This is a genomic window from Gemmatimonadaceae bacterium (genome assembly GCA_036273715.1).
Classification (GTDB): domain Bacteria; phylum Gemmatimonadota; class Gemmatimonadetes; order Gemmatimonadales; family Gemmatimonadaceae; genus JADGGM01.
Genome location: DASUHB010000053.1, coordinates 1 through 85,586, shown reverse-complemented (window position 1 = coordinate 85,586; position 85,586 = coordinate 1). Strand labels below are relative to the sequence as shown.

Sequence of the window (85,586 nt, the reverse complement as noted above, 5' to 3'; positions counted from 1 at the left end):
AGACAAGCCGGCGCTCTCGGCATTCACTTGGAGGTCACCCATGGCAACACGAGTCGAAGCGCAGACGAGCATGAGCGTCTCCGACTATGATTACAGTAGCTTCTTTTATTCGTCGAGCGATGACCCGTTCGCGATACTGGAGCCATACAACGAGTGGTACACCCGCGCGGTGCAGCAGGGTTACTATCTGTTCGCACAGGCGATGTCAACGCCGCCGCAAGGTTGGGTGCACCTCACTGAAGGATTGCACCACCGGCACGTCAAGCTCCTGAATCTGTCGTCGTACAACTACCTCGGACTCTCGTATCGTCCCGAGGTGATCGCGGCTGCGAAAGCAGCACTCGATCAATATGGGTTGGGCGCCGCCGGATCGCCGATCTTGAGCGGCACGATGGATGTGCACGTGCAACTCGAGGAAGCCATCGCTCGCTTCAAACGCAAGGAAGCAGCAATGGTGTTCCCCACCGGATACAGCACCAATGTGGGCATGATCTCGGGTCTCATGCGACCCGGTGACTGGGTCATCGCCGACCAGAATGCCCACGCGAGCATCGTCGACGGCGCCATTCTGTCCAAGGCGAACGTCCAGTTCTTCCGCCACAACAGTCCGGCGCACCTCGAGAAAAGGCTGCGCTCGACCACGGGCAAAAAGCTCGTCGCGATCGAAGGCGTGTATTCGATGGACGGCGATGTGTGCCCGCTGCCAGAGCTCGTCGAAGTCGCAAAGAAGTACGGCGCGCGCATCATGCTCGACGAAGCGCACTCCGCGTTCCTCTACGGCGAAAACGGCCGCGGTGTGGCCGAAAAGTTCGGCCTCGAGGATGAAGTCGACATTCACATCGGCACGTTCTCGAAGGCACTCGGCGGACAGGGCGGATATGTCGCCGGTTCGAAAAATCTGTACAATTATCTCAAGGGCTTCGCGCGCTCGCGCGTGTTCTCGTGCGCGCTTTCGCCGGTGGTCACGGCCGGCGTCCTGCGCTCGCTCGAGATAGCGCAGGCAGAACCGGAGCTCCGCACGAAGTTGTGGCAGAACGTGCAGCACATCCGGAAAGCGCTCGAAGATGAGGGCGTGGATGTTGGCGATTCGACGTCGCAGATCATTCCGATCATGGTGCGTAACGATCGCCGCGTCTTCGAGCTGTGCCACCAGCTGTTCCGCGCCGGACTGTATCTGCAGCCGGTGATCTATCCTGCCGTCGCCAAGCATCGGTCGCGCTTCCGCGTGTCGATCTCGGCGTCGCACACCTTCGACCAACTCGACGAGGGCGTGTCCATCCTCGTCCGCGTCCTTCGTGAAGAGGGGATCCTCGTATGAGCAGCAGAAATGACGGGTTCGTTCAGTATTATTTCCGCGACGCGATCGGCGGCTTCTTCGAGTTTCCGACGGAGAATGCGCGCGCCATCCTGCCGCCGGATCTGCAGCCCATCGAGCCGCACCATGGCTCGAGCGTCCTGAGCGTGATGGCGTTCGACTTCCACCAGAGTCCGGTGGGCGAGTACGGCGAGCTGATTCTCTCGATTCTCGTGTCGCCGCGCATCGAGCAGGGACAGCCCTGGCCGCGCTCGGCGTTCTATCCGTTCCGGTTAGGCACGACGACGCGCGAATCCCGCGAGCACGCCATCGAGCGCTGGCACCTGCCGCACTACATGCAGGACATCTCGATCGCATGGGAACGGGGCGACGGCCACATCACGATTCATGCGACGGACCGCGGGCAGTCGATCGTCGACATGACGGTCACCGAGCACGAGTGGTCCAACGTCGAACATCGCTACCAGGCGTTCATGAACGACGACGAGGGCGCGTATTCGTCGACGATCGTGATGCAGGGACAGTTCAGCGAGAACGAGGAAGAGCGCGGCGGCATCCAGATCCACTCGCAGGCGATGACCGACCTTCTCGAGGACTGGGAAGTGGACGTGACGCCGTTCCGGGAGCTCTGGATGAAAAACGGCAAGCAGACCTTCCACCCGCTGCAACAGCTGGCCAGTTACGCGCGGCGATGACGGACGTTTGCGTCATCGTGAATCCCGCCTCGGGCAAGGGGCGGGGCGCGAAGGCGGCGGAGCGGGTTAGGCGGGCCTTCGCCGCCGTCGGAGTCACCGACATTCGAACCACGCAGGCGAAGGGCGACGAGAAGACCGTCGCCCTTCGCGCCATCCAGGACGGGGTGCGCACCATCGTGGCCGTGGGCGGCGACGGGACGTGGAGCAACGTGGCGAACGCCATCCTGGGCGCCGGCGCTTCCGTTAGGCTTGCGCTCGCCGCCGCCGGCACGGGCAACGACTTCGCGAAGACCATCGGCGCGCCGGCATCGGACTACCACGCGACCGCCCGGCTGGCCGTGGACGGCCCCGACGTGCCCGTCGACGTGGGCCGCATCGAGCACCGGTTCTTTCTCAACGTCGCCGGGTTCGGATTCGACATTGCCGTGCTCGAGCAGGTCGAAACCGTGAACTGGCTGAAGGGTGATGCGCTCTACCTCTACTGCGCGTTGCGCCAGTTGTTCGGCTACCGCGGCATCACGGTCGACGTCGCGCCGCGCGGACCCGAGCCGCACCTCATGCTGGTGATTGCCAACGGAAAGAACTTCGGCGGCGCGTTTCGGATCGCGCCGGGCGCGAGCGTCACCGACGGGCTGCTCGATGCCGTGGCGATCGGCGCGGCATCGCCCATGCGGCGCATCTCGCTGTTCGGCGCGGCGACGAAAGGGACCCACGTCGGGAAGCCGGAGGTGCGCACGACACAGGCATCGAGCTTCACGCTCACGTTCGGCGCGCCGCCGGCCTATGAGACCGACGGCGAGTACAACCGCGCGAGCTCGGCCACGCTCGAGGTGCGGTGCGTGCCGGGCGCGCTGCGTGTGGTGACGCCGGCGTTGACGTGAAAGCGATCACGTTCGCGGCGCCGATTCCGCGCTATCTCGCGACGCTGGCGGGCGGCCGGATATCCGACCGGTTCTATTTCGGCGCCCTGGCGTGCACCCGCTACGGCGACGTGGACGAGCCGGCCCTGCCCTCCGAGCGCTGGGTGCGCATCCGCACTCGGTTAGGCGGCATCTGCGGCAGCGACCTCAATGTCATCACGCTCCAGGCGAGCCCGTCCACGTCGCCGTTTTCGTCGTTCCCGTTCGTGATCGGCCACGAGAACGTCGGCGACGTGGTCGAAGTGGGACGCGCAGTGCGCCGGGTGCCGGTCGGCGCGCGCGTGACGGCGAATCCGCTGCTATGCTGCGAACCGCGCGAGCTCGCGCCCCCGTGCGAGGCGTGTGCGGCCGGCCATCATTCGCGGTGCGCCCATTTCACCGACGGCGCCATCGCGCCGGGCATGTTGTTAGGCACGACGCGCGGCCTGGGCGGAAGCTGGGGCGAGACGTTCGTGGCGCACGAGTCGCAGGTGGTGCCGGTGCCCGACGCCATGACCGACGCGGAGGCAGTGCTCGTGGAGCCGTTCGCGTGCTCGGTGCACGCGGTGCTCTCACACCGGCCCGCGGCGGGCGCGCGCGTCCTGGTGGTCGGCGGCGGGTCCATCGGATTGCTCACCGTGGCCGCGCTGCGCGCGCTCGCGCCGGAGGCGCCCGTCACGCTGCTCGCGCGGCACGAATTCCAGCGCGCCCGGGCCAGCCGGTTAGGCGTAGAGCGCTCCGTGGACGCACGCGGCAACTATCTCCCCGCGCTCGCCGAGGCGGCCGGGACGCGACTGCTCGAGCCGATCTTCGGCAAGCCCGTCGGCATCGGCGGCTTCGACCAGACGTTCGTGTGCGTCGGCGGCACCGCCGCCATGGACGACGCCATGCGCGTCACGCGCGCCGGCGGCACCATCGTGCTGTTAGGCAATTCGAGCACGATGAACGGCATCGACTGGACGCCGCTCTGGCTCAAGGAGCTCACGGTGTGCGGCAGCCTGTGCTACGGCGCGCACGGGCACGCGAGTCCGTCGCGCTCGGCGTTCGATGAAGCGGCGCAGCTGATCGCCTCCAAGCGCGCACCGATCGGCGACTTCGTGACCCACACCTTCCCGCTGTCGCAGTTTCGTCGCGCGTTCGACGCCGCGCGCAGCAAGGGCGCCGAGCACAGCATCAAAGTCGCGTTCAGCAGCGGGTCGCGCTGACGCGAGAAACGTTGCTGCGGAACCAACGCCCAGCGACGCCGATTCGTCGGCTATAGCGGAAGGTTGCGCCGCGTGCTGGCCGGCCCTAGCATTGTCGTGTCTCCCATCTCTGCCGGAGGCTTCATGTCGTTGTTCGCTCGTAGAGTTGGCCTGTTGGCCGTGCCCGCTCTGACCATGTCGCTCGTCGCCGGCGCGGCACACGCGCAGGACTCGACGAAGGCCATCAAAGTCGGCGACCAGGCACCGGACTTCACCGCCGTCGGCGCCACACGCTTCGGCGTCCTCAAGGATCCGATTAAGCTGTCCGATTTCCGCGGGCAAACCGTGGTGCTCGCCTTCTTCTTCAAGGCGCGGACAAAAGGCTGAACGATCCAAATGGAGGCGTACCGTGATCAGTACGCCAAGCTCTTCAACGGTGGAAAGAAAGTCGTGGTGCTGGCCATGAGCGTCGACCCGGATACCGCACTCGCATCCTGGGCGCGCGACGAGAGCTTCCCGGTCCTGTTCGCGAGCGACTCGGGCGGCGACGTGGGCAAGAAATACGGGATCTACAACGACAAGTACAAGCTCGACACGCGTGTCCTGTACGTGATCGACTCGACGGGCAAGGTGACGTATCGCGCCATGCCCTTCCAGGAGCTCGCGGCCAAAGCGTACACCGAGCTGGCAGATGCGGTCGCCAAGACCGACGGCGCGCAGAGCGCGGGATCAGGATCAGGCTCGCCATAACAGAAGATCCGGCTCGGTTCGTCGCAGCACGGACGAGGGCGAGGATGGGAGAGCATGATCTTCCGCCTCGCCCTCGTTGCCTTACGGACCCACCGGCCCCGGATGGCGCAGATGCTCGGGATGCGCGTAGACGTTGGCGGAGTGTCCCCGAAGCAGACCGACGAGCGTCATGTTCGCGGCGTCGGCCAGCCGAATCGCGAGTCCCGTTGGGCGCGACACCGCGGCGAGCAACGGCACACCCGCCACCGCGGCCTTCTGCACCAGCTCGTAGCTCGCGCGGCTCGTCATGATGAGAAAACCCGTGCTCGCATCCGTGTGTTCGCGCGCGAGCGCACCGATCACCTTGTCGAGCGCGTTGTGCCGCCCAACGTCCTCGCGCACCACGCGGATCGTGCCATCCACCGTGCACCATGCAGCAGCGTGCATGGCGCCGGTGGCTCGATTGTACTCCTGTCGCGCACCCAGATCGGCTTCGGCGCGCCACAGCGCCGATGCCTCCAGCGGCTCGCGCCAGATCACGGTGCGCGGCTCGCGCAACGCCTCGGCGATCGTTTCCACGCCGCACAGCCCGCATCCGGTGCGGCCCGCCAGTTGCCGCCCGCGCGTGCTCAGTCGCTCGCCGGCCTCGGCGGGCACGTCGATCTGCAGCTCCACGCCCTGGCCGTGCCGCGCCACCTCGATCCGCTGTATTTCGTTAGGCGAACGGACGATCTCTTCGGACAGGCTGAAGCCGACCGCGAAGTCCTCGAAGTCATCCGGCGTGGCCATCATCACGACGTGCGGCCGCTGGTTGTACACGAACGCCACCGGGACCTCTTCCGCGACCGGCGCGTCGCCTGACGAAACGACCGCGCCATCGAGTCGCTCGAAGGCGCGGTCCCGAACGGGCCGGCTGTAGCCGAGCCCGAAGAGCGGGTGGTCCGGCCTGAGGGCCGGAGGCGGCGGGTCGGTCACGGCACGCCGGACCCCCACGCGGCGGTCCGCCTAACCGTGTCCATCGCCCGCGCCATTCCCGGCGTCGCGTGGGCCGCCGTCGGCGCGCGGGGCCGATCCACCGCCCTGCCCGTTGCCGGCGCCGCCGGCGACGCCCATGGGACGCGGACCGCGGTTCTGCACGTAGCGCCACCCGAAGCGGCCCTTGATGCAGAGATTGCCGCGCGTGATGTCGTGGTCTAACGGAGACATGACCCGCACGATCTCGTTGTCCTGCACCCGCAAGTCGAGCGTGCAGCCGACGCCGCAATACGGGCAGATCGTGCTCACCTCCGTCTGCCTGGATTCATCCCAGGTGCCCGCTTCGCGGCGGTCGAATTCGCTCTTGAACATGAGCGCGCCGGTTGGGCACACGGCGATGCAGTTGCCGCAGTACACGCACGCCGACTTGGGCAGCTCGACGGCAAACTCGGTCGAGATGCGCGCGTCGAATCCTCGTCCGGCAACGGCGATCGCAAACGTGTTCTGGTAGTCCGTGCCACATGCTTCGACGCACTTGTAGCACAGGATACACTTGCCGTAGTCGCGCACGTAGAGATCGTTGTCGATCTTCACCGGCTGGCCCACCGTGGCCGCGTAGTCCGCGCTCGGCGGCTCGTGGTGGCCGGCGGGCATCGCATCGCGTTCCCCCGCGGGCTCGTCCGGCGCCGGCGGGCCGTACCGCTCCGGCTTGCAGTCGTACGACGCCAGCCACCCGTCCACGTTGGGCGCCGTCGACAGGTCGACCGATGACGCCAGAAACTCGAGGACCATTTTCCGGCTGTGCCGGACGCGCTCGGAGTTGGTCGACACCACCATGTCGGGCTCGACGGCGCGCGAGCACGCGGGCACGAGCACCCGCGAGTTCTGGACCTCGACGACGCACACGCGGCACGCGTTCACCGGGTGCAGCGTCTCGAGATAGCACAGCGTCGGAATCTCGGTGCCTAACGTCTTGCACGCGTCGAGAATGGTGGTTCCTTCCGGCACGCGCGCTTTCTGCCCATCGATGGTCAGCTCGACCGTTCGCTTGGGCCGGGTGATCTCCACGAAATGCGTCATGGCGCGTTCCGCCCGTCGAAAATGCCGCAGCGCTTGATCGCCGATTCCACCGCGCTGTACGCCGTCTGGCCCAGTCCGCAGATCGACGCGTCCTTCATGGCGACGCCGATCTCATCGAGCAGCGCGAGCTCGTCGGCGACGCTCCCCCGCGTTTTCTTCACCGCCAGCCGGTGCAGCGCCTCTTCCTGCCTAACGGTACCCACGCGGCACGGCACGCACTGCCCGCACGATTCGTCGCGGAAAAACGCGGCCACGCGTCGCAAGACGTCGCCCATGTCGGCGGTCTCGTCGAATACCATGACGACGCCGGAGCCCAGCGTCGCCTTTGCGGCGCGCGCGCCCTCGAACGTCAGCGCGATGTCCAGCTCATCCGGACGAATGAACAGGCCGGCCGCGCCGCCTAAAAGAATGCACTGTGCCGTGTGGCCGGCCGTCACGCCGCCCGCCAGGGTGAGCAGATCGCGAAGCGTGGCGCCGAACGTCACCTCGTACACGCCCGGAGCCGCCACCGACCCGCACACGCAGAACAACTTGGATCCCGTCGACTGCGCCGTCCCGATCGTCGCGAACGCGGGGCCGCCCTCGAGCATGATGAACGGCACGTTCGCGAGCGTTTCCACGTTGTTGATCACCGTCGGCTTGCCGAACAGTCCTGCCTGCACCGGGAACGGCGGCTTGTTCCGCGGCTCGCCGCGGAAGCCTTCGATGGAATTGAAGACCGCGGTTTCCTCGCCGCAGATGTACGCCCCGGCTCCCTTGCGCACTTCGATGTCGAAGCGGAACGGCTGGCCGAGGATGCCGTCGCCGAGGAGTCCGCGCGCGCGCGCTTCATCGATGGCGTGTTGCACGCGCTCGATGGCTAACGGATACTCGCCGCGAATGTAGAAAAAGCCCTGCTCGCATCCGGTGGCGTACGCCGCGATCGTCATCGCTTCGACGAGCGCGAACGGATCGCCTTCCATGAGCACGCGGTCCTTGAACGTGCCCGGCTCCGACTCGTCTGCGTTGCAGATGATGTAGTGCGGGCGCTCGGGCTGGCGCGCGACCGCATCCCACTTCCGGCCGGCCGGGAACGCGGCGCCGCCGCGGCCTAACAATTTGGAGTCGAGCACCTCGCGGATCACGCCTTCGCGGCCGAGCTCGAACGCGCGGCGCAGCGCCTGGTAGCCGCCCGAGGCGCGGTAGGCATCGAGCCGTTCTGGGTCGACGACGCCGATGCGTGCGAGCAGGCGGAGCCCGGCCTGGCCTCGCTGCGGGAGCGGGATGCGCGCGGCGTTCTCCGCGTTGTCCCGTCCCTCGAGCATTGCGAGCGCGCGGTCCACCGTGAGCCCTCCCACCAGCCGCTCGACGGGCGCTTCGCCCGCCACGGTGAGTAGCGCCGCCGGCGCCTCGTCGCACATGCCGAGGCACGGGCTCGGCAGCCAGACAGCATCTGTATCCGACAGGTCGACGTGGCCGTTGCCTAACGCGCGCGGATGCGGCGCGCCGTGCGTCGCCTCGAGTCTCTCCAGTACCGCTCGAGCGCCGCGCGTGCGGCAGCAGATGTCATCGCACACGTGGAGCACGCGCTTGGGCCGCGGCGTCGTGGCCAGCAGCGCATAGAACGTCGCCACGCCCCAGGCGTCGGCCGGGGGCACGTCGAGCCGCGCGCAGATGTAGTTGAACGCGCCTTCGCTGATCCAGCCGACGCGCGATTGCACGGCCTGCAGCGCGGGGAGCAGCTCGTTCCGGCGGGCGCGGGCCGAGTGACCGCCGAACGCCACGTGTGCATCGCGCTGCGCCACGCGCTCGCCGCCATCCCACCCGGACGCGGGCGGACCAAGTCGTGCATCGATCGCCTCGCGTTCCTCGTCGGTAGGTCCGACGTCGAGCAGTTTCAGGTCCATCAGTCGCCTAACACAGGATCTGAGTGGCGGCGGAGCGCGCGGGCCGGCGCCTCGTCCGGCGCGCGCACCGGCTCGACCCGCACGGCGCACGCCTTGAACTCGGCCGTCCCGGAACGCGGATCGGTCGCGTCGATCGTGAGCAGGTTGACGCGTACCTGGTCCTGGAAGTGGAATGTCATGAAGACGAGACCCGCCCGCAGCGACGTATCGATGTGTGCTGGCGCGACGATGCTGCCGCGGCGCGAAGTGATGCGCACCAGGTCCCCGTCGCCAATGTCCAGGCGTCGCGCATCCTCGGGAGCAATGTCCAGCGTTTCGCCGCGCCTGAGCGGTGACGTATATCCGGCCGTCTGCACGCCGGTGTTGTACGAATCGAGGCGGCGACCCGTCGTGAGCGTGAACGGGTATTCGTCGTCGGGCAGTTCGACGGGCGGCTCGTACTCGGTGAGCGAGAATGCGGCTTTGGGCAACCCGACCGGATCGGCCCACAACCGCGCGTGCAGGAATTGTGCGCCCGGATCCTGTTCGTTCGGACACGGCCACTGGATGCCGTCCAACTCTTCGAGCCGGCGGTACGTCATTCCGCCGAACATGTCCGGCGCCATTTCGCGCACTTCGTCCCACACCTGCTCTGCGTTAGGCGTGCCCCAGTCGTGGCCCAACCGGCGGGCGACCTGCGAGATGATCCACAGTTCGTCGCGCGCGTCGCCGGGCGGCTCCAGCGCCTTGCGCACCCGCTGCACGCGGCGCTCGCTGTTCGTCACCGTGCCCTCCGCCTCGCACCAGCTCGCGGTGGCCGGGAGCACCACGTCCGCCAGCTCGGCCGTCTTCGTGAGGAAGATGTCCTGCACCACGAGGTGATCGAGATCCCGCAGCAGTTGCTCGGCGTGGTGTTGATCGGCTTCCGATTGCGCCGGGTTCTCGCCGATACAGTACAGCGACGTCAGCTCGCCGCGATCCATCGCCTGCAGCATCTCGGTGACGGTCCAGCCGTAGTTAGGCTGCAAGGTCACGTTCCATGCGCGATCGAATCGCCCTCGGATCTCGTCGTCGAGCACGTCCTGGAATCCGACCAGCTTGTTCGGAATCGCGCCCATGTCGCCGCCGCCCTGCACGTTGTTCTGCCCGCGCAGCGGATTGAGCCCGGACCCATACCGTCCGACGTGACCCGTCACGAGCGCGAGATTGATCAACGCGAGCACGTTGTCCGTCGCGTTGTGGTGCTCGGTGATGCCCAAGGTCCAACAGATGATCGCGCGGTCCGCACGGGCATACGTGTGCGCCGCTTCCCGGATGACGTCCGCGGGAACGCCCGTGATTCGCTGCGCGACCTCGAGCGTGTACGGCTCGACGAGAGCACGATACGCCTCGAACCCCTCGGTCGAATGCTCGATGAACGCCGTGTTGGCGAGCCCGGCGTGGATGATTTCGCGCGCCATCGCGTTCGCCAACGCGATGTCTGCGCCGACGTTCAAGCCAAGCCACACGTCGGCCCACTGCGCCGACGAGGTGCGTCTCGGGTCGACGACATATAACCGCGTCCCGTGGTTGATGCCTTTCAGGACGTGATGAAAGAAAATCGGATGGTTTTCGCGGGCATTCGCTCCCCACAGGAAGATCACATCGGTTTCTTCGATCTCCCTGTACGAGCTGGTGCCCCCGCCCGCTCCAAAGATCGTCGCCAGACCGACGACGCTAGGAGCGTGTCAGGTCCGATTACAACTATCGACGTTGTGCGTGCCGAACGCGACCCGGGCCAGCTTCTGCGCCAAGTAGTTCATTTCGTTGGTCGACTTGGAGCAGCTGAAAATGCCCAGTGCGTTAGGCCCGTGCGCGGCGATGTTGCGGCGGAACCCCTGGGCCGCGCGGTCGAGCGCTTCGTCCCACGATGCGGGATGGAGCGACCCGTTGTCACGCACGAGCGGTTGGGTCAGCCGCGAATAGCCGAGCTCGGTACTGCCGTTGCCTCGCATAATCCCCCAACAGAATGAAGGGAAAGACAGGCGATTCTCCTATAACAAATGAATCGCACTGCGCAACTGAAGTTTCAAGGCGAAAACAGGGCTGGAATCTCCTCTCGCGCCCGTCCGGCGCCCCGGCCGCGACGCAATCCACATGGCCAATTCCTGGATGACCGAAACTCGGAGCCCAGCACGCGATGCTGCCGACCGCGATGGCACACTCGCGCGCCATGCGGCACCTGGCGATCATTCGGGTCGTGAAAACACCGATGGATCGGGTGCCGGCCGTGGACGTCCCGCGTGATGCGAAGAGCGCGCTCGCCGCCCTCTACTGGGCGGCGGTGCAGGCCGTCGCGCCCGGGAAGGCCCTGCGCGCGGCGCTCGAGCGGCTGCCGATCGAGGATCGCGGCCGGCGCGTGTGGGTCATCGCCATCGGGAAGGCGGCGCATCCCATGGCCGCGACGGCGCTGGCCGTGCTCGCCGAATGGAATCGCGCGCCGGCCGGCGGCATCATCGTCGCGCCTAACGACGAGCCGTCGCCGCATCCGGCCATCGAAGCGCGCGTCGGCGACCATCCCGTTCCCGGCGCGCGCTCGCTGGACGCCGCAGCTCGCATCGGCCTCGTGGCCGGTCGCGTGCGTGAGGGCGACGAGGTCTGGGTGCTCCTGTCCGGCGGCGCGACGAGTCTCGCGGCGGCGCCCGAGGGCAACATCAGACCCGATGAGTTGTTCCCGCTGTACGAGCGCTTGTTAGGCTCCGGCCTCGACATCGCGCAGATGAATCTCATTCGCAAGCGCTTCTCGCGATGGAGCGCGGGACGGTTGGCCTTGGCGCTCGCTCCGGCGCGCGTTCGCAATTACATCGTGTCCGACGTGATCGGCGACGACCTGGCCACGATCGGCTCGGGACCGTGCGTGCCCGATCCAAGCACCGCGGCGCAGGTCCATCAAATGCTCGATGCCGCCGGACTGTGGGACGATCTCCCGTTGTCCATGAAGCGACTCGTCGGAGGCGCCGAGCGTGATCCATCGTTGGAGACGCCGAAAGCCGGTGATGCAGCCTTTGCGCGCGTCGAACGGCGCATCATCGCCAGTAATCGCGTCGCACTGGACGCAATCGAGGCGCGGGCCCGCGCCTTCGGATACGAGCCGCGCGTGGTGGGCTCGGCGCTCGCCGGAGAAGCGGCCGTCGTTGGCCGCCGCGTCGTCGCGACGTTGGGAAGCCATTGCGGCGCCGACGGACCATCCCTGTCGAGACGATCGGGACGCACCTGTCTCATTTGGGGCGGAGAGACCACCGTCTCGCTCGGCGCGGAGCACGGACGGGGCGGACGGTGCCAGGAGCTCGCGTTGTCCGCGGCGCGCGAGCTGGCCGAGACCGCGGGTCTCTCCGAGGCGGCGTTCCTCGCTGCCGGAACCGATGGTCGAGACGGAGATACGGATGCCGCAGGCGCGATCGTGACGCGCGGGACGTGGCGCGCCATAGAGCGTGCAGGACGAGATCCTGCGCGGGATCTGGCGTCGCACAACTCGTATCCCGCACTCGATGCAGCGGGCGCCCTGTTCAAGACGGATCTGACGGGGACAAACGTGATGGACGTCGCGATTGCCGTTTGTGGCGCGCCGGCGGACGAACGCCGCACGCGATTGACGCCGGCAGTGGCGCTCGAGGCCATCGCCGGTACATTGCGCCGGCGCAAGCAGTAGCAGGGATTCTTACATTTCGCCCATGGGCAATCCGGTGTTCACAGTGGGGCTCGTGCAGCAAGCGGTGGCGCCGAGCGCTGCCGAAACTGTCGATGCAGCCGAGCGCGGAATTCGCGACGCCGCCGCGCGCGGCGCGCAAATCGTGTGTCTGCAGGAGCTGTTCAACGCACCTTACTTCTGCAAAGTGACGGACGCCGAGCGCTTCGATCTGGCCGAACCGATTCCCGGGCCGACGGTCGAGCGGATGCAGCACCTGGCGCGAGAGTTAGGCATCGTGATCGTCGTGCCGATCTTCGAAAAGCGCGGACCGGGACTCTATCACAACTCGGCGGCGGTCGTGGATGCCGACGGTACCCTCCTCGGCGTCTATCGGAAGATGCACATCCCGGACGATCCGCTCTACCATGAGAAGTACTATTTCACGCCGGGCGAAATGTATCAGCACGATGAAGCGCGTCCGCCGTCCGGATTCCGCGTTTTTCGGACGCGCTTCGCGACGATCGGTGTGCTGATCTGTTGGGATCAGTGGTATCCCGAGGCAGCGCGCATCACGAGTCTCATGGGCGCGCAGATCCTGCTCTATCCAACCGCGATCGGCTGGCATCCGAAGGAAAAAGCCGAGTGGGGCGAGGCGCAGGCGGACGCGTGGCGCACGGCGCAGCGGGCGCATGCGATTGCTAACGGAGTGTACGTCGCTGCCGTCAATCGCGTCGGGTTCGAAGCGGAACCTGCAACTGACGGTCTGGAATTCTTCGGGCACTCGTTCATCTGCGACCCATTCGGCCAGATGATCGCCGAAGCCTCGACCGATCCGGCCATCCTCGTCGCGGAGTGCGACCCGAAGCGCATCGAATACACGCGGCGCAACTGGCCGTTCCTGCGCGACCGCCGGATCGACGCGTACGGCGGAATCCTCGAGCGATACTTGGGTTAGGCAAAGTGAAACGATCGCTGCCTGCGTCGGGGCAACCCGGAAATGCTGCCTCGTGAGATGACTGCCGATTCGCCCTTTTCGCGACAGTCGACCGAGCGGTTCCCCGAGGATGAAGCCGGCGTCCCGCCGGGAGCCGTCCGCCGCCGCTTCCCCGCGGAATGGTCGCGGCACCGCGCGACGTGGATCGCGTGGCCACACCACGAGCCCGACTGGCCGGGGAAATTCGCCGCCATTCCATGGGTCTACGGTGAGATCGTGCGCGTGCTTCATACGCACGAAACCGTCGAACTACTGTGTTCGGACGATGACGTGCGCGAGAATGCAAGCCGCGTCCTCGAGGCGCACGCCATCGACCTGCGCCGTGTGCGCCTGCATATCGTGCCCACCGACCGCGTCTGGACGCGCGACTCCGGACCGACTGCGGTTAGGCACCATGACGGCGGCATCGCGTGGATCGGGTGGGCCTTCAATGCCTGGGCCAAGTACGACAATTTCGCGCGCGACGCCGGCGTCGCCGATCGCATCGCCCTCTTGAGCGGCCTGCCCATCGAGCACGCGGTCCGCGGTGACGACGGCGCACCGCTGGTTCTCGAAGGCGGGGGCATTGAAACGAACGGGAACGGCGTGCTGCTCGTCACCGAAGAGTGGCTGCTCTCGTCCGAGCAGATCCGGAACCCGGGCCTGGATCGCGCCGGCTACGAACGCGCGTTCGCCCGGTACCTCGGCATCGACCGCACGATCTGGTTAGGCCGCTCGTGTGTCGGCGACGATACCCACGGCCACATCGACGATGTCGCTCGCTTCGTCGACGAGCACACCGTGGCGCTCGCCTACGAGCCGGACCCCGAAGATGCCAACCACGAAGGTTCGGCCGACAACATGCGCCGCCTCGAGCTCGCCGCGCGCGACATGCCCGGCGGCTTACGCATCGTGAAACTTCCTTTCCCGCGTCCGGTGATGATGGACGGCGAGCGTCTGCCGGCGAGCTATGCCAACTTCTACATCGCCAACGACGTCGTCATGGTTCCGACGTTCAACGACCGCCGGGATCGCGAAGCGCTGGACACGCTCGCCGCGTTGTTCCCGTCGCGGGAGGTCATCGGCATTCACGCCGTCGATCTGGTGTGGGGATTGGGGACGCTCCACTGCCTCACGCAGCAGGAGCCGGCCGCCGGCCGCGGGATCAGTTAGGCGGAGCCGGCCGCGGCGCGCTCCAGCACCGCGACGACCGTGTCGTCGCTCACCTGCTCGAAATCCGCATACCACTCGCCCACGCCACGAAACTCGACCGGCGTGGCCACGCACACGACGGTGTATCCGTCGGCCGTGAGCGCGCGGCACCCATCTTCGGAGCAGACCGGCGCGGCGAACACCAGCGCGGCCGGATGCGCGCGCCGCACCGACGCCAGCGCAGCGCGAGCCGTCACGCCGGTCGCGAGGCCATCGTCGGCCAGCACCACCGCGCGCCCGGCCAGATCGGGCAGCGGTCGCTCGCCGCGAAAGCGGCGCATGCGCCGGTCGAGCTCCGCCCGCTCGAGCCGCGTGATCTTCTCGATGTACGCGTCGCTCACGCCCAACGCGGCCACGATCTCGCCATCCAGCACGCGCGTGCCGTCGGGCGCCACGGCGCCGATGCCCAGTTCCTCGTGCCCCGGCGCGCCCAGCTTGCGGGCGACGATCACATCCAGCGGCGCGCCTAACGCGCGCGCGACTTCCCGGCCGATGATCACGCCGCCGCGCGGAATCCCGAGCACGAGCGGCTGCTCCTGTCGCAGCGCCGGCATCCGCGCCAGCAGCGTCTCCGCCAACTGCCGCCCCGCGTCCGCGCGATCGGCGAACAACATCTCACGCTCCGCGCGCCGGCGGCGGCAGATGGCCCACGAACCAGTCGCGCGACAGACGTGCCACCTCTTCGAGCGCGCCCGCCTCCTCGAACAGGTGCGTGGCTCCGGGCACCGCGACGAGCTCCGCAATCGACCCCAGGATCTTGCACGCCTCTTCGTTGAGCGGAATGATCGGCACGTCGTCGCCGCCTACGATCAGCAGCGATGGCGCGCGCACGCTCTTGAGGCATTCGCGCGCCAGGTCGGGCCGGCCGCCGCGCGACACGAGGGCGAACACGTCGTGTAGTTCGGACGCGGCGCGCAGCGCCGCCGCCGCGCCCGTGCTCGCGCCGAAATATCCGAGTGCGAGCGACGACGATACAGGCCGCTCGCGCAGCCACGCCGACGCGCCTAACACGCGCGCGCCGAGCAGCTCGATGTCGAAGCGAAGCAATCCCGTGCGCGCATCCTCGCGCTGCTCGGCCGCCGTCAGCAAGTCCACCAGGAGGGTCGCGAGACCGGCGTCCTCCAGCACGTGCGCCACGAGCGCGTTGCGCGGGCTTGCGCGTCCGCTGCCGCTTCCGTGCGCAAACAGCACGACGCCGCGCGCCGAGACCGGGACGCTCAAGAGGCCGTCGAGTCGAGCATCGTCGACATCGACGACGACGTCGGTGCGCATGACCGCCGGGCGGTCCATTGCACAACTCCTGGTGCCGCTACAAGCGCACGAAGAAGCCTAGTCGATACGTGATGCGTGAGGCCGGCGGCACTTCCATGCGACGCACCTCGCCGTACAACGCCCAACGTTTCGTGAGGTCGTAGGACACGCCGAGAAAATACTCGCCGCCCAGCTTCACGCCCGTGTACTCATCATGTATCGGCTGCGACCGTGCAATGTCGGTGCCGAGGAAATGCAAGCCGAGGCCCGCGCCGACATAGGGTTCGAACCGCTTGACGTGCGCCACCGAATAGCGGGCCGCCACGCTCACGCTGAAGTCGTGAAACGAGCCGGGAATCGGGATGTCGCCGGGCTCGAACCGATGGACGTCCGCGTGCAGATAGTTGCCCTCGACCAGCAGGTGGAGCTTCGGCGTCTTCACCGAGCCCACATCCACGTCGCCGCCCAGCTCCCAGCCGTGGCGGGCGTGCTCGACCGTCGTGTAGCTCAGATACGAGCCGACGCGATCGAGGCCTAACTGAGCGACGCTGCTGTCGGCCTGCGCGTCCGCGCGCTGCGCCGCCATCAGCATGCACGCGGCCAGGCACGCCCACACTCGTGTCATGCGAGCCATTATCCGTTCGCTCCTCGCTAAGGTCGGCCGGTCATCGCTGGCGGAGCGCGATGAGGCCGCCCGCCGCCGCTGCGCCAAGGTAGACGCCGAGCAGGGCGAGCGCCACGCTCGCCGCGACGTAGGTGCCGGCGCGACCGAGCTCACCGTCGTTCAGCAGCGCCATCGTCTCGTAGGTGAACGTCGAGAACGTCGTGTAGCCCCCGCACAGACCCGTGGTGAGAAAGCCGCGCATCTCGGGTGAGATGGCCGACGTCGCCAAGGCCAGCCGCATCAGAAAGCCGAGGAGCAGCGAGCCGGTGATGTTGATGACGAGCGTTCCCACGGGGAATCCGGGGCCGAGCCGCTGCTGCATCGCAGCGCCCAGCAGCAGCCGCGCGACGCCGCCGATCGCGCTGCCTAACGCAACGGCGAGGATCATTGCCACGCCGGCACGCCCTCGATCGCGGTATCCGGCGACTCGAGCAGGAACGACAGGTCCGCGCCCGGCGGATAATCGACCGGTGCGCGCCCGCTCAAGAACACGCGCGCTCCGGCACCGCCCTCAGTCCGGCCGGTCAGCTCGACGACGCAGTCCGTGACGCGCAGCGCGCTGCCTTCGCGAAGCCCGACCACCGCCGTGCGCGGATGCAGCACCAGAAATTCGGCGATCCGCTCCGCGCGCGTCTCGCCTTGATGGCCCGGAGGATGAAAGTCCGTGTAGTGCGCGTTGATCTGGAACGGCACCAGGCCTAACGCGCCCAGGCCGGGCGGCTCGGCGATCGGCATGTCGTTGGTCGTCGAGATCGTCGGACACGCCACCACGGAGCCGGCGCTCCAGCCAATGTACGGCACACCCGCCTGCACGCGCTCGCGGATCGCAGGCAGCAGTCCCGATGACGCAAGCCGCCGGAGCAGCTGAAACGTGTTGCCGCCGCCGACGATGATCGCGCCCGCGCGACGCACCGCAGCCGCCGGATCGGGAACCTGGTGCACCGACTCCACCTCCACGCCGAACGGAACGAAGATCTCGTGCACGCGCTCGGCGTAGACATCGAGCGAGAATGACACCGCCGCGAACGGCACGAATACAGCGCGCGTCACTCCGGATAGCGCGTCCGCCAGCGCCGCCCGCGCGTACACCAGCACGCGGCCATCCGCGTCGCGCGAATTACTCAACAGCAACAGCCGGCGGGCGGCCGGCCGGCCGCGTAACTCGTTAGGCACCTGTCGCGTCCCGGGTGTCGTCCACCGTGCGCCAACTGCCCGTGATGTCGATCGGCCAGCTCGCCGGACGCTCCTCCTCCGGCAGGTGCGGCCGATACATGATCACCTTCGCGCGCTCGAGCGTGATCAGGCCGCCGCCGATCATGCCGTCCAGCTCCGGCAGCAGCCCCTGGATCGTGCTCTCTGTGTCCACCACCTCGATCACGATCGGCAGATCGAGCGACAGGACCTCGATCCGATCGCTGCGCACGCGCGAGCTGGCGCCGAATCCCATGATCGCGCGCAGTACCGTGGCGCCGGCACAATGCCGCCGCCGGAGCAGCTCGACGATCTCGCGATACAGCGGCTTCCCGTTGTGCTTGTCGCGCTCGCCGATGTGGATGCGCATGAGCACGCGCTCGCCCTTGAAGCCGTGCATCGTCGGCTCGTGCCGCTCTCCGCTGCCCGTGTCAGGCATTGTAGTGCTCCTCGTCCAGCCGCAGCTCGCCTTCGACGTCGTCGTAACTGAATAGCTCCGCGTACCGGCCCCAATCGATGACCGTCTCGAACTGACGCCGCGCCTCGGCCCGGGTGAACGACGTCTCCAGATCGGCCAGCACCTCTTCGGCCAGCAGCACGCGCGTGGGACTCGCCTCCAGCTTGTGCACGATCTCGCGCATGAGCGACAGGTGGTCCAGCACCGCGTGGCGGAACAACGTCTTCTGCGCGTCCAGCTCGAGCGGCGCAAACCGCTGGCCTAACGGGGTGAGATACACGCTCCGCTCCTGGATGTCGGCGAAGCCGAGCAAGTCGGTGGCTTCGGCGATGCGGATGAGCACCTCGCCGCGCATCTGGAGATCGCGCGCCAGATCGCTCAGCGTTCCCGAGTTGCCGATCCCGGACAGGTACTGTACGAAACCGGTCAGATCGTCGATGCTCACATCGGGCAGCGCCTGATACCGCCGCGCCCGCGCCGGCTCCGCCCTCCGCCGCTGACGCGTCGGCGCGCGCATGTACTGCTCCACCAGCTGCTCCGCATCCTCGTCCGGATTCGTGATCACCTGGTAGATCGCATCCACAAGACGCGTGCGCGCCGGACTCTTCTCGCGGCGCTCGGCCGGGCGGAGGCCCTTGAGCTCGACGCGCACGCGGCCCGGATTCGCGCCGAACACCAGAATGCGATCCGCCATCGACACCGCCTCGTCGATGTTGTGCGTCACCATCAACACGGATTTCGTCGGCATCGCGCTGTCGTTCCACAAATCGCGCAGCTCGCCGCGCAGCGTTTCCGCAGTGAGCACATCGAGCGCCGAGAACGGTTCGTCCATGAACAGGATTTCCGGCTGCACGACGAGCGCACGCGCGAACCCGACACGCTGCTTCATGCCACCCGACAGCTCCTTGGGAAACGCCTCCTCGAACCCGTCGAGGCCGATGAGGTCGATCGCGCGCAGCGTTCGGTCGCGGCGCTCGGTTTCGGGCACGTCGGTGGCCAGCAGACCGAGCTCCACGTTCTGAAACACGGTGAGCCACGGGAACAGCGCGAATTGCTGAAAGACGATGGCGACCTGCCGGTTAGGCCCGTGCAACGGCGCTCCGCGCGCGAGCACGCGGCCCTCCGACGGCTCCAGCAGCCCGGCGAGAATGCGCAGCAACGTCGACTTTCCCGAGCCGGACGGTCCGAGCAGCGCCACGAATTCGTTCTCGCGCAGCTCGAGGTCGATCCGCTCGAGCACCGGCGCCGTGTCGTCGCTGAAGAACTTGCGCACGCCTTCGGCTGCCAGGAGCACGGTGCCCGGCGGCTTGGCTGCAAGTGCGCGCGACGTGGTGGCCATCGGTGGTCCTCGTTAGGCGAATCAGCCGAGGCGGAAACGGGTCTCGGCATATCCATACAGTCGCCGCCACAGCAGCCGGTTGATCACGATCACGATCCCCGCCATCACCAGCGTGCCGGCCAGCAGTACCGGGAAATCGCCGCGCTCGGCCGCACCGGCGATGAGCGCGCCAAGTCCTGTCGTGCTCGTCGTGTGCCCCGCGAACGTGACGTACTCGGCCACGATGCTCGCGTTCCAGGCGCCTCCCGTGGCGGTGATCATGCCCGTCACGAGATACGGGAAGATGGCAGGAAGGATGAGCGTCTTCCAGCGCCGCCAACCGACCACGTGGTACATCGTCGCGGCTTCCTTGAGATCCGAGGGTATCGCCATCGCCCCCGCGATCACGTTGAACAGCACGTACCATTGTGTGCCAAGGAGCATCAGGGCCACGGCCGCCACGTTGAGCCCTCCGGGGACGGCGAGCAGCGCCAGCAAAAGCACCGGGAACACCGCCGTCGCTGGAATCGATGCTGTGATCTGCACGATCGGCTGCAGACGTCTCGCCCAACGCGGATTCGTCCCGATCGCGACGCCGGCAGGAATGGTCCACGCCGCGGCGAGCACGAGGGCGATCGTCGTCCGCGCGAGCGTGGCCCCCGCGCTCTCGCCCACCCGTCCCCAATCGCTTCGCGTTAGGCCGCTGAGCGCGTGTGCCGCCAGTCCCGCGCCCCACAGGACCGCGGCCGCGGCCAGCGCCAGCGCGACGATCCCGATGCCGCGCCGCTTGCGCCGCCGGCCGGGCGTCATCGTCTCCGGCGTGGTCTCGGGCGTGTCCCCGTTACGCGACGCGCTCAACGCGTGGTCGATGCGCCGAGCCGCGGGCCGCAGAACGCGCGACCGCAGCGCGTCGATCAGCCGTGATCCTCGCAGCGCATCCAGTACCCGAGACGTCGGTGCATCGCTCCCGGCGCTCTCGAACTTGAACCGGTCCGACCACGCCAGCAGCGGACGCCACAGAATCTGATCGAGCAGCACGATCACGATCACCAGCGTGAGCAACCCGAACACGAGCGCACGCGTATCGCCCGCGTCCGCTGCCGCCGCCAGGTACGAGCCGAGGCCGGAGAGGCGCAGACTTCCGTCGCCGACGGCGAACTGCTCGCTCGCCATGAGAAAAAACCAGCCCCCGGCCCAGCTCATCATGCTGTTGGCGATGAGCGAGATCACGCCGAACGGGACTTCGAGGCGCGTGAACTTGCGCCAGAATCCCAGCCGATAGATGCGCGCTGCCTCGGTGAGCTCGCTCGGAATCGTGATGAGCGACTGGTGAAAGCTGAAGGCGAGGTTCCAGGCCTGGCTCGTGAAAATGAGAATCACCGCCGCGAGCTCGAGTCCCAGCGTTCGTCCTGGGAAGAGCGCGACGAGCCCGAGCACCACGCCCGGCATGAACGACAGAATGGGTATGCTCTGCAGAATGTCGAGGAGCGGCAGCATCACGCGCTCGGCCGCCTTGCTCGACGCGGCAAAGCGCGCGTATGCGAGCGAGAACACGAGCGACACGATGTACGCCAGCACCATGCGCAGGGTGGAGAGCGCAGCGTAATACGGCAGCTTGGCCGGAGAGAGCGAGATGCGAAAGCCGGGCGACAACGGCGCGCGCCACTCGGCGGCCGCGCGGGTGACGCCGAACGTCACCGCCGCCACGGCGCACAGGAGGACGAACTCCACCCACCGCGGCGCCGGAGTCGTGACGACCGGCGCGGCGGGCGAGCGGCCCTCTGTAACGACGGGAGCGATCGGCTGCGCCATCCTGAGTCGAGGTTCGAGAGACGAGGAAGAAAAACGGCGCAGGCCAGAGACGGAAGTGTTCCCGCGCGAACGGTCGCGCAGGGCCCGACGTGTCACCGCATGGGACTACTTCCCTTCCAGCTCGTCCGCCAGCCGCGCCGACTCGTAGACGTTCCGCAGCGCCTCGATGATGGCGCGCGACGACACGCTCACCGAACGCGCGGCGTCGTCGGTGAAGATGAATCGGTTAGGCAGCGACTCGATGTTGCCGTCGAAGATCAGGCCGACGAGCTCGCCGTCGCGGTTCACCACCGGACTCCCCGAATTGCCGCCGATGATGTCGTTGGTCGACACGAAGTCGAGCGGCGTGCTCAGATCCATTTTCGCCCGCTGCTGCATCCAGCGGTCCGGCAGATGAAACGGCGGCTTGTCGTCGAACGCCGTTGCATGACCGAACATGCCGTAGAACGTGGTCTTGTACGGCGCGATGCTCCCGTTGTACGGATAACCTTTCACGACACCATCGGTGATGCGCAGCGTGAACGTCGCATCGGGCGGCAGCTTGGTGTTGTACACCGCGAACAGCGCCTGGCCGACACGATCGGCGTTGGCCGAGATGACGTCGTTGAGACGCGCTTCCGTCGCTTGAACCTGATCGACTAACGGAGCGATCTTGCGGGCCAGCACGATCATCGGATCGGTGGACGTGTCCACCGCTGCGTTGCCGCCGTCGAGCAGCGCCTGCCGCGCCGCCGGCGACGCCAGCTTGGTGCCCGACAACAGCGACGCCGCCACATCCTCCGGCGCGCGCAGCCCCAACACGATCGTCCGGTAGGGATCGTTAGGCGGGAGCGCCTGCTGCACCGACTTGAGAAACGAAACGAGTTGCATCCGCTCCGACGTCGAATCGACCGGCTGGTCGACGAGCACCGCCTGCCGGATCCGCGCCAGACCGTTGCCGCGGTATTGCGGCAGGCGCTTCGCGTCCGCCAGCGCGCTCTCCGCCGGTATGCGCACCAGAGCTCCGGCCCAGTTCAGCAGCTGCGAGCCGAATGGCGGGTTGAAGCTGAAGCTGTAGTAATTCGTCTGCGCGGCCATTGCCGTGAGCTGCCGCTCGGCGTTCGCCATCTCCGTCCAGGCGCTGCCGTACTTCGGGCGGAGCGCCGGATCTGCATCGACGCGCGCACGAAGATCCCGCTCGAACGCCGCCTTCCGCGCCATGATCGTCGAGTCGAGCAAGCCCGCGCGGTATCCGGTGACCGCCTTCTTCGAGTTCTCGATGTTGAAGATCAGGTTCTCGTACTTGCGCTGGTTCTCGGCGCTCTGTGCGCTCAACGTGCCGAGCATCGCGATGACGCGATCGTAGGCGGCGAGCGTGAACGGATACTGCACGTCGCGCAGGTACTGCATCTGCGCCAACGTCAGCAGCCGGCCCGTCGAGCCGGGATTGCCCGTCACGAAAACGAGGTCGCCCTCGCGCGCGCCGGACTTGCTCCATTTGAGATAATCCGTCACGACCATCGGCGAGTCGTTCTGGTAGACGCGCAGGAGCGCCATGTCGAGGTCGTAGCGAGGATACGTGAAGTTGTCCGGATCGCCGCCGAAAAACGCCGCCTCTTCTTCGGGCACCATCACGAGCCTGACATCGGTGTAGCGTTGATAGCGGTACAGCGAGTACATCCCGCCCTGATAAAGTGTCACGACCTCGCAGCGCAGATGCGTCGACGCCGCGCATTCGTCCTGCACTTGAGCGATTGCCGAGTCCCGCTGCTGCACCTGCGCGTCCGCGCTTTTCGCGGTCACGGCGCCGCGAATGCGCTTCGTCACATCCTCGATCGACCGCAGCTGGTCCACGTACAGCGTCGAGCACTTTCGTTCGTCCGCGATCGTCGCGGCCACGAAGCCGGTCGTGTTGTAGTTCGTGTCCGCCGGCGATGCCGAGGCGACGCACGCACGCGCACAATGGTGGTTGGTCAGAACCAACCCGCGCGCCGAAACGAACGAGGCCGAACATCCCGGCAGCCGCACCGACGCCAACCGCACGTGCGTTAGCCACGCCGAGTCCGGCGTGAATCCGTACGTCTGCTTCCAGTACTCGAGCGGCGGAGCATCGAACGTCCACATCGTGCCCGCCTCTTTCACGTACTTCGCCGGGCCGAGCGGAACCGGCAGCCGCGCCGGTTCCTTCGGTACGCGCAACGGCGGCTTGCGCGGCGTTACCTGCGAAAATGATGTCGACGGAAGCCCAACGGAAAGAACGGCGAGTGCCACAAAGGCGCGACGGAGCGGACAGAGCAGGCGATCGATAGTCACGTAAGCCTCGTCGAGTCGAAATGGGCCAAAGTCGTGCAAGCCAAATTTGATCGTCGAGCGACAGAGCGAAAGGCCTTTCTCGCGTGCCGGTGCATCGCGGCTCCGGCTTGGCATGGACCTCGCACTCCGATTGACCCACGCGCTGGTGCAGCTTACCATGCCTTCGCCGCGGTTGCTCGGACAGAACTGCATTCGTCTCTTCGAGCACACGCACGATCTCTTACACCTCCCATCGGTCGAGATGCCGCGTCGCCTACGCTTTCTTCGTGCTGTCGTCGCAATGGTCGCCGGTGCGCTGCTCGTGAGCGCCGCGACCGTCCAGGCGCAGGACGGGGTGCGAACGACGCCGCCCGTTGAAGAGACCCAATCCTTCAGCACGTTCCACTACTCGGCGCTCGGCGACTCGATCGTCGAGCTGGCGCGCGAACAGTTGGGCAAGCGATACGTCTTCGGCGGCGCGTCGCCTCGGCGCGGCTTCGACTGCAGCGGATTGGTCAAATACATCGCGAGCGTGCTTCACATCGACGTTCCGCGCACGGCTCGCATGCAGGCACACGCAGGCGCACACGTTGCCAAAGACACCGCGCAGCTGCTACCCGGCGACCTGCTGACGTTCGGACGCGGGTCGCGCATCTCGCACATCGGGATTTACGTGGGCAACGGACGTTTCATCCACGCGAGCACCAAGGCCGGCCGCGTGATCGAAACCTTGCTGCTTCGGCCGCCGGCGCGCGGCATCAAGCCATGGCAGGGTGTGCGTCGACTCGCGCTCGCCGACGCCGACTCGCTCACGGCGAGCGAGTTGCCGCTTCACTGACGCAGCTCAGGGCTGACGCACGCTCGCTTCGACGACCACGTGCGCGCCCGTCCTCGGAAAATCCAGTTTCGACAGCGAGTCGGCGAGCACCGCGGCGCGCGCTCGCGGGTCGGCGCGCACGAGTCCCGGAGCGCGTTGTCGCGTCGAGATGAATCGCACCGCGCTCACCGCCCCGCGACCGTCCATCGTTGCGCAGAGCACGGCGCCGCGATCGAGCGGACTCCGCAACGCGAACGGTCCGTACGTCACGAGATTGCCTAACGAATAGGCAATGAGGGCGCCGTGTCGCCACTCGAGCGCGCGCACCACGTGCGGTCCGTGCCCAACGACGAGGGTCGCTCCGGCATCCACCGCCGCGTGCGCGAACGCCACCGGGTTCCCGCGACGCTCGTCGAGGAACGTCTCCATCGTGTCTCGCGTCCGCTGGGCGCTCGCCCCTTCGGCGCCGACGTGCATCGTGACCACCAGGCGCGGATAGCGCGCGGCCGCGCGCGACACGTGTCGTCGCACCGCGCGCAGGTCGCGCACGTCGGGCTCGCCCGAACTCCCGAAACCAAGGAATGCTACGGTGTCACCCCGCGACGAGACGACCGGTGTCGCGAGAGTGTCCGCGCCCGTCACGTGAACGCCGGCGCGGTCGAGCGCTTCGAGCGTGCGCGCGAGCCCCGTCACTCCGGCGTCGCGCGAATGATTGTTGGCGACGTTGGCGACGACCTCCCCGCCGTCGCGCAAATGACGAAGAGCTGACGCGGCGGATGCAGGCATTCGGAGGGCGTAGCATCCCGAAGTCGAGCCGGCGCACTTCGTTCGCGCGCTCGTATCCGGATCGATCGCGCTGTCGCCGATGGCCCCTTCGAGGTTCACCATTACCATGTCGGCGCTGTCGAGCATGGGCAGCAGCGGCGCCAATAACTGCGACGGCGCGGGCAACGCCTCCGGCCGACGTCGCATCCATTTAGCGGCGCGATCCACCCACGTGGTGTCGAGATTGGTGCCGAGGGATACGTCGCCGCCCGTACACACACGCACCCCGGTCGTGTCGGCTCGCGATTCTCCAGAACGCGTCGCTTGCGAGAACACTGGAGCCGCCGGGGACGCGACAAAGACCACGGTCACAGCCAGCGAAAGGCGACCGCAGAGATGCGTCAGAACGACCGCTCGAATGCATGTCCGGAATTGGGACATGCATTCCCATTGGCGGGCACCCCGCCGCGAAAAGAATCTCGCGGCAGCTGGACAAACCATTGCCCTACAAGCGATTGTCCAATCTGTCACTCGGGCACGCTCCTTCCCGTAGGGGAGTGAGCGAGAAGCCGCACATCAGCGGCGCCTACGACCCATCTCAGTCATTGATCTGTGGACATTCCGCGCGAACCACCTAGCAAGAAGAAGCGCAACATTCTCATCGGCGCTGGCGTCCTTGCCGTCGTGATCATTACTGCAGCGCTCAGTCGCCTCAGTCCGGCCGCACCCCCCGTAGACCGGGCGACTCTGATGATCGACACGGTACGCCGCGGTGAGATGGTGCGCCAAGTTCGTGGACCCGGCACGTTGGTACCCGATCAGATCGTGTGGATCTCTGCTCTTACCGGAGGCCGCATCGATCAGATCTACGTGCGTCCGCCCGCCAAGGTCACGGCCAACACCCTGATCCTTACCATGTCCAATCCGGACGTGACGCTCGAGCAACTCAATGCCGACCAGCAGCTAAGCGCTGCCGAGGCCGCCATGGCCAGCCTCAAGACGACGCTGGAAACACAGCGTCTCAACGAAGAAGGCGTGGTGGCGAACGCGCGCAATCAATATCAAACCGACAAGCGCGCCGCCGAAGTGTCGGGTGCCTTGCTCGCCAAGGGCCTCATCTCCACGCAGGATGCCGCGAACGCCAAGGACAAAGCGGCCGCTTCGGAAACTGCCTACCAGGTGGAAACCCAACGGCTCGATGTGATGTCCAAGACAATCGATGACCAGTTGAAGCTGCAGCAGCAGCAGATCGACCGGCTCAAGGCGATTTCGGCATTCCAGAAAAAGCGAGTGGAATCGATGGAGGTTCGGGCGGGCTCTGATGGCGTGCTGCAGGACATGGATCTGCAACCGGGTCAGTGGCTGCAGCCGGGAACGCTGCTCGCGAAGGTTGCGCAGCCCGGCAAGCTCAAAGCCGAGCTTCGCATTCCGGAAAACCAGGCGGCCGACGTGCAGGACGGTCAGCCGTGCGCCGTCGACCTGCGAAACGGAATCGTTCAAGGACACGTAACGCGTATTGATCCTTCGGCGCAGTCCGGAACCGTTGGTGTAGACGTGGCGCTCGACGGGCCACTGCCGCCAGGTGCTCGTCCGGACCTGAGCGTCGACGGGACAATCGAAGTGGAGCGGCTCAAGAACGTGCTCTACGTCGGGCGGCCCGCTTACGGACAGCCGGAGAGCACGGTCGGTCTCTTCAAGTTGACGCCCGATGGCAAGGAAGCGACGCGCGTGAACGTGAAGTTGGGCCGGGCATCGGTTACGACCATCGAAGTGGTGCAAGGTCTCAATGTTGGCGACAAGGTGATCATCTCCGACATGTCGCAGTGGGATTCGCACGACCGCGTCAGTTTGCATTGATCGAGTACGACCAGTTTCAGCCGAGCACTCAGCGTACGCATCCAACCTCGACCCCGGCCTCCCCATGGACTCCGTCTCGCCAACTCCCGTTCCCGCCTCCTCCCCGGGTGGTTCCTACACATCAGCCACTGCGGATGGCAAGGCGCTGATCCGGCTCGACTCCATCGCCAAGATTTTCTACACGGAGGAGGTCGAGACGCACGCGTTGGCGAGCGTGCATCTCGAGGTGCCGGCAGGTGAGTATCTCGCCATCGCCGGGCCGTCGGGCTGCGGCAAGACGACGCTGCTGTCGATCCTCGGGCTGCTCGACACGCCGACGCAGGGTGAGTACCTGCTCGACGGGCAGCCGGTCGCGGGCCTAACGGCGAGCCAGCGCGCGCGCGTTCGGAACCGCCAGATCGGGTTCATCTTCCAAGCGTTCAACCTGATCGGCGACCTCACGGTCTACGAGAACGTGGAGCTGCCGCTCACGTATCGCGGCATGGATTCCACCGAGCGTCGCAAGCGCGTGCTCGAAGCGCTCGAGAAAGTGGGCATGTCCCACCGCGTGAAGCATTATCCCTCGCAGCTCTCCGGCGGTCAGCAGCAGCGCGTGGCAGTCGCGCGCGCCGTCGCCGGCGATCCGTTGATCCTCCTTGCCGACGAGCCCACGGGAAACCTGGACTCGACGAACGGCGAGGCGGTCATGGAGCTCCTGCGCGACCTGCACCGTCAGGGCGCGACGATCATCATGGTGACGCACGATCCGCGGTACGCGGCGCATGCCGACCGCTCGATCCATCTGTTCGACGGCCGTGTGGTGGAAGACGAGAAAGGCCCGAAGGAACAGGCGGACGAAGCGCAGCTGCGCGAAAGCGGATTCTGAGACAACGGAAAGCGGCGGCTCGCGCCGCCTGAGGGACGCGGGGGCGTCACCGCCCCCGGGAGAGACGGCCGCCTAACAACGGCCGGCGGGATGTCGGGAGCGGTCCGGGGATCGCGGCCCGACGGGGGAACCCGCACGCCTCCGCCCTCCGGTGGCCGTTAGGCCGCCGGCTTTCCTCAGGGGACCTGTCCCCGCTTCCCCCAGGCGGCGCGAGCCGCCGCTGCCCCGGAGCCGCCATGTCCGATCTCGTGTTCGCGCTTCGCTCCCTCCGCCGGACGCCGGGCTTCACCGCCGCCGCCATCCTCTGCCTGGCGTTAGGCATCGGCGCCACCAGCACCGTCTTCGGCATCGTCGACTCGCTGTTTTTTCGGCCGCCGGCCGGCGTCGGCGAACCCTCCGGCATCGTCCGGCCGTACATCGACGAGCGCGCCAAGTACACGATGCTCATCAACTCCCCGGCCGTCTCGTATCTCACCTATCAGGCATGGCGCGACGGCGCGAAATCGCTGTCCGGCGTCGCCGCGTTTTCCTCGTTAGGCCTGAGCGCCGGCCTCGGCAGCGCGGCGCGGCACGTGGACGGCTACCTCGTGTCCGGGAACTTCTTCTCGGTCCTCCGCGTCCAGCCTGCGCTCGGCCGCCTCTTCGCGGCCGAAGATGACGCCGGTCCCGGCAGCCCCCCGACCGCCGTCATCAGCCATGCGTACTGGCAGCGGGCGTACGGCGGCGATCCACAGGTGATCGGCAAACAGATCGTGCTCGACGGGCACCAGTACACGATCATCGGCGTCGCGCCCACCGACTTCCATGGCGTGGATGCCGACAACGCGGACGTATGGATCACGGTCTCGCACTCGTCGCTGGTCGGCTATCCGAGCATGTACCTGACGTCGAACAATGCGTTCTGGCTGTCGATCGTCGCGCGGCTCAAGCCAGGCGTGACCCGCGAAGCGGCCCGTTCGGAGATGGAATCGATCTACCGACACGCCGGCCTCTCCGGCGCCGGCAAGCAATCCGCGCCGTCGTATCTTCGCCTGACCCTCGGACCGATTCTCGCGGCCCGCGGCCCGAGCACCTCCGACAGCGCACGCATTGCGCGCTGGCTGGCGCTCGCGGCCGGGCTCGTGCTCGCCATCGCCTGCGCCAACACCGCGAACCTCCTCCTGGCCCGCGCTACCGTTAGGCGCAAGGAAATCGCGGTGCGGCTGTCCCTCGGCGCCACCGGCGCGCGCTTGACCCGCCAACTGCTCGTCGAGAGCATCGCCCTCGCCCTGTTAGGCGCAGGCGCCGGGCTGGTGCTCGCCTTCTGGGGCTCGGACCTCGTGCCCGCCGTCGGACTCCCACCGCTCAGCTTCTTCGCCCAGGGACGCGTGCTGGTGTTCACCTCCGCCGCGGCCATCGGCTGCGGCCTGGTGTTCGGCCTCGTGCCTGCGTGGGCGGCCACCCGCGCCGACGTGGCCGGCGCGCTCAAGGAAGGCGCGCGCGAAGGCATCGACCGGCGCTCCCGCCTCCGTACCAGCCTCATGATCGTGCAGATCGCGCTGGCCGTGGTCCTCCTCACCGGCGCCGGCATGTTCGTGCACAGCCTCCGAAACATCGAATCCGTCGACCTCGGCATGGACGCGCAGCATCTGCTCGCCGTGTCGGTCGACCTCTCCGTGGTCGGGTACAAGGACAGCGCCAGCGCGCGGTTCGATGAGCTCGCGCGCCAACGACTCGAGACGTTACCCGGCATCCGAAGCGCATCGATGACCACCACGGTGCCCGTGACCGGCGTGCTCATGGTCAATGATTTTCGGGTGCCTGATGCCGCCACACCGACGCATTCGATGTCCGACGCGACCGATCTCATGAATGCGATGACCGGACCCGACGCCGCCCTGAGTTGGAACGGAGGCCCGCACTACTTCGCGACGATCGGAACGCCGCTCATCGCCGGTCGCGATTTCACCGTCGCCGACATGGAGTCGAACGCCCACGTCGTGATCGTGAATCAGGCGTTCGCCAAGCGGATGTGGCCCGGCAAGACCGCGTTAGGCCACTGCGTCGACATGCAGGATGAGGCCGGCAAGTGGGTGTGCTACAGCGTCGTCGGCGTCGCCGCCAACGCCAAGTACTCCAGCATCGTCGAGACGCAGCGCCAGTCGTTCTGGACGCCCGTCACGGCGCGCAACGGATCGATGAACATTCTCGTCCGCACGACAGGCGATCCGGCGGCAGCCGTCACCAACGTGCGACGCGCACTGTCGGCGCTCGCGCCGGGCCTGCCGTACATCGAGGTCAAGTCGTTCACCGAGATCCAGCGCCCGCAGCTGCAACCCCGGCTCCTCGGCGCGTCCATGTTCAGCGTGTTCGGATTGCTCGCTCTCGTCCTTGCCGCGATCGGGCTCTACGGCCTCATGTCCTATCTGGTGGGCCAGCGCACGCGCGAGCTCGGCCTCCGCATGGCCCTGGGCGCCCAGCGGCGCAGCGTGCTCGCCATGGTGCTCCGCCGCGCACTCGTCCTCACGTTAGGCGGGCTCGCCATCGGGCTCGTCGGCGCGCTCGCGTCCGCCCGTCTCATCACGCATCTGCTCTATCAGGTGGGCGCCGCCGATCCATCCAGCATCGTGGCCGTCGTCCTCGTCCTCGTTGGCACGGCGATCGTTGCGGCCTGGCTCCCGGCGTATCGCGCCTCTCACGTCGACCCCATGGTGGCGTTGCGAGCCGAATGACAGGTTACCATTAAAGCATCACCTTTGCGGACTCTCGAGACCCCCATGGCCTCTCTCAAATCACTGTTCGGCGGCGCTCGACACGAAATCCCGGCTGCATCCGAGATGCAGCCGGACGCGCCCGCCGCGGATCTGATGCTCATCTCCACACGCAACATCGACAAGTCCTATCCCGTCGGGAACGGACAGGTGTTCGTGCTCAGGCGCGTGAGCATCGACGTCAAACCCGGCGAGTTCGTGTCCATCATGGGGCCGTCGGGCGCGGGCAAGTCCACGATCCTGAGCGTCGTCGGTATGCTCGACAGCGCGTGGACCGGCGAATTCTGGTTCTTGGGCCACCCGGTGCACACCTACACGATCAAGGAGCGCGTCGCGCTCAACAAGCAGTACATCGGCTTCGTGTTCCAACAGTACCACCTCATCGACGACCTCACCGTCGCCGAGAACCTCGACATTCCGTTGTCGTACCGGAACATCAAGAAGAGCGAGCGCGAAGCGATGGTCGCCGACACGCTCGACCGCTTCCAGATCGTCGGCAAGAAGGACTTGTATCCGCGCCAGCTCTCGGGCGGGCAACAGCAGCTCGTCGCCGTGGCGCGAGCCGTGATCGCGAGTCCTCGCCTTATTCTGGCGGACGAGCCCACCGGCAACCTGCACTCGAGCCAGGGCGCCGAGATCATGGAGCTGTTCACGCGGCTCAACCAACAGGGCACCACGATCATCCAGGTGACGCACTCGGAGACAAACGCGGCCTACGGCAACCGCATCATCAATCTCAAGGACGGCTGGATCGTTTGACCGCACGCCCTTGCGTTAGGCACCCGTGAGTTCACTCACCGCACCCGAGATTCCGCTCCGCATTCTCATCGCCGACGACCAGCCGGACGTGCTCGAGGCGTTGCGGCTGATGCTCAAGGGCGAGGGATTCCAAATCGAGACCGCGCGCTCGGTCGGCAGCGTCGCCGCGGCCGTCGAAGAACGCGATTTCGACGCCGTGATCATGGACCTCAATTACACCCGCGACACCACGTCGGGCCGCGAGGGCCTCGACCTCCTGCCGCGCCTCCGCGAGCTCGACCGCACGCTGCCCATCATCGTCATGACGGCCTGGGGCAGCGTCGACGGCGCCGTCGAGGCGATGCGCCAGGGCGCGTGGGACTACATCGAAAAACCGTGGGACAACGCGCGTCTCATGGCGACGCTGCGCTCGCAGCTCGAGTTAGGCAAAGCCATTCGCCGCACCATGCGCCTCGAGGGCGAGAACGCGCTGCTCCGCAAGGACGGCGTGCCCAACCTCATCGCGGCGTCGCCGCGCATGCGTCCGGTGCTGCAGCTCATGGAGCGCATCGGGCCGTCCGATGCCAACGTGCTCGTCACCGGCGAGCACGGCACCGGCAAAGAGATGGTCGCGCGGTGGCTGCACGCGGTGTCGCCGCGATCGGGACACACGTTCGTGGCCGTCAACATGGGCGGCCTGTCCGAGGGCGTGTTCGAGAGCGAGCTCTTCGGCCACGTGAAAGGCGCCTTCACCGACGCGAAAACCGACCGCGTGGGCCGCTTCGAGCTCGCCGATCGGGGCACGCTGTTTCTCGATGAGATCGCCAACATTTCGCTGGCCTTGCAGGCGAAGCTGCTCCGCGTGCTGCAAACCGGCGAGGTGGAGCGCGTCGGCTCGTCGCGCCCGCACGCCGTCAACGCGCGCATCGTGTCGGCGACCAACGTCGACCTCCACGCCGAAACCGGCGCCGGCCGCTTTCGCGAGGACTTGTTGTTCCGCCTGAACACGATCGAAATCCACCTGCCGCCGGTCCGCGAGCGGCGCGAGGACATCCCTGCCCTCGCCATCCACTTCCTCAAGCGACACGCCTCGCGCTATCAGAAAACGCTCGGCGGCTTCGACGCGGCGGCGATGCAGGCGCTGCTGGATCATTCGTGGCCCGGCAACATCCGCGAGCTCGACCATGCGATCGAGCGCGCCGTGCTCCTGGCCCAGGGTGACACCGTTCGCGCCGCCGACCTCGCGCTGCGTCCGGGCGCGCAGGGTGCGGCGTCGCGGTACGAGGAGTTGACGCTCGAGGAAGCGGAGCGCGTGCTCATCCAGAAGGCGCTCACCCGCTACGACGGAAACGTGAGCCAGGCGGCCAAAGCGCTGGGACTGAGCCGGAGCGCGCTCTATCGCCGGCTCTCAACGCATGGCCTCTGAGCGCCCGCCACACGCCACCAGCCTAACGACGCATTCGGGTCCGGCGCAGCCGTCGGCATTCGAGCGACGGATTCTCCTCCTTGCGCTGCTCGCCGGAACACCTGGCGGGGTCGTCGCCCTGGCGCTGCTCTGGACCGGCGACTACTCGGACCGGCTGCGCTGGACGCTCACCATCATCGTCGTCGGCGCCTGGCTCGGCGTAGCGCTCGCGCTGCGGGAGCGAGTGGTGCGTCCGTTGCAGACGATTTCAAACATGCTCGCCGCCTTGCGTGAGGGCGACTTCTCGATTCGCGCGCGCGGTGCGCGCGAGGACGACGCCCTTGGTCTCGCGCTTCTCGAGGTCAACACCCTCGGCGAGACGCTGCGCTCGCAGCGCCTCGGTGCACTCGAGGCGACGGCGCTCTTGCGCACGGTGATGGCGGAGATCGACGTCGCCATCTTCGCGTTCGACGAGCATCGCGCGCTGCGCCTGGTGAACGGCGGCGGTGTGCGCCTGCTCGACCAGCCGGCCGAGCGATTGCTGGGGCGCACGTCGGCTGCGTTAGGCCTGGCCGAATGCCTGCGCGGCGAGGCCGAGCGCACGGTGGACCTCGACTTCCCCGGCGGTCGCGGCAAGTGGCAGCTCCGGCGCGGCAGTTTTCGTCAGGACGGGCTTCCGCACCAGCTGGTCGTGCTGTCGGACCTGAGCCGCGCGCTGCGAGAAGAAGAGCGGCAAGCGTGGCAGCGCCTCATTCGCGTGCTGGGACACGAGATCAACAACTCGCTGGCGCCGATCAAGTCGATCGCCGCGAGTTTGCGCGACCTGTTGTCGCGCCCAACGCTGCCCGGCGACTGGCGCGACGATCTGGGCGACGGCCTGGCCGTGATCGCGGGCCGGAGCGAATCGCTCAGCCGGTTCATGGCCGCGTACGCCTTGCTCGCGCGACTGCCGAATCCGCAACCACGGCCGGTGGACGTGGAACAATGGGTGCGGCGCGTCGCGCATCTGGAGACGCGCCTCCACGTGCAGATCGCCACCGGTCCCCCGATCACGATTTCGGCCGACGGCGATCAGTTGGACCAGCTGCTCATCAATCTCGTGCGCAATGCGGCTGACGCATCGCTCGAGACGCACGGCGGGGTGACGGTCGGCTGGACGCGCAACGGCGCGACGCTGGAGGTCTGGGTGCGCGACGACGGGCTCGGCGTGTCGGACACGGCCAACCTGTTCGTGCCGTTTTTCACCACCAAGCCTAACGGATCGGGCATCGGGCTGGCGCTGAGCCGGCAGATCGCCGAAGCGCACGGCGGCGCGCTGACACTCGAGAACCGCCGCGACGCGCACGGATGCGAGGCGCGTCTCAGGCTTCCGTTGTGACCGCGACGGCTGCCGTGCTCCTCGACGCCGGGGCGCACCCGGTGATCGCGCATCGCGGCGCGTCGGCGTTCGCCCCCGAGAACACGTTGGTCGGGTTCGAGCGCGCGGCCGCGTTCGGCGCCGAAGCGCTCGAGCTCGACGTGCACGTCACCGCCGACGATCAGCCGGTCGTCATCCACGACCCGACGCTCGACCGAACCACCGACCGCCGCGGCGTGGTGAGACTGATGCCGTACGCGGCGTTTCGCGACGCCGATGCCGGCGCTCGGTTCACCACCGATCGCGGCGCGACGTTTCCGTTTCACGGACTCGGCGTGCGCGTGCCGCTCCTGGCCGAAGTGTTAGGCATGTTCGCGGAGACGCCGGTCATCGTCGAGATCAAGGCGGTCGCGGCAGCCCACGCGGTGAAGCGCGTGATCACCGAGTCGGGCGCGATATCCCGCTGCGTCGTGGCGTCGTTCGACGAGCGCGCGCTGGCGCCGTTCGATGCGCCGCCGTGGATTCGCAGCGCCTCGCGGGCCGAGACGCTGTCGCTCCTGAGTCGCGCCTTCGTGGGACGGGCCGCGCGTCCGTCACGGTATCGCGCGCTCACGATTCCGACGCGATTCAACGGCATCCCGATCCCAATGCGGATGCTGGCCGCGGCCGCGCGCCGCATCGGCTGTCCGACGCACGTGTGGGTGATCGACAATCCCGAGATTGCGACGTCGTTGTGGGAGCTGGGCGTGGCGGGGGTGATCACAAACCGGCCGGGCGCCATGCTCGCCGCCCGCGACGCGGGCGGCGCCGACTGACCCCCCGAGGCCTGACGAAAAAGGGCGACGGCTGTTGCCGTCGCCCTCTTCCGTCAGGCCCCGGGGTTACCGGTGGTGGTGTCCACCACCACCGCCGCCACCACCGTGCCAACCGCCGCCGCCGCCACCGCGAGGTGCCGACATCCGCGGCGCAGACATTCTCGGCGCAGACATCCGCGGCGCCGACATGCGGGGCGCCGATTCACGCGGCGCCGACATACGCGGCTCGGCCGCTCGTGGCGCTTCCATCCGCGGCATCGAGCGCGCACCCTCGAAGCGCGGCGACTGCATACGGGGCGCTTGCATCCGCGGCGGCTCCGCGCGTGGCGATTCCATCCGCGGCGCCGGAACGCGCTCCGCCGGCTCCACCCGCGTACCACGCTGGAAACCCGAACGCTCCGGCGTTGCTTCGAACGGACGGCCGCGCGGCGCGTTCACCCGCGTCGGAGGCTCAACGACCCGCCCGCGCGGCTGCGACGTACCATGGAACGGCTCCGCGACCCGGCCACGCGGCTGCGCGGTCCCACGGAACGGCTCCGTCGGGCGCATCGTCGGCTCGAACCGCGGCCGGCTCGGAATCGATCGCGAACCGGTGAAGGTCGGACGACGACCCGGCCCGAACACCGTCGGTCCGTCCATGCGCGTGCCGCCGTTAGGCATGCGCAGCGACGTCGGCACACGCCGGCCACCCACTCCATCCCCGGGACGCAAGGCGCCGCGGTTCAGCGCATGCACGCCGCCAAAGGACATGCCGGCGAAACGCGCGCCAGGCGACCGCGCGAAGCCGGTCGCGCCGAACCCTGTGCGCGGACGGTACTGAACGCCCACCACCGTCCTGCCGCCCGGGAAACCGCCCTTGAACCGGAACGGGGTGAACGGACGACCGAAACCGCCGCAATCGAAGCACGCGAAGAACGGACGGCTGAAGAACGGCCGCGGGAAGAACACCGAGCGCGGGAACGGCGTGAAGAACGGCCGGAAGAAGAACGGATCCCCGAAGCCGATCGTGATAAAGCCGCCGTAGAACGGCCCGTAGCCGTAGAAATACGGATCGTACCACGGATCATAGAACGGATCGTACCCATAATCCTGGTACATGTAGTAGTTAGGCCGCGCGTACGCCACGACCTGCTGTGTGCTGTACGACGCCAGGTCATAGTCGAAGTGCGCCGTCGCCATGCGGCCGACGAGGTTCGTTAGGCCCGTCTCCGGATCGGTGGCCATCGCGCTGTCGCCGATCACCGTGTAGTCCCAATGGCCGTCGCGCTGGAAGTCGTCGAACTGGAACGCCTGCGCCGACCACGCGGCGTAGACCATCCCGTTGCCCGAATCGTTCGACGACACGGTGAACGCGCTCCCGCCATCGCGGCCCACGATCTCGTAGCTCTTGCCGCCGTGCACCATGTCGTCGTCGGTCGGATCGATCGGGAACAGCACCTGAACCTGTCCGCTCGGCGAAACCTGGAAGACCACCAAGTAACCATCGTCGCGCACGTCGACTTGCACATGTGCCTGATCGCCTCGTTGGTACACGCTGCGATCGAGCGTCACGCGCACCGACGGAGTTGGGTCGGCAGCGTTGGCGCGGGCCGGCGCCGGAGGTCCGCCCGTCGCGGCGCCAGCAAGCATCAAAGGAACCAGTAAACCGGAGAGCATGTCCCCTCCCTAAACTCGAGTTCGCCGACCGGCCTTGGCCGACGGAACCACGGGCGCCCAAGACACCACGCCCCACCCTCACTATGGCGACTGTCGTGCCGCGACGCAAGTTGTTGCCGTGCAACGCGTTTTCAGCAGCCGCGACCACCTATTCGTCCGTCCAGCTGGACAGTGGCCGTGGTCGATTGGGGACACCGCTCCAGGCAGCCTCGGCCCGTCATTCTCAACACGTTGATCTGAATACGGTTCCGCAAGTTCCGCACTTCGCCGTTGAAACGCCTCTTGCGCGTGCTTCCCGGAAGCAGAATCATCACGCGTTCCCGCGGCAGTCCAGCCCGGCGCGCGCACCTCCTGCGCGATCATGCGCCGGATAGCCATCCCAGCACAGTCCGACGAGGGATACTCACATGGGCCTGAACGACAGGGCGAAAAAACTGATCACGCAGCCGAGGCAGGAATGGTCGGTGATCGACGCTGAACCAGCCACCGTGGGCGGGCTGTACACCGGATACGTCATTCCGCTGTCGCTCGCGCGTATCATCGCGTTTGTCATCGGCGCCGTACTCTTTGGCGGAAGCGTGGGCTTAATCGGCAGAGTGGGCTACCCGATAGGTTGGCTGATCCGCTTTGCGTGCGGGACCTTCATCACGGACCTGGTCGCCGTCTACGTGTTCGCGTTGATCATCGACGCCCTGGCGCCGACGTTCGGCGGCACGAAGGGCAGCATGCAGGCGCTGAAGGTCTCCGCGTATTCGCTCACCGCGGTCTGGGTGTTCGGAATTCTCGCGATCATACCGGTCATCGGCTGGATCGGCGCGCTGATCGGCTTGATCTATTCGATCTATCTGCTCTATCTCGGATTACCCATTCTGATGAAGGCGCCGGCCGACAAAGCAGCTGGATACACGGTCGTCGCGATCATCGCCGGCATCGTGGTGTTCCTGGTGATTGGCTGGGTGCTCGCGATGCTCGGTCTCGGCGGCATGGCAATGATGCGCTGACCCAGGCGCTCTGTTAGGCACGTGGGGCGGGGCGCGCACGCGCGCCCCGCCCCACCGTGCATCCGGCCGTCGATCAGAATCCGAATCGCAATCCGGCCGACAACGCCCAGTTCTGTGTCACCGGCGCGTCGATCGGCTCGCCCGAAATGTCCTGCAGATTGAACCGGCCAATGTAGTCCTTGGCCATGAACCGCACGCCGATCGAGCGCGCGATCCTCGCATCGATTCCTACACCCGCATTCCACGCAAAGTTGGTCGCGGTTGTCGACGGAACGCCGTCGCCGCCGTCGCCAAAATTGTAGTGCATGGCGCCGGCGCCGATCTGGAAAAACGGCTTCACGGATCCGCGGCCGAATGGACCGGTCGGCACGCTGAATTGCAAGCCGCCGTCGTACAGCCAGATGTTCGAATTGCCCTGCGCGCCGGTCGCGGCAAGCGGCACATCCACCTCGACGTTCGACTTCGCGTAGCCGAGGTTGCCGTAGAACGAGACGTACGGTGCGAGCTTGAGCGCGAGCTGTGCTCCCACCACCGCGGCGTCGTCGGTCGTCAACGACGAGCCCGTACGCCGGCTGAAGAAATCACCGAACGTCAGATAGCCGACGTACGGCGTGAACTGAACCACCTCATCAGACGATTCGTCGATCACACGCAGCCCACGCTGCGCGCTCAGCGGCACGGCGGCCGCGACGAGCGCGACGACTGCCGCGACAGCGCCGGTTCCTGTACGCATCGGGTTCCTCCGGTACGAGATGTCATGCGAGCACACCTCGCGCCGAAGGCACGCGTCATACCAGACTTTCGCGCGCTCGCGCTACCGCATTGATACAATGGCACTTGCGCGCGAAACGGCCAAACGCTTCGCGCGCGCTGCTGTCCACGCGTAGAGACGAAATTGTCCACTCACTGCGTCGAACGAGGCGGCACCACATTCCAATTGATGATGGCGTTCCAGACCATCGGAAATTCGTGATGGTTGAGATAGCGATGCAGCGGATCGAACGTGAACGCAACGACGTGTCCTTTGCGGACCGGCACGTCGAAGATCGCGCCTTGCCCGATGATCTCATCCTCCCCGCGCACCATGCCGGACACGACGTACGGCTCTTCCGATCCGTGCTTCTTCGATTTCGCCGTCGAGTCGCGCGGCGGCGCGGCCTTGTTGGGCTCGCCCATGATCGCGCCGGTATCCGCCGCTTCCGGCAGCTTGGTGCCGTACTGCAGAATCAGCATCGCGCTGTCGCGCGGCGGCACTTCGAACAGCGGCGCATTGCCGCGAAACACGGTGGTGGTGTCGGGGAACCCATAGAGGATCGGCGATGCGTGTCGCATGCGCACGCGCACGACGGATCCCGGATGGAACAACGTCCGCGTCGGATGCGGCGAGAGCTCGGCGGCGATGCCCGACTCCGCCGCGAGGCGCGTCGACGTCTCGAGCGTGATCAGCTCGCCGCCATCGTCGACGAACGCGCGCAGGGCCTCGAGGCCGGCAAAGCCGGGGCCGCCGGTGATGTCGGGGCTCGAGAACGGCGTGCCCAAGTTAGGCGTCGCGGACGTCTTCTCGAACGGCAGCGGTCCGACGTCGCGATCGACGCCGTTGATCATCCGGTCGAGCGACCCGTTCATGTTGGGCACCAGGATGACGTCGAACCGTTTGCGCAGCGCGCCGCGCCGCAGATCGTCCTTGTCGATCGACGTGTACGGGATGCCTAACTGATCGAACGTATAGCGCGACCAGCCGGCGTCCTGGGTATCGTACCACGAATGGTAGACGGCGATGCGGGGCAGGTCGACGGCGTGCCGTTGGACATCCGGCACACGGTCCGCGCTCACCAGCGGCAAGCCCCATCGGTCGGCGATCTCTTTCGCCGCGCCGGCCGGCGCGCGCTCGATGATCACCGATCCCGCCGGGAAGCTGTCCTGCCCAACGACGAACGCGTGCTCCGCCACCGCCGCGGTTGCCGCGCGGTCGCGTTCACGCAGGTGGAAGAGCGCCGGCAGCACTTCGCTCTGCGCACGGTAGGCGAGCAGGTAGACGGGGCCGGCGCCCCGCACCGCGCCGCGGTACGCCACCGTGTCCGCGAGGCGCTCGAGATCGGTCCAGTGAAACACCGACGTATCGTTCACCGCGTGCACCTGCACGCCGTAAAGCGCGCCTAACGTCCACGCGATGTCGTCGTAGGGCGGATACTGCGCCGTGCTCGGGTAGCTCTGCGTGCTGAGCAGGTTGACGGCGAGGTCGCGATACGGCTGGTCGAGCCTGATCACGAAGTCGCCCGCCGAATCGCCCGCGGTGCGTCGATCGATCTCGATGTGCTGGCGCTCGAGCTGGTTGATCAGGTAGGCGACGCGGCGCGGATCGCGCTGACGCGCGAACCCGGGAATCACGTACGCGTGCGGCGTCTCCGTGCGGCCGCGCGCGAGGCTGTTCACGCCCACCTGATAGAAGTCGTGCAACATCTTCGAGGCGTTGGTCGCTGCGTATGTGAGCGACGCGAGAACGCCGGTCTCCTGATAATTGACGTTGTCGCGCGAGCTCCAGTACACCTCCTTCGTCGGCGGCCACGACCGATACCACTCGCGCGACGTCACCGGTGCTCCGGCGTATCGCTCGCCCGACAGATCGCGCAGATACGTGTCGCCGCCCGCGTTGCCGAACGTCTCGAAGAACCGGCCGACCGCATTGTGATTGTTGGCGACCCACATGCCGTAGCCCGGCCACCATCCGTCGAAGAACGCCCACGTCCACACGCCCGGCAGCCCGGCCGCGCTCAACGTCGTGATGTCGTTGTTGGCGAGCACCTGCCACTGCCCGATGATGATCGGATCGTTGTTCACGTTGTAGGGCCCGGTGCCCGTCGACACGTACAGCAGCGGCACCGACTCGTGCAGGTCGTGCATGACTAACGGATGCCAATCGTAGTAGATGTCGAAGATCGCCTTCGTCAGCGCTTGCGAGATCTGCAGGCCGTCGCGGTTGTTGTCGTGCAGCACATAGCGGCCCCAGAACGGCGACGAACGCGGAAAGCCGTCGTCGAACTTCGGACGGCCCTTCGTATAGTGCAGGTACCAATCCACCTGCTTGTCGCGGCCATCCGGCTCGCTCACCGGATTGATGATCGTGATCACGCGGCTGCGAATCATGGCATCGGTCGAGTCATCGCCCACCGCCAACCGGTACGCGAGCTCCGTTAGCATTTCCGGCGAACCCATTTCCGGAGAATGCAGGCCGCCGTTCAGATAGTAGATGGGCTTTGCGTCGCCGATCACCGCCGCCGCGGAATCGGCGGGCAGCGTCCGCGGATCGGCCAGGCGCCGCATCAGCGCTTTATAGTGGTCGATCGAGTGCATGGTCTGCTCGTCCGCGATCACCACGAGAATGATCTGTCGCCCTTCTTCGGTGGTCGCGATGCTGTCGACGCGCACCCGGGGTGTCGCCCGCGCGAGCGCGCGGAAATACGCGTAGATGTCCTTCGTGTGGTGCATCACGCCGGGCGCTCCCGCGATGCTCCCGAAAAACTTGAGCGGACTCGGGACGCTCTCGCTCGCCGGCAGCGTGGCGACTGCCTGCGGCAGAAACCGCGGGTCGGTCGTCGCTTCGCGGACTAACCGGGCATAGCCCGTGTCCAACGCAACCCGGTGTCGAGTGGGCGCCGGCGCCTGCACCGAATGCGTCTGCTGAACAGGGGGCGCCGGCTGCTGGTACGCCGCAGGCTGTTGCAGCGCGACGGCGAGGAGGATCGAGAAGGGAAGCACGAGAGGTAGGTGGCTGGAGGTACGTTTTGGGTAGTTGTGAGTATCACCAAACACGCGCTCCATCAACCCCTTCCGGCGTTCCCCGGCCGTATCCGAATCGTCAATTGACGAGGGCCAATCGATCGGACACGAGAGGAGACGCAGGCCATGCGAGTATTTCTGACTGGAGCGGCCGGGCCGCTCGGACGCGCGCTCACCGAGGTGTTCCGCGAACGCGGCGATGCAGTGGTCGGACAGGTTCGCCGACGGAGCGGCATCGGAGTGTTACGAAAGTTGGGCGCCGAGCCGGTCATGAGCGATCTCATGCGCGCCCGGCTCCTCGCGGATGCGATGCAGGGCTGCGACCTGGTCGTCCACGTCGCGCAATTCTTCGACTTCTGGGCGCCGCAAGCCTCGACCTTTCACGCGGTGAACGTGTACGGAGCCGAGAACACGCTCGCTGCCGCGCTCGAAGCGCGCGTGCCGCGCGTCGTGTACGTGTCATCGTCGCTCACCATCGGTGAGCAACCCGGCTTCTGGGGTACCGAGCGCACCGTGCACCGCGGCTACACCCATACGGCATACGAGCGCTCCAAGCTCACCGCCGAACAAGCAGTGCTGCGCTACCGCGCCAAGGGTGTCGAAGTGATCGTCGTCAATCCGGGTCTCATCGTCGCCGCCGGCGATTCCGGATGGCTCGGCCGCATGGTCTACGATTTCGTCACCGGCAAGCGCCGCCGCACCGGCGACGCACCGATGGGATGGATCTGGGCGCGCGATGCGGCAACCGGAATCGCACTCGCCGCCGATAAAGGACACAGCGGATCGCGTTACATCTTGAACGCCGAGACGATGTCGACGCACGAATTCATGTCGCGCGTGGCGAAGGTGTCCGGCAAGTCGGCGCCCGGAGTCATGCCCAACTGGATCACCACGACGACGGCAACATTCTCGACCGCCGCCGCGTCGTTGTTCGGCGGACGTCCGCGCCTCTCACTCGACGAAGCACGATTCACCACGTCGGGATTTCGCGTCGACGGCTCGCATGCGTGTGCGGCACTCGGTCTGGAGTACACACCGATGTCCCGCTACCTGCCCAACATCATCAGCAGTTACCGCGCGAGCGCGAAGCTTCTCGCTGCGTAACTCGCCGCGTCCGATGCGCGCCGACAAACCGCGGTGCGCTCGGACGTCATCCCGCCGGGCATCGCTGCGCATCACCGCACGTCACTTGCGTCAACCTCACGACACCTCGTGCAACAGCGCGTTGCACGTCGCGACGCGCGCGCGCGACAACCTCGCGCGCGCTGTTACGCGCTCTTCCGTAAATCTTCCATGAATGAGCTCGCTCGAGTCGATCGCGAGCACATGGGTCAATTGCAATTCGTCGAGGCCGCAACGTGCAGCTCACACAATCGGAGAACCGACCGCTCTCGCTCGTGCCGCCGCCGTTGCCGGCGGTGCGCGCGCTGATTCTGGCCGGTCACGCCGACACCGCCGCACTCCTCGATGAATTCGTGCTGCGCTCGGGACTTGCTCCCGCCCACCCGCTCGACGACGAACCGGTCGACCAGGCTGTCGCGCGCACGCGTCCGCGCGTTGCGATCGTCGACTTCGATCACCCGTGCGCGATGTCGCAGCGATTGCCCGAATGGTTGGGCGCCGTCGGTGCGCGATTGTTGTTGTGCGCGGCGCTGCACCGCAACGCGGAAGCGCGCGATCGCGCGCTTCGCACGGGCTCGCTGTATTTTCCGCTGCCGATCACGTACCGCGATTTCGATCTCGTGCTCCGCACGGCGCTCCTGCTCTAACGGACGCTGGGCACGCGGTAAGGCAGGCTGAAACTCCGCACTGGACCGACCGTACGTCAGGGCGACTCGACCCATTGCCCTCCCATGCGACTTTTCGTTCTGAGCGCAGGTCGCCGCGCGGCGTGCGCGGCCGCGTTCGCACTCGCGTTCGTCACATGCGTGGCGCGCGGAACCGCGCAGACACCGACCTCCCCCGATACCTCGCACGCCGCAACCGACACCAGCCGTGACGGAGCGCTGCATCTCACCATTCATGACGTCGGACTCGCCATCGGCAACGCGCGCTACGTCGATGGCATCCGCCTCAACTTTCGCGATAGCGGCCACTACGTCGTTCACGGGTTGAACGCGACGATCTGGACGCCGTACCAGCACAGCGACGGGCTCGTCCAGGGGCTTGCGCTCGGCCTGCCGCTCGCCGGAGCGCGGCGCATCGACGGCGTTGGTCTCGGCATCGGACTTGGCGCCGACGACGATCTCTCCGGCGTTGCCGTCGGTCTGCTCGGCGCCGGAGCCGGCAAGTCGGTTCACGGGATCCTGGTCGGCGGACTCGGCGCCGGGTCCGGATCCGACGTGGAGGGTCTAGCCGCGGGCGGACTGGGTGTCGGCGCCGGCCAGGACGTGAAAGGCGTGATCATCGGTGGACTCGGAGTGGGCGCGGGGCACGATGTGACGGGCGTCAGCGTGGCCGGACTTGGCAGCGGCGCCGGGAATCGTGTGCGCGGGTTGAGCGTGGCCGGCCTCGGCGTCGGTGCGGGAGAAAGCCTGGACGGGATCAGCATCGCCGGCGTTGGCGTTGGCGCGGGGCAGAGCGTGCGCGGCTTGACGCTCGCCGGTGTCGGCGTCGGCGCCGGGGACAACATCGTGGGCATCACTTTCGCCGGCCTGGGCGTCGGGGCCGGCAATCGCGTCAAGGGTTTCACGGCGGCAGGAATCGCTGTCGGCGCCGGGGGGTCTATCGAGGGAATCACCCTGGCCGGTCTGGCCGTCGGCGCGCCCAAGGTGCACGGGTTCGTGGCCAGTCTCGTTGCGGGCGGCAACTACGTGAAAGGCGGGGTGATCGCTCCAGCGTGGATGCGAATTTCTCGCGAAGGATCGTTCACCGGGTTTTCACTGAGCGCGTTCAACCAGGTGAAGGGCACGCAGCACGGGCTCGCGCTCGGCATCTTCAATTTCGCGCGCGAGCTGCACGGCGTTCAAATCGGGCTGCTCAATTACGCCGGCAACAACTCCGGTCTCGCGAAGCTGCTGCCTCTCGTGAACGCGCATCACTGATCCGCCGTCGCGAAGGTTTCTTCGCGAACGTGGAGTGGTCTTGTTCGTCCATCGGATAACCCCATGGACCGAGAGGACCTCATGAGCACGAAGTGGAGACTGGCGATCGGAACGCTGGCAATGGCCGGCATCGCCTCGTTGTCATTCTACGCCGGCAATGTTTCGGCAGCCGAGCGTCATCCGGCAATCAATGCGGCGGTGGACGCCCTGGTGAAAGCGCGCTTCGACCTGCAGCACGCGGCGCACGACTTTGGCGGTCACCGTGTGAAAGCCCTCGAGGCGACCGACGCTGCGCTCCAGCAGCTCAAAATCTGCCTCAAGTACGACCGGTAGCATCGTCGCCCGATCGATCGAGGCCGGCGGCGCGACTCCGGCCCGCCGGCCCTCGGCATCGAGGCGCGTGGTTCTTCCTGCCTAACGCAGATCTTCGCCGCGCATGTCTCATCGCTGATCGCGCACACTGCGCGACAGTCAGCATTCCATTCGAGCGCCGTACGGAAGTTGTCATCGCCCGACAGTACGCGTCGCGCGCTCGCGGGCAGCGCCCCGGCGCGACATATTGGGGTGATGTTCTCCACGTGCATCTTCTGCCACGCGTCGCTGGGGACAAATCCGGTGATCGAGGCGTTCCCGGTGGGTCGACGGTTGGCGTTCGATCCCGCGCGGGGACGGCTCTGGGTGGTCTGCACGCACTGTGAGCGGTGGAATCTCTCGCCGCTCGACGAGCGATGGGAAGCCATCGACGATTGCGAGCGGAGATTCCGCGCCACGCGGCTTCGCATGTCGACGGACAACATCGGCCTGGCGCGCATCGCGGATGGCATGACGCTCGTGAGAATCGGACAGCCGCTTCGTCCGGAGCTTGCGGCGTGGCGCTACGGCGACCAGTTCGGGCGGCGTCGTCGATTTCGCGTGGCGCAAGCCGGCGTGGGCGTGACCGCTGTCGGAGCGACGCTCGCCGGCGGCGCGGCGGTTGGTGTGGGTGTCGGCGGTATCGCATTCGCGGTCACGCAGTGGGGACGCGCGCTGCTGTACGGATCGCCGTCGGCGATCGTGGCGCGCATTCCCATCGGTAACGGCATCGTGGCGCCGGTGCGGCGCGCGGATCTCGATCGGCTGGCGGTGCGCGGCGGGACGAATGCAACCGACTGGGCGCTGTGCGTCCGACATGCGGCGTCGCACAACAATACCCCGCCGGTCGAGCTGGAAGGTGAGGCTGCCCAACGCGCGGCGGCGATGCTCCTGCCGGTGGTCAACCGGTTCGGAGGATCGCGCGTCCAGATCGCGGAGGCCGTCCGGGTACTCGAGGAGGCCGTGACTCCGTTAGGAGTGTTCGCGCTCACCGTGCGGCAGCAGGACCACGCGCTGGTGCTTCCCTTGCCCGTCCCCGTGCGGCTGGCGCTCGAGATGGCGGCGCACGAAGAGCGCGAGCGGCGCGCGCTCGAGGGCGAGTTGGCCGAGCTCGAACGCGAATGGCGGGAAGCCGAGGAAATCGCGGAGATCGCGGATTCGTTGTTGCTGCCGACGCGCGTCGACGAGGTGCTCGGCGGCATGCGACATCGCGTCGAGCCGACCGGAACGTGACGTCGACCACCGCTCCCCGCATCGCCGGCGACCACCGCGAAGCGGTGCTCGCGACGTTCCTCGGCTGGACGCTCGACGCATTCGATTTCTTCCTCGTCGTATTCGCGCTCACGTCGATCGCCGGCGAATTCGGACGCACCGACAAGGCGCTCGCGCTGTCGCTCACGCTCACGTTGGCCTTCCGCCCCGTGGGCGCTTTCATTTTCGGGCTGATGGCGGATCGCTACGGCCGGCGCATTCCGCTGATGATCGATCTCGTGTTCTTCTCGGTGATCGAAGTGCTCACCGGGCTCGCGCCTAACTTCACGACGTTTCTCGTGCTGCGCGCGCTCTTCGGCATCGGGATGGGCGGCGAATGGGGCGTCGGCGCATCGCTGGCGATGGAGAAAGCGCCGACGCGCTTGCGCGGCGTGCTGTCCGGGTTGCTGCAGGAGGGTTACGCCGTGGGATATCTGCTCGCGGCGGTCTGCTTCTTTTTCGTCTTCCCGCGCTGGGGATGGCGTCCGATGTTCTTCATCGGCGGACTGCCTGCCCTGCTCGCGCTGTTCATTCGCGTGCGCGTCAAGGAATCCGAAGTGTGGCAGCGCACGCGCCACGAGAGCTGGTCGGGTCTTGGCCGCGCGATCGTCGGCAACTGGAAGTTGTTCGCGTACCTCGTCGTGCTCATGTCGATGATGAACTTCGTGTCGCACGGCACGCAGGACATGTATCCCACGTTCTTGCAGCGCGACTGGCACCTGTCGCCTCAAACGCGCGCGCTCATCACCGGGTTCTCGATGATCGGCGCCATTGCGGGCGGCCTCGCGTTCGGCATGTGGTCGGATCGCATCGGCCGGCGTCGTGCGATCGTGATCGCGCTCGTGCTGGCGGTCGTGTCGATACCGCTGTGGGCGTTCGCTCCGTCACTCGCCCTGTTGTGGGCAGGCGCGTTCGTGATGCAGTTCATGGTGCAGGGCGCATGGGGTGTGATTCCGGCGCACATCACCGAGTTGGCGCCCGATTCGGTTCGCGGATTCCTGCCCGGATTTGCGTATCAGTGCGGCGTGCTGGTGGCCAGCAGTGCCGCGTACATCGAAGCCGCGTTAGCAGCACACACCACCTATGCGCAGTCGATGGCGCTAACGGCGCTGCTCGTGTGCGTCCTCGGCGCGGTGGCGACGGCGGCGGGCCGCGAAAAGCGGGGCATCGAGTTCGGGATGAGTGAGCCGGACGACCGCCCCTCGCCTGTCGCGGAGTGCGGCGCGTCCGGCGCACCGTCGCTCAGTGGATGACGTCGCAGGCTTCGGTCGTCACCGCATGCCCGTATTCCAGCCTGTGAACGCCCACACGTCCGCCAATTGTGCGATCCGCTTGTCGGTGGGCATGTAGCCGTGACTCGTCTTCGTTTCGACACGGATGAGCACGGGCCGCGCGCACGACTGATCCGCCTGCATCGTGGCGATGAACTTGTACGAGTGGCTCGGCACCACGCGGTCGTCGTGGTCGGCCGTGGTGACGATCGTCGCCGGATAGCACGTGCCCTTCTTGAGATTCTGCACCGGCGAATACTTGATCAGATACTTGAACTGCGTCGAGTCATCCGATGAGCCGTATTCGGGCACCCAACCCACGCCGGCGCTGAACTTCTGATAGCGCAGCATGTCCATCACGCCAGCGCCCGGATACGCGGCGGCGAACAGGTCCGGGCGTTGGTCCAACACCGCGCCGACGAGCAGGCCGCCATTGGAGTAGCCGTGGATGGCGAGGTGCGCCGTGGACGTGTAGTGCTCGTGGATGAGATACTCGGCCGCCGCGATGAAGTCGTCGAATACGTTCTGCTTTTTGTCGAGCATGCCTGCGTGATGCCACGCCTCGCCGTATTCGCCGCCGCCGCGGAGGTTGGCTACTGCGTAGATGCCGCCGTGCTCCAACCACGCGGCCGTGGTCGGACTGAAGGATGGCGTGACGCTGATGTCGAATCCGCCGTACGCGTAGAGCACGGTGGGGTGCGAGCCATCGAGCTTGAGACCTTTTCGAGCGGTGATGAACATCGGCACGCGTGTGCCGTCCTTGGACCGATAGAACACCTGGCGCGTCTCGTATGCGCTCGCGTCGAACGCGACATGCGGCGCTTGAAAGGGCACGCTGCGTTTGGTCGCGAAGTCGTAGCGATAGACGGTCGCCGGGAAGAGAAACGACGAAAAACTGTAGAAGAGCTCGGGCGTATCCATGCGCCCCGACAGACCGCCGACGGTGCCGATGCCCGGCAGCGCAACGGCGCCCTGCTTGGAGCCGTCGGTGCCGTAGATCGCGAGCGTGCTCTTCACGTCCTCGAGGTATTGGGCCACGACGTGTCCGCCGGCCAGCGTTGCGCTCTCGAGGACGCTCTTCTGCTCGGGGACGACGGTGCGCCAGTGTGCGCGCGACGTATCCGGCAGCACCATGGCGATGACGCGGCGGTTGGGCGCCTGGTTGGTGGTCTGCACGAACACCGTGTCGCCGTCGTTGCCTAACGGGGCGTATTCGGCATCGCCCTGCGAGACGAGCGGCAGGAGCGGCGCCGACAGATCCGGATGCGCGCCATCCTTCAGGTCCATGTAGAAGACCTGGTTCTTCGTGTCCGTGCCGTGGACGAGCGTGATGAACGCGAAGCGTCCGTCTTCGGTGGTGGACGACATGATGTACCAATCGGGCAGGTCCGGCCGCGCGTAAATCAGCTTGTCCGTGCTGTCGGGTGTACCGAGCACGTGGTAGTACACTTTCTGGTTGACGGCGGCCGTGGACAGCGCCTGGCCGGCGGCGGGCGCCGGGAATCGAGAATAGAAGAAGCCGCGGTTGTCGGCGGTCCACGAGATGCCGGAGAACTTGACCCACCGCACGGTGTCCGGGGTGTCGCGCCCGTCGCGCAGGGAGCGCACGTGGAGCTCTTCGAAGTCCGAGCCGCCCTGCGACAGCCCGTACGCGAGATACTCTCCGTTAGGCGAGACCGACGAGCCGGCCAGCGCCGTCGACCCGTCGGGCGAGAGCGCGTTGGGGTCGAGGATCGCCCGCGGCGCGCTCCCCAGGCTGTCCTGCTCGTACAGCACGCTCTGGTTCTGGAGACCGGAGTTCTTGCCGTAGAACAGGCGGCCGGCCTGCCGGTACGGGACGCCGACCTTCTCGTAGTTCCAGAGCTCCGTTAGGCGCTTCTTGAACGCATCGCGCAGCGGCACCTTGTCCATGTACGCGGCCGTCACGGCGTTCTCGTCCTCCACCCAGCTGCGCACCTCGGGGCTGTTCTCGTCCTCCATCCACCGGTACGGCGCCGGCACCCGCGTGCCGAAATAGTCGTCGACCGTGCTGTCGCGATGCGCGGCGGGGTACTGCAGCCGCTCGTTGGACATCTGCGCGGCGGCAGGCACGGCGGCGCCGAAGACGGCGACCGCCAGGCCTAACGAAGTGGCGGAACGGGCAGCGCGGCGGGCGCGCAGGCGCGGGGCCGCAAACCGGTAGCGGGGCATCCAGACTCTCCGTAGAGTGACGGGGGCGCGCACACGCGCGCCGATCGACTCGGACGTCCGGAAAGTACGGGCGCGCCACACCCGGTGCAAACCGGCGGCCCGCGCGTGATGCTTCCTCGCCACTCGCCCCGCGGCGGCGCTCTCAACCGGACCGCTGCCGCGGCCGAGAGACCCGCTAGCGCGCGGTCTGCGGAGCCGGCGTTTCGGCGGGGAGCAGGCCCGCCGGCGCACGCGTCCCGTGGCCAACCAGCAACGCGTCGATCTGGCCGACGCTCACGGGGCGCGCGAACAGAAAGCCCTGCCCCATCTCGCAGCCGAGCTCGCGCAACCCATGCCACTGCTGCCGCAGCTCGATGCCCTCGGCGATCGTCTGCAGCTGCAGCGTGTCGCCTAACGCAATGATGGCGCGCACCAGCGCCGGCTCGACGCCGCTGGCGCCGATGTCGTCGATGAACGCCTTGTCGATCTTCAGGATGTCGATCGGGAACCGCTGCAGGTAGCCGAGGGACGAGTAGCCCGTGCCGAAATCATCGATCGCGAGACGCACCCCCACCGCCTTGAGCGCGCGCAACCGCTCGAGAATCGTCTCGTTCTGCTGCATGAGCACGCTCTCCGTGATCTCGAGCACCAAATTGCGCGGATCCAGCCCGCTGTCGGCCAGCGCCGCACGCACATCGGCCACCACCCCGTCGTACTGCAGCTGATAGCCGGACACGTTCACCGTGAGCGTGAGCGGCGGACCGCCCGTCCGCGTCGCCTGCCACACCTGCGCCTGACGGCAGGCCTCGCGCAGCACCCATCGGCCTAACTGAACGATGAGGCCCGTCTCTTCGGCCAACGGAATGAATTGCACCGGCGTCAGCATCCCGCGCTGCGGATGGTTCCACCGCACCAGCGCCTCGATCCCCTTCACCTCGCCCGTCTGCAACTGCACGATCGGCTGGTACAGCAGCACGAACTGATCGGCCGTGTCGAGCGCGTGCCGCAGCTCGGCCTCGAGATCCAGCCGTTCGAGCGCCTTGAGGTGCATCCCCGGCTCGAACCGCTCCCACCGCGCCTTGCCGCGGCTCTTCGCGACATACATCGCCATGTCGGCGTTCCGCAGCAGATCGGCCGCGCTGCCCTCGTCCTTGGCCGTCGCGATCCCGATGCTGGCGGTCATGAACACTTCCTTGCCTTCGATCAGGATCGGGTGACGGACGCTCGCCGCGATGCGGTCCGCCACTTCGGCCGCCGCCTGGTCGTCGGTCGCGTCCTCGATCAGCAGCGCGAACTCGTCTCCGCCTAACCGAGCCACCGTGTCCGACGTCCGCACGCAGGTCTGGAGCCGCGACGCGACCACGGCGAGCAACCGGTCGCCGGCCGCGTGGCCCAGGCTGTCGTTGATGGTCTTGAATCCATCGAGATCGACGAACAACACCGCGAGCATCTGATCGTGCCGCCGCACCAGCGACAGCGCATGGCTCACGCGATCCAGGAACAGCACGCGGTTGGCGAGACCGGTGAGCGGATCGTGGAAGGCTTGATGCGTGAGCTGCTTCTCCAGTGCTTTCCGCTCGCTGATATCACGCGTGTTGAGCACGATGCCGCCCACCGTGGGTTCGGACAACAGGTTGGTGCCCACGGTCTCGACGCTCAGCAACCGACCATCGCGATGCCGCACCTTCCATTCGGCCGGCTGCGTCACACCAGGATTCGCCGCCGCCGAAACGAGCAAACTGATCGCGTCGCGCGCGCTTTCGTGGTGCAGAAACTCGGTCATTTTGTGGCCGAGCAGATCCTCGGGAGCGTAGCCGAAGATCGTCGTCACCGCGGGGCTCACGAATCGGATCACACCGTCGACATCGACGATGGCGATGACGTCCGTCGAGTGCTGCACCAGCGCCCGGAACCGTGCTTCGTTCTCCCGTGCGGCGCGCTCGCTGACCAGCCGCGCGTTCTCGCCCACCGCGGCCAGTTGGCGCACGACGAGGAACGCCGTCGTGAGCATGGCGCCGATGGACAGAACGCTGAGCGGCGTCGGCCACGAGCGCACGGCCACGACCATGATGAGGCCGAAGAGGAACGCGCCCGCCACATACGGCAACGGGCTGAACGGTTGCACGTCAGGTAGCTTTTCTTCTGCCTGGGTCGCCGACGCCGGCCACGAGAAGCGGGACAGCGACCACATGAGCACGCAGTAGGAGCCGATGTAAACGACATCGGACGACGTGATACCGAACCAACCGACGTTGTTGAACTCGAGGTCGTTGGCCAGATCCGAGATCGCGTATGCGAAGATGCCGATGACGAACCAGGTCCGCGCGCCACCGCGGCTCTCGGCCGGCCGGCGCATGAGGAACGTGGTGAGGCCGGTGAACAGCAGAATGTCGCCTAACGGATAGGCGAGAGCGATCGCGCTTGCCAGCGCTCCGAGATGGTTGGCCTGCGTCGTCGGACGCAGAACGAAAAACCAGATTGCCGTGCCGCCGCCCAACAGCACGGCGGCCGCGTCCAGCAGGAACTTTCTATTTTCGTGTTCGCTCCGGCGGGTGAGCGGGAACGACAACAAACTGGTGAGAAGCAGCGGGTAGACGGGGAAATAAAAGACGTTGATCCAGCTCACACCTGGATCGCCGTCCATGATCATTCCGACGTAAAACGAGACGAGGTTGCCCGCCAGCACGAAGACAAACGCGATCGTGACGAGAAGCAGTGCGCGATGCGTGCGCGGATCGTGCGCATGGCGCTTGGCGGCGCGCCACGCGAGCAATGCGGTGCCGGCGTTGAGCGGGAGGAAGGCCAGCCGTGCGATGACGTGCGTGGTCAGGTCGTCCCGGGGTCCGGATGCGCGCCAAATGACATACAGCAGGCAATACGCAACGGCGAGTACGGGGAGGGCGGTCCCCCAGTCTTGCCACCACGCTGATGCCCGCCGTGCCGGCACACTCCCCGACGGACGGTGCGATTCCATGAGCAGAAGACGCGGGTCCGGACGACACGTTTCATGGCAGCGGCCCGCGCGCGATTTTTCACTCGGCCGGGATGCTTTGCGCCGGGCTCAGCCGGGACGTTCGCGGGCCGCCGGAGTGTCAAATAATCCGACGGGTCGAACGAGTGATCAGCCGGCGGCCGGAAGGGCCGGCTCGGCGGCCTCGTCGCGCCGGCGTTCGCGGGAAAGAGGGAAGACGAGCGTGAAGGTGGTTCCCGCACCGTACGTGCTGACCACTGACGCGCGGCCCCCTAACCGGTCGAGAAGTTTGCGCACGATGCTCAGCCCGAGGCCCGTGCCTCCCACCTCGCGAGTCATCGACTGGTCCACCTGGCGGAAGTCTTCCCAGATCATGTCCAGATCGGAGCCCTTGATCCCGATGCCGGTGTCGGTCACGTCGACGCGAAGGTCGTCGCCGTTCTCGATGCACACGGTGACGGTGATCCCGCCGCGAGGCGTGAACTTGATGGCGTTCGAGATGAGGTTCAGCAGGATCTGTTTGAACTTCTGGCGATCCGTCTCGATCTCGCGGCACTCTTCGGACACGCTCGACGTGAACGCAAGGCCGCGCTTCTGCAGCAGCGGTTCGACTTGCTGGTGGACTTCGGCGATGATGATGCGCGGGTCCACATGCTCGTAGGTGACCGGCATTTTGCCGGCCTCGATGCGGGCGAGGTCGAGCAGGTCGTTGATGAGTGTGAGGAGGTCTTGAGCGGCGGCGCGGATGCGGCGGAGGGCATCGCGCTGTCTGTCGTTGAGCGGTCCGTGGATCTGGTCGATGGTGAGCGACGCGTGGCCCATGATCGCGTTGATCGGCGTCCGAAGCTCGTGCGACATGCTGGCGAGGAAATCCGACTTGAGCTTGTTGGCCTTTTCGAGCTCTTGCGATTGCCATTTGAGCCGCTCGTTCTGCGCCTCGAGGTCTTTGGTGGCCGCGCGCACGCGGGCCTCGAGCTCGTCCGAAAACGCTTTGACTTCTCGATACAGGCGCTCGTTCTCCACTTGCTTCGTGAGATCGTGCAGCACGGACACGATAGCGACGGCTTCTCCGCGGTCGTTGCTGATCTTGCCGGACACGACTTCGACGGGGAGCAGCGTGCCGTCTTCGGGACGGACGAGGGTCATGCGTTCGTGCCGGTCGCGTTCGGGCGAGAGCGCGAATTCACCCACGAAGGCGGAGAACTTGGTGTCGTTGCCTAACGCGGCCTGCTTGACCCGATAATCGTACGTATCGGTCGTTCCGCCGACGTCGAACAACTGCTCGGCTTTCTCGTTCATGAGCAGGATCTTCGCGCGGTCGTCGGTGACGAGAATCGGGTCGGCGACGTTGGTGAGGATCAGGTTGAGCCGGTCCCGCTCCTTGGTGGCCTGCATCTCGGCCTGGCGTCCGCGCTTCACCTGGTGCTCGAGCTCGTCGGCGGCGCGGCGGAGATCGGTCACGTCGCGCAGCACGGAGAGCACGACGCCTTCGCTCTCGACCGAGGCGCCTAACGGATGGGACAGGAGCTCGAACAGGAGCTCGACGCCCTCGAGCGGATCGACCAGCGTGAGCTCGCGCGGCGCGGTGCGGAGGTCGCCCGTCATGAGGGCGCGCGCCAGGCCGGACGTGAACAGCAGGTTGTTCAACTCGAGCGCGCGGCGTCGGCCGGGCGAGTCCGACTCCCGGGTCGACAGCAAATGCTCGGCGCGCTCGTTCTGCACCAGGATGTTGTTGGCCGCGTCGGTGATGACCACGGGGTCGGGCAAGGCGTTGAGCATGAGCGTCAGCCGACTCGAGATCTGACGCAGATGATCGTTCTCGCGCCGAGCCGCGCCGATCGTCGCCAGGCGGCTCAAGACCGGGCCGCTCAGCGCGGCCAGCCGAACGAGTTGACCGACGGCCGCTTCCGGCAGGTTTGCCGCATCGAGGACCACGACACCGCCGGGCGATTGGCCGGCCCGCGTGGTGGCCGGGATGATTTCGGCGCCGCTCGAGCGGAGGAGCTCGGCGGTGTTGCGGGGCTGGAGCGGAATCGGTGCGCTGCGCACGTAGGTTTGCGGCAGCGGGAGCGCGATCCAGTCGGCGATCGGCAGGCGGGTGGTTGCGGCGTCGTCGCGGCGCGAGCGCGCGGGCCGCATGGCCACCGCGGCGGCGACCCAGGGGTGCGAGAGGTCGCCTAACGGAATGCTCGCCAGCTCATCGTTGGGCGAGGCACCGAGGAGGCTGGCGGCAGTGAGGGCTTCCGCGGCGGTGTCGATGACGAACAGAGCACCGCGTTGGCTTCCGGCCAGGCGTCCCAACTCCGTCAGCGCAAAGAGTGCAGCGGCGGGAAAGTCTGGCGCTTCTACCAGCGTCGGCAGATAGTCCGGCGGGTCCGTATAGGGACCCGCCGACGAGCCAGGCAGGATCATGTCCTTACACGACGCGGTCCGGCGCGTTCAGCTGTTCGAGGCGCAAGCGGAGCTCGTGGTTTTCGCGTTGGACGCGCTCGAGCTCGGTTTCGATCAGCGCCCCGGCCAGCTCGCGCGGGCGCGAGCCGGAGGCGGTGAGGCCCACCGCTTCCGAGTACTTGAGGTAGGTATCGATCGAGGCGACGACGACGCGCGCCTCGACGGTGACGAGGTCGATTCCGACGAGCGACACGCGGACCCAGGCGTCGATGACGATGCCTTTGTCGAGGACGCGGTCCAGCACGTCGATGAGGGAACTGCCGCCCGGCGAACGCTCGACAGCCATGGTTCGCTCACTCCGCAGATGAAGGTTCGGCGCCCGTGCGCGGCGGGTGCGGGTGACCGGACTGGGACGGGGCGACCAGCGCATCGAGTCGGCGCTCGATGCGCGCGAGCCGGCTCTCGACGGAGTCGCCGGCGGTCGCGAACGGCGACGCGACGACTCCCGTGAGGCGTGGATCGTACCGCCACCAGTTCAGTCCGATTTGCTCGGCCTTGTCGATCGAGCAGACGAGGAGGCGCACCTGGATGGTGAGCAGCTCGACGTTGGCGAGATTGATCTTGATGTCGCCGGCGATCACGAGACCCTTGTCGAGGACGCGGTCCAGCACCTCGACCAGGCCGTGACTCTTTGTCTGTGCAATGTGCTCGGGCACTCCGCTGTGCTCCAGTGTCGATTTCCGTTAGGCAGCGCCCGCAGCGCGCGCGGTGCGCGACCTCATCGCAGCCGGCCTAACGGTCCGAGGTCGATGTTCAGATCGTCGTCCGTCACGTGAAACGCAGCCTTGAGCTCGGCCATACGCTCGTTGAGACGCATGAGCGACAGGCCCAGGCGCTCGATCTGCTCCTCCGACAGCGAGCCGCCATCCATACGGCGTATAGCTTGGTGCTCCAACACATTCCGCAACAGTTCAACCACTGTCAAGACGAGCCGGGCCAATCCGGCCTCGACGTGCTCGGGATCCGCGTCGATGCGATCGGGAAGCGCTCGCGCCACCGCGCGGAGCTCCGCTTCGAATGCGTCGATGCTTCCCGCGCTGGCTTCGATACCGGGCGCCGGCACGTCGTCGCCGGCGTGTCCACTACTCACGGGAGGCCGCGCAAAAGGTATACGGCGCCCATGGTCCAGAAAGCATCACTTTCATCCGATGGTCCCGCTCGACCGCCGCACGGACGACGTCGCGATGACGAACCAGGAGCATGCGAGGCACCAGGTGCGCCGACTCCACCGACTGCGCGCCCGGTGCGACAGGAGCCCAACGGATTTCGCGAACGACGCCAGCGTCCCCGACTGCCCGCGCCAGCGCCGCCCGCAAGAATTCGGCCTGATCGGCCACGGACTGCCGAGCCTGCTGTCGCTCGCGAACCCAGTGCAGGTAGGCCCGTCCCGATTCGCGCGGCGCAGGTCCGGCGTCCGCGCGCTGGCTGCCGAAGAGGATGCGCACCGTCATCTCGACGCAGCCGGTCACGCGCGCCAGCGACTCGAGAAGCGAGTCGCGCCGTTGGGCGAGGAGATCCGCCGCGGCGGCGTCGGTGGCGAGCACCTGGCCGAAGCGCGCGGGGACGGGCGTGGCGCGCGACATCGCGTCGCGCACGACGTTGTCGTGTGCCCGTGCGCGCGCGACGCTCGGCGCGACGATCATCTCGGGCGTGTCGCTGACCCACGCGGCCAGGCCCTTTGCGGAAAGCTCGCGGACGGGCGCGTCATCGACGCCGCGCCGGGATCCGTCGGGCGGGTCACAGCCCGCGGGGATGATGCAATACAGGTACGTGGGCATCGGGCGTCGCGCGCTCCTGCGCGGCCGCGTGATCGAGCTCGGACTGGATGGCGGTAATGTAGATGCCTAACCCGACGCGAATGAGGTCGATGTCGGCGACCGAGATGGTGATGTCGCCGCTGATCACGATGCCTTTGTCGAGCACGTGGTTCAACAGATCGCCCAACACGAGGCGGTCGTCGCCCGAGAGCTCGAGCGCGTCGTCGCTCACGCGTCGTCGCGCACGAAATGATAGGGCGGCCAGGGTCCGCTGAGCTCGACGCGAAAGCCGCGCGGCTCGAGGCGGGCCGCCAGGTCGTTGGCGCGGGCGCGAAACGCATCAGCGCGGTCGCGCCTTACGAGGAAGGAGGCGTCGAGCACGGCGACGCCCAACGGACGGGCGCCGGACGGCGCGGCCGGCAGGGCATCGCGCACGGCGCGTTCGCCGAGTGCGGCGAGCGCATCGAACGCCTCGCGGGCGGAGTCTCCGCTCACGCGTCGGAGCTCGGCGCCGCGCATCTCGTCGGCTTTCCGCTCGAGGAGGTAGCGTTGACCCGGCGCCGCGGCTTTGGCGCGGTGCTCGAGGTCGGCGATCGCCGGGCTCGTTTCCGCGAGCGCGGCGGCGGCGCGGTCGTCGAGACGGAACACGCGGACGGTCCATTCCTGACAGGGGGCGACGCGGTCGAGGAGCCCGCCTAACGATGCATCGCGCTCGCGCAGCATGGCGCGCAGCGAGTCCGGCGACGCGAACAGGGTGAACATCGGGAACGGCACGACGCCGCCGGCTTCGCTCGCCCAACTGAGGACGGCGTCGTGGGCCACGGCGCGCGGTCCCACCCAACCGACGTCGCCGGCGCGCGATTCGGCCACATCGGAGGTGTAGATCGCCGGGTCGACGCGCGACACGAGCGCGGCCACCTGGCGGCCGGGATTCTGCTCGAGCGCCACCACCGTGTCATCCAGGCCGCGGGGAGCGCGCGCGATCGGCGCGGCGGGGCGCACCACACCGTAGGCGTACAGGATCGACGCGGTCAGCGGTCGTCCTCGTCGCGCTGCACGCGCACCGGACCGCCGGCGATGCCCATACCGAACTGCTCGCGCCAGTAGCGGACGTCGCGCAGCTTCAACATGAGTTCCGCTTCGCGGACGAGGTACGCGGCCTCGTCGATATCCCCGCTCTCGAGGGCGAGCTGCAGCTCCATGAGCTCCTGTTTGATCGCCGTGTCGTCGGTGAGCTCCTCGCGCGCCGTGCGCTCCACCATCTCCAGCGACCACCGGATGCCGGCCACGGGTCCGGAGACGGGAAATGTCAGCAGCTTCGCGAGCAGCCCCATGCGTCCGTTAGTCCGCGCGCTCGAGCTTGAGCTTGATGTTGACGAAGTTGTACGGCGGCCACGGGCCGGTGTACTTGAACGTCAGCAGGCCTTCGTGGCGGTGGCTCAGCTCGCGCACCTTTTCGTCGAACAGTTCGCTCGCCGAGCGTTCCACGAGGAAGGCGGCGTTCATGATCATGCGATCGCCGATCGGTTTGCTGCTCCGGCTGGCGACGGCCACCGGGCGCAGCGACTCGTGCACGTCGACCACGAACGCGTTGCCGGCTTCCTCGAGCGCCGACTCGACGAGCCTGCCTAACTGAACACGGGCGAAATACGTGGAGCTCTGCGCATTGTTCTCGATTTCTTCTTTCAGGCGGCCGATCTCCTCGTTGGTCCGCTCGAGCGTCGCGACGACCTGTTCCCGGTCCCACAATACCTTGAGGCCGAATTCGATCTTGTCGCGCATCTTGTCCAGCACGTCGCTGAAGGCCTGGTACGTCGAGCGCAGCAGCTCCGTCACGTCGTCCTCGGAGCGGAACACGGTGCCGAACGACATCGGAATCACCGTGTGCTCGCGCATCACGGTTTCGTTGACGAACTCGTGGGCCAGCACGTTCTCGCGCGTCGGATCATAGATCACGATCGGCGTGTCGCTGACCACGGCGGCGAGATCTTTGTGGTGCACCGTGTACACACGCCTCCCTTCCCCGCCCATTCCAATTGCGCCGAACTCGCACGGCGCGTCGGTGCGCACGATGCAATAGACGTACTTGCCACCGTCCGGCGGGCCCGCTGTTGTACGCGGGGCGAGCGTCACCTCATCCATCGCCAGCTCCTGTCGCTGCGTCATCGCAACCTCCAGCCAACGGCCCGCACATGAGCCGCGAGCAACGTCCAAAGCGTGCGCAAGTTACCGCGCGGAGTCAAGATGAGCGGGTGCTCCGTGGCGGCCGTGCGCGCCGCAGGACATCTTCGCTGTCCCTGCTCACATGACATCGCTGCCGTGTCCGAACGTCCTTACCTCCTCGCCGAGTCCACCTGGACGACGGTGCGCGACACCGCCTACGAAGTCGCGGTGCTGCCGTGGGGCGCGACCGAAGCGCACAACCGGCACTTGCCGTATGCGACCGACGTGTTCGAGTCCGAGGCGGTGGCAAACGAGTCGGCGCGTCTGGCGTGGGAAGCCGGCGCGCGCGTGCTGGTGCTGCCGGCCATTCCATTTGGGGTGAACACAGGCCAGCTGGACGTCGCGTATTGCGTGAACATGAATCCCAGCACGCAGGCGCTGGTGCTGGGCGACGTGGCGAGAAGCATCGCGCCGCACGGCGTGCGAAAGCTCGTCGTGCTGAATGGCCATGGCGGCAACGATTTCCGGCAGATGATCCGGGAGTTGCAACCCGCGACGCCGTTATTCTTGTGCTCGCTCAACTGGTACGTGTGCGGCGATCCCAAGGCGCACTTTGAAGAGCCGGGCGATCACGCAGGCGAGCTCGAGACAAGCGTGATGATGGCGATCGCGCCCCACCTGGTGCGTCCGCTGGGCGAAGCCGGTCCGGGTACCGCCCGTCGCTTTCGGGTACGCGGGCTGCGCGAGGGGTGGGCATGGGCGCCGCGTCGTTGGACGGAAGTGACAGACGATACCGGCGTGGGGAACCCGGGCAAGGCGACGGCCGAGAAAGGCCGTGTGTATTTCGACGCCGTGTGCCGGGAGATCGCCGACTTTCTGGTCGAGTTGGCAGAGGCCGACCCCAAAGCCATGTACAAATGAGCCCGCTTGGATCGGCCCCTCGATGTCTGCAGGGCCGCCTTCCTACCTGACGACGATACCGTTCTCAGCGCGCCCGCAGCGCGTTAGGCATGCGCCGCCGGCGTGGCGAGCGGCGTCACGAGACCAGCATCCGGGCGACGTGCATCCAGGCGGACGTGGCGCCCAACAGCAGGCTCAGCGGCTGGACGAGGATGATCGTGAGGCCGCCCCACACAAGCGCCGGATGCAATCGGCGATGACTGAGCGCATCGACGATTGCACAGATGATAATGCACGCATCAATGCGGATGCCGGAGCCTGACGGCGCGCGGCCGCAATGGCGAAGAACCATCGGTCTCTCGCTCGCGCGTCGACGGCGCGGGGCGCGCTCGAATCAGCCGCCGCGGTCGGGGACGGTGCGATGCCACTCGCATCAGTCATGCTTTCCCCTCTACCGTTTTGGTTGAAACGCTGGATCGCCAGAGCGCCAGAGCCAAAACGCGAGGTCGTCGGCGAGCCACAACTCGCGTTGCCGCTGGGTTGCGTCGATGAAGCCGTGGCCCGCGTCGTAGTCGACTCGTAAGAGCACCGGCTTCCCGCTCGCGGTGGCGGCCTCGAGGCGCGCAGCGAACTTGGCCGGCATCCACGCGGGCACGCGAGGATCGTTGATGCCGGTCGTGATCAAGACGGCGGGGTACTTCACGCCATCCTTCACGTTGACGTAGGGACTCATCGCGTAGAGTGATCGAAAGCCGGCTTCAGTCTTGACGCTACCGAACTCGAGAATGTTGTGCGGGCCGATGGCGGTCGTCTCGAGGCGCAGCATGTCAGCGGCCGGAGACCTGGCAACGGCCGCCGCGAACAGATCAGGGCGTTCCTCGATTGCGCGCCCAGCCAGGATGCCGCCGGCACTTCCACCAACGACACTCAGATGCGAAGCGCTCGTGTATTGATGCGCGATCAAAAACTCGGCGCAGGCAATGAAGTCCTTCCAGCTGTTCGGTTTGGTCGCCTGAAATGCAGCCTGGTGCCACGCTTCCCCGTACTCACCGCCGCCGCGCACGTGGCAGGTGGCAGTGACGCCGTTGCGCTCGTACCAGGCGCGCATGCTTCGTGAGTACGGCGACGAGGCATCGACACCGTAGGCGCCGTAGCCAAGCATGGCGGTCGGGTGACTGCCGTCACGCTTCATGCCTTTCATGTGAATGATCGACAGCGGGACTTGGGTGCCGTCCCAACTTTTCACTTTCACTTCTTCGTCGACGAGATCGTCGGGGCGGTCGGCGGGTCCGGCTGGTTGCAAGTCGGTGTCGGTAACGGCACCCGTCTTCGCGTCCACGCCGAGGTACGCCGGCGGACGCACCGAGCTCGTTGCCGAGAGTACGGTGGCATCACTCTCCGCGTCCGTCGAAATGTCGGAGACGTTTGCAGCATACGGCAGGCGCAGGGACTCTGGACGTGCGCCGCGCTCCAAGCGCAGACGACGAACACTGTTGATGCCGGCGTCACTGACCCGCCAATAGATCGCGTCGCGGGCAGCGTACACCTCGGAGATCGGCAGCTCGCCCTCGGGCACCACGACTTCCGGCTTCGAGTCTCTTCTGGTCAGATCGACCTTCAGAATTCGGCCGCGTGGCGCGTCCTTGCGCGACAACCAGTACAACGTGTCCGCGGTCAACGCGATGCTCGCGACTTCCGCGGCGTCGCCGCCGATGTATTGATCATCATAGCTGGGGGCGATCGGACGCCACGCGGTGTGTCTGTCGCGCACCGAGTCCACGGGCGCCGCGTACACGCGCATGCGGCTATCGGTGCCAGCAAAGACGAACGCGATGGCGTACCGCGAGCGCGGCGCCGTCATGACGTCGGCGAATTCAGTCGGTGCGAGGGAGAACGCCTCATCGCTCACGCCACGGCCGACAATCGGCGGATCGTCGTCGAACGCGCGGCCGAGCACATGGAGGTAATCACGCGGGTTGTCGTTCTCCTGCGTCGAGGACATGTCCGCCGTCAACTTCTGCTGGCGCGAATAGAAGAACGAGCGGCCGTCGGCACGCCAGACGGGTTCGCCCTGGATGCGATCCCCTGTTTCCGGCAGGTCCCTACCTAACCGAACGTCGAGGATGTGCAGCGTCCGTTGTTCCGACCCGCCGGCGGCGATCCCATAGGCGACATAGCGGCCATCTGGCGAAGGCGCATAGCCATCGATGGTCAGATGAGCGTGCTGGTCGGCGCCGAGCGTCGCCGGATCGATGAGCAGGTGATCCTCGCCATGCACGCCATCGCGTACGTACAGCTTGGAAGACTGCGACCCGGCCGGCCTCCGCAGCGAGTAATAGCGACCCGCGACGATCTGTAGCTGGCTCACGTGGACCGGCTCCGACGCATCGAGTTCCGTTATACGCGCGAGCAGCGCCGGATAGCCGGGTAGCGCGTCCAAGGTTGCGCGGGTGTCGTCGGCCTGCGCCTTCATCCATTGCTGGACTTCGGGATCGTGCAGGTTCTCGAAGTAGCGGTAGTTGTCGACGACTTTGGTGCCGAAGTAGTCGACGGTGTCGGGGCGGATCGGTGCGTCAGGCGGCGCCGACTGCGCGTACGCAACCCGTGCCGCGAACATGGCAATGGCACACGCGGCCACGAGCGACACTTTCGAGCTCCCGTTAGCCATGGCTTCCTCCTAAATCAGGTCCGCGCATTTCCTGACGCGCGTCACGTTACCAGCCAGGTGGCGACGTAGGCCCAGGCGGCACTCGAGAGAAGGATCCAGGTGACTGGTCATCGTTCACTGCCTCTGTCATTTGCCTTCGAGCCGGCCGACGAACTGCGTGACCGCCGCGAAGTAATTCGTCGCATCGTCCCACATGTCGAAGTGCGCACCGTTAGGACAGATCGCGATGCTGACGTCCTGGTCCTTCGTCATCAGATCCATCATGCGTCGGTAGTCGTACGGCGGCATGTAGTCGTGGGTCGAACCGATGAAGAGCGTCGGTACGGTGAGCGCTGCCATTGCGCTCTCGTAGTTCGTCGAATTCATGTCTCGATTGAGCCACCGCATTGCCGCGCCAGCCGCGTGGTCCTTCGAGCGCCTGACGGGATCGGGCATGGTGTCGAGCCGGAGATAATGACGCCGGAGGTAGACCGGCATGACCCTGGTCATGACCGCTTCGAAAGCCTGGCCGCTGTTCTGCGGGTTCATCAAGCCGAACCGTATCGAGTCTGCGTACTGCCTAACGTCCGGCAGGGAATCGGCAATGTCGGCGATCAGGAGGTGCTGGTACTGCTGATGTCGCCCGAGTGCGAAAATGGACGCGTTAGACAGGGTCAGTCCCTTCAGGTGCTGCTGATACTTTGCCGCGTACGCGATCGCCAGCAGCGCGCCCCGCGAGTGACCGAGCAAGTAAAATTGCTCGAGCCCCAGGGCCTTACGGACTTACTTCCCTCCGTCGACGGGAATCATGCGCACGCCGGGTGCGTGCATCTTCGATTCGTACGCGCTGTCTCTGGCCTGCGCGCGCGCTGCATTTCCCGCGGCGGTGCCGGACATCGCGAACAGCCCAGCGACGGTGGCGAGTGTGCCGGTCATACGCACGGCTATGTCCTCACGATTGGATAGCTGCGCAAAGGCGAAACTCCATCGAGGTGCGACGGCGCCTGCACGTTCGCGCATGATTTTTCGCCTCTCGCGTTACTCAGGCGTTATTGCGCCGCTACGCCAACACCCCCGGCGTGACTCAGCACCGCGGCCGGCCGGTCGCCCCGCGAATTGTGCGAGTCGCGTTATACCCCTTGCTCACTTAGGTATCAGCCACCATCCTGTAACCCGGAAGATGGGACCTACGTAGTACGATCAACTGGGCATACCCGGGGGATACGAGCATGGCGGGAAGCGATCTCTACACGGGCACCTTGGATGTGCTGATCCTCAAGGCGCTCACGTGGGCACCGATGCACGGATACGGCGTGGGCAAGTGGATTCGCGACACGACGCGCGACGCGCTGCAGGTCCAGGAAGGGGCGCTATACCCAGCGCTCCACCGTCTCGAGCGAAAGGGACTGCTCGAGGAAGAGTGGGGCATTTCTGAAACGGGTCGCGAAGCCAAGTACTACAAGCTCACGGCCGCGGGTCGGAAGCATCTGCAAGCCGAGGTGATGCGTTGGACCCGGTACACTCTGGCGGTCTCGGCGGCGCTCAACGCGTCGCCGGCCTGAACGATCGGTGGACTTATGAAGCGCGCCTTTCACCTCTCCGCCGGCCGCCGCGGGATCACCCGCGACGTGGACCACGAGCTGGCGTTTCACATCGAGATGCGCACGCGCGAGCTGATCGCGTTGGGCAAGAGCCCGGCCGACGCGCGCCGCGAAGCGATCGCCGTGTTCGGCGACGTGTCGGCGGTGCGCGCCGATTGCCTCGCGGAACTGGGACACCGGACGCGCCAACGCGCGAGGACGGAATTCATGCACACGCTCTGGCAGGATATCCGCTTCACCGCGCGCACGCTGCGCCGCGCGCCCGCCTTCACCGTCGCGTCGCTGCTCACGCTTGCGTTAGGAATCGGCGCCACCACTGCGATCTTCAGCGTGATCGACGGCGTGCTGCTCCGGCCGCTGCCGTACGCGTACGGCGATCGCCTGGTGCACGTGTCGCAGCCGGCGAACGCCGGCGAGGTCCCGGACGTCGGCTTTTCGCCCATGGAAGTGGCCGACTACGAGTCACAGACGCGGAGCTTCGATGCCATGGCCGAGTATCACACCATGGCCTTCACGCTGCTGGGGCGCGATGAGCCGCGGCGCGTGCAGACGGGCGTGGTCTCCGCCGGCTTCTTCGACGTGTTGGGCGTCAAGGCGCTGCTCGGCCGCACCTTCCGGCCGGGCGAGGACCGGGCCGGCGCGGCGCCCGTCATCGTCCTCAGCTATGAATTCTGGCAGCACGCTCTCGGCGGCGATCCCACCATCGTCGGCCGGACGTTCACCATGAACGACCGCGTCCACACCGTGATCGGCGTGCTCCCGTTCCTGCCCCAGGATCCCGATCACAACGACATCTATATGCCGGTGTCGTCGTGCCCGTTCCGCGTGTCGCCGCACGTGCTCGAGTCGCGCACGGCGCGCATGGTCACCTTGTTAGGCCGGCTCAAACCCGGCGTCACCCTCGCGCGGGCGACGGCCGATGTGTCGGGCGTCGACGCCCGTCTGCACCAGGAATATCCGGACGCCTATCGCGCCAACGACCGGCTGGGCATCTCGGCCGCGATGTATCGCGATGAGATCACGCGCGGCGCGCGCCCGACGCTGCTCGTCCTGCTGGCGACGGCCGCGTTCGTGCTGCTCATTGCCTGCGCCAACGTCGCCAACCTGACGCTGGCCCGCGAGCTCCGGCGCGAGCGCGAAATGGCGCTGCGCGCCGTGCTCGGCGCGGGCCGCCGCCGGATCGCGCGGCAGCTCGTGACCGAGAGCACGATGCTGGCCGTCGCCGGGGGCGCGTTAGGCCTGGCCGTGGCGTACAGCTTGTTGGGCGTGCTCAAGTCGTTCACCGCGCTCTTCACGCCCCGGGCCGCCGAGATCGGCATGGACGGCCGTGTGCTGGCGTTCGCGTTCGCCGTGTCGGCGCTCACCGGCATCTGCCTCGGGCTCATCCCGGTGATGACGGCGCACCGCGATCTGGCGTCCGGCCTCAAGGAGGACGGCAACGGCTCGACGTTAGGCGGCGCGCGCATGCGCGTGCGCGGCGCGCTCATCTCCGCGCAGGTGTCGATCGCGTTCATGCTGCTCGTGGGCGCCGGCCTCATGCTGCGCAGTTTCGTTAATCTCGAGCGCGTGGATCCGGGATTCGATCCGGCGAACGTGCTCACGGCGCGCATCGATCTCGATTGGACGAAATACAAGACTGGTCCGCTCATCCGGAACTTCGAGGAAGCACTCCTCGAGCGGGTCGCCGCCCGGCCCGGCGTCACCGCTGCGGCGGTGGCGAACGCGTCGCCGATGAACGAAGGGCAGCCGAACAAGGCACCATTCCGCATCGACGGTCGCGCCCTCGGCGCCAGCCAGACCGCGCCGACGATGGACGTGCGCATCGGCTCGACCGACTATTTTCGCGTGCTCGGCATCGCGCTCGTGAGCGGCCGCACGTTCACGGCCATGGATCGCGACACCGCGAACGAGCCGGTGGTCATCAATCAGACTGCCGCGCGACGCTATTGGGGCGCCGCCAACCCGATCGGCGCGCGCCTGACGTTCGACGACGGCAAGCACTGGGTGACCGTCGTCGGCGTAGCGGGCGACGTGTCGCAATACGGGCCGGCACAACCCGAGATGCCGGCGCTGTACGCGCCGTTCAACCTCAGCACCACGAGCGACATGCGCGTGCTGGTCCGTACGCGCGGCGACCCATCACTCGTGTCGCGCGACCTGCACGCCATCGTCCACGACATGGATCCGGCGCAGCCCGTCACCGAGGTGCAGACGCTGGCAAAAATGCGCGGCGATGCAGTCGCCACGCCGCGCATCACGATGCTGCTCGTCGGCGCCTTCGCGTTGGTCGCGCTGATGATCACGGCGGCGGGGCTCGCGGGCGTCATCGCGTTCACGGTGAGCCGCCGCACGCGGGAGATCGGGATTCGCATCGCGTTAGGCGCGCAGCCGGGCGGCGTTCGGGGCATGGTGCTGGGACAGGGCCTGCGCCTGGTGGGCATCGGCCTCGTGATCGGCGCCGCCGCGGCGCTCGGGCTCACGCGGCTGCTGTCGCGCTTTCTGTTCGAGGTCAACGCGACGGACCCGATCACGTTCGTCGGTGTCGCTGCGCTGTTCTGCGGCATTGCCGCGATGGCCTGCCTGGCGCCGGCACGGCGCGCGACCCGTGTGGATCCGATGATCGCGTTGCGCGACACCTGACGCCTATGGACGGCGCGGCGGCCGTGGCGTAGCGTTGCGTCGCTGGTGTTCGGGCGTCGAAACCCAAACGTCAGGAGCGCGCCATGCAGATCACCGTCCACGACGACAACCGGCTGGTGCTGCACCAGGGACCCTGGGGCCTGAGGGCCATGGGCGCGCTGTTCGCTGCGTTAGGCTTCGGCATCCTCTGGTACATCACCCACGGCCACGTGCACGAACACAACGCGTGGGTCGCCGTGGTGGTGGGCGGATCGTTCGGGGCGGCGGGCCTCGCGATGGCTGTCCTCGCGGGCGATCTCCTCTGCACGTTCGACAAGCGCGCCCGCACCGTCACCATTCAGCACCGCCGCCTGGTGAACCCGGGCACCGATTCGTACGCCTGGTCCGACATCTCGGATGCCGCGCTCGAGAAGACGATGATGAGCAGCGGCCGCGGCAACCAGCGCACCCCGGTGTACCGCCCCGTCTTCATCATGAAGAGCGGATCGCGTGTGCCGTGGACGCCGGTGTCGACGGGCGATCTCAAGCGACAGGCCAACTGCATCGCAGCGGTGCGCGCGTTTACGGGTTGGCATTCGCTCCCCGACGCAGCCGGCGCCAGCGATGCCGCGGCGATTCAGCGGGCTGCGGCCGGCGCCCGCAACACGCGGCTGATCCTCTTCCCCTTCCTCGGCATTTTCATGGTGGTCGGCGCGGCGATGTACGTGTCGCAAGTCAAGCGCTATCTCACCTGGCAGCCGGTGCGCGCCCGCATCGTGACCACGAGCGTCGTGAGCTCGAGCGGGGACCATGGAACGGTGTATCGCCCGGTCGTGTCGTACGCCTACGCGTCGCGCGACGGCGTGATCATCGCGACCGGGGCCACGATCATCAATATGTCGAGCGACTACACATGGGCCGACGGCATCATGCACCGCTATCGGGTCGGCGACAGCGTGACGGCATACATCAACCCGACGCAGCCCAGCGAAGGGTATGTAGTACACGAGCTGTCCTCATTCCCGTTGATCTTCGTCGCGATCCCGTTGCTCATGGGCGTGCTCTTCGCGCACGCGCTCAAGAGCGGCCAGCAGGGCCTCACGCTCGTCGGCGCCGAGCACGTGCCGATTCTGGACGGCGACGGGATGGGGCCGACGACGCCGGCGCCGGGCCAGGCCATGGGGCTGGCGCCGAACTGAGTTAGGCCGCCGCCGGCATCCAGCGAGGCCGTCAGCGCCAAACGCCGGTGATGCCCGTCTTACCGCACGCGTTCGCGATACACGGCAGGCCGTAGATCTGTTCGATGGTCCGCAGCACGTCATCGTGGTCGATGTGCTGGTCATAGCGGCCGGGTTTGATCATCGGCCCGATGAGCAGCGTCGCGATGTGGTTCGTGCCGTCGGCGTCCGGCGCGGCCTCGTCCCACGTGATGATCAGCAGGCCGTCGTGCGCGGCATCCCACTTCATGATCGCCGGCAGGTTCTGCTTCATCCAGGTGTCGCCCACGGTCGTGCTGCAATCGTGCATGTCGTTGCACATGTTGGGAACCACGATGGCAAGCGACGCGGCCGACCACGGCAACGGCTGGCTCAGCGCCCCCGGCACGTTGGAGAAATCGGCCCACGGGTTGTGCTTGCGCCGGTACAACCCCTTGCTGCCCTCGCATCCGGTGAAGCCAGCGTTAGGCATCGACTCCGCGTAGCCGCGAAACGTAAAGTGCGCCGCGAGCAGCTGCGTCGCGATGTTGGGCGCGTGCGAGGAATCCGGACATTCGTCGCCGGTCACGCTCTGCACGCTGCCCGAAAACAGCTCGACGTAGTTCGGCTGGCTCGGATGCGCGGTCGCGTGGCTGTTCGTCATCACGGCCGCCTGCGGCACCAGCGCGGCATTGAGATAGGGCGCCTCCTTGGCGCCCACGATGGCCGTGTAGTCGCGATTCTCGAAGATCAGGAGCGTGACTGCCTTGGCGTGCGGCGCAAGGGCCTGGCCCCGGGCAGCGCCGGCCACGAGCGCGCAGAGCCCGGCCGCGCACGCCAGCACCGGAACGTTTCGGAAGGAAAGAATCGACTTCACGGTCGCATGCGTCCGTCTCGGGGGAAGAATGATCGGGATGCCGAAAAATTACGCCGCGGGGCCTGACTCGCGGAAGACGCGGCGCTCGCGGTGCGCGGCCTCGGCGCGCGCGCCGTGCATGCCGCGGTACAAGCGCTCCATGCTTCGTGCGAGCTTCGGTCCGTTGCAGGCATCGGAGTCTCGCACCTGCGCGCGCATGTTCCGCCGCAGTGCGGCCAGCCTCGTCGCGCCGTCGGGCGATGTCGCGAGACGGCTGGCGAGATCGACGTAGTCGTCCACGTCTCGGGCCACGAACTCGGACAGTCCCGCCGCGTGCAGGATCGACGCGCTCGTGCGCGATGCCCAACGGTCACCAAGGAAGGTGAGCACGGGCACGCCCTGCCAGATCGCCTCCATCGTCGTCGTGCCGCCGCTGTACGGAAAGGGATCGAGCGCGACATCGATCGCATCGTAGGTCCGCAGGAACTCCACGTGATCGGCGCGGCCGAGCAGCTGGAAGCGGCTGGGCGCCACGCCGCGCGCGGCGAGCTCGTCGTGCACGTAGCGCCTAACGCTCGCGGCGCCGAGCGCCGCGTTGCGGAGAAGGAGCCGGCTCGACGGCGCGCGGCCGAGGATGCGTCCCCAGGCGTCGAACACTTGCGGCGTCAGCTTGTATTGCGACGCGAGGCATCCAAACGTGATCTTGCCGGAGCCCGCGCACGGCGCGTCCACGACATCGGGCGCGTCGCCCGACGGCTCGAACGCCAGATACGTTCCATCCACGCGCACCACGCGCTCGCAGTAATGGCGCTCCTCGCCGGGGGCAATTACCGTGTCGTCGCCGACGATGTAGTCGAAGCACGGTATGCCGCTCGTCGCGTACATGTTGAACCACGACACGACCACGGGCGCCGGCCGCCACTGATAGAGCGGCAACCGCGCCGGTTTGCTGAACGCATTCAGGTCCACCAGCACATCGATGCCCAAGCGCTCGATCGCCGCGGCCGCCTCTTCGCTAGGCAGCCCGGCGATGGCGTGGACGCGATCCGCGGGGTGCGGCCGATAGCCGCCGCCGCCCGTCCATCCCGGGCTGTCGGCAAGGAGGTGCACCTCAACGACGTCCCGGTCATGATGGTTGAGCAGCGCCCATACGGGCTTCATCCAATTCGGCCGATGGAAAAACGACGACACGTACCCCACCCGCAGCCGGTCGCCGGGCGCGATGCGGCGGGGCGACGGCCCGGGTTGCATTGGCGGAAGGAACTCGCGCGCCCACCTCTGCCGGGCACCGAGCACCGCCGCGTGATCGGCGCTGCTGCCCGGGATCGCCACGGCGCACATGGCGCGAGGCAGCCCGGGCTGGGGACCGAGCGCGGCGCGCTCGAAGCATCCCACGGCATCATCGACGCGCCCGATCTCGAACAGCGCCCGGCCAAGATTGTGTTGGGCCTCGCACCAGTCGGGCGCGATGGCGAGCGCGCGCTCGAAACTGGCCGCAGCCGTCGCGTACTCGCCCCGATCGGTCTCGGCGCACCCGGTGACGTACCAGGCCCGCGCTCGCTGCACGGCGGACGCGGCCGGCTCAGCCACGCATCACTCGCCTAACGGAACGACCTGCCCGCCTTTCATCACGAACCGCACGTGGTGCAGCGCGTGGATGTCGTGCGTCGGATCACCCTCGACCGCCACGAGATCGGCCAGCAGCCCCGGGGCGATACTGCCGCGATCGGCCAGGTGAAACACGCGCGCGTCAAGCACAGTCGCCGACTGCAGCGCCTGCACCGGCGTCATCCCGTACTCCACCAGTAACTCGATCTCTCGCGCGTTGTCACCGTGCGGGTAGGCGCCAACATCGCTACCGTTGCAGATCATGACCCCGGCCTCCAACGCATCCTTGAACGTGCGGTGCTTGAGCGCGACGGCGGGCGGCATCGGATCGATGCCCTTGCGCCACCCGTTGCGAAGGAAACCGGCCTCGTTGCCGGACAGCGTGGGGCACAGCGGAATGCCTCGGTCCACCATCATCTTGAAAACTTCGGGAGTCACTGAATCGCCGTGCTCGATGGTCGTCACGCCGGCCAACACCGCGCGTCGCACCCCTTCGTTGCCCCGCGCATGCGCCGCCACGTATCGGCCCGAGCTGCGCGCCACCTCCACCGCGGTCTTGAGCTCCTCGATCGTAAACGTCGGCTCCGTCTCGCCGTTCGGACCCCACTCGTGGTCCGCATAGAGCTTGATCCAGTCCGCGCCGTGCTTGATCTGGTTACGAACCGCATGCGTGATCCCTTCGACCCCGTCGGCCTCCTCCGCCCCCTGCGGGACATCCCACCTCGGATCAAATCCACTCGGCCCGTATGATCCTGTTGCAACGATGGCGCGCGTGACGACCAGGAGACGCGGGCCAGGAATGATTCCCTTGTTGATCGCTTGCTCGAGACCCGCGTCCGCATAGCCGGCGCCCTCGGTCCCCAGATCACGCTCGGTGGTGAAGCCTGCCTGCAGCGTGCGGCGGGCCGCAACCGTCGCGCGGGCCACACGCAAGGCGAGCGGCTCTTTGAGCACCTGGTCCGACCACGACGTCTCCACGTATGGATGCAGGAAGAGATGCGAGTGACCCTCGATGAGTCCCGGCAGCAGCGTTGCGTTGGGCAGGTCGATCACGCGCGTGCCGGCCGGCACTTTGATGGAGGATCTGGGGCCAACGGAGGCAATGCGGTCTCCGCGGACCAGCACCGCCCAACCATCATGCGTCGTGCCGGCCGGCGCGTCGAATACCCGCGCCGGAACGAGCAGCTCCGCCGCCGTATCGTGCGCCGCCGCCGGCGCCTGGGCGGACAGGGTAACCGCCGCCAGGACCCACGCCCCCATTGCCCAACGCATGCTCGATCCCATGTCGATTCGCTCGCTCGTGTAAGGCGACCGGATCGGCTTGACACCGCACCCGGAAGGCGCCGAAGTTTATCATTCTACTTGTCCGGACATATGAGCGCGAGATGAGCGCGATGATCGAGATTCGGAACGTGTCGAAATCGTACGGCGACTTCCGGGTTCTCGACGGCTGCTCGGCGAGCATCGCCGCAGGCTCAGTGGTAGTGCTCTGCGGCCCATCGGGTTCCGGCAAGAGCACCCTCATCAGGTGCATCAACAGTCTTGAGACGATCGACGATGGCGACATCCTTGTCGACGGGAGCTCGATTCGGGCGCCCGGCGCCGATCTCTCCGCGCTGCGCGCCCGAATCGGCATGGTATTTCAGAGCTTCGAGTTGTTCCCCCACCGCACAGCACTCGATAACATCAACCTCGCCCAGATCTACGTGCGCAAACGCACGCCCGCTGCCGCGACCGAGCGATCCATGGCGCTCCTCGAGCGCGTCGGACTGGCGGACCACGCGCACAAGTTCCCGGCAGCCCTGTCCGGCGGCCAGCAACAGCGCGTGGCGATTGCGCGCGCGCTCGCCATGGACCCGGTCGCCATGTTGTTCGATGAACCGACGTCGGCGCTCGATCCCGAAATGATCTCCGAGGTGCTGGATGTGATGGGCAGTCTCGCCGAGCAGGGCATGACGATGATGATCGTGACCCATGAGATGGCGTTCGCGCGCCGCGTTGCCGACCGCGTGCTGTTCATGGACCGCGGCAGGATTCTGGAGGACCGCGACACGGCCTCCTTCTTCAACCAGCCGCACACCGACCGCGCCCGGGACTTTCTGTCCAAGATCTTGCAACACGACATGGTCGGCGCCTAACGTAGACGACGAACGATGACCACCCGTGCGCCCCAGGGACGCGCTGCCGCCGACGGCTCGGCCGACGCGCCCCGGTATCAACAGATCGCCGACGAGCTGATCGCCATGATCGGCGCCGGCGCATATCCGGTGGGCGGGTTGCTGCCCACCGAGATGGAGCTGTGTGCGCACTACGGCATCAGCCGCTCGACGGTGCGGGAGGCGCTGCGCAAGCTGCGCGACGCGGGGCTCATCTCGCGGCATCGCCGCACCGGCACCAAGGTGATCGCCCAGCTGCCGCCGGCCATCTACCGGCAGCCCACGAATTCGATCAGCGACCTGCTGCAGTACGCCGACGAAACGCGCATCCAGATTCTCTCCGAAAAGCGCGTGATCTGCGATGCCCAACTGGCCGGCGTGCTCGAGTGCCGCGAGGGACACGCCTGGCTGAGACTGAACAGCCTGCGCACGGTGCCTAACGATTCGCGTCCGATCTGCATGACGACGGCCTACGTCGATGCCGGCCTGCCCGACATCGACAAGCATCTCGAGACCGTCGCCGGCCCGATCTCCGCCATGTTGGAGCGGACGTACGGCATCCGGATCGCGCGCATCGAACAGAGCATCCAGGCGATCCGGCTGGGCAAGCGGCAGGCGAGTTTGCTCCGCGCCGATGCCGGAAGTCCAGCGCTGCGCGCCGTGCGGCGCTATTACCGCGAAAACGGCACGCTCATCGAGCTCTCCAGCGCCATTCACCCGGGCGACCGATTCACCTACGTGACGAGTCTGGTGCGCGAGTAGCCGCATCGATCTCCTTCACGACGCACGGGGCCGCCAAGGTCCCCTCGGCACACGTTCTGCGCTGCGTAACCGTGCCGAACCTATGTCGTGGAGAGGTAGTCGCGTCGCATGCGTATCGCATTGCTGTCCACGCCGTTCATAGCCGTACCACCCCCTCGTTATGGCGGCACCGAGCTCGTAGTAGCCGAATTGGCTGAAGGTCTTGCGGAGCGTGGTCATCAGGTCACGCTGTTCGCCACCGGCGATTCCAGCGTGTGCGTCGAGCGACGCGCGCTGTACCAGCACGCACAGTGGCCCCCGCAGGCACTGGCGGACATCAATCACGTCTCGTGGGCGCTGCACGAAGTCACCTCGCACGACTTCGATGTGGTGCATGCGAACTCGGCCAGCGCGCTCGCGTGCTGGCGCGCCACGCAGTCGCCGCCCCTCGTGTACACCCTGCATCATGTGCGCGAAGAGGAGCTCTCGAGCTTCTATCGCTTTTTCCCCGACGCCTGGTATGTCGCCATCTCGCACGACCAGGCGAGTCGCGAGATTCCGCTCCCGCACATCGAGGTGATTTACCACGGGCTCGACCCGAAGAAGTACGAATGGACGCCGTCGCCGAGCGACTACGTGTGCTTCGTGGGACGCTTTACTCAGGTGAAGGGGCCGCACGTCGCGATCGACGTCGCAGGAGCCGCCGGCGTGCCGGTCCGCGTCGCAGGCGAGGTCCATCCGCAGGACGCCGAGTTCGGGAGTCGTGAAATGTCGCACCGTCTCGCGGCCTCTCACGTGACAATGCTCGGCAGCATCGGGATTGACGAGAAGGTGCCGTTGCTCCGGGACGCCCGCGCGCTTCTGGCGCCGATCACGTGGAACGAGCCCTTCGGTTTGGCGTTGATCGAAGCCATGTTGAGCGGATGCCCGGTGATCGCGTATCCGCACGGCAGCGTGCCGGAGCTCGTCGAGGAGGGTGTGACGGGATTCGTGGTGCGAGATGCGACCGAAATGCGGGAGATCGTGCAGCGCGGGAGCATCCTCGACGAGTTCGATCGCGAGCGATGTCGAGCGCGAGCGATCGAACGCTTTGGACGCGACCGCATGGTGCGCGACTACGAGCGCCTGTACGCGCGCGCAGCCGCGAAGGGACGGTCGGGTGCTCGCATGAAGCGAGGAGCCCGCTCCAGCGCCACACGTCTCTTACCAAACCATCATGAAGGTTGAAAGAAAGACGGAGCCGGCACCGATCTCAATGCAGGACGCAGTAGGATATTCGTCCATCGATTGCCGGCACGGGACGACATTGCATGAAAGCATGGTGCTCAAGCACGAGCTGCTCTTTCTGCTGCTCGATGCACAGGGCAACGTCGACCCGCCGGGTCACTGCGGCCTCGGTCTCTTCCACCACGACACGCGCATGCTGAGCCACTACGTCTTGAACGTGGCCGGCGGCACGCCCATCCAACTGTCGGCGCAGGTGATTCGGACGTTCAGTGCGCAAATCGACCTGGCGATCGACGACAAGGTGTTTGGCGGCGACGCCTGGAACGTCGCCAATGCCGTGCACGTGCGGCGGCAGCTGCTGCTCGATGAGCAGCTGACGGAGCGCGTGACGTTCACGAATTTTCTCACGGCGCCCATCGAGTTCTGGGCCGCGTTGTCGGTGGCCAACGACTTCGCGGACATCTTCGAGGTGCGCGGCTGGAAGCGCAAAGAGCGCGGCACGTTTTACGAACCGGACGTCGACGAGCGATCGATCGCGTTTTCGTATCGCGGCCGCGACGGCCGTGTGATTCGCAGTGTGGTGTGCTTCGACGTCGAACCGGATGACATCGGGCCGGATGGCGCGCGGTGGCGGTTCCGGCTCGAGCCTAACCGGCCGCACCACCTGGAGTGGCACGTGATTCCGGACGCGTCGCCGCCCCGCGACGACGGCGACCATCATCGGCGGCGGAACGGCCATCGGAGCTTCCGGCATCGGCACGACGCGATCGAGCGGCAGTACGACGCGTGGCGCGACTCGTGTACGCGGTTCGTGAGCAACGTGCCGGATTTCAACACGGCGCTGGAACAGGCGACGATCGACCTGCGTGCGCTGTACACGCGCGTCGACGGCCAGGCCATCATCTCGGCCGGGATTCCGTGGTACTCGACGCCGTTCGGCCGGGACTCGATCATCACGTCGATGCAGACGTTAGGCATGAATCCGCGGATCGCGTGCGACACGCTGCGCTATCTGGCGCGGATGCAGGGCCAGCGCGAGAATCCGGAGACGGAAGAGCAGCCGGGGCGGATCATGCACGAGCTGCGGCGCGGGGAGCTGGCGCGCGCGGGCGAGATTCCGCACGTGCCGTACTACGGCACGGTGGACGCGACACCGCTGTGGCTCATGCTCCTGCACGAGACGTGGCGCTGGACCGGCGACGTCGCGCTGGTGCGCGAGCTGCTGCCGAACGCCGAGCGCGCGCTGGAGTGGATGGATCGCTACGGCGACATCGACGGCGACGGGTTCATCGAGTACGCCAAGACCTCGCCTAACGGGTTGGTGAATCAGGGGTGGAAGGACTCGTGGGACGGCGTTCCCTTCCCCGACGGCACGCTGCCCAACCCGCCGGTCGCGCTGGTCGAGGTGCAGGGCTACGCATGCGATGCCAAGCGCCGCATGGCGGCGTTGTACCACGCGCTCGGCGATCACGCGCGCGCGAAAACGCTGCGCGCCCAGGCGGCGCGGCTGCGGGAGCGGATCATCGAGGCATTCTGGCTCGAAGAGCTGGGCACGTTCGCGCTGGCGCTGGACGGCGACAAGCGTCCGCTGCCGACGGTGACGTCGAACGCCGGGCATCTGCTGTGGTGCCGCGTGCCCGACGCGTTGCGCGCCACCAAGACCGGCGAGCGGCTGCTCGCGCCCGACATGTTCTCCGGGTGGGGGCTCCGTACGCTGAGCGCCGAGCACCCGGTGTACAACCCGATGAGCTATCACGATGGATCGGTGTGGCCGCACGACAACGGCATCGTTGCGTTAGGCTTGTCGCTCACGGGGCAGAAGCCGGCGATGCTGCCGATCTTCAACGCGCTGTACGATGCCGCGCTCGGCGTCCGATACGAGCGCCTGCCCGAGTTGTACTGCGGCATGCCGCGCACGGAGGGCCGTCGTCCGGTGTTGTATCCGGTGAGCTGCTCGCCGCAAGCGTGGGCGTCGGGCGCGTTCTTCATGCTGCTGCAAGCGTCGACGGGGGTCCTGCCGGACGCGCCCGGGCACGAGCTGCACATTCGGGAGCCGCTGCTGCCGCCGTTTCTGCGCCGCCTCGTAATCGAGGGCATGCAGATCGGCGGATCGCGCGTGTCGCTGCAGTTCACGCGGCGGGGCAAGCGGACGCTGGCCAACCTGCTCGATGTCGAAGGCGACCCGTTGCGGGTCAGAATCGATTTGTTCTAACCGGGTGCTAGGAGGTTCGCTTGGAGACCGTGTGTTGGGGGATCCAGCACCGCCGCACTTCCCGGGGAAAAAACGAACGAACGACCGAAGATGGCTCGTGAGGCAGGTCGGAAAGGCAGAGTGCTACGCTCATGAAGACGCGGACACAACAGGACACAACGGACAAAGCACTGACAAAAAATCAAAGGGCTTGGTGTTGCTCGTGTCGTGTCCGTTGTGTCCTGCTGTGTCCGCGTCTTCATGAGCGTAGATGCAAGCCATGAGGGGAACGGCATTGCAGCGACTCGCTCAGGAGGGGAGAACGCTGGCAGTGTTATCCTAGATCGTGTGTTGGGGAATCCCGCACCACCGCCCCCGAGAAATCCGCCCAGCCGTCCGGGCCACTGCCGGGCTCGCTATACTATAGTAAGGAGCGCTGGTTAGCCGGCTCTGCGCGGCCTCAACTTCCCCTCGTTCCCCTTCCCTCTTCCCCCAGTCGCCTGCTCAGGCGACGCTTCCCTGACTCTTGACCCTGCCCTTTATGTCCATACATATTAGGGCGATATTTTGTCCGTACAAATAGCCTTACTCTGACCACGGAGCTTCGGGGATGCCACCGGCCTCGTTCGCGCGGCGCGCCACGCAGTTGTCGTCCGTCATGCCGACGTCCGCGCCGGCCGACGCGATCGCATTCGACTCCGGACACGCCTTCCCCGGTGTGCTGCCGGATCTCTCCAGCGAAGCCGGGGACGCCCTCTCGGAATACCGCGCTGAAACGCTGCAGTATGCGCCGCGACCCGGATTGCCGGAGCTGCGCGAGTGGATCGCAGATCACATGCGCGCCGACGGCGCTTCGCTGAACGCGTCGAACGTGCTGGTGACCAACGGCGCCAAGCACGCGCTCGAGCTGGTGTGTCGACTGACGATCGATGAGGGCGATGCCGTCGTCGTGACGCTGCCCACGTACTTCAGCGCAATCCCGATCATCCGCAGCTTCGGCGCGACGTTCGTCGAAGTGCCTCAAGATGCGAACGGCATGGACGTCGATGCGCTCGCAACCGTGCTCGATCGCGCGGCCGCGGCCGGGCGTGCGCCCAAGTTCATCTACAACGTGCCCGACTTTCACAACCCCACCGGGGTGACGATGCCGCTCGAACGGCGGCGCGCCCTGGTGGATCTGGCGCGCCGCTACGGCGTGCTGCTGGTCGAAGACAGCCCCTACCGGAAAGTGCGCTTCGAGGGAGACTCCGTGCCGTCGCTCAAGTCGCTGGATGCCGACGGCAGCGCGGTGATTCAGTTAGGCACGTTCTCCAAGCTGCTCGCGCCCGGGCTGCGCGTGGGGTGGGCCGCCGGCGCGTCCGATCTGTTGGCGCGCATGGCGCAGCTCAAGACCGACGCCGGCTCCTGCCCGCTTACGCAGCGCGTGATCCTCGAGTTCTGCCGCGCCGGCCGTCTGGACGCGCACACGACGCGCGTCCAGGAGACGTATCGGGCGCACCGCAACCGGATGGTGCGCGCGTTCGAGCGCGAGCTGCCCGAGGTCGCGTTCCAGGCGCCTAACGGCGGCTACTATCTGTGGCTCTCGCTGCCGGCCGGCGTGGACGGCGATGCGCTCGCGCGCCGTGCCGCCGACGCCGGCGTGATCGTGATCGCCGGCAGCAAATTCTTCGCCAACGGCGGCGGCGATCAACGCGGGCGATTCATCCGCGTGGCGTTCAGCCACGCCGGGCTCGACGAGATCGACGAGGGCGTACGCCGCCTGGCCTCGGCATACCATTCGTTAGGCACGGGCGCCGCCGCCGGCGCGGCCGCAAACTGAGGCGATGCGCGCTCCCCTTCGCATCCGCGACATCACCGCCGCGCCGGGAGAGAAAGCGCGCGGCTGGCTCGCCATCGGGGAGACGCCGGGCGGCCCCATCCAGTTGCCGCTCGTCCTCATCAACGGTCGCGAAGACGGTCCGGTACTCTGTTTCACCGCCGGCGTCCACGCGGCCGAGTACGCGCCGATCGATGCCGTGATGCGGCTGTTGCAGGGGATCCAACCCGACACGCTCCACGGCGCCGTGATCGGCGTGCCCGTGTCCAACATGCGCATGTTCGAGCATCGCACCGGCTTCGTCTCACCGCTCGACGGACTCAACCTGAACCGGATCGCTCCCGGCCGCCGCGACGGATCCATTTCCGAGATCCTCGCCGATGTGCTGCTGCGCGAGGTGATCGGCGCGGCCCAGTATCACATCGACTTCCATGCCGGGGACCTGGGCGAGATGCTGTTTCCGTTCGCCGGCTATGCGCTCACCGGTCGTCGTGATCTCGACGAAAAAGGCGAAGCCTTGGCGCGCGCCTTCACGCCTCGCTTAATTTCACTAGCCACGGACGGCGGCACGATTCCCCCGTTCGCGGGCTCGCTCAATCATTCGGCGTGCCGCAACGGCGTCGTCTCGATCCTCGCCGAGTGCGGTGGCAACGGCACGCTCGATGAGACGGATGTCCGCACCCACATGGAGGGTGCGGACAACGTGATGCGTCATCTCGGCATGTTGGACGGAGGGCGGCCGACGAATGGCCCGCGGATCGCAGCCCGCGACCGTGTGGTGGTGCGCGCGTCGAAGTCGGGGCTACTTCGGTTAGGCGTGCGCGTCGGCGACGACATCGCGGCAGGACAGGAGGTCGCGCAGATTTGCAACGTGTTCGGCGAAGTCGTGGAGCGCGTGCGCGCGCCGGGCGCCGGCCTGGCCGGTCTGGTGTGGGCACACAAAGTGGTGAACACCGGCGATCCGGTGGTGCGCTACTGGATCACCGAGCCGGCCTGACGCGCTGCCCCGCGATGGTCACGCGGACCAGCACCATTCACCGCGGCGGCGCGCCATGCTGAGAGCGAATTTTGCCGATGCACGCGGCCAACCCGTCCTCGCGGCGACGCCGGAGAGCGTGCGCGGGCTCGACGCAGCCATCGACGCCTACCTCGGCGCGCGAAGCGACGCGCGCGGGCGGCTCGATGCCGTGCTGGCCGATGACCCGTCTTGCGTGCTCGCGCATTGCATGGACGGCTATTTCAATCTTCTGTCGAGCAAGCGCGCGGGATTCGCGCTCGCCGCGACCGCGCTCGACAACGCCTGCCGGGCGGCCGGTCGCACGTCGGCGCTCGCGCCGCGCGAGCGGTCGCACGTGGCGGCTCTGGACGCCTGGTGCAACGGCGACCTCCGCGGCGCCGTGCACCACTGGGACGCAGCGTTGGACCACGCGCCTCTCGACATCATCGCTTTGCGCGTGTCGCAGTTCGTGCTGTCGTACCTGGGCGAGAGTGCGCGGATGCGGGTCACCATCGAGCGCGCGCTGCCGGCGTGGGGTCCGCAGATGCCGGGCTACGGCTATGTGTTAGGCTGCCACGCGTACGCGCTCGAGGAATCGGGCGACTACGCGCGCGCGGAATCCACCGGGCGTCGCGCCGTCGAAATCAACCCGAGCGACATCTGGGCGGCGCACGCCGTCGCCCACGTGGCCGAAATGCAGGGTCGGTTAGGCGATGGCCTCACGTGGATTCGCGACGTCGCGCCGCACTGGAGCCACTGCAACAACTTCACGCTGCACCTGCGCTGGCACGAGGCGCTCTACCATCTCGATCTCGACCGCCACGACAGGGTCCTCGACCTCTACGACGCCGAAATTCGCCGAGTGTCCACGGACGAGTATCTCGATGTGACGAATGCGGTGTCGCTGCTGTGGCGTCTCGAGCAGGCGGGGGTGGACGTCGGGTCGCGGTGGCGCGAGCTCGCCGACTGCGCCCGGGGTCATCAGCACGACCATGCACTCGTGTTCGTCGACCTGCACTATCTCATGGCGCTCGCGGCAGTGGGTGATACGCAGGGCGTGGGCGAGTTCATCGAGTCGTGCGAGCGGTTCGCGCGTCTTGGTGAACACACCGAAGCCACGGTAATGGCGGACGTCGGCTTGCCGCTTGCACGCGCGGTGGTGGCGCACCGTCGCGGCGACTACGGCGTCGTGGTCGATCTGCTCGCGCCGGTGCGCGATCGGATCAAGCGCATCGGCGGCAGCCATGCCCAACGGGATTTGTTCGAGCAGCTGCTGATCGATGCGGCGTGGCGGGCGCGCCGCCTCCCGGTGGCTGATGAGCTGCTCGCCGAGCGCACGACGAAGCGGCCGCGCAACATCTGGGGCTGGCGACTGTACGCGCAGGTGCTCGATGCGTTGGGCGCCTCGGGCGCGTCGGCCGCGGCACATCGTGCCGACGCGCTGCGTGCGAGCTGAGCGGACCACCGGCTATCGCGCACGATGACGTGCGCGCATGGCTCTTCCGCGGACGCGTCGCGTCCGTACCTTGAGGCATGACGACGCGTCAGTCGATCGACACGCTGCTCACGCATTCGGGCGGGGATCCATCGGAGCGGCACGGCGCGGTGAATCCGCCGGTGTATCGCGCTTCGACGATTCTCTTCCCTACCGTGGCGACGTACGAACGTTCGCGAAATCCGGCGACGCGCTTCGATGTCGTGCGTTATGGACAGCTCGGCACCCCGACGACATTCGCCCTCGAGGAGGCGATTGCTGCAGTCGAAGGCGGCTATCGCGCAATGCTTTTGCCATCGGGGTTGGCGGCGGTGACGACCGCTCTCGACGCGCTCACGCAGCACGGCGACCACGTGCTCATGGTGGACACGGCGTACGCATCGACGCGCAAGTTCTGCGATGCGACGCTGCCCAAGCGCGGCGTGCGGACCACGTACTATGATCCGTTGATCGGCGCGGACATTCGCACGTTGTTCGAGGCCGAGACGCGGGTGGTGTTCGTCGAATCGCCGGGATCGATGACGTTCGAGGTGCAGGACGTGCCCGCGATAGCGGCGGCGGCGCACGACGCCGGCATCGTCGTGGTGATGGACAACACGTGGGCCAGTCCGTACTTCTTCCCTGCGCTGGCGCGCGGCGTCGATGTGTCGATCCAGGCGGCCACCAAGTACATCGGCGGCCACAGCGATGTAATGCTCGGTACCATCACGACAACCGAGAAGTTGTACGAGCGCGTGCGATCGGCGGTGGCGGAGCTGGGCTATTGCGTGGGCGGCGACGACGCGTATCTCGCGCTGCGCGGGCTGCGCACGTTAGGCGTGCGGATGGACCGGCACTATCGGAACGCGCGGGCGGTGGCGGAGTGGCTGTGCACGCGGCCGGAGGTAGCGCGCGTGCATTACCCGGCGCTCGCGTCCGACCCGGGGCATGCGCTGTGGGCGCGCGACTTCACCGGCGCCAGCGGCCTGTTCGGCGTGTCGCTGGCGCCTGTGCCGAAGGCGGCGATGGAAGCGATGCTGGACGCGCTCGAGTTGTTCGGGAAGGGCGTGAGTTTCGGTGGATTCGAGAGTCTCGCGATCCCGATGCGTCCGGGACCGTATCGCACGGCGACACAGTGGCAATCGGCTGGAGGCGGGCCGTACATTCGGTTGCACATCGGGCTCGAGGATCCCACCGATCTCATTGCCGATCTCGAGCGCGGGTTCGAGCGGCTTCGGTCGGCGGCCGGAGCGTCGTGAGGCGCGCCGCTCGGTTAGGCATGTGGCGGCGGGCCGAGCGACTCGCGGCGGCGGTGGGCGTTGCCGCGGCGCTGGCGGCGTGTACAGAGAGCGCGCCCGGCGCATCGCCTAACGAGCCCGGCGGGGGCGGCGCTACGCCCACGCTCAGCGCCATCCGCGCGCGGGGCGCGGTGAAATGCGGCATCACCGAAGGCGCCGGCTTCGCCACCCCGGACGATGCCGGCCGCTGGCGCGGCTTCGACGTCGATTTCTGTCGGGCGTTAGGCGTGGCGCTGTTCGACGATCCGGACAAGGTGCAGTTCATTCCGTACACGCAGGAACAGCGCTTTTCGGGGCTGCAGTCGGGCGAGGTGGATGTGCTCGTGAACGGCACCACCATCACGAGCAGCCGCGCCTTACGACAACATTTTCACTTCGGGCCCATCTATTTCTACGATGGCCAGGGCTTTCTGGTCGCCAAGTCGTCCAAGGTGACCAAGGCGAGCATGCTCGACGGCGCCACCATCTGTGTGCAGCAGGGCACGACCACGGAGCTCAACCTCACCGACTTCGCTCGGCGCAACAAGATCACGTTTCATCCGGTGGTAATGGAAGATTTGCGCGCCGCGGTGGGCGCGCTTGCCGGCGGGCGGTGCGACGCCATCAGCCAGGACGGCGCCGGGCTCGCCACCACACGCACCATGTTGCAGCATCCGGCTGACTATGTGGTGCTGCCCGACCGGATCTCGAAGGAGCCCATCGCCGCCGTCATGCGCACCGGCGACGATGCGTGGTTGGAAATCGTGAACTGGGTGTTCCACGCGACGGTGCAGGCCGAGGAGTTCGGCATCGATCAGAAGAACGCGGCGCAATTTGCGCAGACCACGGATCCTTCCATCCGCCGCTTTCTGGGCTTGGAGCCGGGCGCAACCGATGGGCTGGGGCTCGATCCGCAGTGGACGCTGCACGTGATCGAGAAGGTCGGCAACTACAAGGACATCTTCGACCGCAACCTCGGACCCGCGACGCCGTTGGGCATCGATCGCGGGCTCAACAAGCTGTGGACGGACGGAGGGCTGCTCTACTCGCCGCCGTTCCGGTAATGCGGCCGGCCGCGGATCGCCGAGCCGCCATAGCCCAGGGGGCCGCCCTCGGCCTCACGGCGGTGGTCGTGTGGTGGCTGGCCCGCAACACCAGCGTTAGTCTCGCCCAACGTGGTCTAACGCTCGGCTTCGGGTTCCTCGGGCATCCCGCCAATTTCGAGATCGGCGATACCTGGTGGTTGTCGTTCTCGCCGGCTGATAGTATCGGACGAGCGATCCTCGTCGGACTGCTCAACACCGCGCTGGTGTCGGCGCTGGGATGCGTGCTCGCCATCATCGTCGGATTCATCGCCGGCATTCTGCGGTTGTCGCCCAATCCTGCGTTGCGCGGATTGATCCGCGCGGCGGTCGAGATCGTGCGCAACACGCCGCTGCTCCTGTTGCTGCTGTTTCTCGCCGCGAGCTTGCACGAGCTGCCCCCGCCGCAGCACGCGCTGACTCCGCTGCACGGCGTGTTTCTCTCCGATCGCGGGTTGGTCTTGCCGGCGATGACCATCGGCGGATGGACGATCGTGCTGGCCGCGGCCACGGTGATCGCGCTTGCGCTGCGGCGGCGGTTAGGCGGGTGGATCGCGCCCGCGGTGCTTGGGGTGGCGACGCTCGTCTCGGCGGCCGTCCATCCGCCGGCCGTCGCGGTCGCGCAGCTGCGAGGGTTCAATTTCGCCGGCGGTGTGACGCTGTCGCCCGAGCTGGCCGCGCTCTTGGCGGCGCTCGTGCTCCACCAGTCCGCGCACATCTCGGAGGTGGTGCGCGGCGCGGTGCTCGCGGTGCCGCGCGGCCAGCGCGACGCGGCCGGTGCGTTAGGCATGTCGCGTTGGCAGACGCTGCGGCTGGTGGTGATGCCCGTGGCGCTGCGGGCGATGGTCCCGCTCCTCGCGACCAACTGCGTGAGTCTCATCAAGAATTCGAGCCTGGCCGTCGCCATCGGATTCCCGGACGTCGTGAGCATCCTGAACACGGCCGGGAACCAGACGGGGCACAGCATCGAGACGATGTTGATCATGATCGCGGTGTATCTGTCGCTCAGCTTGCTCGTGGCGGCGGCGTTAGGGCGATACAACGCGCACCTGCTGCGCACCGGATCCGCACTCTCGTGACGGCACGCATGCACCGCACCGCGCGCGCGTCTGCAGTGTCGACTGCGGTTCGCCGATGCGTTGCGACGCCGGCTGCCGCCGGTGTCACGGTGATCGTTGCGGCGGTGGCGGCGGCCATCGTCGTCCCGCTCGTTCGGTGGGCGATCGTGCAGGCGACGTGGACCGGCGCGCCTGCGGATTGTCGTCGCGCCGCCGGCGGAGCGTGTTGGGCGTTCATCGGACACAAGGCCGGCTTCATTCTCTTCGGACTGTATCCTGCTGCCCTCCGGTGGCGTCCCGGGCTGGCGGCCGCGGTGCTCGTCGCGCTCGTGGTCTGCACCGCCATCCCGAAGTATTGGACGCGCTGGCTTCTCGCGGCGTGGGCCGCGGGACTCGCGCTGGCGTTCGTCGTCATGCGCGGCGGGTTAGGCATGAGCGTCGTGCCGACCCAGCAGTGGGGCGGCTTGCCGGTGACCATCATGCTCACGGCCATCGGGCTGGCCGGCGGCTTTCCGATCGGCATCCTGCTTGCGTTAGGCCGCCGGTCGCGGCGGCCGCTGCCGCGCGCGGCCGCGACGGCCATCGTCGAAGTGGTGCGCGGCGTGCCGCTCATCGCCGTGCTCTACGTGGCCGTGTTGGTGTTTCCGCTCGCGCTGCCCACCGGCTTGAGCGTGGACAAGCTGACGCTGGCCCAGGCGGCCGTGATCGTGTTTGCGTCCGCGTACCTGGCCGAGGCGGTGCGGTCGGGGTTGCAGCTCGTCCCGGCTCGTCGGCTCGACGCCGGCCTTGCGTTAGGACTCGGCTGGTGGCAAACGATGCAGCGCATCATCCTGCCCGAGGCCCTGCGTACGGTGCTGCCGTCGTTCATCTCGATCGCGGTCGGATTCTTTCAGGACACGAGCCTCATCGTGATCATCGGGCTGTTCGATCTGCTGAACACCGCGCGATCGGCGGCGCAGGATCCGAGCTGGCTCGGATTCTATACCGAGGCATTCGTGTTCGTGGGCGGGATTTATTTCTGTGGCAGTGCCGCGTTATCGCGCTACGGGCTGTGGCTCGAGCGGCGGATGGCTGGCGCGCATGGCGGCGTGCACATGTCGCGCCCGCTGTCGCTTACCACGGCGGCGCCACCGGAGTGACGGTCGGGCACCTGTTATAGGATCTTGGGCAAGTAGATGGCCAAGCCAAGTATGCCAAGAGCTATGGAGAATGAAGCTCCCCCGATTTAGTGGACACCTCCAACGCCTCGATAGAGATTCGAGGCAGGAGGTGTGGCATGAAGAAGCGAGGACCGAAGGCGTATAGCGAGGAGTTTCGGCGGGAAGCCGTGCGGCTCACGGAGTCGCGGCCC

74 protein-coding genes are annotated in these 85,586 nt (G+C 66.9%); 39 read left to right on the top strand and 35 right to left on the bottom strand.

Annotated elements, in window-relative coordinates; translation table 11 throughout:
• Positions 1 to 40: 40 nt before the first annotated feature.
• The 6 genes from VFW04_11925 to VFW04_11900 all read left to right on the top strand — a co-directional run bounded on the left by VFW04_11925 (position 41) and on the right by VFW04_11900 (position 4,843).
• A complete protein-coding gene (locus tag VFW04_11925; GenBank protein HEX5180031.1) occupies positions 41 to 1,318 on the top strand; it encodes an aminotransferase class I/II-fold pyridoxal phosphate-dependent enzyme in 1,278 nt (425 codons plus the stop codon).
• Complete coding sequence (locus VFW04_11920; protein HEX5180030.1) at positions 1,315 to 2,010, top strand: acetoacetate decarboxylase family protein; 696 nt, start codon at positions 1,315 to 1,317, stop codon at positions 2,008 to 2,010. Before VFW04_11925 ends, VFW04_11920 begins: the two co-directional genes overlap by 4 nt.
• Positions 2,007 to 2,891, top strand: a complete 885-nt coding sequence (locus tag VFW04_11915) for a diacylglycerol kinase family protein (GenBank protein HEX5180029.1) — start codon at positions 2,007 to 2,009, stop codon at positions 2,889 to 2,891. The genes VFW04_11920 and VFW04_11915 overlap by 4 nt, the downstream gene beginning before the upstream one ends.
• Positions 2,888 to 4,114, top strand: a complete 1,227-nt coding sequence (locus VFW04_11910) for an alcohol dehydrogenase catalytic domain-containing protein (protein HEX5180028.1) — start codon at positions 2,888 to 2,890, stop codon at positions 4,112 to 4,114. Before VFW04_11915 ends, VFW04_11910 begins: the two co-directional genes overlap by 4 nt.
• A gap of 153 nt (positions 4,115 to 4,267) precedes the next feature.
• Positions 4,268 to 4,480, top strand: a complete 213-nt coding sequence (locus VFW04_11905) for a hypothetical protein (GenBank protein HEX5180027.1) — start codon at positions 4,268 to 4,270, stop codon at positions 4,478 to 4,480.
• A 9-nt stretch (positions 4,481 to 4,489) separates the two neighbouring features.
• Positions 4,490 to 4,843, top strand: coding sequence for a redoxin domain-containing protein (locus tag VFW04_11900; protein HEX5180026.1), 354 nt, complete (start codon positions 4,490 to 4,492; stop codon positions 4,841 to 4,843).
• Positions 4,844 to 4,924: 81 nt separating this feature from the next.
• On the opposite strand, the gene fdhD is transcribed toward VFW04_11900, so the two are convergent.
• Genes fdhD through fdhF form a run of 4 tightly spaced genes read right to left on the bottom strand, consistent with a single transcriptional unit; the run spans position 4,925 to position 10,736 of the window.
• Positions 4,925 to 5,797, bottom strand: a complete 873-nt coding sequence (gene fdhD, locus VFW04_11895) for a formate dehydrogenase accessory sulfurtransferase FdhD (GenBank protein HEX5180025.1) — start codon at positions 5,795 to 5,797, stop codon at positions 4,925 to 4,927.
• A gap of 30 nt (positions 5,798 to 5,827) precedes the next feature.
• Complete coding sequence (locus VFW04_11890) at positions 5,828 to 6,877, bottom strand: 2Fe-2S iron-sulfur cluster-binding protein (protein HEX5180024.1); 1,050 nt, start codon at positions 6,875 to 6,877, stop codon at positions 5,828 to 5,830.
• A complete protein-coding gene (locus VFW04_11885) occupies positions 6,874 to 8,763 on the bottom strand; it encodes an NAD(P)H-dependent oxidoreductase subunit E (protein ID HEX5180023.1) in 1,890 nt (629 codons plus the stop codon). Before VFW04_11885 ends, VFW04_11890 begins: the two co-directional genes overlap by 4 nt.
• Entirely contained in the window at positions 8,763 to 10,736 is a 1,974-nt protein-coding gene (gene fdhF, locus VFW04_11880) for a formate dehydrogenase subunit alpha (protein HEX5180022.1), read from the bottom strand. Before fdhF ends, VFW04_11885 begins: the two co-directional genes overlap by 1 nt.
• Before the next feature lie 185 nt (positions 10,737 to 10,921).
• On the opposite strand from fdhF, the gene VFW04_11875 reads away from it, so the two are divergent.
• Genes VFW04_11875 through VFW04_11865 form a run of 3 tightly spaced genes read left to right on the top strand, consistent with a single transcriptional unit; the run spans position 10,922 to position 14,555 of the window.
• Positions 10,922 to 12,430 carry a DUF4147 domain-containing protein gene (locus VFW04_11875; GenBank protein ID HEX5180021.1) on the top strand — a complete coding sequence of 503 codons (1,509 nt, stop codon included), beginning with the start codon at positions 10,922 to 10,924 and terminating at the stop codon, positions 12,428 to 12,430.
• Positions 12,431 to 12,452: 22 nt separating this feature from the next.
• Positions 12,453 to 13,364 carry a carbon-nitrogen hydrolase gene (locus VFW04_11870; protein ID HEX5180020.1) on the top strand — a complete coding sequence of 304 codons (912 nt, stop codon included), beginning with the start codon at positions 12,453 to 12,455 and terminating at the stop codon, positions 13,362 to 13,364.
• A 57-nt stretch (positions 13,365 to 13,421) separates the two neighbouring features.
• Positions 13,422 to 14,555 (top strand): agmatine deiminase family protein, encoded by a 1,134-nt coding sequence (locus tag VFW04_11865; GenBank protein ID HEX5180019.1) that lies wholly within the window; start codon positions 13,422 to 13,424, stop codon positions 14,553 to 14,555.
• Here the strand turns inward: VFW04_11865 and VFW04_11860 are convergent.
• The 9 genes from VFW04_11860 to VFW04_11820 form a co-directional block, all read right to left on the bottom strand.
• Entirely contained in the window at positions 14,552 to 15,208 is a 657-nt protein-coding gene (locus VFW04_11860; GenBank protein ID HEX5180018.1) for a phosphoribosyltransferase family protein, read from the bottom strand. The two genes, VFW04_11865 and VFW04_11860, sit on opposite strands and share 4 nt — an antisense overlap.
• A 1-nt stretch (position 15,209) precedes the next feature.
• On the bottom strand, positions 15,210 to 15,884 hold the full coding sequence (locus tag VFW04_11855) for a hypothetical protein (GenBank protein HEX5180017.1): 675 nt from the start codon (positions 15,882 to 15,884) through the stop codon (positions 15,210 to 15,212).
• A gap of 19 nt (positions 15,885 to 15,903) precedes the next feature.
• On the bottom strand, positions 15,904 to 16,470 hold the full coding sequence (locus tag VFW04_11850; GenBank protein HEX5180016.1) for an outer membrane beta-barrel protein: 567 nt from the start codon (positions 16,468 to 16,470) through the stop codon (positions 15,904 to 15,906).
• A gap of 40 nt (positions 16,471 to 16,510) precedes the next feature.
• Positions 16,511 to 16,897 (bottom strand): fluoride efflux transporter CrcB, encoded by a 387-nt coding sequence (gene crcB / locus VFW04_11845; GenBank protein ID HEX5180015.1) that lies wholly within the window; start codon positions 16,895 to 16,897, stop codon positions 16,511 to 16,513.
• The gene (pepE, locus tag VFW04_11840; GenBank protein ID HEX5180014.1) at positions 16,894 to 17,682 is read right to left on the bottom strand and encodes a dipeptidase PepE; all 789 of its coding nucleotides are present in this window, start codon (positions 17,680 to 17,682) and stop codon (positions 16,894 to 16,896) included. Before pepE ends, crcB begins: the two co-directional genes overlap by 4 nt.
• Positions 17,675 to 18,139 (bottom strand): DUF190 domain-containing protein, encoded by a 465-nt coding sequence (locus VFW04_11835; GenBank protein ID HEX5180013.1) that lies wholly within the window; start codon positions 18,137 to 18,139, stop codon positions 17,675 to 17,677. Before VFW04_11835 ends, pepE begins: the two co-directional genes overlap by 8 nt.
• Entirely contained in the window at positions 18,132 to 19,496 is a 1,365-nt protein-coding gene (locus VFW04_11830) for a nitrate/sulfonate/bicarbonate ABC transporter ATP-binding protein (protein HEX5180012.1), read from the bottom strand. The genes VFW04_11835 and VFW04_11830 overlap by 8 nt, the downstream gene beginning before the upstream one ends.
• Positions 19,497 to 19,517: 21 nt before the next feature.
• The gene (locus VFW04_11825) at positions 19,518 to 21,287 is read right to left on the bottom strand and encodes an ABC transporter permease subunit (GenBank protein ID HEX5180011.1); all 1,770 of its coding nucleotides are present in this window, start codon (positions 21,285 to 21,287) and stop codon (positions 19,518 to 19,520) included.
• Positions 21,288 to 21,392: 105 nt separating this feature from the next.
• Positions 21,393 to 23,579 (bottom strand): S46 family peptidase, encoded by a 2,187-nt coding sequence (locus VFW04_11820; GenBank protein HEX5180010.1) that lies wholly within the window; start codon positions 23,577 to 23,579, stop codon positions 21,393 to 21,395.
• Between the two features lie 157 nt (positions 23,580 to 23,736).
• Here VFW04_11820 and VFW04_11815 point away from each other — a divergent pair, with 157 nt between their 5' ends.
• Positions 23,737 to 24,396, top strand: coding sequence for a C40 family peptidase (locus tag VFW04_11815; GenBank protein ID HEX5180009.1), 660 nt, complete (start codon positions 23,737 to 23,739; stop codon positions 24,394 to 24,396).
• A gap of 6 nt (positions 24,397 to 24,402) precedes the next feature.
• Here VFW04_11815 and VFW04_11810 read toward each other — a convergent pair whose 3' ends face one another.
• Positions 24,403 to 25,425: a CapA family protein gene (locus VFW04_11810; protein HEX5180008.1), complete on the bottom strand. Its 1,023-nt coding sequence runs from the start codon at positions 25,423 to 25,425 to the stop codon at positions 24,403 to 24,405.
• 327 nt (positions 25,426 to 25,752) lie between these two features.
• On the opposite strand from VFW04_11810, the gene VFW04_11805 reads away from it, so the two are divergent.
• From VFW04_11805 to VFW04_11775, 7 genes are all read left to right on the top strand, one after another.
• Complete coding sequence (locus VFW04_11805) at positions 25,753 to 26,997, top strand: HlyD family efflux transporter periplasmic adaptor subunit (GenBank protein HEX5180007.1); 1,245 nt, start codon at positions 25,753 to 25,755, stop codon at positions 26,995 to 26,997.
• A 64-nt stretch (positions 26,998 to 27,061) separates the two neighbouring features.
• A complete protein-coding gene (locus tag VFW04_11800; GenBank protein HEX5180006.1) occupies positions 27,062 to 27,862 on the top strand; it encodes an ABC transporter ATP-binding protein in 801 nt (266 codons plus the stop codon).
• 236 nt (positions 27,863 to 28,098) lie between these two features.
• On the top strand, positions 28,099 to 30,573 hold the full coding sequence (locus VFW04_11795; GenBank protein HEX5180005.1) for an ABC transporter permease: 2,475 nt from the start codon (positions 28,099 to 28,101) through the stop codon (positions 30,571 to 30,573).
• 45 nt (positions 30,574 to 30,618) lie between these two features.
• Positions 30,619 to 31,371 (top strand): ABC transporter ATP-binding protein, encoded by a 753-nt coding sequence (locus tag VFW04_11790; protein ID HEX5180004.1) that lies wholly within the window; start codon positions 30,619 to 30,621, stop codon positions 31,369 to 31,371.
• 25 nt (positions 31,372 to 31,396) lie between these two features.
• Complete coding sequence (locus VFW04_11785) at positions 31,397 to 32,776, top strand: sigma-54 dependent transcriptional regulator (protein ID HEX5180003.1); 1,380 nt, start codon at positions 31,397 to 31,399, stop codon at positions 32,774 to 32,776.
• A complete protein-coding gene (locus VFW04_11780) occupies positions 32,766 to 34,133 on the top strand; it encodes an ATP-binding protein (GenBank protein HEX5180002.1) in 1,368 nt (455 codons plus the stop codon). Before VFW04_11785 ends, VFW04_11780 begins: the two co-directional genes overlap by 11 nt.
• On the top strand, positions 34,130 to 34,927 hold the full coding sequence (locus VFW04_11775; protein HEX5180001.1) for a glycerophosphodiester phosphodiesterase family protein: 798 nt from the start codon (positions 34,130 to 34,132) through the stop codon (positions 34,925 to 34,927). Before VFW04_11780 ends, VFW04_11775 begins: the two co-directional genes overlap by 4 nt.
• A 66-nt stretch (positions 34,928 to 34,993) precedes the next feature.
• On the opposite strand, the gene VFW04_11770 is transcribed toward VFW04_11775, so the two are convergent.
• Positions 34,994 to 36,583: a DUF4384 domain-containing protein gene (locus tag VFW04_11770; protein ID HEX5180000.1), complete on the bottom strand. Its 1,590-nt coding sequence runs from the start codon at positions 36,581 to 36,583 to the stop codon at positions 34,994 to 34,996.
• A 407-nt stretch (positions 36,584 to 36,990) separates the two neighbouring features.
• On the opposite strand from VFW04_11770, the gene VFW04_11765 reads away from it, so the two are divergent.
• The gene (locus tag VFW04_11765) at positions 36,991 to 37,584 is read left to right on the top strand and encodes a Yip1 family protein (protein ID HEX5179999.1); all 594 of its coding nucleotides are present in this window, start codon (positions 36,991 to 36,993) and stop codon (positions 37,582 to 37,584) included.
• A 73-nt stretch (positions 37,585 to 37,657) separates the two neighbouring features.
• Here the strand turns inward: VFW04_11765 and VFW04_11760 are convergent, their stop codons facing one another.
• Both VFW04_11760 and VFW04_11755 read right to left on the bottom strand, forming a co-directional pair.
• Positions 37,658 to 38,317 (bottom strand): outer membrane beta-barrel protein, encoded by a 660-nt coding sequence (locus VFW04_11760; GenBank protein ID HEX5179998.1) that lies wholly within the window; start codon positions 38,315 to 38,317, stop codon positions 37,658 to 37,660.
• 170 nt (positions 38,318 to 38,487) lie between these two features.
• Positions 38,488 to 41,340, bottom strand: a complete 2,853-nt coding sequence (locus VFW04_11755) for a M14 family zinc carboxypeptidase (GenBank protein HEX5179997.1) — start codon at positions 41,338 to 41,340, stop codon at positions 38,488 to 38,490.
• A gap of 147 nt (positions 41,341 to 41,487) precedes the next feature.
• On the opposite strand from VFW04_11755, the gene VFW04_11750 reads away from it, so the two are divergent.
• From VFW04_11750 to VFW04_11725, 6 genes are all read left to right on the top strand, one after another.
• Positions 41,488 to 42,465 carry an NAD-dependent epimerase/dehydratase family protein gene (locus VFW04_11750; GenBank protein ID HEX5179996.1) on the top strand — a complete coding sequence of 326 codons (978 nt, stop codon included), beginning with the start codon at positions 41,488 to 41,490 and terminating at the stop codon, positions 42,463 to 42,465.
• A 254-nt stretch (positions 42,466 to 42,719) separates the two neighbouring features.
• Positions 42,720 to 43,130 (top strand): hypothetical protein, encoded by a 411-nt coding sequence (locus VFW04_11745; protein HEX5179995.1) that lies wholly within the window; start codon positions 42,720 to 42,722, stop codon positions 43,128 to 43,130.
• A gap of 84 nt (positions 43,131 to 43,214) precedes the next feature.
• Complete coding sequence (locus VFW04_11740) at positions 43,215 to 44,405, top strand: hypothetical protein (GenBank protein ID HEX5179994.1); 1,191 nt, start codon at positions 43,215 to 43,217, stop codon at positions 44,403 to 44,405.
• Positions 44,406 to 44,486: 81 nt separating this feature from the next.
• Complete coding sequence (locus VFW04_11735) at positions 44,487 to 44,738, top strand: hypothetical protein (protein HEX5179993.1); 252 nt, start codon at positions 44,487 to 44,489, stop codon at positions 44,736 to 44,738.
• Positions 44,739 to 44,969: 231 nt separating this feature from the next.
• A complete protein-coding gene (locus VFW04_11730; GenBank protein HEX5179992.1) occupies positions 44,970 to 45,989 on the top strand; it encodes a hypothetical protein in 1,020 nt (339 codons plus the stop codon).
• Positions 45,986 to 47,260, top strand: a complete 1,275-nt coding sequence (locus tag VFW04_11725) for an MFS transporter (GenBank protein ID HEX5179991.1) — start codon at positions 45,986 to 45,988, stop codon at positions 47,258 to 47,260. The genes VFW04_11730 and VFW04_11725 overlap by 4 nt, the downstream gene beginning before the upstream one ends.
• A gap of 18 nt (positions 47,261 to 47,278) precedes the next feature.
• Here VFW04_11725 and VFW04_11720 read toward each other — a convergent pair whose 3' ends face one another.
• The 11 genes from VFW04_11720 to VFW04_11670 form a co-directional block, all read right to left on the bottom strand.
• Positions 47,279 to 49,468 carry a prolyl oligopeptidase family serine peptidase gene (locus tag VFW04_11720; protein HEX5179990.1) on the bottom strand — a complete coding sequence of 730 codons (2,190 nt, stop codon included), beginning with the start codon at positions 49,466 to 49,468 and terminating at the stop codon, positions 47,279 to 47,281.
• Between the two features lie 175 nt (positions 49,469 to 49,643).
• Positions 49,644 to 52,421: an EAL domain-containing protein gene (locus VFW04_11715; protein HEX5179989.1), complete on the bottom strand. Its 2,778-nt coding sequence runs from the start codon at positions 52,419 to 52,421 to the stop codon at positions 49,644 to 49,646.
• A 147-nt stretch (positions 52,422 to 52,568) separates the two neighbouring features.
• Positions 52,569 to 54,830, bottom strand: coding sequence for an ATP-binding protein (locus tag VFW04_11710; protein ID HEX5179988.1), 2,262 nt, complete (start codon positions 54,828 to 54,830; stop codon positions 52,569 to 52,571).
• Between the two features lie 4 nt (positions 54,831 to 54,834).
• On the bottom strand, positions 54,835 to 55,155 hold the full coding sequence (gene gvpA, locus VFW04_11705) for a gas vesicle structural protein GvpA (protein HEX5179987.1): 321 nt from the start codon (positions 55,153 to 55,155) through the stop codon (positions 54,835 to 54,837).
• A gap of 7 nt (positions 55,156 to 55,162) precedes the next feature.
• Positions 55,163 to 55,525, bottom strand: coding sequence for a gas vesicle protein (locus VFW04_11700; protein ID HEX5179986.1), 363 nt, complete (start codon positions 55,523 to 55,525; stop codon positions 55,163 to 55,165).
• 62 nt (positions 55,526 to 55,587) lie between these two features.
• Complete coding sequence (locus VFW04_11695; GenBank protein HEX5179985.1) at positions 55,588 to 55,959, bottom strand: gas vesicle protein K; 372 nt, start codon at positions 55,957 to 55,959, stop codon at positions 55,588 to 55,590.
• Positions 55,952 to 56,647, bottom strand: a complete 696-nt coding sequence (locus VFW04_11690) for a GvpL/GvpF family gas vesicle protein (protein ID HEX5179984.1) — start codon at positions 56,645 to 56,647, stop codon at positions 55,952 to 55,954. The genes VFW04_11695 and VFW04_11690 overlap by 8 nt, the downstream gene beginning before the upstream one ends.
• Entirely contained in the window at positions 56,607 to 56,858 is a 252-nt protein-coding gene (locus VFW04_11685; GenBank protein ID HEX5179983.1) for a gas vesicle protein, read from the bottom strand. The genes VFW04_11690 and VFW04_11685 overlap by 41 nt, the downstream gene beginning before the upstream one ends.
• Positions 56,855 to 57,646, bottom strand: a complete 792-nt coding sequence (locus VFW04_11680) for a GvpL/GvpF family gas vesicle protein (GenBank protein ID HEX5179982.1) — start codon at positions 57,644 to 57,646, stop codon at positions 56,855 to 56,857. Before VFW04_11680 ends, VFW04_11685 begins: the two co-directional genes overlap by 4 nt.
• Positions 57,647 to 57,657: 11 nt before the next feature.
• Positions 57,658 to 57,960: a gas vesicle protein GvpG gene (locus tag VFW04_11675; GenBank protein HEX5179981.1), complete on the bottom strand. Its 303-nt coding sequence runs from the start codon at positions 57,958 to 57,960 to the stop codon at positions 57,658 to 57,660.
• Positions 57,961 to 57,967: 7 nt separating this feature from the next.
• Positions 57,968 to 58,792, bottom strand: coding sequence for a GvpL/GvpF family gas vesicle protein (locus VFW04_11670; GenBank protein HEX5179980.1), 825 nt, complete (start codon positions 58,790 to 58,792; stop codon positions 57,968 to 57,970).
• Between the two features lie 153 nt (positions 58,793 to 58,945).
• Between VFW04_11670 and VFW04_11665 the strand changes: the two genes are divergently transcribed.
• On the top strand, positions 58,946 to 59,710 hold the full coding sequence (locus VFW04_11665) for a creatininase family protein (protein ID HEX5179979.1): 765 nt from the start codon (positions 58,946 to 58,948) through the stop codon (positions 59,708 to 59,710).
• Between the two features lie 115 nt (positions 59,711 to 59,825).
• Here VFW04_11665 and VFW04_11660 read toward each other — a convergent pair whose 3' ends face one another.
• From VFW04_11660 to VFW04_11645, 4 genes are all read right to left on the bottom strand, one after another.
• A complete protein-coding gene (locus tag VFW04_11660) occupies positions 59,826 to 60,041 on the bottom strand; it encodes a hypothetical protein (GenBank protein ID HEX5179978.1) in 216 nt (71 codons plus the stop codon).
• A 99-nt stretch (positions 60,042 to 60,140) separates the two neighbouring features.
• Positions 60,141 to 62,357, bottom strand: coding sequence for a prolyl oligopeptidase family serine peptidase (locus tag VFW04_11655; GenBank protein ID HEX5179977.1), 2,217 nt, complete (start codon positions 62,355 to 62,357; stop codon positions 60,141 to 60,143).
• A 126-nt stretch (positions 62,358 to 62,483) separates the two neighbouring features.
• Positions 62,484 to 63,107: an alpha/beta fold hydrolase gene (locus VFW04_11650; protein HEX5179976.1), complete on the bottom strand. Its 624-nt coding sequence runs from the start codon at positions 63,105 to 63,107 to the stop codon at positions 62,484 to 62,486.
• 12 nt (positions 63,108 to 63,119) lie between these two features.
• Positions 63,120 to 63,272: a hypothetical protein gene (locus VFW04_11645; GenBank protein ID HEX5179975.1), complete on the bottom strand. Its 153-nt coding sequence runs from the start codon at positions 63,270 to 63,272 to the stop codon at positions 63,120 to 63,122.
• Between the two features lie 293 nt (positions 63,273 to 63,565).
• On the opposite strand from VFW04_11645, the gene VFW04_11640 reads away from it, so the two are divergent.
• The 3 genes from VFW04_11640 (at position 63,566) to VFW04_11630 (ending at position 67,755) form a co-directional block, all read left to right on the top strand.
• Positions 63,566 to 63,898 (top strand): PadR family transcriptional regulator, encoded by a 333-nt coding sequence (locus tag VFW04_11640; protein HEX5179974.1) that lies wholly within the window; start codon positions 63,566 to 63,568, stop codon positions 63,896 to 63,898.
• 15 nt (positions 63,899 to 63,913) lie between these two features.
• Positions 63,914 to 66,577: an ABC transporter permease gene (locus tag VFW04_11635; GenBank protein HEX5179973.1), complete on the top strand. Its 2,664-nt coding sequence runs from the start codon at positions 63,914 to 63,916 to the stop codon at positions 66,575 to 66,577.
• 83 nt (positions 66,578 to 66,660) lie between these two features.
• Positions 66,661 to 67,755, top strand: coding sequence for a DUF3592 domain-containing protein (locus VFW04_11630; protein ID HEX5179972.1), 1,095 nt, complete (start codon positions 66,661 to 66,663; stop codon positions 67,753 to 67,755).
• Between the two features lie 31 nt (positions 67,756 to 67,786).
• On the opposite strand, the gene VFW04_11625 is transcribed toward VFW04_11630, so the two are convergent.
• From VFW04_11625 to VFW04_11615, 3 genes are read right to left on the bottom strand one after another with little or no spacing between them, the layout of a single operon-like run.
• A complete protein-coding gene (locus VFW04_11625; protein HEX5179971.1) occupies positions 67,787 to 68,629 on the bottom strand; it encodes an alkaline phosphatase family protein in 843 nt (280 codons plus the stop codon).
• A gap of 48 nt (positions 68,630 to 68,677) precedes the next feature.
• Positions 68,678 to 70,198 (bottom strand): tetratricopeptide repeat protein, encoded by a 1,521-nt coding sequence (locus VFW04_11620; protein HEX5179970.1) that lies wholly within the window; start codon positions 70,196 to 70,198, stop codon positions 68,678 to 68,680.
• A gap of 3 nt (positions 70,199 to 70,201) precedes the next feature.
• A complete protein-coding gene (locus VFW04_11615; GenBank protein ID HEX5179969.1) occupies positions 70,202 to 71,500 on the bottom strand; it encodes an amidohydrolase family protein in 1,299 nt (432 codons plus the stop codon).
• A gap of 110 nt (positions 71,501 to 71,610) precedes the next feature.
• Here VFW04_11615 and VFW04_11610 point away from each other — a divergent pair, with 110 nt between their 5' ends.
• From VFW04_11610 to VFW04_11560, 11 genes are all read left to right on the top strand, one after another.
• Entirely contained in the window at positions 71,611 to 72,354 is a 744-nt protein-coding gene (locus tag VFW04_11610) for an amino acid ABC transporter ATP-binding protein (protein HEX5179968.1), read from the top strand.
• Positions 72,355 to 72,369: 15 nt separating this feature from the next.
• Positions 72,370 to 73,134 (top strand): GntR family transcriptional regulator, encoded by a 765-nt coding sequence (locus tag VFW04_11605; protein HEX5179967.1) that lies wholly within the window; start codon positions 72,370 to 72,372, stop codon positions 73,132 to 73,134.
• 108 nt (positions 73,135 to 73,242) lie between these two features.
• Entirely contained in the window at positions 73,243 to 74,340 is a 1,098-nt protein-coding gene (locus tag VFW04_11600; GenBank protein ID HEX5179966.1) for a glycosyltransferase family 4 protein, read from the top strand.
• A gap of 28 nt (positions 74,341 to 74,368) precedes the next feature.
• Complete coding sequence (locus VFW04_11595; GenBank protein ID HEX5179965.1) at positions 74,369 to 76,552, top strand: glycogen debranching N-terminal domain-containing protein; 2,184 nt, start codon at positions 74,369 to 74,371, stop codon at positions 76,550 to 76,552.
• Positions 76,553 to 77,141: 589 nt separating this feature from the next.
• The gene (locus VFW04_11590; GenBank protein ID HEX5179964.1) at positions 77,142 to 78,350 is read left to right on the top strand and encodes a PLP-dependent aminotransferase family protein; all 1,209 of its coding nucleotides are present in this window, start codon (positions 77,142 to 77,144) and stop codon (positions 78,348 to 78,350) included.
• A gap of 4 nt (positions 78,351 to 78,354) precedes the next feature.
• On the top strand, positions 78,355 to 79,344 hold the full coding sequence (locus VFW04_11585; GenBank protein HEX5179963.1) for a succinylglutamate desuccinylase/aspartoacylase family protein: 990 nt from the start codon (positions 78,355 to 78,357) through the stop codon (positions 79,342 to 79,344).
• Positions 79,345 to 79,399: 55 nt separating this feature from the next.
• The gene (locus tag VFW04_11580) at positions 79,400 to 80,800 is read left to right on the top strand and encodes a tetratricopeptide repeat protein (GenBank protein HEX5179962.1); all 1,401 of its coding nucleotides are present in this window, start codon (positions 79,400 to 79,402) and stop codon (positions 80,798 to 80,800) included.
• 77 nt (positions 80,801 to 80,877) lie between these two features.
• Positions 80,878 to 82,077, top strand: coding sequence for a cystathionine beta-lyase (metC, locus tag VFW04_11575; protein ID HEX5179961.1), 1,200 nt, complete (start codon positions 80,878 to 80,880; stop codon positions 82,075 to 82,077).
• Positions 82,074 to 83,159: an amino acid ABC transporter substrate-binding protein gene (locus VFW04_11570; GenBank protein ID HEX5179960.1), complete on the top strand. Its 1,086-nt coding sequence runs from the start codon at positions 82,074 to 82,076 to the stop codon at positions 83,157 to 83,159. Before metC ends, VFW04_11570 begins: the two co-directional genes overlap by 4 nt.
• Entirely contained in the window at positions 83,159 to 84,256 is a 1,098-nt protein-coding gene (locus VFW04_11565) for an ABC transporter permease subunit (GenBank protein HEX5179959.1), read from the top strand. Before VFW04_11570 ends, VFW04_11565 begins: the two co-directional genes overlap by 1 nt.
• Positions 84,253 to 85,374, top strand: coding sequence for an amino acid ABC transporter permease (locus VFW04_11560; protein ID HEX5179958.1), 1,122 nt, complete (start codon positions 84,253 to 84,255; stop codon positions 85,372 to 85,374). Before VFW04_11565 ends, VFW04_11560 begins: the two co-directional genes overlap by 4 nt.
• Positions 85,375 to 85,586 lie beyond the last annotated feature (212 nt).

Bases quoted from the DNA above. Each gene is read 5' to 3' on its own strand.
- VFW04_11925 (HEX5180031.1), top strand. From the start codon at position 41: ATGGCAACACGAGTCGAAGCGCAGACGAGCATGAGCGTCTCCGACTAT.
- VFW04_11920 (HEX5180030.1), top strand. From the start codon at position 1,315: ATGAGCAGCAGAAATGACGGGTTCGTTCAGTATTATTTCCGCGACGCG.
- VFW04_11915 (HEX5180029.1), top strand. From the start codon at position 2,007: ATGACGGACGTTTGCGTCATCGTGAATCCCGCCTCGGGCAAGGGGCGG.
- VFW04_11900 (HEX5180026.1), top strand. From the start codon at position 4,490: ATGGAGGCGTACCGTGATCAGTACGCCAAGCTCTTCAACGGTGGAAAG.
- VFW04_11890 (HEX5180024.1), bottom strand. From the start codon at position 6,877: ATGACGCATTTCGTGGAGATCACCCGGCCCAAGCGAACGGTCGAGCTG.
- VFW04_11885 (HEX5180023.1), bottom strand. From the start codon at position 8,763: ATGGACCTGAAACTGCTCGACGTCGGACCTACCGACGAGGAACGCGAG.
- VFW04_11875 (HEX5180021.1), top strand. From the start codon at position 10,922: ATGCTGCCGACCGCGATGGCACACTCGCGCGCCATGCGGCACCTGGCG.
- VFW04_11870 (HEX5180020.1), top strand. From the start codon at position 12,453: ATGGGCAATCCGGTGTTCACAGTGGGGCTCGTGCAGCAAGCGGTGGCG.
- VFW04_11865 (HEX5180019.1), top strand. From the start codon at position 13,422: ATGACTGCCGATTCGCCCTTTTCGCGACAGTCGACCGAGCGGTTCCCC.
- VFW04_11860 (HEX5180018.1), bottom strand. From the start codon at position 15,208: ATGTTGTTCGCCGATCGCGCGGACGCGGGGCGGCAGTTGGCGGAGACG.
- VFW04_11855 (HEX5180017.1), bottom strand. From the start codon at position 15,884: ATGGACCGCCCGGCGGTCATGCGCACCGACGTCGTCGTCGATGTCGAC.
- VFW04_11850 (HEX5180016.1), bottom strand. From the start codon at position 16,470: ATGACACGAGTGTGGGCGTGCCTGGCCGCGTGCATGCTGATGGCGGCG.
- crcB (HEX5180015.1), bottom strand. From the start codon at position 16,897: ATGATCCTCGCCGTTGCGTTAGGCAGCGCGATCGGCGGCGTCGCGCGG.
- VFW04_11835 (HEX5180013.1), bottom strand. From the start codon at position 18,139: ATGCCTGACACGGGCAGCGGAGAGCGGCACGAGCCGACGATGCACGGC.
- VFW04_11830 (HEX5180012.1), bottom strand. From the start codon at position 19,496: ATGGCCACCACGTCGCGCGCACTTGCAGCCAAGCCGCCGGGCACCGTG.
- VFW04_11825 (HEX5180011.1), bottom strand. From the start codon at position 21,287: ATGGCGCAGCCGATCGCTCCCGTCGTTACAGAGGGCCGCTCGCCCGCC.
- VFW04_11815 (HEX5180009.1), top strand. From the start codon at position 23,737: ATGCCTTCGCCGCGGTTGCTCGGACAGAACTGCATTCGTCTCTTCGAG.
- VFW04_11800 (HEX5180006.1), top strand. From the start codon at position 27,062: ATGGACTCCGTCTCGCCAACTCCCGTTCCCGCCTCCTCCCCGGGTGGT.
- VFW04_11795 (HEX5180005.1), top strand. From the start codon at position 28,099: ATGTCCGATCTCGTGTTCGCGCTTCGCTCCCTCCGCCGGACGCCGGGC.
- VFW04_11790 (HEX5180004.1), top strand. From the start codon at position 30,619: ATGGCCTCTCTCAAATCACTGTTCGGCGGCGCTCGACACGAAATCCCG.
- VFW04_11780 (HEX5180002.1), top strand. From the start codon at position 32,766: ATGGCCTCTGAGCGCCCGCCACACGCCACCAGCCTAACGACGCATTCG.
- VFW04_11770 (HEX5180000.1), bottom strand. From the start codon at position 36,583: ATGCTCTCCGGTTTACTGGTTCCTTTGATGCTTGCTGGCGCCGCGACG.
- VFW04_11765 (HEX5179999.1), top strand. From the start codon at position 36,991: ATGGGCCTGAACGACAGGGCGAAAAAACTGATCACGCAGCCGAGGCAG.
- VFW04_11760 (HEX5179998.1), bottom strand. From the start codon at position 38,317: ATGCGTACAGGAACCGGCGCTGTCGCGGCAGTCGTCGCGCTCGTCGCG.
- VFW04_11750 (HEX5179996.1), top strand. From the start codon at position 41,488: ATGCGAGTATTTCTGACTGGAGCGGCCGGGCCGCTCGGACGCGCGCTC.
- VFW04_11740 (HEX5179994.1), top strand. From the start codon at position 43,215: ATGCGACTTTTCGTTCTGAGCGCAGGTCGCCGCGCGGCGTGCGCGGCC.
- VFW04_11735 (HEX5179993.1), top strand. From the start codon at position 44,487: ATGAGCACGAAGTGGAGACTGGCGATCGGAACGCTGGCAATGGCCGGC.
- VFW04_11720 (HEX5179990.1), bottom strand. From the start codon at position 49,468: ATGCCCCGCTACCGGTTTGCGGCCCCGCGCCTGCGCGCCCGCCGCGCT.
- VFW04_11715 (HEX5179989.1), bottom strand. From the start codon at position 52,421: ATGGAATCGCACCGTCCGTCGGGGAGTGTGCCGGCACGGCGGGCATCA.
- VFW04_11710 (HEX5179988.1), bottom strand. From the start codon at position 54,830: ATGATCCTGCCTGGCTCGTCGGCGGGTCCCTATACGGACCCGCCGGAC.
- gvpA (HEX5179987.1), bottom strand. From the start codon at position 55,155: ATGGCTGTCGAGCGTTCGCCGGGCGGCAGTTCCCTCATCGACGTGCTG.
- VFW04_11690 (HEX5179984.1), bottom strand. From the start codon at position 56,647: ATGCCCACGTACCTGTATTGCATCATCCCCGCGGGCTGTGACCCGCCC.
- VFW04_11675 (HEX5179981.1), bottom strand. From the start codon at position 57,960: ATGGGGCTGCTCGCGAAGCTGCTGACATTTCCCGTCTCCGGACCCGTG.
- VFW04_11670 (HEX5179980.1), bottom strand. From the start codon at position 58,792: ATGACGCAGCGACAGGAGCTGGCGATGGATGAGGTGACGCTCGCCCCG.
- VFW04_11660 (HEX5179978.1), bottom strand. From the start codon at position 60,041: ATGGTTCTTCGCCATTGCGGCCGCGCGCCGTCAGGCTCCGGCATCCGC.
- VFW04_11655 (HEX5179977.1), bottom strand. From the start codon at position 62,357: ATGGCTAACGGGAGCTCGAAAGTGTCGCTCGTGGCCGCGTGTGCCATT.
- VFW04_11645 (HEX5179975.1), bottom strand. From the start codon at position 63,272: ATGACCGGCACACTCGCCACCGTCGCTGGGCTGTTCGCGATGTCCGGC.
- VFW04_11640 (HEX5179974.1), top strand. From the start codon at position 63,566: ATGGCGGGAAGCGATCTCTACACGGGCACCTTGGATGTGCTGATCCTC.
- VFW04_11635 (HEX5179973.1), top strand. From the start codon at position 63,914: ATGAAGCGCGCCTTTCACCTCTCCGCCGGCCGCCGCGGGATCACCCGC.
- VFW04_11630 (HEX5179972.1), top strand. From the start codon at position 66,661: ATGCAGATCACCGTCCACGACGACAACCGGCTGGTGCTGCACCAGGGA.
- VFW04_11615 (HEX5179969.1), bottom strand. From the start codon at position 71,500: ATGGGATCGAGCATGCGTTGGGCAATGGGGGCGTGGGTCCTGGCGGCG.
- VFW04_11610 (HEX5179968.1), top strand. From the start codon at position 71,611: ATGATCGAGATTCGGAACGTGTCGAAATCGTACGGCGACTTCCGGGTT.
- VFW04_11605 (HEX5179967.1), top strand. From the start codon at position 72,370: ATGACCACCCGTGCGCCCCAGGGACGCGCTGCCGCCGACGGCTCGGCC.
- VFW04_11600 (HEX5179966.1), top strand. From the start codon at position 73,243: ATGCGTATCGCATTGCTGTCCACGCCGTTCATAGCCGTACCACCCCCT.
- VFW04_11595 (HEX5179965.1), top strand. From the start codon at position 74,369: ATGCAGGACGCAGTAGGATATTCGTCCATCGATTGCCGGCACGGGACG.
- VFW04_11590 (HEX5179964.1), top strand. From the start codon at position 77,142: ATGCCACCGGCCTCGTTCGCGCGGCGCGCCACGCAGTTGTCGTCCGTC.
- VFW04_11585 (HEX5179963.1), top strand. From the start codon at position 78,355: ATGCGCGCTCCCCTTCGCATCCGCGACATCACCGCCGCGCCGGGAGAG.
- VFW04_11580 (HEX5179962.1), top strand. From the start codon at position 79,400: ATGCTGAGAGCGAATTTTGCCGATGCACGCGGCCAACCCGTCCTCGCG.
- metC (HEX5179961.1), top strand. From the start codon at position 80,878: ATGACGACGCGTCAGTCGATCGACACGCTGCTCACGCATTCGGGCGGG.
- VFW04_11565 (HEX5179959.1), top strand. From the start codon at position 83,159: ATGCGGCCGGCCGCGGATCGCCGAGCCGCCATAGCCCAGGGGGCCGCC.